The 115,343-nt window shown below is 54.6% G+C and carries 106 protein-coding genes and 3 pseudogenes (2 of these 109 running past the window's edge); 25 read left to right on the top strand and 84 right to left on the bottom strand.

Going from position 1 to position 115,343, the window contains the following annotated elements; all coding sequences use genetic code 11:
* The 4 genes from coaE to HGBM_RS15280 form a co-directional block, all read right to left on the bottom strand.
* Nucleotides 1-25: the beginning of a dephospho-CoA kinase gene (gene coaE / locus HGBM_RS15300; RefSeq protein ID WP_019121964.1), read on the bottom strand. 578 nt of this gene lie to the left of the window's left edge; only the first 25 of its 603 coding nucleotides appear in the window; it begins with the start codon at nt 23-25; the stop codon falls past the left edge of the window.
* Nucleotides 26-51: 26 nt separating this feature from the next.
* A complete protein-coding gene (gene mutM, locus HGBM_RS15295) occupies nt 52-876 on the bottom strand; it encodes a DNA-formamidopyrimidine glycosylase (protein ID WP_019121963.1) in 825 nt (274 codons plus the stop codon).
* An 11-nt stretch (nt 877-887) separates the two neighbouring features.
* Nucleotides 888-3,554 (bottom strand): DNA polymerase I, encoded by a 2,667-nt coding sequence (polA, locus tag HGBM_RS27610; RefSeq protein ID WP_019121962.1) that lies wholly within the window; start codon nt 3,552-3,554, stop codon nt 888-890.
* 143 nt (nt 3,555-3,697) lie between these two features.
* Nucleotides 3,698-3,961: a hypothetical protein gene (locus HGBM_RS15280; RefSeq protein ID WP_019121961.1), complete on the bottom strand. Its 264-nt coding sequence runs from the start codon at nt 3,959-3,961 to the stop codon at nt 3,698-3,700.
* A gap of 231 nt (nt 3,962-4,192) precedes the next feature.
* Here HGBM_RS15280 and HGBM_RS15275 point away from each other — a divergent pair, with 231 nt between their 5' ends.
* Nucleotides 4,193-5,125, top strand: a complete 933-nt coding sequence (locus tag HGBM_RS15275; protein WP_019121960.1) for a DMT family transporter — start codon at nt 4,193-4,195, stop codon at nt 5,123-5,125.
* Nucleotides 5,088-5,231 (top strand): hypothetical protein, encoded by a 144-nt coding sequence (locus tag HGBM_RS30970; RefSeq protein WP_019121959.1) that lies wholly within the window; start codon nt 5,088-5,090, stop codon nt 5,229-5,231. The genes HGBM_RS15275 and HGBM_RS30970 overlap by 38 nt, the downstream gene beginning before the upstream one ends.
* A 54-nt stretch (nt 5,232-5,285) precedes the next feature.
* Here HGBM_RS30970 and HGBM_RS28970 read toward each other — a convergent pair whose 3' ends face one another.
* Complete coding sequence (locus HGBM_RS28970) at nt 5,286-6,803, bottom strand: PucR family transcriptional regulator (protein WP_019121958.1); 1,518 nt, start codon at nt 6,801-6,803, stop codon at nt 5,286-5,288.
* Nucleotides 6,804-6,991: 188 nt separating this feature from the next.
* On the opposite strand from HGBM_RS28970, the gene HGBM_RS15260 reads away from it, so the two are divergent.
* The 3 genes from HGBM_RS15260 to HGBM_RS15250 all read left to right on the top strand — a co-directional run bounded on the left by HGBM_RS15260 (nt 6,992) and on the right by HGBM_RS15250 (nt 12,840).
* The gene (locus HGBM_RS15260; protein WP_026074449.1) at nt 6,992-9,052 is read left to right on the top strand and encodes a hydantoinase/oxoprolinase family protein; all 2,061 of its coding nucleotides are present in this window, start codon (nt 6,992-6,994) and stop codon (nt 9,050-9,052) included.
* A complete protein-coding gene (locus tag HGBM_RS15255; protein WP_019121956.1) occupies nt 9,049-10,809 on the top strand; it encodes a hydantoinase B/oxoprolinase family protein in 1,761 nt (586 codons plus the stop codon). Before HGBM_RS15260 ends, HGBM_RS15255 begins: the two co-directional genes overlap by 4 nt.
* 69 nt (nt 10,810-10,878) lie before the next feature.
* Nucleotides 10,879-12,840 (top strand): oxidoreductase, encoded by a 1,962-nt coding sequence (locus HGBM_RS15250; RefSeq protein WP_019121955.1) that lies wholly within the window; start codon nt 10,879-10,881, stop codon nt 12,838-12,840.
* Between the two features lie 286 nt (nt 12,841-13,126).
* Here the strand turns inward: HGBM_RS15250 and pnpS are convergent, their stop codons facing one another.
* Both pnpS and HGBM_RS15235 read right to left on the bottom strand, forming a co-directional pair.
* Nucleotides 13,127-14,896 (bottom strand): two-component system histidine kinase PnpS, encoded by a 1,770-nt coding sequence (gene pnpS, locus HGBM_RS15240; RefSeq protein ID WP_019121953.1) that lies wholly within the window; start codon nt 14,894-14,896, stop codon nt 13,127-13,129.
* A gap of 10 nt (nt 14,897-14,906) precedes the next feature.
* Nucleotides 14,907-15,602 carry a response regulator transcription factor gene (locus tag HGBM_RS15235; RefSeq protein WP_019121952.1) on the bottom strand — a complete coding sequence of 232 codons (696 nt, stop codon included), beginning with the start codon at nt 15,600-15,602 and terminating at the stop codon, nt 14,907-14,909.
* A 195-nt stretch (nt 15,603-15,797) separates the two neighbouring features.
* Here HGBM_RS15235 and HGBM_RS27600 point away from each other — a divergent pair, with 195 nt between their 5' ends.
* A complete protein-coding gene (locus HGBM_RS27600) occupies nt 15,798-16,229 on the top strand; it encodes a hypothetical protein (RefSeq protein WP_019121951.1) in 432 nt (143 codons plus the stop codon).
* 40 nt (nt 16,230-16,269) lie between these two features.
* On the opposite strand, the pseudogene HGBM_RS27595 reads toward HGBM_RS27600, so the two are convergent.
* The 4 genes and pseudogenes from HGBM_RS27595 to citZ all read right to left on the bottom strand — a co-directional run bounded on the left by HGBM_RS27595 (nt 16,270) and on the right by citZ (nt 20,846).
* Nucleotides 16,270-17,188: pseudogene (locus tag HGBM_RS27595) on the bottom strand (DMT family transporter).
* A 187-nt stretch (nt 17,189-17,375) separates the two neighbouring features.
* Entirely contained in the window at nt 17,376-18,314 is a 939-nt protein-coding gene (mdh, locus tag HGBM_RS15220; RefSeq protein ID WP_019121950.1) for a malate dehydrogenase, read from the bottom strand.
* Between the two features lie 28 nt (nt 18,315-18,342).
* Nucleotides 18,343-19,626, bottom strand: a complete 1,284-nt coding sequence (icd, locus tag HGBM_RS15215; RefSeq protein WP_019121949.1) for an NADP-dependent isocitrate dehydrogenase — start codon at nt 19,624-19,626, stop codon at nt 18,343-18,345.
* A 107-nt stretch (nt 19,627-19,733) separates the two neighbouring features.
* Nucleotides 19,734-20,846: a citrate synthase gene (gene citZ, locus HGBM_RS15210; RefSeq protein WP_019121948.1), complete on the bottom strand. Its 1,113-nt coding sequence runs from the start codon at nt 20,844-20,846 to the stop codon at nt 19,734-19,736.
* A gap of 386 nt (nt 20,847-21,232) precedes the next feature.
* Between citZ and ytvI the strand changes: the two genes are divergently transcribed.
* Nucleotides 21,233-22,366, top strand: coding sequence for a sporulation integral membrane protein YtvI (ytvI, locus tag HGBM_RS15205; protein ID WP_035287231.1), 1,134 nt, complete (start codon nt 21,233-21,235; stop codon nt 22,364-22,366).
* 24 nt (nt 22,367-22,390) lie between these two features.
* On the opposite strand, the gene HGBM_RS15200 is transcribed toward ytvI, so the two are convergent.
* From HGBM_RS15200 to HGBM_RS15150, 11 genes are all read right to left on the bottom strand, one after another.
* Nucleotides 22,391-22,786 (bottom strand): FxsA family protein, encoded by a 396-nt coding sequence (locus tag HGBM_RS15200; RefSeq protein WP_019121946.1) that lies wholly within the window; start codon nt 22,784-22,786, stop codon nt 22,391-22,393.
* A gap of 57 nt (nt 22,787-22,843) precedes the next feature.
* On the bottom strand, nt 22,844-23,230 hold the full coding sequence (locus HGBM_RS15195; protein WP_051029690.1) for an acyl-CoA thioesterase: 387 nt from the start codon (nt 23,228-23,230) through the stop codon (nt 22,844-22,846).
* Nucleotides 23,231-23,440: 210 nt separating this feature from the next.
* Nucleotides 23,441-23,830 carry an anti sigma factor C-terminal domain-containing protein gene (locus HGBM_RS15190; RefSeq protein WP_019121944.1) on the bottom strand — a complete coding sequence of 130 codons (390 nt, stop codon included), beginning with the start codon at nt 23,828-23,830 and terminating at the stop codon, nt 23,441-23,443.
* Nucleotides 23,831-23,897: 67 nt separating this feature from the next.
* The gene (gene pyk / locus HGBM_RS15185; protein WP_026074447.1) at nt 23,898-25,652 is read right to left on the bottom strand and encodes a pyruvate kinase; all 1,755 of its coding nucleotides are present in this window, start codon (nt 25,650-25,652) and stop codon (nt 23,898-23,900) included.
* Nucleotides 25,653-25,703: 51 nt separating this feature from the next.
* The gene (pfkA, locus tag HGBM_RS15180) at nt 25,704-26,663 is read right to left on the bottom strand and encodes a 6-phosphofructokinase (protein ID WP_019121942.1); all 960 of its coding nucleotides are present in this window, start codon (nt 26,661-26,663) and stop codon (nt 25,704-25,706) included.
* A gap of 219 nt (nt 26,664-26,882) precedes the next feature.
* Nucleotides 26,883-27,839: an acetyl-CoA carboxylase carboxyl transferase subunit alpha gene (accA, locus tag HGBM_RS15175; RefSeq protein ID WP_019121941.1), complete on the bottom strand. Its 957-nt coding sequence runs from the start codon at nt 27,837-27,839 to the stop codon at nt 26,883-26,885.
* On the bottom strand, nt 27,829-28,731 hold the full coding sequence (gene accD / locus HGBM_RS15170) for an acetyl-CoA carboxylase, carboxyltransferase subunit beta (protein WP_019121940.1): 903 nt from the start codon (nt 28,729-28,731) through the stop codon (nt 27,829-27,831). Before accD ends, accA begins: the two co-directional genes overlap by 11 nt.
* Before the next feature lie 22 nt (nt 28,732-28,753).
* Nucleotides 28,754-28,936: a hypothetical protein gene (locus tag HGBM_RS15165; protein ID WP_019121939.1), complete on the bottom strand. Its 183-nt coding sequence runs from the start codon at nt 28,934-28,936 to the stop codon at nt 28,754-28,756.
* Between the two features lie 74 nt (nt 28,937-29,010).
* Complete coding sequence (locus HGBM_RS15160) at nt 29,011-29,682, bottom strand: FadR/GntR family transcriptional regulator (protein ID WP_026074446.1); 672 nt, start codon at nt 29,680-29,682, stop codon at nt 29,011-29,013.
* A gap of 55 nt (nt 29,683-29,737) precedes the next feature.
* The gene (ystJ, locus tag HGBM_RS15155; RefSeq protein ID WP_026074445.1) at nt 29,738-30,976 is read right to left on the bottom strand and encodes an NADP-dependent malic enzyme; all 1,239 of its coding nucleotides are present in this window, start codon (nt 30,974-30,976) and stop codon (nt 29,738-29,740) included.
* Between the two features lie 157 nt (nt 30,977-31,133).
* Entirely contained in the window at nt 31,134-34,586 is a 3,453-nt protein-coding gene (locus HGBM_RS15150; RefSeq protein WP_019121936.1) for a DNA polymerase III subunit alpha, read from the bottom strand.
* Nucleotides 34,587-34,741: 155 nt separating this feature from the next.
* Between HGBM_RS15150 and HGBM_RS15145 the strand changes: the two genes are divergently transcribed.
* Nucleotides 34,742-35,053: a YtpI family protein gene (locus HGBM_RS15145; protein WP_019121935.1), complete on the top strand. Its 312-nt coding sequence runs from the start codon at nt 34,742-34,744 to the stop codon at nt 35,051-35,053.
* Between the two features lie 179 nt (nt 35,054-35,232).
* Here the strand turns inward: HGBM_RS15145 and HGBM_RS15140 are convergent, their stop codons facing one another.
* Together HGBM_RS15140 and HGBM_RS15135 are read right to left on the bottom strand one after the other, a co-directional pair.
* Nucleotides 35,233-36,540 (bottom strand): DRTGG domain-containing protein, encoded by a 1,308-nt coding sequence (locus tag HGBM_RS15140; protein WP_019121934.1) that lies wholly within the window; start codon nt 36,538-36,540, stop codon nt 35,233-35,235.
* 214 nt (nt 36,541-36,754) lie between these two features.
* Nucleotides 36,755-37,909, bottom strand: coding sequence for a DUF445 domain-containing protein (locus HGBM_RS15135; protein ID WP_019121933.1), 1,155 nt, complete (start codon nt 37,907-37,909; stop codon nt 36,755-36,757).
* A 90-nt stretch (nt 37,910-37,999) separates the two neighbouring features.
* On the opposite strand from HGBM_RS15135, the gene HGBM_RS15130 reads away from it, so the two are divergent.
* Genes HGBM_RS15130 through HGBM_RS15115 form a run of 4 tightly spaced genes read left to right on the top strand, consistent with a single transcriptional unit; the run spans nt 38,000 to nt 43,253 of the window.
* A complete protein-coding gene (locus HGBM_RS15130) occupies nt 38,000-39,424 on the top strand; it encodes a YheC/YheD family endospore coat-associated protein (RefSeq protein ID WP_019121932.1) in 1,425 nt (474 codons plus the stop codon).
* Nucleotides 39,425-39,429: 5 nt separating this feature from the next.
* Nucleotides 39,430-40,527, top strand: coding sequence for a YheC/YheD family endospore coat-associated protein (locus HGBM_RS15125; protein ID WP_019121931.1), 1,098 nt, complete (start codon nt 39,430-39,432; stop codon nt 40,525-40,527).
* 2 nt (nt 40,528-40,529) lie between these two features.
* Nucleotides 40,530-41,906: a YheC/YheD family endospore coat-associated protein gene (locus HGBM_RS15120; protein WP_019121930.1), complete on the top strand. Its 1,377-nt coding sequence runs from the start codon at nt 40,530-40,532 to the stop codon at nt 41,904-41,906.
* A 30-nt stretch (nt 41,907-41,936) separates the two neighbouring features.
* Entirely contained in the window at nt 41,937-43,253 is a 1,317-nt protein-coding gene (locus HGBM_RS15115; protein ID WP_019121929.1) for a YheC/YheD family endospore coat-associated protein, read from the top strand.
* Nucleotides 43,254-43,289: 36 nt separating this feature from the next.
* On the opposite strand, the gene HGBM_RS15110 is transcribed toward HGBM_RS15115, so the two are convergent.
* From HGBM_RS15110 to HGBM_RS15095, 4 genes are read right to left on the bottom strand one after another with little or no spacing between them, the layout of a single operon-like run.
* On the bottom strand, nt 43,290-43,802 hold the full coding sequence (locus HGBM_RS15110) for a transcription repressor NadR (protein WP_019121928.1): 513 nt from the start codon (nt 43,800-43,802) through the stop codon (nt 43,290-43,292).
* A gap of 32 nt (nt 43,803-43,834) precedes the next feature.
* Nucleotides 43,835-44,938 carry a quinolinate synthase NadA gene (gene nadA / locus HGBM_RS15105; protein ID WP_019121927.1) on the bottom strand — a complete coding sequence of 368 codons (1,104 nt, stop codon included), beginning with the start codon at nt 44,936-44,938 and terminating at the stop codon, nt 43,835-43,837.
* Between the two features lie 16 nt (nt 44,939-44,954).
* Nucleotides 44,955-45,785: a carboxylating nicotinate-nucleotide diphosphorylase gene (gene nadC / locus HGBM_RS15100; RefSeq protein ID WP_019121926.1), complete on the bottom strand. Its 831-nt coding sequence runs from the start codon at nt 45,783-45,785 to the stop codon at nt 44,955-44,957.
* Nucleotides 45,739-47,310 carry an L-aspartate oxidase gene (locus HGBM_RS15095; protein ID WP_019121925.1) on the bottom strand — a complete coding sequence of 524 codons (1,572 nt, stop codon included), beginning with the start codon at nt 47,308-47,310 and terminating at the stop codon, nt 45,739-45,741. Before HGBM_RS15095 ends, nadC begins: the two co-directional genes overlap by 47 nt.
* Nucleotides 47,311-47,456: 146 nt before the next feature.
* Here HGBM_RS15095 and HGBM_RS15090 point away from each other — a divergent pair, with 146 nt between their 5' ends.
* Nucleotides 47,457-48,656, top strand: coding sequence for a cysteine desulfurase family protein (locus HGBM_RS15090; protein WP_019121924.1), 1,200 nt, complete (start codon nt 47,457-47,459; stop codon nt 48,654-48,656).
* A 33-nt stretch (nt 48,657-48,689) separates the two neighbouring features.
* Here HGBM_RS15090 and HGBM_RS15085 read toward each other — a convergent pair whose 3' ends face one another.
* From HGBM_RS15085 to HGBM_RS15065, 5 genes are all read right to left on the bottom strand, one after another.
* A complete protein-coding gene (locus HGBM_RS15085) occupies nt 48,690-49,214 on the bottom strand; it encodes a hypothetical protein (RefSeq protein WP_019121923.1) in 525 nt (174 codons plus the stop codon).
* Entirely contained in the window at nt 49,199-49,996 is a 798-nt protein-coding gene (locus HGBM_RS27590; protein WP_019121922.1) for an MBL fold metallo-hydrolase, read from the bottom strand. The genes HGBM_RS15085 and HGBM_RS27590 overlap by 16 nt, the downstream gene beginning before the upstream one ends.
* A gap of 20 nt (nt 49,997-50,016) precedes the next feature.
* Nucleotides 50,017-50,970, bottom strand: coding sequence for a D-2-hydroxyacid dehydrogenase (locus HGBM_RS15075; protein WP_019121921.1), 954 nt, complete (start codon nt 50,968-50,970; stop codon nt 50,017-50,019).
* Nucleotides 50,971-51,105: 135 nt separating this feature from the next.
* Nucleotides 51,106-52,401, bottom strand: a complete 1,296-nt coding sequence (locus HGBM_RS15070; RefSeq protein ID WP_019121920.1) for a dicarboxylate/amino acid:cation symporter — start codon at nt 52,399-52,401, stop codon at nt 51,106-51,108.
* Nucleotides 52,402-52,815: 414 nt separating this feature from the next.
* Nucleotides 52,816-53,868 (bottom strand): TRAP transporter substrate-binding protein, encoded by a 1,053-nt coding sequence (locus HGBM_RS15065; RefSeq protein WP_019121919.1) that lies wholly within the window; start codon nt 53,866-53,868, stop codon nt 52,816-52,818.
* A 70-nt stretch (nt 53,869-53,938) separates the two neighbouring features.
* Between HGBM_RS15065 and HGBM_RS15060 the strand changes: the two genes are divergently transcribed.
* Complete coding sequence (locus HGBM_RS15060; RefSeq protein WP_019121918.1) at nt 53,939-55,564, top strand: ATP-binding protein; 1,626 nt, start codon at nt 53,939-53,941, stop codon at nt 55,562-55,564.
* Nucleotides 55,565-56,272: a response regulator gene (locus HGBM_RS15055; protein ID WP_019121917.1), complete on the top strand. Its 708-nt coding sequence runs from the start codon at nt 55,565-55,567 to the stop codon at nt 56,270-56,272. It abuts the gene before it with no gap.
* Here HGBM_RS15055 and HGBM_RS27585 read toward each other — a convergent pair.
* The 5 genes from HGBM_RS27585 to HGBM_RS15030 form a co-directional block, all read right to left on the bottom strand.
* Nucleotides 56,263-56,904, bottom strand: coding sequence for a LiaI-LiaF-like domain-containing protein (locus HGBM_RS27585; protein ID WP_019121916.1), 642 nt, complete (start codon nt 56,902-56,904; stop codon nt 56,263-56,265). The genes HGBM_RS15055 and HGBM_RS27585 overlap by 10 nt on opposite strands.
* Complete coding sequence (locus tag HGBM_RS15045; RefSeq protein WP_019121915.1) at nt 56,886-57,995, bottom strand: hypothetical protein; 1,110 nt, start codon at nt 57,993-57,995, stop codon at nt 56,886-56,888. Before HGBM_RS15045 ends, HGBM_RS27585 begins: the two co-directional genes overlap by 19 nt.
* A gap of 6 nt (nt 57,996-58,001) precedes the next feature.
* Nucleotides 58,002-58,484 carry an anti-sigma factor gene (locus HGBM_RS15040; protein ID WP_019121914.1) on the bottom strand — a complete coding sequence of 161 codons (483 nt, stop codon included), beginning with the start codon at nt 58,482-58,484 and terminating at the stop codon, nt 58,002-58,004.
* Nucleotides 58,481-58,963 (bottom strand): sigma-70 family RNA polymerase sigma factor, encoded by a 483-nt coding sequence (locus HGBM_RS15035; RefSeq protein WP_390620985.1) that lies wholly within the window; start codon nt 58,961-58,963, stop codon nt 58,481-58,483. Before HGBM_RS15035 ends, HGBM_RS15040 begins: the two co-directional genes overlap by 4 nt.
* A 126-nt stretch (nt 58,964-59,089) precedes the next feature.
* Nucleotides 59,090-59,992 (bottom strand): LysR family transcriptional regulator, encoded by a 903-nt coding sequence (locus HGBM_RS15030; protein ID WP_019121912.1) that lies wholly within the window; start codon nt 59,990-59,992, stop codon nt 59,090-59,092.
* A gap of 123 nt (nt 59,993-60,115) precedes the next feature.
* On the opposite strand from HGBM_RS15030, the gene HGBM_RS15025 reads away from it, so the two are divergent.
* The 4 genes from HGBM_RS15025 (at nt 60,116) to HGBM_RS15010 (ending at nt 63,332) form a co-directional block, all read left to right on the top strand.
* The gene (locus HGBM_RS15025) at nt 60,116-61,333 is read left to right on the top strand and encodes an MFS transporter (protein ID WP_019121911.1); all 1,218 of its coding nucleotides are present in this window, start codon (nt 60,116-60,118) and stop codon (nt 61,331-61,333) included.
* Between the two features lie 94 nt (nt 61,334-61,427).
* Nucleotides 61,428-61,793: a DUF423 domain-containing protein gene (locus HGBM_RS15020; protein WP_019121910.1), complete on the top strand. Its 366-nt coding sequence runs from the start codon at nt 61,428-61,430 to the stop codon at nt 61,791-61,793.
* A gap of 66 nt (nt 61,794-61,859) precedes the next feature.
* Complete coding sequence (locus tag HGBM_RS15015; protein ID WP_019121909.1) at nt 61,860-62,675, top strand: hypothetical protein; 816 nt, start codon at nt 61,860-61,862, stop codon at nt 62,673-62,675.
* A gap of 60 nt (nt 62,676-62,735) precedes the next feature.
* On the top strand, nt 62,736-63,332 hold the full coding sequence (locus tag HGBM_RS15010; RefSeq protein ID WP_019121908.1) for a DedA family protein: 597 nt from the start codon (nt 62,736-62,738) through the stop codon (nt 63,330-63,332).
* 51 nt (nt 63,333-63,383) lie between these two features.
* Here the strand turns inward: HGBM_RS15010 and HGBM_RS15005 are convergent.
* Nucleotides 63,384-63,554: pseudogene (locus tag HGBM_RS15005) on the bottom strand (pentapeptide repeat-containing protein); the annotation flags it as partial.
* 348 nt (nt 63,555-63,902) lie between these two features.
* Here HGBM_RS15005 and HGBM_RS15000 point away from each other — a divergent pair.
* The 3 genes and pseudogenes from HGBM_RS15000 (at nt 63,903) to HGBM_RS28960 (ending at nt 67,024) form a co-directional block, all read left to right on the top strand.
* Nucleotides 63,903-65,255 (top strand): ArsB/NhaD family transporter, encoded by a 1,353-nt coding sequence (locus tag HGBM_RS15000; protein ID WP_019121906.1) that lies wholly within the window; start codon nt 63,903-63,905, stop codon nt 65,253-65,255.
* A gap of 35 nt (nt 65,256-65,290) precedes the next feature.
* Nucleotides 65,291-65,965: a hypothetical protein gene (locus HGBM_RS14995; protein ID WP_019121905.1), complete on the top strand. Its 675-nt coding sequence runs from the start codon at nt 65,291-65,293 to the stop codon at nt 65,963-65,965.
* 28 nt (nt 65,966-65,993) lie between these two features.
* Nucleotides 65,994-67,024: pseudogene (locus HGBM_RS28960) on the top strand (YheC/YheD family protein).
* Here the strand turns inward: HGBM_RS28960 and HGBM_RS28955 are convergent.
* Together HGBM_RS28955 and HGBM_RS14980 are read right to left on the bottom strand one after the other, a co-directional pair.
* A complete protein-coding gene (locus tag HGBM_RS28955; protein ID WP_019121904.1) occupies nt 66,996-68,297 on the bottom strand; it encodes a hypothetical protein in 1,302 nt (433 codons plus the stop codon). The pseudogene HGBM_RS28960 and the gene HGBM_RS28955 sit on opposite strands and share 29 nt — an antisense overlap.
* Before the next feature lie 439 nt (nt 68,298-68,736).
* Nucleotides 68,737-69,306 (bottom strand): biotin transporter BioY, encoded by a 570-nt coding sequence (locus tag HGBM_RS14980; RefSeq protein WP_019121903.1) that lies wholly within the window; start codon nt 69,304-69,306, stop codon nt 68,737-68,739.
* Between the two features lie 196 nt (nt 69,307-69,502).
* On the opposite strand from HGBM_RS14980, the gene HGBM_RS31105 reads away from it, so the two are divergent.
* Nucleotides 69,503-69,670: a hypothetical protein gene (locus HGBM_RS31105; protein ID WP_019121902.1), complete on the top strand. Its 168-nt coding sequence runs from the start codon at nt 69,503-69,505 to the stop codon at nt 69,668-69,670.
* Between the two features lie 18 nt (nt 69,671-69,688).
* Here HGBM_RS31105 and HGBM_RS14970 read toward each other — a convergent pair whose 3' ends face one another.
* Complete coding sequence (locus HGBM_RS14970; protein ID WP_019121901.1) at nt 69,689-70,867, bottom strand: MalY/PatB family protein; 1,179 nt, start codon at nt 70,865-70,867, stop codon at nt 69,689-69,691.
* A gap of 121 nt (nt 70,868-70,988) precedes the next feature.
* A complete protein-coding gene (locus tag HGBM_RS14965; protein WP_019121900.1) occupies nt 70,989-71,765 on the bottom strand; it encodes a class I SAM-dependent methyltransferase in 777 nt (258 codons plus the stop codon).
* 175 nt (nt 71,766-71,940) lie between these two features.
* Here HGBM_RS14965 and HGBM_RS14960 point away from each other — a divergent pair, with 175 nt between their 5' ends.
* The gene (locus HGBM_RS14960; protein WP_019121899.1) at nt 71,941-73,326 is read left to right on the top strand and encodes an aminotransferase family protein; all 1,386 of its coding nucleotides are present in this window, start codon (nt 71,941-71,943) and stop codon (nt 73,324-73,326) included.
* A 140-nt stretch (nt 73,327-73,466) separates the two neighbouring features.
* The gene (locus tag HGBM_RS14955; protein ID WP_019121898.1) at nt 73,467-73,802 is read left to right on the top strand and encodes a carboxymuconolactone decarboxylase family protein; all 336 of its coding nucleotides are present in this window, start codon (nt 73,467-73,469) and stop codon (nt 73,800-73,802) included.
* On the opposite strand, the gene HGBM_RS14950 is transcribed toward HGBM_RS14955, so the two are convergent.
* The 41 genes from HGBM_RS14950 to HGBM_RS31100 form a co-directional block, all read right to left on the bottom strand.
* The gene (locus HGBM_RS14950; RefSeq protein WP_019121897.1) at nt 73,799-74,329 is read right to left on the bottom strand and encodes a superoxide dismutase family protein; all 531 of its coding nucleotides are present in this window, start codon (nt 74,327-74,329) and stop codon (nt 73,799-73,801) included. The genes HGBM_RS14955 and HGBM_RS14950 overlap by 4 nt on opposite strands.
* Nucleotides 74,330-74,421: 92 nt before the next feature.
* Nucleotides 74,422-75,207: an enoyl-CoA hydratase-related protein gene (locus tag HGBM_RS14945; RefSeq protein ID WP_019121896.1), complete on the bottom strand. Its 786-nt coding sequence runs from the start codon at nt 75,205-75,207 to the stop codon at nt 74,422-74,424.
* Nucleotides 75,204-75,740, bottom strand: a complete 537-nt coding sequence (locus HGBM_RS14940; protein ID WP_019121895.1) for a gamma carbonic anhydrase family protein — start codon at nt 75,738-75,740, stop codon at nt 75,204-75,206. Before HGBM_RS14940 ends, HGBM_RS14945 begins: the two co-directional genes overlap by 4 nt.
* Nucleotides 75,741-75,858: 118 nt before the next feature.
* On the bottom strand, nt 75,859-76,635 hold the full coding sequence (locus tag HGBM_RS14935) for an enoyl-CoA hydratase/isomerase family protein (protein ID WP_019121894.1): 777 nt from the start codon (nt 76,633-76,635) through the stop codon (nt 75,859-75,861).
* Between the two features lie 126 nt (nt 76,636-76,761).
* Nucleotides 76,762-78,246: an aldehyde dehydrogenase family protein gene (locus HGBM_RS14930; RefSeq protein WP_035287159.1), complete on the bottom strand. Its 1,485-nt coding sequence runs from the start codon at nt 78,244-78,246 to the stop codon at nt 76,762-76,764.
* A 16-nt stretch (nt 78,247-78,262) separates the two neighbouring features.
* Nucleotides 78,263-79,474, bottom strand: a complete 1,212-nt coding sequence (locus HGBM_RS14925; RefSeq protein ID WP_019121892.1) for a thiolase family protein — start codon at nt 79,472-79,474, stop codon at nt 78,263-78,265.
* A complete protein-coding gene (locus tag HGBM_RS14920; protein ID WP_019121891.1) occupies nt 79,471-80,229 on the bottom strand; it encodes a 3-hydroxyacyl-CoA dehydrogenase family protein in 759 nt (252 codons plus the stop codon). The genes HGBM_RS14925 and HGBM_RS14920 overlap by 4 nt, the downstream gene beginning before the upstream one ends.
* Nucleotides 80,219-81,076, bottom strand: coding sequence for a 3-hydroxyacyl-CoA dehydrogenase NAD-binding domain-containing protein (locus tag HGBM_RS14915; protein ID WP_019121890.1), 858 nt, complete (start codon nt 81,074-81,076; stop codon nt 80,219-80,221). The genes HGBM_RS14920 and HGBM_RS14915 overlap by 11 nt, the downstream gene beginning before the upstream one ends.
* On the bottom strand, nt 81,073-81,192 hold the full coding sequence (locus HGBM_RS32550; RefSeq protein ID WP_425358559.1) for a hypothetical protein: 120 nt from the start codon (nt 81,190-81,192) through the stop codon (nt 81,073-81,075). Before HGBM_RS32550 ends, HGBM_RS14915 begins: the two co-directional genes overlap by 4 nt.
* 52 nt (nt 81,193-81,244) lie before the next feature.
* Nucleotides 81,245-81,892, bottom strand: a complete 648-nt coding sequence (locus HGBM_RS14905; protein ID WP_019121888.1) for a Phenylacetic acid catabolic protein — start codon at nt 81,890-81,892, stop codon at nt 81,245-81,247.
* Entirely contained in the window at nt 81,892-82,125 is a 234-nt protein-coding gene (locus tag HGBM_RS14900; protein ID WP_019121887.1) for a hypothetical protein, read from the bottom strand. The genes HGBM_RS14905 and HGBM_RS14900 overlap by 1 nt, the downstream gene beginning before the upstream one ends.
* A complete protein-coding gene (locus HGBM_RS14895; RefSeq protein ID WP_019121886.1) occupies nt 82,122-82,448 on the bottom strand; it encodes a metal-sulfur cluster assembly factor in 327 nt (108 codons plus the stop codon). The genes HGBM_RS14900 and HGBM_RS14895 overlap by 4 nt, the downstream gene beginning before the upstream one ends.
* Nucleotides 82,448-83,383 carry a Phenylacetic acid catabolic protein gene (locus HGBM_RS14890; protein WP_019121885.1) on the bottom strand — a complete coding sequence of 312 codons (936 nt, stop codon included), beginning with the start codon at nt 83,381-83,383 and terminating at the stop codon, nt 82,448-82,450. Before HGBM_RS14890 ends, HGBM_RS14895 begins: the two co-directional genes overlap by 1 nt.
* Before the next feature lie 142 nt (nt 83,384-83,525).
* On the bottom strand, nt 83,526-84,227 hold the full coding sequence (locus HGBM_RS14885) for an ABC transporter ATP-binding protein (RefSeq protein ID WP_019121884.1): 702 nt from the start codon (nt 84,225-84,227) through the stop codon (nt 83,526-83,528).
* Nucleotides 84,228-85,022, bottom strand: coding sequence for an ABC transporter ATP-binding protein (locus tag HGBM_RS14880; protein WP_035287213.1), 795 nt, complete (start codon nt 85,020-85,022; stop codon nt 84,228-84,230).
* Nucleotides 85,023-85,055: 33 nt separating this feature from the next.
* Nucleotides 85,056-86,036, bottom strand: coding sequence for a branched-chain amino acid ABC transporter permease (locus tag HGBM_RS14875; RefSeq protein WP_019121882.1), 981 nt, complete (start codon nt 86,034-86,036; stop codon nt 85,056-85,058).
* Complete coding sequence (locus tag HGBM_RS14870; RefSeq protein ID WP_019121881.1) at nt 86,036-86,902, bottom strand: branched-chain amino acid ABC transporter permease; 867 nt, start codon at nt 86,900-86,902, stop codon at nt 86,036-86,038. Before HGBM_RS14870 ends, HGBM_RS14875 begins: the two co-directional genes overlap by 1 nt.
* A 90-nt stretch (nt 86,903-86,992) precedes the next feature.
* On the bottom strand, nt 86,993-88,246 hold the full coding sequence (locus HGBM_RS14865; protein ID WP_019121880.1) for an ABC transporter substrate-binding protein: 1,254 nt from the start codon (nt 88,244-88,246) through the stop codon (nt 86,993-86,995).
* Nucleotides 88,247-88,508: 262 nt separating this feature from the next.
* Nucleotides 88,509-89,333 carry a nickel transporter permease gene (nikC, locus tag HGBM_RS14860; protein WP_390620984.1) on the bottom strand — a complete coding sequence of 275 codons (825 nt, stop codon included), beginning with the start codon at nt 89,331-89,333 and terminating at the stop codon, nt 88,509-88,511.
* Between the two features lie 89 nt (nt 89,334-89,422).
* A complete protein-coding gene (locus tag HGBM_RS14855; protein ID WP_035287210.1) occupies nt 89,423-90,403 on the bottom strand; it encodes an ABC transporter permease in 981 nt (326 codons plus the stop codon).
* Between the two features lie 16 nt (nt 90,404-90,419).
* Complete coding sequence (locus tag HGBM_RS14850) at nt 90,420-91,409, bottom strand: ABC transporter ATP-binding protein (protein WP_019121877.1); 990 nt, start codon at nt 91,407-91,409, stop codon at nt 90,420-90,422.
* The gene (locus HGBM_RS14845; RefSeq protein ID WP_019121876.1) at nt 91,406-92,431 is read right to left on the bottom strand and encodes an ABC transporter ATP-binding protein; all 1,026 of its coding nucleotides are present in this window, start codon (nt 92,429-92,431) and stop codon (nt 91,406-91,408) included. The genes HGBM_RS14850 and HGBM_RS14845 overlap by 4 nt, the downstream gene beginning before the upstream one ends.
* A gap of 4 nt (nt 92,432-92,435) precedes the next feature.
* Entirely contained in the window at nt 92,436-93,626 is a 1,191-nt protein-coding gene (locus tag HGBM_RS14840) for a M20 family metallopeptidase (RefSeq protein WP_019121875.1), read from the bottom strand.
* A gap of 158 nt (nt 93,627-93,784) precedes the next feature.
* Nucleotides 93,785-95,395 carry an ABC transporter substrate-binding protein gene (locus tag HGBM_RS14835; protein WP_019121874.1) on the bottom strand — a complete coding sequence of 537 codons (1,611 nt, stop codon included), beginning with the start codon at nt 95,393-95,395 and terminating at the stop codon, nt 93,785-93,787.
* A gap of 37 nt (nt 95,396-95,432) precedes the next feature.
* A complete protein-coding gene (locus HGBM_RS14830) occupies nt 95,433-96,749 on the bottom strand; it encodes an aspartate aminotransferase family protein (protein WP_019121873.1) in 1,317 nt (438 codons plus the stop codon).
* A gap of 132 nt (nt 96,750-96,881) precedes the next feature.
* Nucleotides 96,882-98,288, bottom strand: a complete 1,407-nt coding sequence (locus HGBM_RS14825) for a sigma-54 interaction domain-containing protein (protein WP_019121872.1) — start codon at nt 98,286-98,288, stop codon at nt 96,882-96,884.
* Nucleotides 98,289-98,728: 440 nt separating this feature from the next.
* Nucleotides 98,729-99,553 (bottom strand): methyl-accepting chemotaxis protein, encoded by an 825-nt coding sequence (locus tag HGBM_RS14820; protein ID WP_019121871.1) that lies wholly within the window; start codon nt 99,551-99,553, stop codon nt 98,729-98,731.
* Nucleotides 99,554-99,581: 28 nt separating this feature from the next.
* Complete coding sequence (locus tag HGBM_RS14815; RefSeq protein ID WP_019121870.1) at nt 99,582-100,550, bottom strand: MBL fold metallo-hydrolase; 969 nt, start codon at nt 100,548-100,550, stop codon at nt 99,582-99,584.
* A gap of 9 nt (nt 100,551-100,559) precedes the next feature.
* Entirely contained in the window at nt 100,560-101,330 is a 771-nt protein-coding gene (locus tag HGBM_RS14810; RefSeq protein ID WP_019121869.1) for an enoyl-CoA hydratase/isomerase family protein, read from the bottom strand.
* Nucleotides 101,331-101,345: 15 nt separating this feature from the next.
* Entirely contained in the window at nt 101,346-103,115 is a 1,770-nt protein-coding gene (locus HGBM_RS14805) for an adenine deaminase C-terminal domain-containing protein (RefSeq protein ID WP_026074434.1), read from the bottom strand.
* Nucleotides 103,090-104,346, bottom strand: a complete 1,257-nt coding sequence (locus HGBM_RS27570) for a benzoate/H(+) symporter BenE family transporter (protein ID WP_019121867.1) — start codon at nt 104,344-104,346, stop codon at nt 103,090-103,092. The genes HGBM_RS14805 and HGBM_RS27570 overlap by 26 nt, the downstream gene beginning before the upstream one ends.
* Nucleotides 104,347-104,388: 42 nt before the next feature.
* Nucleotides 104,389-105,270: a phenylacetic acid degradation operon negative regulatory protein PaaX gene (gene paaX / locus HGBM_RS14795; RefSeq protein ID WP_019121866.1), complete on the bottom strand. Its 882-nt coding sequence runs from the start codon at nt 105,268-105,270 to the stop codon at nt 104,389-104,391.
* A 97-nt stretch (nt 105,271-105,367) separates the two neighbouring features.
* Nucleotides 105,368-106,930 (bottom strand): benzoate-CoA ligase family protein, encoded by a 1,563-nt coding sequence (locus HGBM_RS14790; RefSeq protein WP_019121865.1) that lies wholly within the window; start codon nt 106,928-106,930, stop codon nt 105,368-105,370.
* 201 nt (nt 106,931-107,131) lie between these two features.
* A complete protein-coding gene (locus HGBM_RS14785) occupies nt 107,132-107,932 on the bottom strand; it encodes an enoyl-CoA hydratase/isomerase family protein (protein ID WP_019121864.1) in 801 nt (266 codons plus the stop codon).
* Between the two features lie 339 nt (nt 107,933-108,271).
* Nucleotides 108,272-108,511 carry a pepsin/retropepsin-like aspartic protease family protein gene (locus HGBM_RS27565; RefSeq protein ID WP_019121863.1) on the bottom strand — a complete coding sequence of 80 codons (240 nt, stop codon included), beginning with the start codon at nt 108,509-108,511 and terminating at the stop codon, nt 108,272-108,274.
* Between the two features lie 226 nt (nt 108,512-108,737).
* Nucleotides 108,738-109,301, bottom strand: a complete 564-nt coding sequence (locus HGBM_RS14775; RefSeq protein WP_035287201.1) for a helix-turn-helix domain-containing protein — start codon at nt 109,299-109,301, stop codon at nt 108,738-108,740.
* Between the two features lie 41 nt (nt 109,302-109,342).
* Nucleotides 109,343-110,833 (bottom strand): M81 family metallopeptidase, encoded by a 1,491-nt coding sequence (locus HGBM_RS14770; protein ID WP_019121861.1) that lies wholly within the window; start codon nt 110,831-110,833, stop codon nt 109,343-109,345.
* Nucleotides 110,818-112,428: a hydantoinase/oxoprolinase N-terminal domain-containing protein gene (locus HGBM_RS14765; RefSeq protein WP_019121860.1), complete on the bottom strand. Its 1,611-nt coding sequence runs from the start codon at nt 112,426-112,428 to the stop codon at nt 110,818-110,820. Before HGBM_RS14765 ends, HGBM_RS14770 begins: the two co-directional genes overlap by 16 nt.
* Nucleotides 112,429-112,433: 5 nt before the next feature.
* A complete protein-coding gene (locus tag HGBM_RS14760) occupies nt 112,434-113,543 on the bottom strand; it encodes an S-methyl thiohydantoin desulfurase family protein (protein WP_019121859.1) in 1,110 nt (369 codons plus the stop codon).
* A 37-nt stretch (nt 113,544-113,580) separates the two neighbouring features.
* Entirely contained in the window at nt 113,581-114,903 is a 1,323-nt protein-coding gene (locus tag HGBM_RS14755) for a cytosine permease (RefSeq protein ID WP_019121858.1), read from the bottom strand.
* 310 nt (nt 114,904-115,213) lie between these two features.
* Nucleotides 115,214-115,343, bottom strand: partial view of a hypothetical protein gene (locus tag HGBM_RS31100; protein ID WP_019121857.1) — the 3' portion only. The gene runs 20 nt beyond the window's last position; 130 of the gene's 150 nt are visible here — the last part of the coding sequence; its start codon lies off the right edge, out of view; its stop codon occupies nt 115,214-115,216.

Here is a 115,343-nt window from a genome sequence, read left to right as displayed (position 1 = left end):
TGCCGCCGGTTAGTCCAAGGATCATCTGCTCCACACCTCCATCTAGGGGTTCTATTTTTGGCACTTGGGGCAGATGTGTGTCCCGCGTCCGCCTACAACCATGCGAACGATCGGTGTGGAACAGACGTTGCACGGTTCATCTGCCCGCCCGTATACATGAAGGGACTGCTGAAACATCCCCATTTCTCCCTGTCCGTTTACGTACGATTTAATCGAACTGCCGCCTTGCTCGATTGCTTCGGTCAGCGTCGCGATAATGCTGTCATACAGTTTTGCAACCTGCCCGCGGGTGAGTTTGCCAGCAGGGCGCTCGGGGTGTATGCCAGCTCGGAATAAGGCCTCGTCCACATAGATATTCCCGAGACCGACGAGAAATTCCTGGTTTAACAAGAGCGGTTTGATTTTGGTCGTCCGACCTTTTAACATCGTGCGAAAGACCGGCAGCGTGAACTGTTCATCCAACGGCTCCGGCCCCAATTTTGCCAAGGGTTCCATTTTCAGTTCCATCCCCAGCGGGATCAAATCCATCGTGCCAAACTGGCGCACGTCCCGATACCGCAATTCGGTCCCGTCGGTAAAGTGAAAAATGACGTGGGTATGCTTTTCAACGGGATCGTCAGCCTGGTACAGGCCGTATCGTCCTTCCATCCGCAGATGGGAGATCAGGACGTCGCGGTCCAGGATAAACTTGATAAATTTGGCCCGCCGGTCGATATGGCGAATCATCTGTCCCGATAGCTGTGCCTTGAACGCTTCCACGTCATCAGGCCTTCTGACAATGCGCGGGAGCGTGACGGTGACGCTGGCGATTACCTTTTCCAGCACCAGTTTGCGCAGTGTCCGGACGACAGTCTCTACCTCGGGCAATTCCGGCATATGCATCCTCCCTATTTTGCTTCATACCAAGTCCGGCCGTAATGGACGTCCACCTTGAGCGGAACGTCCAGCGCAATGGCCCCCTCCATCACTTCAGGAACCAGCTTCTGCATGGCGCCGATTTCCGCCTCCGGCACTTCGAACACCAATTCGTCGTGCACCTGCAGCAGCATCCGGCTCTTGAGACCGTTTGCTCTGAGCTGTTCTTCCATCCGGATCATCGCCAATTTAATGATGTCGGCCGCAGTTCCCTGTATCGGGGTGTTCATCGCCATCCGCTCGGCAAAGGACCGAATGTTGTAATTGCTGCTCTTGATATCAGGCAGATAGCGCCTGCGGTTCAGCAGTGTGGTCACGTAGCCGTCCCGCTTGCCCTGCCGGACGATCTCTTCCATATACGTCTTGACGCCGGGGAAAACGGAGAAGTAGCGCTCAATAAAATCGGCTGCTTCCTTGCGGGTGATATTCAGGTTTTGCGACAGCCCGTAATCGCTGATGCCGTATACGATGCCAAAATTGACAGCTTTCGCCTGCCGCCGCATGTTGGAAGTCACTTCTTCCGCAGGCACCCCAAATACGTCCATGGCCGTGCGGGTGTGAATGTCCATCCCCTGGCGGAAGGCATCGATCAGGTTGGCGTCTTGCGCGATGTGGGCCAGCACCCGCAACTCAATCTGCGAGTAGTCTGCCGCCAGCATGTACCAGCCTTCCTCCGAAGGGACGAACGCCTCCCGTATCTTGCGCCCTTCTTCCAGGCGAATCGGGATGTTTTGCAGGTTGGGCTCTGTGCTGCTGAGCCGTCCCGTCGCCGTCGTCGCCTGATTGAAGCGGGTGTGAATCTTGTTCGATTTCGGATGGATTTCCTTCAGCAGCCCTTCAATGTATGTGGAACGCAGCTTGCCCAGCTGGCGGAAATGCAGAATCGTCTCGATAATCGGATGATACGGCGCCAGCTTCTCCAATACATCGGCGCTCGTCGACGGGCCCGTCTTGGTCTTCTTCAGAACGGGCAAATCCAACTTGTCGTACAGGATCTCGCCCAATTGTTTCGGCGAGTTGATGTTGAACGACTGCCCGGCCAGTTCGTAGATCTGTTCCGTCAGCTCGCCCAGCTGCCTGTCGAGGTCTTGCCCCATTTGAACCAGGCGTTCACTGTCGATCTTAACTCCAGTAATTTCCATTTTAGCCAAAACCATACTCAGGGGACTTTCGATGCTGCCGAGCAGCTCGTCCAGCTGGTGCTCGGCGATCTGCGCTCTGGCCTGGGGAACGCTCTGCCAGATAGCCGCCGCTTTCCTGGCGATGTGTTCACTTATGATCGGCTGTTCCGGAATGGAGCGCTTGGCTCCCTTGCCATAGATGTCGTCGTCGGCGGCAACCTGTATCTCGGCATACTGGTTGACCGTGTCGGCGAGCACCGGATTGCTCTCCGATGCGTTGAGCAGATAGGCGGCCAGGTACAAGTCGAATCCGACCCCTTTCAGCTCCAGTTCGTTCCAGGCCAGCCCGGCCAGGTCCCGCTTGCCGTCAAACACCCATTTTTCCTTGCTCTCATCGGCGAGCCACTGGCGAAACTCCGTCCATTCCATCGCCGTATCTGCCGGAACGAACAGCGACACTCCGTCTGCGGCCAGCCCGAACCCGAGCAGCGGAGCGTAATGGTAGTTGTCGCCGTCAAATTCGACGCAGAGCGCCATCGGCGATGTCAGCAGCGCGGAATAGCGGGCGAATCCTTCAGGCTCCACTACTTCAAAGGAGAACGTCTGGCTGCCCGAGGCGGCATCGGCGGATTCGGCATCGCCATAACCGGCGTCTCCGGCTTCTTTTACCTTCGGAATCAGCGATTTGAATTCCATCCGCTTAAAAAACTCGATCAACGTCGGCGCATCGTAACCGTTAAACGACACGTCGTCAAGCTGCAAATCTACAGGCGCTTCCCGCATGATCGTCGCGAGCGACTTGCTCATCTTGGCCTGCTCCACATTGTTGCGCAGATTCTCCTGCAGCTTTTTCCCGGAGATGTGGTCGATGTTGGCGAGCACCTCTTCCACGCTGCCGTACTGGTGCAAGAGCTTTAACGCCGTCTTTTCGCCGACGCCCGGCACGCCCGGGATATTGTCGGAGGAATCGCCCATCAACCCTTTTAAATCGATGATTTGGGCAGGGGCAAGCCCGTATTTTTCTTCGATTTCTTTTGCGGTGTACAGTTCGATTTCACTGACGCCCTTTCTCGTCAAAGCGACCGAAACGCAGTCGGAGACGAGCTGCAGCATGTCTTTGTCGCCTGTGATCACCGTTGTTTTCCAACCGTTTTGATCCGCCCGCCGGGTCATCGTGCCGATGATGTCATCCGCTTCATACCCTTCCAGCTCGAAGCGCTTGATCGAAAACGCATCCAAGAGTTCGCGAATCAGCGGAAACTGCTCGGACAATTCAGGCGGAGTCTTCGCCCGTCCGCCCTTGTACTCTGTATATTCACTGTGGCGAAACACCACTTTACCTGCGTCAAATGCAACCAACAAATGGGTCGGCTTCATCTCGTCCAGCACTTTGAGCAGCATCGTGGTAAAACCAAGCAAAGCGTTGGTATGCAGTCCGCTGGAGGTAGACAGCAGCGGCAGAGCGTAAAACGCTCGATTGGCGATACTGTTTCCATCTATGAGTACCAAATGACTCATGTATCCGACCCCTCTCCTCGAATTCCACTATGTTTCATGATACCATAAGCCTGTCCGGGGAGGCAAAAGGGACATGCCTGGAATGAAAAGAATCACAGGTACTTTTTGCAGGATATTGGCTGCACCGTTCACCTCGGCATTGATCAAGACTTTGCTGCTCTTACATAGGCCTTTCGATCGATAAGCTGACGTTGCCGTTCATTCATCGCTTCGATATATTGATGCATCGTATACAGTATTTCTTGCTGAGGGGTTTTGTTGTCGGAGTGCGGTGATACTTGACGGATATTAAAATTGGTGGTGTTATATAAATGCTTGGCGTTTTGGCACATCTGTTTCCAATCAAGGAAATAAGCGATGCCCTTTCTTGATGCAGATTTGAAACGTTTTGCATGGTGATCTGACATCATTTCACCCCTTCACAAACGTACGTTCCCTTTATTTTAACAAATTTTGTTTGAAAGCAGTAGTTTTTTAGCTCGACCGTATGAAGCTTGGTGAAGTTCGAAGCGCAAGAGTATTCCTAAAATGTCACCGATTCACCCCCCTTGGCTTCTGACGTCGCTTGAGGAGGGTGTCCTTTCGGTGAGCATGATAGACGGAACAATAAGTCATTCGGTCAATCTGGAGGATACCAAATGGACAGACCTACATTCCCGCCCTACCTGGCGCTTGTCATTGGTGTTGCCGCCGTCTCCACATCTGCCATTTTCGTCAAGCTCTCGTCCGCGCCTCCGCCGGTCACCGCTACCTATCGGCTGCTGTTCTCGGCGCTCTTGACGCTGCCGATGATGCTGTTTGCGAAAGGTGTCTGGAGAGAAATCCTGTCGATGAATCGAAAACAATGGCTGCTGAGCGTCCTGTCAGGCGCGTTTCTGGCGGTTCACTTTCTGCTTTGGTTTGAGTCGCTTCGATTCACCTCTGTCGCCAGCTCTACCGTCCTCGTCACCCTGCAGCCATTGTTCGCCTTTGTCGGGGGCTATTTTTTATTTGCGGAGCGGCTTGGCCGGATGGCTCTGGCTGGCGGATTTATTGCGGTTCTCGGCAGTTTCGTCATCGGCTGGGGGGATTTTCGCATTGGCGGCGTCGCCTTGTGGGGAGATATCCTGGCCCTGTTGGGAGCCGGAACGGTCACCGCATACTGGCTGATCGGCCAATACGCCCGCAAGGCTCTCTCGTTGATGGCCTATACATTCGTCGTCTACTTGATCAGCAGCCTCTTTTTGATCGGGTACGACCTGGCCTTGCAGTACCCGCTGATCGGTTACCCCCCGTCTGATTGGGGCTGGTTTTTCTGTCTGGCCCTGCTGCCAACCCTGCTCGGCCATTCCATCCTGAACTGGGTGATCAAGTGGCTGAGTACGTCGATCATCTCGATGAGCATTCTGGGCGAGCCGATCGGCACTTGCATTCTCGCGTACTTCATCCTGGGCGAAGTCGTTACGCTGCCCCAGGTGATCGGAGGCGCCATTATCCTGTTTGGAATCTATCTGTTCTTGCGCCACAACCATATCAGCAAAGGAGACGCAATCGATGAGCAAACCACCGAATCAACGCAAAAGTTTGCCTGAGTACATCAAGGGACTAAGCGTCTGGGGCAAGATCTTTTGGGTTATCGTCCTCGGATACATCGTCGGCAGGATCGTGTACTGGATCAGCACCGTGCTGCGGGGGTAAACAAAGCGTGCAGGCCAAGTGCCCAAGAGGGCGGGTCTGCACGCTTTGTTTGGCTTACGATAAATCCGGCAGCAAGCCAAGCATTATGGCTGCTTGCAAAGCGAGCCAGAGTTCGGCGACGTTGCTGGTAACATCTAGGCGACGCCCCGTCATTTGCTCAATTCGGCTCATGCGGTAGACCAATGTCTGTTTATGAATATGTAACGACTTCGCGGCCCCCTTCCAGGAGCGATTCTCACGCAAATAGACATAGAGTGTCATGGTCAATTGGCTATTATGCCTGGCATCATACGCCAAAAGGTCACCGAGAACCTGCTCTACCAGCTCGCGGGCTTCACTTCTGCTTCTGGGCAAAAAGGGGGAGAGGGGTGACTCTTCACTGTAATAAACCATGCTTTTTCCATGGGTTTCCGCCGCCCGCAATGCCCACATCGCTTCTTGATACGCCTCTGACGTACGAGCAGCTCGTCCCAGGACATGACTGATGCCCAATCGCACATCAGGCGGCAATTCTGCACGTAAACAAGTAATTGCGGCATCAGTAGCGGGCAACAGGGCGAGGAGAATCTCTCCTCGCCGAGTCAACAGATGCGGAATGCCACGAGCATACAGATGAAAATGCAGCCATTCGTGCTCAAAAGGCTGCACTTCCGCTGAGCAAGCAACAATGCACCGAGGTTCTTCTCCCAATTCATGTTCGGCCAGCAAGAGGTAAGCGGCATCACCTGAGAGCCGCCCTTCGATCAAGCCTGCCATAATCTCTGCGCCTAACCGGCGCTGGCGTTCATACATCGCCGTATCTTTCTCGACTGCCAACCCCACTATCGTTGCGATATGACGCAGTACCAGGCTGTCGGGAACAGTTGTTGACTGAGGAACCGCAAGCAGAACCGCCGGTCGGGAAGCCGGAACAGGCAGCTGCAGTACCGTAACCCCGCTCCACTCCATTCGCCGCACGGCAGGCATGGGAGGCGTGCTGTCGAGACGTATGCGCTCCAGCAGCTCAGTGATATGGCTCGGCAACGCGGCGTCATGGAACAGTGTCTTCCTTTGAACCGGATCTACTACATGGAGTGTACAGTCAACAATCTCGCCAAGCCCACTGAGGATTGTCGCCGGAGAACTGTGATGAATAACCTGCCGTGCCAACTCGTACACACGCAACGTCTGAACCATCCGCGCGTGTTCCTTGTACGAGTTGGCATTTGCTACGGCGCGCGATAGTGCAAGCCAGGGAACCTCGTAAGCCGTCAGCAAAATGGGAAAAGCGCTGCGGTCAGCCGCCGCCAGTAGAGGATTGCTCAACTCCGGCGCATACATCCCTTCGGCAATGGCGATCCCGCTCACCCCTGCCTTCACCAGACGCTGTAGGTATTCCTCCTGCTCCTGTGCAATCCGGGGAATTGCCAGACCGGTGGTCATGATTAGTTCGCCCCCGGTCAGCCACGGGGTAGGGTCTGAAAGTTCACATACATGTGCCCAGGTAATTTCCCTTTCCAACCCGGCAGTACCAGCGAGAATCTTCGTTTGCAAGTGCGGAATACTGACCAGTTCACGAATCGTAATTGTCATAAACATTCATCCCATCGTACGAAACGAATCATAAAGTTAGTCCTTCCAGACGGATTGTGGAGAAAACGGGCGAATCGTTATACTGAATTTACTGAATTTACTGACTATACGCAATGTTAGAGGTGTAATCAGTATATCAGATGAACATCGGAAGAGAAAACAGAATGAACGAAAAAGGAGGAATCCAGATGCTGCGAGTTGGAATTGACGTCGGTGGAACTTTTACGGATCTCTTCGCATGGGACGCTCGAGCCGACGGATCTGCGCGTGTTCGCACGGCAAAGGTTCTCACCACACCTGCTGATCCCGCGATTGGAGTGATGAATGCGCTTTCAGCGGCAGGTATTGCCCCTGCCGAGATTGGCACGATCATTCACGGTACGACGATCGGAACAAACGCCTTGATTGAGCGTAAATATCCTGAACCGGTAATGGTGACGACAGCCGGGTTCCGCGATACTCTCGAAATCGGCCGACAACGGCGCCGCCATCTTTACGATCCCTACCAAGTCAAATCTCGCCCATTGATCAGCCGCAGAAACCGCCTTACGGTAAGTGAAAAGCTGGGCTCTGACGGAACGACCGTGAAACCCCTCGACCGTGACGAGGCGCGGCGAGTGGCTGAACACATAGCTTCACTCGGTACCAAGAACGTCGCCATTGCCTTTATCAACTCCTACGTCGATGGCCGACATGAACGGGAGATGCGGGAGATCGTCCTGGAAGCAATCCCGGACGCGCGTATCGCCCTTTCCTCGGAAACACGCCCCAAAATTCGCGAGCTTGGCCGTTTCGTTACAACGGCTATTCGCGCTGCATTGTTCCCTGTCGTCGGCGACTACCTGACCCGATTGGAGGGACTCCTGGCCGCGGCCGGCTCGAACGCGCCGCTCTTCATTGTTAAAAGCAACGGCGGCATGATGCGCAGCGCTACCGCCAAAGAGCGGCCCGAAGAACTGATTGAATCGGGACCCGCGGGCGGCGTAGCAGCAGGCAGTTTTCTCAGTAATCTGCTTGACACGAAGAGCATGATTATTACTGACGTAGGCGGCACCAGTTTTGAGGCCTGTCTTATGGAAAACGGCCGCGGCCTGGTAATCGACGAATACGAACTTGAATGGGAGATGCCGCTGATCACACCGATGCTTGACATCCGCAGTATTGGAGCAGGCGGCGGCTCGATAGCCTGGATCGACCAGGGAGGATCGCTGCGCGTTGGTCCGCAAAGCGCCGGGGCCGATCCTGGACCGGCCTGCTACGGCCGCGGCGGTACCCGCCCGACTGTGACAGACGCAAACCTCGTATTGGGACGCCTAAACACCACCTTAAGCGGAAAATTCCAACTGGATTACGAAGCCGCTGCAGCCGCTATTCGCACCATTGCAGAACCGCTCGGCCTATCTATCCTGGATTGCGCCGAAGGCATCATCGAGATCGTCTGCGAGAATATGGCAGGCGCAATCCGCATGGTTTCGACCGATCGCGGCCGCGATCCGCGCGATCAAACCCTCGTCGCCTTTGGAGGCGCAGGTGGTCTGCATGCCTATACCGTTGCTCGGGCAGCCGGCATTAACCGTATCCTGATCCCCCCGTTTGCCGGCGTCGCATGTGCCTTTGGAGCCACAACGATGGAGGTTCGCCACGACCTTGAAGCGACTCTCTATGCGCCAGTTGAGAATCTCGATCCGAATGCATTAACGCATTCCTTCACCAAGCTGGAACAAGAGTGTTGTCATTTACTAGAAAAAGATGGGATTACCCCAGAACAGATCACGCTTGAGCGCAGCGCACTCATGCGCTACATCGGACAGTCATATGAAGTGGCCACGCCGGTTCCCGGCGGTAATCTTGATACGGCTGCGGTTGCCGAAATAGCTGCCGCCTTCCATCGGGAGCACAAACGGGAATACGGCGTCTCATCAGAATCCTTCCCCGTCGCTTTTGTCACCTTGCGCGTCACCGGATATGGACAGATAACCAAGCCGGAAGCCGGCGATTTGGCAGCAGCGCTGGGGCAAGGAGATCGGAATGAGACACCGTCCGTCAAGGAAAGGCGCAGGGTTTACTTTAGTGGACAGAAGTATGAAGTGGATGTCCATGATGCCGCCCGGCTTAACACTGGACAGCGAATTCACGGCCCGGCGATCATTGAACAGCCCGACAGTGAAGTTGTTCTCCCCCCTGATGCGTTTGCACAGATAGACCAATACGGCAATATCATTATCACCGGCGAGGAGGGTGTACGATGACACAGCGTCAGCGTCAAATTGATCCGATTACATTTGAAGTGCTTCGGCGTTCGTTTGAGTATACGTGCGAGCGAATGAGCCTGGTGCTGCAAAAGGCATCATTCTCTCCAATTATTTACGATATGGTGGATTACTCCAATGCCATATTCGACCCCAACGTCGACTTGATCGGCCAGACGGCCAACTGCCCGGTTCATATAGCTGCCATGCACTTCAGCGCGCACGCCTCTATAGAGCGCTTCCCAATAGAAGAGTTAGGCCCTGATGACGTCATCATCCTCAACGATCCATACAATGGCGGCACTCACACCCCCGACGTCACCATGACCATGCCGATATTTTACGACGGAACTCTGCTCGGTTTTGCGGTCAGCCGGGCGCACTGGACCGACGTGGGCAGCGGCTTTGACACCCACATCGCTGGCGAAGGCTTGCGCCTGCCGCCAATGATGCTCTACAAAGAAGGCAAAACAAATACCGATTTGATTAACATTATTAAAAACAGTTCGCGTACGCCTCAATACGTTGAAGGTGACATCCAGGCACAACTGGGTGCCCTTCGCGCGGCTCGCGATGAATTTACCCGGCTCGCCGATAAGTACGGTGCCGATATCGTCCGGCAGGGCATGCGCGAAGTCCTCGACTACACCCAGCAGATGACCAAAGAAGCCATTAGCAGAATCCCCGACGGCGTCTACGAAGCGAGTGATTACGTTGACAGCGACGGGTTTACCGATGATCCTGTCCGGCTGCATGTCAAGCTTACGGTAGCCGGTGATCGGATCGGTGTGGATTTTACCGGAAGCGATCCCGTCGCCATCGGTCCGATTAACTCGCCTTACGCTAACACGGCTTCAGCCGCCTACTATTCCTTAAAGTTTTTTCTCAATCCCGATGCACCGCCAAATGCCGGGATGTACCGCCAAGTCGATCTGACAATTCCGGAGAACACTTGGCTTAATCCGCGCTGGCCGGCTCCGACCCTTGGATGCACGACCGCTGCCTCTTCCAAGATTACCGCAGCAATCTGGATGGCTCTCTCTCAGGCAATTCCCGACCGTATTGTCGCACCGACCTGCGCCGAGTGCAACTGGTTCGTTGCAAGCAGTACTGATCCGGCTACCGGTGAACTGCATGTCTTCACTGACTTGCCTGCCGGCGGGTGGGGGGGTACACCTACTCACGACGGAATGCATGTGACTATGGACCCGCTTGGCAACTGCCAAAACCTTCCTGCCGAAATTGCCGAACTTCTTTTCCCCGTTCGTTACAACTCCTACGAAATGCGTACAGATTCGGCGGGGGCTGGACGGTACCGCGGCGGCGCCGGCGTACGCCTCGAAGTAGAGTTTCTCGGACGCGGCGAGATAATTTGGATGGAGTGTTCAAGGACGCGCGAAGGATCTCCGGGGGTAAACGGAGGGCTGCACTCAGCACGGCAGCGACAACTGCGCAAAACTCGCGACGGCCTGTTGGAATCAATCGGCGGCTTGGCAGACGATGGCACTTGGCGTCCACAAATGCTGGGGGGAATTCACTTCCAACCAGGAGAATCGTTCGTCTTCGAAAGTACAGGCGGCGGCGGTTGGGGCGACCCACTGACCCGTGATCCGCAACTCGTCGCCCAAGATGTACGGGATGACATCGTTTCCAAGGAGCAAGCATACCTTCTCTACGGTGTTGTCCTGACTGCGGATCTTGCGGTCGATCAATTGGCCACCAGAGCGAGACGTGCAAAAGCCCGTAACGAATCGTGAGCAGAAGGAGGAAGCGGGCTGAGCCCCTGCTTCCTCGCTTATTGTATCTATACAGAAAGAAGGAACGACATGACACATTTCAAAAACCTGTTTAGCAGTGTCGAAATAGGCAAGATAGTAATAAAAAACAGAATCATGATTACCGCTCACCAGACAAACCACGTAAAAGATGGAATCCCGACATCGGACATGGCAGCCTATCATGCGGCCCGCGCCAAAGGCGGCGCCGGCCTGATCGTACTTGAAGCGGCGGCGGTGCACCCATCTGGCATGCTTACCACTCAGACCATTGCCGGATACGATCATCGGGTAATACCCGCCTACTCATTGGTGGCAAAAGAGGTACATCGCTACGGTACAAAGGTCTTTTCCCAGTTGTTTCACGGCGGGCGGGAAGTCGTTTCCAGCGATTACCGCAACGCAGCATGGGCCCCATCGGCTGAGCCCAGCCTGCGGTTCTCGGTGATGCCAAAACCAATGAGCCTGGACGAAATCAATCAGGTTATCGACGGATTTGCCTTATCGGCAAAGCTGGCAAAAGAGAGCGGACTGGATGGTGTAGAAATCTGCTGTTCTCACGGCTACCTCCCCGCACAATTCTGGTCGGGACTTACCAATCACCGTAAAGATCACTACGGAGGCTCCTTCGAAAACCGCATGCGCTTTATCGTCGAGGTCATGGAGAGGGTATGGAAATCAGTCGGCGAGGACTTCACCGTTGGAATTCGCATGAGTGCAGACGAAAAAACCATGGACGGCCTGGGCGTGAAGGATTCAGTGGAAATCGTAAAATACCTGGTAGATCGGGTTCGTCTTGATTTCATCAACGTTACATCAGGAGATTCCAGTACTTATGCGGGTTCGACTCACATCGCACCAGCATCGCCCATGGCACACGGTTATAACGCCCCCTATGCCTTTAAAATTCGGATGGCCGGGGCTGTTCCGGTTTTCGTAGGGTCAAGGGTTCTCGATCCGGCAGAGGCAGAGCGGATCGTTTCCACTGGCCAAGCAGATATTGTGGGGATGACTCGCGCTACAATTGTCGATCCAGAGATGCCAAACAAGGCGATCAACGGCGAACTTCAAACCATTACAGCATGTCTTGGCTGCAATCAAGCCTGTATCGGCCACTACCACAAGGGTCTTGCCATTGGATGCGTGCAGAATCCGATGGCGGGCAATGAAGAAAAGCTGCGGCCACTTGTACAGCGTTCCAGAACGGGGAAGCGGGTAGTTGTGATCGGAGCAGGACCGGCAGGATTGCAAGCTGCGGTCACTGCATCGGATCTGGGGCATCAAGTTACGCTCATCGATCAGACCAACGCTATTGGCGGATTGCTGCGCATAATGCGTCGTGCACCGATGCGCCGTGAAGTCGCGGAGACCATGCTCGACAACTATACACGCAAGTTGTCGCAAAGCAATGTGAACGTCCAATTGGGACAGCGGGCAACCCGTCATGAAATAGGTAAATTGGAAGCAGATGTCGTTATATGTGCCGCAGGAGCACGGCCATACCTGCCACATGTCGAAGGAATCGATCATCCGCGATTGATGTTGGTTGACGAACTTTTCGGAGCCAATCCGCGAACTGTGGGACGGCGCGTCCTGGTATTCGATTACTTCGGGGACTGGCCAGGAGTAGAGGCAGCCATTTTCCTGGCCGAAAAAGGACATGATGTGACACTCGTATCAGCGAGGCTTTACATCGGCGAGGAGGTTCATCAATACTTGAGAAACGAATACTTAAAAAAACTGTATACGTTGAAAGTAACGCTGCTTCCTCACTTTGATTTTGGCGGTATAACTCAGGAACGTGTGATTTTGCGAAATCTTTTTACGCATGAAGCTGAGCAAATAGGGGACTGGGATACAATTGTACTCTCGATGGGACGTGTACCCAACACCGAACTCTATGAGGAGGTAAAAGGCTCAGCACCCGTCGTCCGCCAGATTGGGGATTGTCTTGCACCGCGTACTTTGGAGGAAGCGACTTTTGAAGGAATGATGGCAGCATTGGAAATATAGTGGAAAAGGCAAACTCCCTGCGTTTTGACTGATAACAAGGGAGTTTGCCTTAAAAGACGAGGGTTTTACTCAACCCGTTCTCCGGTCAGCGAGTCAAAGTCGGTATTATAGCCCTAATCTGCCAGCGTATCTCCCTGGCGCACCATCATATATTGTTGCGTTCGCTCTGATAGTCGGCCGGATACGAAAAAAGGTTACAGCTTTTTAGCAAAGAAAAAACGTCCCGGCAGCGGGACCGAACCCAAGCGTTCGAATCCCGTTCCGGGAAGCTTCCTTCTCGATGCGATCATGGTTTCCCCTCCCGCGGAAGGGTCACGCAAAACGTGGAACCGACGCCCTCCTCGCTTTCCACTGTGATGGTGCCGTGCAAGCTTTCCACCAGATGCTTCACGATCGCCAGTCCCAACCCGGTCCCCCCGGTGTCCCGCGAACGCGCCTTCTCCACCCGGTAGAAGCGTTCGAACACGCGGCCGAGGTCTTTTTCCGGTATCCCGATCCCCGTGTCGGTCACACGGATCTGAACCCGATCGTCAGCTTGCTCGACAGACCAGGTAATCGTGCCGCCTTCCGGAGTGTAGGCGATGGCGTTGGACATCAGATTGAGCAGAATTTGCCGCAGGCAGTCTTTGTCCGTGGTCAGCATAACGTCCTCCTCGGGCGGGAGAATCAACTTCAAATGCTTTCGCGAAACCTGCTCCTGCACGATCTTGGCCGTTTCGTGTATCAGTTTGCGGACGTTGACCTCTACCAGCTGCAGCGTAATCTTTTTCTGCTCGATTCTGGACAAGTCGAGGATTTCCGTAATCAGGCGGAAAAGCCGTTCGCTCTCATCAGCGATGATCTGCAAAAATTGGCGACAGGTTTCTTCATCCTGCAGGGCGCCATCCAGCAGTGTTTCCGTAAAGCCCTTGATCGACGTGACCGGCGTGCGCAGCTCGTGTGAGACGTTGGCGACAAACTCGCTGCGCATCTTTTCCAAACGGCGGATTTCCGTGATGTCGTGCAGCACCACGACCGCCCCTTTGGCCTCCCCTTTGGCGTTGATGTAAGGCGCCACGTTAATATCGAGGATTCGTTCAACAGGATCATAGGTGTGGATCTCTCCCCTGATTTTTTCTCCCATGGCAATGCATTTGTCAATGTAGCGGCTCAGCTCGTAATTGTTCCCCGCTTCGATGTGAAGCTTTCCCACCAGCTCGCTGCTGGTCCGGCCAAGCAGCTTTTCCACCGCCGGATTGACCAGCATGATTCGCCGCTGTTCGGTGACGAACATCACGCCGCTGGTCATATTGGTCAGCACACCAGTCAGGCGCTGCTGGTTCTCGGAAATTTCGTACATCTGCTGTTCCAGGCTGGACGCCATGAAGTTAATGGCCGAAGCCAACTGGCCGATTTCGTCTTTGGCCTTGATCCGCACCCGGCCTTCAAATTCGCGCTGCGTGATGTTGCGCGCTACCCTGGTCATTTCTTCTATTGGCCGAACAATGCCATAGGAGAGGCGCGCGCTCAGGATGGAACCTCCGACCAGCGCGATAAAGAGTCCGGTCAAGAGACTGAACCACATGTTTAGGATGACGTCTGTGATGCTCTTCATCGACATCGCAGAACGAACGGCACCGATCACCTGCCCGCCGTCCACCACCGGAACAGCCACGAACAGCAGCTTCTCTTTTGCCGGTTCGCTGTAACCTTGTGAAATCCCTTGCTGTCCGGCCAAGGCTGCTCGAAACTCCGGCAGGTCGGCAAGTGTCCCGTCCGCATCCGAATTCCCCTCGGAATCAAACAGCAGCCTGCCTTGCTTGTCTACAACCGTGATCCGACCGTCCAGCGCCTGTACAAACTGCTGAACCCGGTCTGCCAGGACGGCGGAGTCGCCGAACACCTCGGGACTGTGCACCGTCTCCGATATGAGCAGCGTCTCTTTTTCCAGCAGGTCGGTTAAGGTTTCCACATAAGATTTTTCCAAAACTTTGGCAAAAAAAGCTCCCATGAGCAGGATAACGACGGAAATCAGCGCCAATATGGTTAAGGTGAGTTTCAACCGAAAGCGATTCACAGCCTCACCTTCATCCTTCCAACTTGTATCCAAGACCGCGTACTGTCTTGATAAATCGGGGATTCTTCGTATCTTCCTCTAGTTTTTCCCGCAGATGGCTGATGTGCACGTCGACAATCCGCGAATCGCCGATGAAGTCGTAGTTCCAGACGGCATTGAGCAGTTGATCCCGGGTCAAAACCCGGCCGTTGTGGGCAGCCATGTACTGCAGCAGCTCAAATTCCTTCGGTGTCAGCTCTATTTTATCTTCGCCGCGATACACTTCGTACCGCTCAGGATAGATCCGAACGGAACCAAACGTAAGCACGGTGTCATCCTTGTTTTCTTCCGATTCGGAATTCACCTGGGTTCGCCGGAGAATCGCCTTGACGCGTGCGACTACTTCCCTTGGGCTAAACGGCTTGGTTAAATAATCGTCAGCCCCAAGCTCCAAGCCGAGAACTTTATCCAATTCGTCGTCTTTTGCCGTCAGCATCAGAATTGGCGTGTTGACACGCTCTTGCCGCAGTGTTTTGCAGACGTCCATGCCGTCCATCTTGGGCAGCATCAGGTCAAGTACGATAAAATCGGGCTTCTCCTGACGGGCCATCTCCAATCCCTGCTTCCCATCGAGGGCGATCAAGACCTGGTAGCCTGCTTTCTCTAAATTAAACTGAAGCAGTTTGGCGATCGACGGTTCGTCGTCAACAACGAGTATTTTGGTCAAGCGATGTTTCCTCCTTGTGATCGAAACAAAGGTGCTTTGTTCCGGTTGTCGCCATTCATTCTTAGTCTGACAGAAACGCCTAAGGCAGGCAAGTTAAGTTTGTGTAAAACCTTTTTGCCCCACCAAAAATCCTGTACTTGCCCCTGTCTCATGCTATGATAGTTTTAGAGAAGATAGGAAAAGGGGGAGGAAAAAATGGCCGGCAACATGGATCTTATTTTGCAAAAACTAGGGGTTCTTGACGAATTAAAGCAGGTGGTTTACTCGGTTCGTGACGGTTTGGAAGAACTCAGGGCGGAAATGGGCAGTCTCACCAATACCGTGGCCCACATCCAGGAAGAGATCACCGTCATGAAAGAGGATATTGCTGCACTCAAATCAGATGTGTCCGTCTTAAAAGAAGAAGTCAGTGTCCTGAAAGAAGACGTCCGTATCTTGAAAGAGGATGTCAGCGTCCTGAAAGAAGACGTCCGTATCTTGAAAGAAGATGTCAGCGTCCTGAAAGAAGACACCGGTTCCCTAAAGGAAGGGCAACAGCGGCAGGAGGGCATCTGGGAAACGCTCGCCGCAAGGTCTATTGAACAGGAAACAATCCTGCGCAAACTGGTCCGCGTCTCGGGATTGTGAAGGCCCCGTCCTGGCGCCGCCTTGATTTAATGCCCCTTGCTCAAGTGCCAAGCGTATTTGCATCCGGCTGCTTTTGCTTCGCGGCCATCAAACGATTTCCCCGTGTCATCAAATACACGCCGGCGATGACCAGCACCATGCCGAACACCTGCTGCATGGAAATGCTTGAACCGTAAAACACCACTGCGATCCACGCAGCATTGAGCGGAACCAGATTCATGTACATGCTTGTATTGCTTGCCCCGATTTGAGAAACCCCTTGATTCCACAGAAAAAAGGCAAGCACTGTCGCGAAGACAGTCATGTAGACCATTTCAAGCCACGACTGGGGAGACATGGCCGACACCTGGCCCCACCCGTGTTCAAAAAAAGAGCAAATGGCCAGGAAAAAGAAACCCATCACTGTCGTAACGGCCGTTGTAAATAACGGCGAAACCCCTCGCATTACGACCTTGCCGATCAGTCCATAACCGACCCAGCAGCATAAAGCCCCGATAAACAGCAAATCCCCCACATTGAAGGAGAGCGAAGCAAAGGTTGCAAGCGAGCCCTGCGTGATGACGAAAAGAACCCCGATCAGCGACAAAAGCAGGCTGAAAGCGAGCCATCTATTCCACGATTCCTTTAAGAACAGAACAGCCCCAAGCGTAATGAAGACGGGCGATGTCGCCATGATCAACGATCCGTTAATGGCTGACGTATGGGCAAGCCCCCCAAAAAAAGAACGCGTTGTAAGCAAATATCCCCATGAAAGACATCGCCAATAGAGCCAACCAGCGTTTTTTCAGCGCCTCCAAGCTCCATTCAGGTCGGATAAGGGCCAGCGCCAACAGGAGCAAGCCGGCCAAACCAAAGCGCAAAGCGGCAGCTGTAATCGGCGGAATTTCCGTAATGACATGTTTCGCCGCCCCGAAAACCCCTCCCCAAAACAAAGGGACCAGCAGCAGCAAAACATACATGCTTTTTTTGGGATGTTCCACTTGTATTGGTACGTCTCCTTTCTTTGCTTCTTATTATATACCCAAATTGTAAACCACGGCGCTTCGCCTCGCTTTTTCGTCAATAAAAAAGGATGACACATATGAAAACATATATGTGTCATCCTTGTGATTTACGACTCTTTGCGAGTATGGTCTAATCGGGCAACTACTCCAATACCCTCATGACGTTGCGGACAGATTCAGCCGACTTGTCGAGTGCCGCTTTCTCTTCGGCAGTCAATTCCAGTTCGTATACTTTCTCGAGACCGGAACCGCCGAGCAGCGTCGGAACGCCCAGGTACAGGTTGTTGTAGCCGTACTCGCCCTCCAGGTAAGCAATCGCCGGGAGAATGCGCTTCTTGTCTTTCAGAATAGCCTCCGCCATTTGCACCAGGGAGGCGGCTGGTGCGTAGTAGGCAGAGCCGTTGCCGAGGAGGTTGACAATTTCGCCGCCGCCTTTGCGCGTACGCTCGACAATCGCGTCGAGACGGTCTTTCGGAATCAGCTTTTCCAACGGAATGCCGCCGGCATAGGAGTAACGGACGAGCGGAACCATGTCGTCGCCGTGTCCGCCCAGAACGAAGCCGGTCACATCTTCTACCGACACGTTCAGTTCCTGGGCTACGAACGTGCGGAAGCGAGCGGTATCCAGCACTCCGGACTGGCCGATGACGCGCTCTTTGGGGAACCCGGAGGTCTTGAAGAAGGTGTAGGTCATCGCATCTACCGGGTTGGACAGGATGATGACGATGGAGTTAGGCGCATACGTCTTCACCTGCTCTGCTACCGAACGCATGATGCCGGCGTTGGTGTTGACCAGATCGTCGCGGGACATCCCAGGCTTGCGGGCGATCCCGGCTGTGATGATGACCAGATCGGAGTCCTTGATGTCCGCGTAGTTGGCAGTACCTGTGATATTAGCGTCAAAACCGAGCACCGGGGAAGACTCCAGCATATCGAGGGCTTTCCCCTTCGTCGGATTTTCCAGTTGCGGAATATCGACGAGCACAATGTCTCCCAGTTCTTTTTGCGCCAGAATAAACGCGGTGGTCGCCCCAGTAAAGCCGCTGCCGATAACGGCGATTTTTTTGCGTCGGAATGCCATTGAAATTCCTCCTTTTATCTGCGCGCTCTTACATGTTTTTGATCAAGGCGTCAGCAAACTCGGAGCACTTGAGTTCCGTAGCTCCCTCCATCAGGCGGGCAAAGTCGTACGTGACCGTTTTGGCCGAGATGGTCTTCTCCATGGTACGGATCAACAGGTCAGCTGCTTCGTTCCAGCCGAGGTGACGGAGCAGCATTTCCCCGGAAAGAATGACAGACGACGGGTTGACCTTGTCCAAGCCGGCGTATTTTGGAGCAGTACCGTGCGTTGCTTCAAATACAGCATGGCCAGTCAGGTAGTTGATGTTGGCGCCAGGGGCGATACCGATCCCGCCGACTTGCGCTGCCAGAGCATCGGAGATGTAGTCGCCGTTCAGGTTGAGCGTTGCTACGACATCGTATTCTGCCGGACGAGTGAGGATTTGCTGCAGGAAAGCGTCGGCGATGACGTCTTTCACGATCAGTTTGCCTGCGGCTTCCGCTTCTTTCTGTGCTTTGTCGGCATCACCGCCCTCTGCCTTGATGCGGTCGTACTGGGCCCAGGTGAACACCTTGTCGCCGTACTCAGCTTCTGCTACGGCGTATCCCCAGTTTTTGAAGGCACCTTCCGTAAACTTCATGATGTTGCCCTTGTGAACCAGCGTGACAGATTTGCGGTTGTTTGCCAGCGCATAGTCAATCGCCGCCCGCACCAGACGCTCGGTTCCCTCTTTGGATACGGGCTTGATGCCGATACCGGACGTTTCCGGGAAGCGGATTTTCTTAACGCCCATCTCTTTTTGCAGGAATTCGATCACTTTCTTCACTTCCGGAGTGCCTTCCGCCCACTCGACACCTGCGTAAATGTCTTCCGTGTTTTCGCGGAAAATGACCATGTTGGTCAACTCAGGGTGTTTCACCGGAGACGGCACGCCTTCAAAGTACTGAACAGGGCGCACACAGGCGTAAAGGTCCAGTTCCTGACGCAGCGCTACGTTGATAGAGCGGATGCCGCCTCCGACCGGAGTAGTCAGCGGACCTTTGATCGCAATCAGGTATTCACGAATTGCCGTCAGCGTATCTTCCGGCAGCCATTCGCCAAATTGATTGAACGCTTTTTCACCGGCAAACACTTCAAACCAGGCGATTTTCTTTTCGCCCTTGTAAGCTTTCTCAACAGCGGCATCCAATACGCGGACCGATGCCTTCCAAATGTCCGGGCCGGTGCCGTCCCCCTCAATGAACGGAACAATTGGATTGTTTGGAACGACCAATTTGCCGTTGTCGACCGTAATTTTTTCCCCTGTAGCTGGCTTTTGCAAGTTCTTGAACACGAATATCCCTCCAACCTGATTTATCAAAAGGTAATACACAGTAGGAGAACTACCACAACCATGTGGTAGTCCTACTGCGTCGTGCTAGCGGTTTCACGGTCGACCAATCAGCGCTGGTCGATCGGAACGTAATGCTGGTTCACCGGACCCGTATATTCGGCACGCGGGCGGATCAGTCGGTTGTTTTCATACTGCTCCATGATATGGGCAGTCCAGCCGGACATGCGGCTGATGGCGAAGATCGGGGTAAACAGATCGCTTTCCAAACCGAGCGAAGTGTAGACGGAAGCGGAATAGAAATCGACGTTCGGCAGCAGACCCTTTTCGCTTGTCACCATTTCCTCAATCTTTACAGACATCTGGTACAGCTCTTCGCGGCCCACCTGTTTGGTCAGTGCTTTCGACATTTCGCGCAGCCATTTTGCCCGCGGATCGCCGTTCTTGTAGACGCGGTGACCAAAGCCCATGATTTTTTGCTTGTTGTCAAGGGCACGGCGGATATATGGCTCGACGTTTTCCAGCGTGCCGATTTCGGCCAGCATGGCAGCCACTTGCTCGTTGGCACCCCCGTGAAGCGGCCCTTTGAGCGTACCGATCGCCGATACGATGCCGGAGTAGATGTCTGTCAAGGTAGCTACTGTGACGCGGGCGGCAAACGTAGAGGCGTTCAATTCGTGGTCGGCGTGCAGAATCAACGCCGTATTAAAAGCCTTGATGGCGGTTTCCGACGGTTTTTCGCCGGACAGCATGTATAAAAAGTTTTCCGCAAGAGACATCTTCGGATCCGGGGCGACCGGCTCCAATCCTTTGCGAATCCGGGCGTAAGCCGCGACGATCGTCGGAGTCTGGGCCATCAGTCGAACCGATTTGCGGTAATTGGCTTCAGCAGACATATCCTGCGCTTCTTGATCGTACAATCCCAACAAGGAGACGGCTGTCCGCAGGATCGCCATCGGGTGAACACCTTTTGGATAAGAGCGGATGCTGTCGATCACTTCTTGAGGGACAGCAGCATTCTCTCCCAGGTTCTTTTTCAATTCATCCAACTGGCTGCGGTTCGGCAGTTTGCCGTTCCAGAGCAGGTAGACAACTTCCTCGAAACTCGCCTTTTCAGCGAGTTCGTCGACATTGATGCCTCTGTAACAGAGTACGCCATCCACGATCGAGCAGATGGATGATTGAGCTGCGATAATTCCTTCCAGACCTTTTGTTGCTGTCATCGAACTCTCTCCTTTTCCAACATAATGGTCTCTCTATTCAATTTGGCCGATCTTCCTTTTACTGCCATTTCGTATAACTGTCGCAAGTAAAAGGCGCCTGTCAAGGTTGCATCAGTTTGTATGTAGGGCCTGGATGAACGGTGAGAGACGCCTTTACGCAAAAAGGGAAGAAGTTCGCATGAAGCTTCTCCATATATGGCAGGAAAAGAAAGATTGAAAACCATAATCCGACAACAATTATAGTAGATAATTGCATTTTTGTGAATGAAAAATGTACAAATTGTGTCTGACGAGCCTCCAACGGCTCGCTTGCCGTTGCCCGCCGATTGCGGCATAATGGGTATCAGATATGCATTTACTGCGTGTTGGCAAAGGGGAGATTTATCCTGACTCCGGAAAATTGGGTTACTCGATTATTCCAGATCATTCGATTTAACTGGGTCGTCCTGTTGATTGTCGCCGGTATCGTTATTCTCCGATACGCAACACCTTTACTTTTCCCATTTATTATCTCCTTACTCATTGCCTTGCTGATGAACCGGCCCGTTACCTATCTGACCAGGAATGCCAAAATACCGCGCTGGCTGTCGGTCTGTCTGGTGCTGCTGCTCGGGGTTGCTGTGCTCGGCGGACTGTTGACGCTCATCATCACGAAAACGGTGGGAGAACTTGGCGTGCTGATCAGCAAGATGCCGACCTTTATCAGCGAGCTGACAAGCCAGATCCAGAATATCATTTCCAATGACTTCATCGTCGGGCTGCAAAACAGGCTGCAGTTTTTCTTCACCCAGCTGGATCAAAACTACCAGGAAGCGGTATCCGATAAAATAAACGCCGCCGTGAGCAGCGTGTCCCTGGCAGGCCAAAACCTGGTGCTGCAGGTCCTCGGCGGCTTGTACAACCTGCTGATGTCCCTGCCGAACCTGGCGACGATCCTCGTCATCTCCCTGCTGGGTGCGTTTTTCATCAGCAAGGATTTTTACCGCTGGAAGGACCGCTTTCGCCGCCTTTTGCCGGGAGGAATCAACAGCAGGCTGGACGCGATTCTGCTCGATCTGCGCAACGCCCTGGTCGGCTTTGTCCGGGCCCAGCTTACCATTATCTCGCTTACGGCTGCGATCGTTATCATCGGACTCTTGATCCTGCGGGTGCCGTATGCGATTACGATCGGCCTGTTGACGGGACTTGTCGACCTTTTGCCCTACCTGGGTACGGGGACCGTGTTTATCCCCTGGATCATCTACCTGTTCTTCAAGGGACAGTACGGGCTGGTGATCGGGCTGGCGATCCTCTACGCCGTTGTCGTGATCTTCCGACAGATCGTCGAGCCGAAGGTGCTCGCCGACAGCGTCGGTCTGGATCCCTTGCTGACGCTGATCGCCTTGTTTGTCGGGTTGAAGCTGTTCGGATTTCTCGGCCTGATCATCGGACCGGTCAGCCTGGTCGTGTTCAACGCGCTCATCAGAGCCAACGTGTTTCAGGATATCTGGGGCTACATCAAGGGTTCCCCTTCCGGATGAGGCCCCAGGCGTCTCTGCCTCCTGCTACCGGCGAAACAAAAAGCGGATTTTTCCGGAGACGATGAGGAACTGAATCCACTTTTTCAAGAAAAAATGAACGAACATCCGCGTGTACGGAATCAGCAGGAGAAGGCCAAGCAGATCGGTAAAAAATCCCGGCACCAACAGCAGCAGCCCGCCAAACAGCACCAACAGGCCGTCCAGCAGCGCGTCTGTCGGCATCTGGCCGCGGGACAGCTGCAGTTGGACGAGGCGAAGCACCTGCAGCCCCTGCTGTTTCGCCAGCCAGGCTCCAAAGATGCTGATGAGGATGGCCAAGCCGACGGTCTGCCAGCCGCCGATCACCTTGCCCACGGCGATCAAGCCCCACAGTTCAATTATCGGCACGAAGATAAACAGGACGATCAGGATGCGGAACATCTGTCACACCACCTAAAGCGGAGATTGCAAGAACAGGGGCCGGCGACCTTCTGACAACTACATCACAGGCGGAAACGCCCTCAAATGTTCCTCTTTGAGCCACTCGAATACTTCCGGTTGCAGGCGGTTTACCCGTACCGGGCGGAAATCCGGAGTGGTAAAAGCGTGATGGGTCTTCCCGGTTACCAGCAGCTGTTCATCGGCTGCCCGGCGAATTTCATAGGCAAATACGATCCGCACTGGAGAAATCTCTTCCACCCAGGTGCGAACCTCGATCTCATCATCGTATCGGGCCGGATATTTAAACGAGAGGGAAGTATCGGTCAGAGGCAAGAGGATTCCCCTTTCTTCCAATTGCCGATAACTTAACCCCGCTTCCCTGATCAGCTCCGTTCGTCCCATTTCAAACCAGCTCAAGTAGTTGGCATGGTGGACGACGCCCATCTGATCCGTTTCTTTATAGCGTACCCGCAGTCGAGCCGAACGATAAAACTCTGCACTCACAAAAGCTTCACTCCTTTTTTTTGGCAAAATGATAGGCAGCTACGAAAAAATCCGGGGGTTCCCGGATGTCATCCTTGCCATGCTGGCTGCTCCTGTCCTTTTATTGTACCGTATCCCCGGCGGCAATAAAAGCGGAGAAAGACAGCCATCCTACCAGCTGTATACTCTCCCGCCTGCCTCTGCCTGATCCCAGTTCCACCAGTCGGTTTGGCCGACGAACGGGTCGGTGATCAAAGGTTCTCTCTGCAGCTTCAGCAGTTCTTTTGTCGGTCCGGTGATGACCGCTCCGTAGAGACGGACGCCGTTTTTCTGCAGGTAACCGATCCGCTCGTCCAGCTTGGCATCCCTGTCGTCCAAAGACCGCTGCAGCATCGGTTCCGCCCACTTTTTCCGGCTTTGCAAAAACTCCATCTCGGCGATCAGCGCCTTTGCCCTGCGCTCCCCTTCGCCGCTGAAAACGATGAATCCGCCCGCATATCCTATTCCGGCAGAGGAAGTTGCAGCGTTCTGTCGTATGCTGGAGAATGATGAATGTCTCACTTTTCTGTACGGAAAAAACGGACAGGCAGCGGAACCTTCCTGCCTGTCCGTTTTTTTGCCGGTGAGCCTACAAAACGCGCGTCATGCCTGTATAGATGTGGCCGCGCTCCGAATCGACCGTGACGATCGCGCCGTCGTGCAACAGCCCGGTAGCATTGTCTACGCCAACGATGACCGGGACGTTGAGATTCAGGCCGACGATCGCGGCGTGAGACGTCAACCCGCCCTCCTCGGTGATGACCGCGCCTGCGCGCTTAAACGCCTCGATCATGTCGGAATCCGTGCCGATCGTGACCAGGATCGCACCGTCTTCGATCCGCTCCAAAGCCTCTTTGGCTGAGCGGGCGATGACGACTTTCCCTGTCACCACTTTTCGGCCAATTCCCTGGCCTTTGGCGATGATGTCGCCGATGACGTGGATCTTCATCAGATTGGTTGTCCCGGTTTCCCGCACGGGCACTCCCGCTGTGATGATGACCAGGTCGCCGCGGCGGGCCAATCCCGATTTCACGGCCTCTTCAACGGATTGCTCCAGCATGTCGTCCGTCGTATTGGCGATGGCCCCAAGGATCGGGTAAACGCCGTTTGTCAGAGACAGGCGGCGCAGGACGCCCTTGTGCGGAGTGACGGCGATGATCGGCGCTTTGGGCCGGTATTTGGAAACCATCCGCGCCGTGTGACCAGACTCCGTGGCGGTAATGATCGCGGCCGCTTCCAGATCCAGGGCGGCGCTGGCTACGGCCTGGCTGATCGCATCCGGGATCGTTACCCGCCCTTGTGCCTTGTGCGCCGATAAAATCTCGCGGTAGTTCAACTCCTGTTCGGTGCGCAGCGCGATCCGGTTCATCGTCTCGACCGATTCTACCGGATACTTGCCGGCAGCCGTCTCGCCTGACAGCATGATTGCATCTGTCCCGTCGAAAATCGCATTGGCCACGTCACTTGCCTCCGCTCTGGTCGGACGGGGGTTGCGCTGCATCGAATCCAGCATCTGTGTCGCGGTGATGACTGGCTTGCCCAGCTCATTGCACTTGGCGATCAGCATTTTTTGCACCAGCGGCACCTCTTCGGCGGGTATCTCCACACCGAGGTCGCCGCGCGCCACCATCAGGCCGTCGGTGACAGCGAGGATCTCATCGATGTTCTGAACGCCTTCTTCATTTTCAATCTTGGCGATGATGTCTATCGCTGCTCCGTACCGCTCGAGAATTTCGCGAATTTCCAGGATGTCCGCCGCTTTGCGGACAAAGGACGCCGCAATAAAATCGATCCCCTGCTCGATGCCAAAGGCGATATCCTGGGCGTCTTTTTCCGTGATTCCTGGCAGATTGATCTTGACTCCCGGTACGTTTACGCCTTTCTTGCTCTTCAAGGTGCCGCCGTTTTTAATCCGGCAGATGATCTCCCCACCTTCCAGTTTCTCGACGGTCAAGCCGATCAAGCCGTCGTCAATCAGAATTGTGCTGCCGACTTGAACGTCCCGGGGCAGATCTTTGTATGTAATCGAAACCCGTTCTTCCGTGCCCGGCACATCCTCCGTCGTCAGGGTGATCGTATTGCCCTCCCGCAGTTCCACACTATCGACAGCCAGGCTGCCTGTGCGAATCTCAGGGCCTTTGGTATCGAGCAGGATTCCGATGTGCTTGCCAGTCTCCCGGGCAGCTTGCCGAATGTTGGCGATCCGGGCGGCATGCTCTTCGTGCGACCCGTGTGAAAAGTTGAGGCGCGCCACATTCATACCCGCATTGATCATTTTTTTCAGCGTTTCTACGGATTCGCTTGCCGGACCGATGGTGCAAACAATTTTCGCTTTGCGTAACAACAAAACAGACTCCCCCTTGCCAAATGGTTTCCACAGGGCACACACGCTTTCCTAAATGGAAAGCGTACGTGCCAACTGGTAAACGGACAAATTAAGCTGGTGTTTTTGTGCAAGTGCTTCGTCGATATCGATGTCGACGATCTCGTTGTTCTGGATTCCGACCATGCGGTCCGCTTTTCCCTCGATCAGCAAATCGACAGCCGCGGCACCCATCCGGCTGGCCAACATGCGGTCAAAGGCAGTCGGCGATCCTCCGCGCTGGATGTGGCCAAGCACGGTGACCCGGGTCTCCCAGCCGGTCCGATTTTTGATCTCCTCCGCGTAATGGGCGGCGCTGCCGACACCTTCGGCCACGATGATAATCGAGTGCTTCTTGCCGCGGCGATAGCCGGAGTAGAGCCTCTCCACGATGTCGTCCATATCCTGGTCCGCTTCAGGGATCATGATGGATTCCGCACCCGCAGCCAGGCCGGCCCACAGCGCTAGGTCCCCGGCGTCGCGTCCCATTACCTCAATAATGTACGTCCGCTCATGCGAGGTAGCCGTATCGCGGATCTTATCAATCGCATCGACGATGGTATTGAGCGCGGTATCAAAGCCGATCGTAAAGTCGGTGCAGGGAATGTCGTTGTCAATCGTCCCCGGGATGCCAATCGTCGGAAAACCCTTTTTGGTCAGCTGCTGGGCCCCGCGAAAAGAGCCGTCTCCGCCGATCACGATCAAGCCTTCAATTCCGTGCTTGTGAAGCTGCTCTACCGCTTTTACCTGACCGGCCTCGGTCTTGAATTCTTCGCTTCTCGCCGAATAGAGGATCGTTCCGCCGCGATGGATGATGTCGCCGACGGAACCGATTGACAGCTCCTGCATGTCTCCCTGCATTAATCCATTATACCCGTGGAAAACCCCGTATACTTGTATCTCGTGAAAAGCGGCCCGGCGAACAGCGGCGCGGATCGCTGCGTTCATTCCCGGAGCGTCGCCGCCGCTGGTTAATACCGCTATTTTCTTCATCGTCATCACCTCAAATATCTCATGGGTTTAGCATGGCTCGTTTTGTTTACTGTATGTAACAAAAGCTTCCTTCAACAGTACTGTTATAGTCCATTTACGATATCTGTTATACCAATAACAATCAATGTGTTATACTGTTGAAAAAATTGCCTTTATTACTGCGCTTCCGATTGTATCAGATTTCACCTTGATTTTAAAGTAAAAAACGCCTCCCTGATTTTACAGGGAAGCGTAATAACCGATTTGTTTGAACTTGCTGTAGCGATGCTGTACCAGTTCATCGGGCGTCATTTTATCCAACTGTTCCAGTCCCAGGATCAGCTGCTGTTTGACCAGTTCCGCCTGCTTCGCCGGATCGCGATGGGCGCCGCCAAACGGTTCTTCGATGACACCGTCGATCACGTTCAGCTCAAGCAGGTCTGCGGCAGTGATTTTCATCGACTCCGCCGCCCTCATCGCCAAGCTGGCATCCTTCCACAGCAGAGCAGCTGCTCCCTCTGGCGAGATCACGGAGTAGACAGAGTTCTCCAGCATGTAGATCAGATTTCCTACCCCGATCGCCAGCGCACCGCCGCTGCCGCCTTCCCCGGTCACAACACAAATAATCGGTACGCGGAAATGCGCCATTTCACGCAGATTGCGGGCAATCGCCTCGCTTTGTCCGCGTTCCTCCGCCGCTTTTCCCGGATAGGCACCAGAGGTATTGATAAAGCAGATAATCGGGCGGCCAAATTTGTCCGCCTGCTCCATCAGCCGCAGCGCCTTGCGGTATCCCTCTGGATGCGGCATGCCAAAATTGCGGTTGATGTTGTCCTTGGTGTCTTTTCCTTTTTGGTGTCCGATCACGGTAACCGGACGGCCGTTTAATCTGGCGATTCCGCCGACGATTGCGGCATCGTCCCCGTAGAGCCGATCGCCGTGCAGCTCCATAAAGTCCGTGAAAATAAACCGAATGTAATCAAGCGTAGTCGGACGTTCCGGATGACGGGCGATCTGGACGCGATGCCACGGCGTCAACTGCCCGTATATCTGCTCTGCCAGGTCCTTGGCCTTCTGTTCCAGGCGCACCACTTCATCCGAGAAGTCGATCCCCTTCTCCTCTGTAAACCTGCGCAGCTCTTTTATCTTCTCATGAAGTTCTACCAGCGGTTTTTCAAAAGGGAGTTCACCGGCCATCGTTTCCACCCCCCGGCTGTGTATGCATCTCGACCAGCTTGCTCAGCGTCTCGCGCAGGTCTTTGCGATGAACGACCATGTCCAACTGGCCGTGTTTCAGCAGAAATTCCGCCGTTTGGAAGTCTTTCGGCAATTCCTGGCGGATCGTCTGTTCAATGATTCGCCGGCCGGCAAACCCGATAAGCGCACCCGGTTCGGCGATGTTGTAGTCACCCAGGGAAGCAAAACTGGCGGAAACACCGCCTGTCGTCGGGTTGGTCAGAACGGAGATAAACAGCAGCCGCTCTTCGCGAAGGCGGGCCAAAGCCGCACTCGCCTTCGCCATCTGCATCAGGCTGAGCACGCCTTCCTGCATGCGGGCTCCGCCGGATGCCGAAAAGAGAATAAACGGCCTTCTCCGCTCGATCGCCCGTTCAATCGCCCGCGCAATTTTTTCGCCTACGACCGAACCCATGCTGCCCATGCGAAAACGCGAGTCCATCACCCCGATCACAATCGGGTTGCCGTTTAATAATCCTTCACCGGTTACGACCGCCTCTTTCAGGCCGGTCGCTTCCATGTCTTTTTCCAATTTATCCAGATATCCCGGAAATCCGAGCGGATTGTCGGAGCACAGAGCAGCATCAAATTCTTCCGTCAGCGCGCCGCCGTCCAGGAGCGATTGCAAGCGCTCTGGAGCAGACAGGGAAAAATGATACTGGCAGCTGCGGCAGACCCGCAGATTTTTCTCCAGGTCCTTCGAGTAGTGAATCGCCCCGCAACGGGGACATTTATTCATTAATCCTTCCGGTACCTCTTTCTGCTCCACGGCGGTTTCGCGTTCTGCTGGCCGCAGCGACTGGGTGGGGACCGTAGCGAACTTCCTCTTTTTCCCAAAAAGATCTTTTAGCACAGTAACACCTCACAAATACGGTTCAGTGAAGAATCGTGCCCAGAATCTCGTGAACTTCGTGAACCTCGCTTTCCGGCACCAGTATCTCGTACTGCTTGGACACTTTCGCCTCACGAACCTTCACAAGAAATCCCTCAGCTGTCAAACGGTGTTGAATGCGTTCGGCGATTCTTGCACTGGGAGCGATGTAGATGACAGTCCACATTGCTGACTTCCTCCTCATACCCGCTTAAAACAAACCTGCATCATCATATCACAGCGCTTGTCATTCCCGCAAATCTAAAGTTTGCTATTCTCCAGATGCAGCCTCATCTTTTCGGCAGCCGCTTCCTCGTCTCCCGAGCGGATCGCCTCCAAGATTTGTTCGTGTTCTTCCAAGGCCGTTTTCGCCCGTCCTTCCCGGGCCAGCGAACTGCTGCGGGCGCTTTCGCTGTACTCGACAAGCGGCGCCCAAATGCGATGCAGGACTGAATTGCGGCTGGAACGGCAGATGACGCGGTGAAACATGTAGTCCTCTTCTGTCGGGATTTCCCCTTTTGCCAGCCGTTCCCATGAGGCGGCGAGAATTCGCTCCATCTCCTCAAAGTGTTTTGCGGTCGCCCGCCGGCAGGCCAAGCGGACCGCATCCAGTTCAAGGATTTTCCTCATCTCGATCAGATCTTTTTTCGTTTTGGCATCGCGCAATAAAAAGTAGCCCAGGATGTCGATAAAACGATTATGCCGATAGTTTTTAAGGAAAGTGCCCTCGCCCCGCCGCGTTTCAATCAGACCGAGCAGTTCCAGCGCTCTTAGCGCCTCCCTGACCGAAGAGCGGCCGACGCCAAGCTGCTCGGAGAGTTCCCGCTCTGAGGGCAGCTTGTCGCCTACCCGTAAATTGTCCCGCGTTACGATCTCATTGATTTGCAGAAGAATTCCCTCGTACACCTTGCGATTTTGAGATGAGTCGAGCACGTCATCCACTCCTCCCCCTCGGGCATGGTCCTGTTTGCTGACCAACCGCTCAGGTTTATTGATGAGAAATAGACGCGAGCCTAAATGTCTTCTCTTTTACCGCTTCCGGATCGACCGTATGGCGGGCAACGCCTGTTTCCATCGCCGCTTTGGCAACCGCTGCCGCAACATGAGGTGCGACTCTCGGGTCAAACGGCGCCGGAATCACCTTGTCTGCAGACAGTTCGTCATCGCTTACCAGATTGGCAATCGCGTAGACGGCTGCCAGTTTCATCTCCTCATTGATGCTGGTCGCATGCGTGTCCAGCGCGCCGCGGAAAATTCCCGGGAAGGCGAGTACGTTATTCACCTGGTTCGGGAAGTCAGAACGCCCCGTACCAATGACGGCTGCCCCTGCCTGCTTGGCTTCCTCCGGCAAGATCTCCGGAACCGGGTTGGCCATTGCAAAGATAATCGCATCGCGGTTCATCGACTCTACCATCTCTACCGTGACTGCCCCTGCCACCGAGACTCCGATAAAGACGTCCGCGCCTTTCATCGCATCGGCCAGGTCACCCTGCAGCTTGGAGCGGTTGGTAATTTTGGCCACTTCTTCCTTGATCGGATTCATGCCGAAGGTCCGGCCTTCGTAGATGATTCCCTTCGTATCGCACATGATGACTTCTTTCACGCCCATTTTGATCAGCAGCTTGATGATGGCGATCCCGGCCGCACCTGCACCGTTGGCGACGACGCGAATCTCATCGAGACGCTTGTTGGTCACTTTGAGGGCGTTGATCAGCCCGGCGGCGGTAACGATTGCGGTGCCGTGTTGATCGTCGTGGAAGACAGGGATGTCTGCCTCTTTTTTCAGCCGCTCCTCGATCTCAAAGCAAGCCGGCGCTGCGATATCCTCCAGGTTTACCCCGCCAAAGGTCGGCTCCAGCAGCTTCACGGTTTCGACGATTTTGTCGGGATCGTTGGTGCCAAGGCAGATCGGAAAAGCGTCTACTCCGGCAAACGACTTGAACAGCACCGCTTTTCCCTCCATGACGGGCATTGCCGCTTCCGGACCGATGTTGCCGAGTCCCAGGACAGCCGTACCATCGCTGACGACTGCGACTACATTGCTCTTCATCGTGTAATCGTACACTTTTGCCGGATGATCGAAAATCTCCTTGCACGGCTCAGCCACACCCGGCGAATAGGCCAAACTCAGATCATGGGCGTCACGCAGCGGCACTTTTGCCACCGTTTCCAATTTCCCTTGGCTTTTTTTATGTAGTTCTAATGCTTCTTCTCTCAAATTCGTCAGCTTGGACACAGTCCTTCCCCTCCATGTAAGACCTATTCTCTTTGCAATGACTTAAGTGGTCAGACCACTGTTTTAATCATGTACTCATTATAACAAATCCCACCACCCTGTAAACCTGCGGAAATAATGCAAAAAAGGAGGACAGCATCCATCCTCCCTAATTTATCGTCATTTCTTTTTGAATTACGCCGTCATATCCCACAATTGCTCTCGCTTGCTCCAAAAACGACGGATCGACATGGACGCGAAACTCGTCCGGCAGGCGGACTGACTGCTTTTTTCGCTCGTAATACAAAATCACAGAAATCGTTCCTTTTCTTTCGACAAACAGCTCCTGCAGCTTCTTTAGCGTATGGCCCTGCTCCTGCTCCGGTGAAATCCGCACAAACAGGACGGTTTCCGTAGCGGGTTTCGGCAGGCTGGCCAAATCCCACACCCTGGAGGCGAGCAGCTTGATCTCCTCCTCCCCGGCGTCCACCTTGCCTTCCAGTACGATCAGGCTCTCGCGCTGACATAGCTCTCTGTACTTTTTATACACCTGGGGAAAGACGACGGCTTCTACGGTCGAAGTCTTGTCTTCCACGGTGAGAAAGGCCATCGGCTCGCCTTTTTTTGTCTGAATTTGTTTTGCTTCCAGCACCATGCCGACAATTTTCACCACATCTCCCCGCTTCGCCTCTGCCAGTCTGGCGACCGAGAAAACGCCGGGGCGGCTGGTCAGCGAGGCGTATTCGTCGAGCGGGTGGCCGGACAGGTAGACGCCGAGCAGTTCCCGCTCCTCCTTCAGCTGCTGCCCGCGGGTAAACGGGGGCACGTCGGGGTACAGCCTTGGGTCGATCTGCGTCTCGTCCGCGGGATTTGCCAGCCCCATAGCCGCTTCATCGGCCAGGACGAATAAATTGATCTGACCGCCCTGCCGTTCATCGCGGCGGGTGGACGCCTTGTCCAGCGCTTCGTCCAGCAGGGCGAGCAGTTGCGAGCGGTGCCCCGGCAATCCGTCCATCGCTCCGGAGAGGATGAGCGATTCGATGACGCGGCGGTTTACCAACCGGCTGTCTACCCTTGCGCAAAAGTCGACGATATCGCGAAAGGGAGCTTTCTCCCGCTCTCTGATGATGGATTCGATCGCCCCGTACCCGACATTTTTTATCGCTGCCAGGCCAAAGCGAATCGCTCCGTTCCGGACTGCGAACAGCGCCTCGCTGTCGTTGACGTCGGGCGGCAGGACTTTCAGCTTCAGACGGCGCGCCTCCTCCGTATACTCGGCAATCCGATTCTGGCTGCCGATGGACAGCGACAAAAGCGACGCCATAAAGGCGAGCGGATAGTTGGCTTTCAGGTAGGCCATTTGATACGAGATCATCGCATACGCGACGGAGTGGGCCTTGTTGAAGCCGTAGTCGGCAAAGCGGACAATCAGGTCGTACACCTCGTGGGCCAAGCTCTCCGAATACCCCTGCCGAACGCTGCCGCTGACGAACCGGCTCCGCTGCTCGGCAAGCAGCTCCCGCTTCTTTTTGCCAACGGCCCGCCGCAGGATATCCGCCTCGCCCAGCGAAAAGCCGGCCAGCTTGGCGGAGATTTGCATGATCTGCTCCTGGTAGAGGATAAACCCGTGGGTCTCGCGCAAGATCGCCTCGAGGTCCGGATGCGGATATGCGACTTTCTGTTCTTTGTGCTTCGCCCTGATGTACTGCGGGATGATCTCCATCGGTCCCGGCCGGTAGAGAGCCAGCACCGCGATGATGTCGTCCAGTGAGCTGGGCCCAAGTTCCTTGAGGACATTGCGCATGCCGCCTGATTCCAACTGGAAGATGCCGGTCGTCTCCCCGCGGGCCAGCATGCGAAAGGTGGGTTCATCATCCGGCGGCAGCTTGCCCGGGTCGAGGTGAATCCCCTCGCGTTCCAGTTGGCGTAGCGTCTCTTGAATGATCGTCAGGTTGCGCAGCCCGAGAAAGTCCATCTTGAGCAGCCCGACTTCTTCCAGAATATCCATCGGATACTGCGTCAAGCAGAGCCCGTCATTTCCCTCCTGCAGCGGGACGTACTCTGTCAGCGGTTCGCGCGAGATCACCACGCCGGCCGCATGGGTCGAGGCGTGCCTGGGCAATCCCTCCAACCCCCGCGCCGTGTCGATCAACTTCGCCACCTGTTGGTTCTCGCCGATCAGTTTGCCGAGGTCGGGGTTTAGCTGGAGCGCTTTTTCGATGGTCATGCTGTGCGATTGCGGAATCATTTTTGCCACCCGGTCCACCAGACCCAGCGACATGCCCAGCGCCCTCCCGACATCGCGGACGACGGCGCGGGCCGCCATCGTTCCGAAGGTGATGATCTGGGCCACCCGGTCGTGCCCGTATTTGTCGGCGACGTAGTGGATGACCTCATCCCGCCGCTCGACGGAAAAGTCGATATCGATGTCGGGCATGGTGATCCGCTCGGGATTGAGGAAGCGCTCAAACAGCAGGTCAAACCGGAGCGGATCGACATTGGTGATCTTCAGCGCGTAAGCGACCAGACTGCCTGCAGCCGAGCCGCGTCCCGGTCCGGTAGGGATGCCGTGTTCGTGAGCGTAGCGCATGAAGTCCCAGACGATCAGAAAATAATCGGTAAAGCCGGTTTTGGTGATGACCGCCAGCTCGTAATCAAGCCGCTGCCGCACTTCGGGAGAAATCTCTCCGTAGCGGTCGCGGCATCCCCGCTCGCACAGCTCCCGCAGCAGCCGGTCGGCATCTGTTCCCTCCGGCAGCGGAAAGCGGGGCAAAATATGGCCGCCAAAGGTCAGCTCCAACTGGCACTGTTCGGCGATCTTCACCGTATTGGCAATCGCGTCCGGGGCATAGGCGAACAGCCGGGCCATCTCCTCCCCGCTTTTCAGGTAGTACTCTTCCGTCTCGTAACGAATGCGATCCGCTTCGTCGACGACCTTGCCTTCTTTGATCGCCAGCAGCACGTCGTGAAGCCCGGCATCGTGCTGCCGGGCGTAATGGACATTGTTCGTCGCCGCGACAGGAATTCCCGTGGCCTGATGCAGCCGCAGCAGCCGCTGGTTCAAACGGCGCTCCGCGACCAGCCCATGATCCTGCAGTTCCAGAAAAAACTGGCCGCGGCCAAACACCTGATCATACCAAAGTGCCGCCCGTTCGGCCGCCTCCGGCTCGTTATTCTCCAGCAGCCTGGCTACTTCCCCCTGTCGGCAGCCGCTGAGCCCGATCAAGCCCTCGCTGTGCTGACGCAGGCTCGCCTTATTGATGCGCGGCACCAGTGAATGACCCTGTGTGTGGGCAATCGTACTCAGCTTCATCAGGTTCCGGTAACCAGTCTGATCTTTTGCCAGCAAAGTCAGGTGGAAAGGAGCAGGAGAGCTGCGAAGCTGCCGCTGGCTAAGATCGCCGTCAATCAGGTACGCTTCCATGCCGATGATCGGTTTGATCCCCGATTGGCGGCATGCTTTATAGAACGGGATCGCCCCGTAGAGATTGGCGTGGTCTGTGATCGCCAGCGCTTGCATTCCCAGCGCCGCCGCCTGTTTTACCAGCGCTTCGATCCGCGCGGCGCCGTCGAGCAAGCTGTATTCGCTGTGTACATGCAGATGGACAAATGGGGTCCCCATCAGACTTCTCTCCTCTGGCATAGCTTTTCATTACGATGTTCATATTCCGATACTATTATAAAACGAACGATGCGAACAAACAATCGCCTCTGATTGACCAAGCCAACTCTTCTCCTGTAAGATGGAAAGAGTGAGGCTGGAAGGGATGATTCGACATGTGGTTAGCCATTTACTATACAGGTGTGCTCGCTTCGTTGATCGCCAGCGTTTACTTCAGCATCAATGCCCGACGCAGCGGCATCCATCCGCTGGAATCGCGTTTCACCCTCGGGAAAATGAACGCCGCCATGGGCTGTCTTTTGCTGCTGCTGGGGATCAACCAGTTTACGTTTGAGACAATTACCACCGTGCGGGCCGTTGTCGGCATCGTTTTTATTCTGGTCGGCGGCGTCAACCTGGTGCTGGGGCTGCGCAATTACGTGTCGTACCGCAGGGAATGGCGCAATTTGGCGAAGAAGAACAGCTAGGCGCTCCCGTTTGCAAACAAAAACGAGGAGCAGGTTTCAACGCCTTGCATCCTCGGGTATTATTGCCACTATTGCCAACTGTTTTCGATACCAACATGCGCAGTCATCTTATATAATCAAACGTGTGACATTCTAGCTTTGACAACCATCTGCGATGCCGTGGTTGTCTTTTTTTACACTCATCTATCAAAAATCTGCGTGGTGATCATCGCTTTGCCCACGATCTGGCCTTCGTGATAGACCGACACCTCGGCCTTCCCGAACCGGCGGCTGATGTCGAGCACTTGCGGAACAACGGTGATCTCGCTTTCCATCTGAATCGCCTTCAAAAAGTAAATGGTGATATTCTGCGGGATCATGTCCCCTTTTCGCAGCTGCCGCAGCGCGTTGCAGGCGGCCTCTACCATGATCGTCGTCATGACGCCGCTGGCGACAGTCCCGATCTGATTGGTCATCTGCGGCAGTACCCTGCCCCGGTAGACGACGGATTCGGCCTCCTTCTCTTCGCGGAAGTTGCTCATGATCAGATTGGTAAAGGTCTCGCCCATCTGCGGCTGTTTTTGCATGTACTGCAAAGCCTTGATGACGTCCTGGCGGCTCAGCACTCCGACCAGTTTTTTATAATTGTCTACAACCGGGAGCAATTCTATGCCTTCCCACACCATCAATTGGGCCGCAGACGCGACGGAGACGCGGGGTGATGTGGTAATCGGATTCTTGGTCATCACCTTGTCGATCGTAACCTGCTCGCCGTGGCCGATGATATCCTTGGAGGTGACAATCCCGACGATGCGCATCTGGTCGTCCACGACCGCAAACCGGGTATCGCCGTAGGTCTCGGTAAAGCGATGCCAGGTCTCGACTGTATCGGTTTGGCGCAGGACGGCTGTTTCCGAAAGCGGCTTGAGGATGTCCTCCACCATGACGATCTCTTTTTTGATCAAGCGGTCGTAGATCGCCCGGTTGATCAGGGAGGCCACTGTGAATGTGTCATAACTGGAGGAGATGATCGGCAGGGCCAGTTGATCCGCCAGCTGTTTGACATCGTCATTGGTGTCGAAGCCGCCGGTGATCAGCACCGCCGCCCCGTGCTGCAGGGAGAGCTTGTGGGCCTGGTCGCGGTTGCCCACGATCAAGAGGCTGCCGGCATCGACGTAGCGCATCATGGCTTCCAGCTTCATCGCACCGATGACGAACTTATTCAGGGTCTTGTGGAGACCTTCCTTCCCCCCCAAGACGTGGCCATCGACAATATTTACTACTTCGGCGAAGGTGAGGCGCTCAATGTTTTCTTTCTGTTTCTTCTCAATCCGCACCGTGCCTACCCGTTCGATCGTGCTGACGAACCCCTGTACCTCTGCTTCCTTGATCGCTCGGTATGCGGTTCCTTCGCTGACATCAAGATCCTTGGCAATTTGTCGTACGGAGATCTTCGTTCCGACTGGCAGGCGATCGATGTAATCTAATATGAGTTCGTGTTTCGTCATCTACGCGCCACCTTCCATCACAGCTTTTTATCTTCTCATGTCAATATACCTTATGGAAAATCAAAAAAAAGAGCGCAGCCACAAATGCTGCACCGTGTGAAGTATATACAATTAAGGGGGTTTTCATCGTGTCTTTATCTTACCCTTCTATTATTACAGGAGTATTACAACGGGTTTACAGTTTCATTTCACTTTTGTGCTGAAATCACGCATTTTAGTAAACAAACAGATTCAACCCCCCCTGGATGAGGCCGATCATCCCGCCGAGTAGAAATCCGAGGACGGTAATCATGCGAAACTCTTTTCCGGATATCCCGATGATCATCTCTTCGACGCGCTCCAATGGAAACTCTTCCACTTGCCTTGCGACAATGTCGGCAACGGACAGTTTTTGAAACAACTGCTCCGCGTTTTGCTCCAGCACTGTCACAGTCCAGCGGGCAGCGCGGGGGACGAGCTCGTCGAGAATGGTTTGGCGAAAAGGTCCGGCCAGTTCGGCCAGCGGCTTGTCGATGAAGCGAAGACTGCCCGCCTCCATCACGTCAAACAGGCGCCCCGACCAGTCGCGGACGAGGTCAGGCCCTGCCCATTCCAACAGCTCCCTTCCCGGTTTGTCCAGCAGCTTCTCCAGCTCCTGTTCGATGACGGCAGACAGTTTCCCCGCCAGTTCCTCGCTTTGCAGCAGTTCATCCAGATAGGGCAGTACTTTTGCCGTCAGCTTTTCGTCGTTCAAAAACATGCCGACCAACCCGCCCAGCATTCCGCCGCCGAGCAGATTTCTCAGCATGGAGTGGACAGTTTGGACACCCTCCGGCGTGCGCAGGTACGAGCGGAGCTTGTCCAGAATGATTGGACCGCTTGAGAGGACTGCCGCCCTCAATCTATCTTCCGCGCCGGGGCCGATGAGTTGGCGCAGCGACTTGTCCGCCAGCGTCCCGACCCAGCGGCTGACAAGCTCGACCCAGTGGCGCTTGGCGGCATCCTTCAGATTGCGGTTCCAGCCGCCGTCACCGGCAAGGAGAGCAGGCGCGAGCACCTGCAGCAGATCGCGGATCGATTGCGGGCTGGATGTCCATTTTTCCACAAAGGCAGTCAACCATGTCCGCAAGGCTCGTTCTGTCCGCTCACTGCCAAGTGCCAGGCGAACGGCATCCTTTGTCAGTAAATGATTCTCTACCACTTTGCCCATTTGCATGCCCAATTCTTTGTGCCGCCGCGGAATCAAACCGGGTGTAAACGGCACGCGAACTTGGCCGATCATCCACGGGCGGTAGGGGCGAAACAGCATGCGAATCGCCAATTCGTTCGTCACTCCGCCGATCACCGAGCCAATCACAATGTTTATCAGTAGTGTAATCCATTCGTTCAAGTCAATCCCACCCCCAGAGCTGGTAAGGAACCAAAATATCAATAATGACATAGGATAGACTAACCTAATGCCATTGGAAAGGGGATATCCATGTCATATGTGCGGACGATTCTCAAGACAGTCGAAGCTAACGCGGAACAAGCTGATCTTTGCCTTCCCCATTCAATCATTCGGAAATGTAAAATTCCCGTCGGTGATTTGACTCTCAGGTTCGGCTCGTCTTCTTCCCATGTCCAGGTAAGGGGCGCTGATGCAGCCGCTGCCAGAATCAGCTCAGCACTCGCCCGCAGACTGTATCTGCCGCAAGGAATTCCCCTGATCCTGCGGTATGATTCGTCGAGAGAGACGATTGTCATGGGTCCGTATATCGGCATCCTGCTGCTGGATGTAAAAAGTACAGGTGAGCCTTTTGGCAGCCTAACTCCGTTTATGGACGAGGTGGCAGACATCTGCCACAGACGCGGCGGGTTGGTGTCCGTGTTCACGATTGCGGACATTGACTGGGATGCGAACACGGTCCGCGGCATGATCCGCAGACAGGGCAGCTGGCAATTCCACACACTGCCGCTTCCCCAATGCATCTACAACCGCGTACACTCCCGGCATGCCGAAAAAAGCGACCAGGTCGACTCACTGATCCAACACTGCAAGGATAACGGCATTCCCTTTTTTAATGAGCGGTTTCTCAACAAATGGAACGTCTACAAAATACTCGCTGACAGGCCGGCTGCCCCGGCCTTTCTACCGAAAACCGTCTGCTTTAAAAGTTCCGAAGATTTAAAGCGAATGCTGCAAGAGTTCCGGACGGTCTACGCCAAACCGGCAAACGGCAGCATGGGCAAAGGAATCTATCGGATCAGGGCGGGGGCAAACGGCTATCAGATAGCCAACAGCCAATCAACACGCGTATGGAAAGACTTCTCTTCCCTGCATCGCCATTTGCAGAAAAAGTGTGCCGGCAAGCTGTATCTGCTGCAGCGGGGGTTATCCCTGATCGGATTTCAGTCCCGGCCCGCCGACTTTCGCGTGCTGGTCCAAAAGAACCGGTCAGGAGAATGGGCCGTCACGTCGCTGGTCGCCCGGATCGGCCAGAATCGCATCGTGTCAAATGTAGCTCGCGGCGGCAGCATGTTCCCGGCAGCCCAAGCGCTGCAAATGTGCGGCCCGTGGCAAAACAGCAGCCGCCCTTCGGTCCATACGCTCAGCCGAACCGCATTGCAAGTAGCCCGCGAATTGGAACATTCGCTCGATGGCCACTACGCGGAATTCGGGATCGACCTTGGGGTAGACGTGCATGGCAGAATTTGGCTGCTGGAAGTAAACAGCAAACCGTCCAAGTCTGATCAGACCGTGATCACTTCGCCGGTTGCGCCCCAGTCGCCGCGCAGACCGCGTCCTTCCGTCATCCGGCTGCTCGATTACGCAGCGTACCTCAGCGGGTATAAGCCGCTGAAGCGGACAGGAAAAAGCATAAAGCAACTGTACGTGAAATCAAAGAAAGAAAACCGCAGGTGACCTCCATGTACGATAAAATTCCTACCTTGGGGATAATGTCCAATTTTTCCGGATTGGCTCCTACTTTTCAGGAAAAGGAGTTTTATAAAAAGCTATCCATGATTGGACGCAGATCGGGAATCGGCGTCTTCGTCTTTTCACCGCTTCAGGTAGATTTTAACACTCGGACGGTAACCGGGTATTTCCTAAAACACGATGAATGGCAGAAAGGATCCTTTCCGCTGCCCGACGTGATTTACGATCGCTGTTTTATCAGTCCAGGATACCGTCAATATAAACCATTTATCGAGAAGTTGCAAAGCGATCCGCAAATCACATTTATGAGCAACGGTCTCGCGGGAAAATGGCAGGTATACAAGATTCTTGCCCTCTCCCCGGAACTGTCCCGCCTGTTGCCGGATACCCAACCCTTCACATGGAAATCATTCGCTGCAAAGCTGCGCAGCGAGAAGGCCGTTATCGTAAAGCCAGCTTCTGGCACCCACGGCAACGGCGTTATTCGCATCACCCGCAAAAAGGGAAGTTTTGAGGTGATCGGCAGAAAGCGAAACAACAGTCCCATGCAAAAAAAGATCCATAGCTGGAAAAATCTTCACGAGTTTCTCATACATTTTATCGCCGATCGTCCCTTTATCCTCCAAACGTACCTGGATTTGAACACGCCAGATGGCGCCCCTTTTGACGTACGTGTACTCGTGCAGAAAAACGGAGAAGGAAAGTGGCAAACGACCGGTAAGGCTGTTCGGATGGGCGAAAAGAAGTCCATCACTTCCAACCTGCACGGAGGCGGCAGAGCTTTGCCTTTCGTGCCGTTTTTGGAAAAGTATTTTTCCCGGAAGCAGCAGGTGCGAATCATGGCTGAAATTGACCGGGTTGCCGAGCTCCTGCCCGGTTTTCTCGAGACGTACCACGGACGCCTCGCCGAACTTGGCATTGATCTTGGAGTTGACCAGGAGGGACGGATCTGGATTATTGAGGTAAACAGCAGGCCGGGCCGTTATGTATTTCGCCAAATTGACGATCAAACCGCACGGCTTCGCTCCCTGACACAGCCTGTCGAGTACGCCCAATACCTGATGAAAGATCGCGTAGGAGGTTACTAAGCATGGACTCCATATTAGTGCGGCTCCGCTTCTTTACCCACCAAAACGTTCCAGGGATCGTCATACCGCTCGGTCTATGCCAAAAGCTGCAGCTTGAACCTCGGCAGCAGGTCACTATCTCCCTCGGCAAGCGAGCAGTGTCAGCAATTGTTTTTCAGGATAGAAAAAATCCGGAGGGCAACGTCATCAGAATGACCAGCACCTTGCGAAAAGAACTGTCTGTTCCCCACCCCGGCCTGATTCACCTCAAGCAAGAAGGGGATGTACTGCGGATTGGACCGGCCATCGGCATCCTCACGACCGGGCTCAGGTACGATTCCAGAAGGCCGATCGGGATGCGCACGTCCTTCTTTCGCGATTTGCTTCAGGCCCAGAAGGGCAGGGGAGTGTACTACTACATCTTTTCTCCCGACGACATCGATTGGACCCGCAACCTGGTCAATGCCTGGTTTCTCCGCCCGACCAGAGAGGGAGAGTACGTCTGGCGCAACATCACGGCGCCGCTGCCGGATGTCGTTTACGATCGCGTCCCGTCGAGGACGGCAGAAAAGCAGGATAAGGTAAGATTTGTAAAAGAGAAATTGGAAAACGAGATCAACCTGCCCATTTTCAACAGCGGTTTTTTCAACAAATGGGGCGTTCACAAACTGCTCTATCCGCTGGATGAAGTAAATGAGTTTATTCCGGAGACGCATAACTACGCTTCGCTCGAGAATCTCCGCCGGATGATGAGAAAATACCGAATGGTCTATTTGAAGCCAAAAAACGGAAGCCTTGGAATCGGCATCCTGAAGGTTATGCGAACAGCCGATCATTCTTACGAAGTTTCCTACCATACGTCTTCCGGGAACATCAAGCGTACTTTCAACAGTGCGCAGACGCTGTACCAGCGCATTTTTCGCAGCCGCAAGCCGAGTGCCTACCTGGTACAGCAAGGCATCAATCTTCACACCTATCACGGCCGCCCCTTTGACTTTCGCGTCCACCTTCATAAAAACCAGGAGAACAATTGGGTCGTCTCCTGCATGGCAGCCAAGGTGGCTGGTTCCGGAAGCGTCACGACCCATGTGCGCACAGGCGGTACGGTCATACCTGGCAGCGATCTGCTCCAGTCTATCTTCGGCAACAGGAGGAACCTGATCGAGGAGAGAATCAGCAGTGCAGCAGTGCGAATCGCCGCCGCCATTGAAGAGGCGATGGGCATTCCGCTCGGGGAGTTGGGCCTCGATATGGGCATCGACAAGCATGGGCATGTCTGGATGTTTGAGGCAAATTCCAAACCGGGCCGTTCCATCTTTAAACACTCCCGTCTAAAGAAGGCGGACGAATTCTCCCGCAACCTACTTGTCGATTACAGCTGTTACCTCGCCAACTTTTAACGTCCGACTGACTGGAAGGAGGATATTTGCATGCAAAAATTGCACCCAGGCTGGCTCACTGTTACTCCTTCAGGGCGTTGGTGTCTGCAATCGGCCAAATCGTCGCCCTTGCCCAGTTTGCTCAGAAGACAAAAAAAAACCGTCACATTCGTCGGCCCGCTGATGATGAAAAAGCTGATCAACATCGTCCAAACACCGGTAAAACCCAGATGGATCCGTACCAAAATCCGCTGGGTATGGTCAGACAATCGGCTAATCATCGGGCCCATGATCGGTATCTTGACTGCGGGGGACGGGGTGGGCTTTAAGGGAAACAAGGAAAATTTCAAGGATTTGTTCAACACCGGCAAACGACTAGGCGCCCTTGTCTTTGTGTTCACTCCGAAGGGAATCGACTGGAAAGAGAATCGGATTCAGGGGTATCTTTACGACGACAAGCTGGATGCATGGCATGCTCACGTAATGCCTTTTCCCCACGTCGTCTACAACCGGATTCCGACACGCAAATTGGAGAAGATGGCCGAAGTCAGCAAAACCCTTGACAAGCTTGCCGCCACGCCCAACATTCTCCTGTTCAACCGCCGTTTCTTCAATAAGAATCTGCTGTTTAAAAGGCTGGAAAAGCATCCGGAAGCTGCGTCCTTTTTGCCATACACAAAAAAACTGGAGACCTACAGTCAACTGCGCTTATTCTGCAGCCTGTTCCCCTTCGTCTATCTGAAACCTGTCAGCGGGAAGGCGGGCAAGGGGATCATGCGGCTGGAACGCAAAAACAACAAGTGGTTTTTGCAGCAGGTCCATCAGCAGAATTCCATCTCCCTCCGATTTTTAAGGCTGGAAGAGGTGTGGAATTACCTCAAGGAGCAAACCAAAAACAAGGGGTACATCATCCAGCAGGGCATTCCCCTCGCCCGCTTCAAGGGGCGCCCCTTTGACGTGCGGGTACTGGTGCAAAAAGACGGTAGCGGAAAATGGGGGGTAACCGGCATCGGCATCCGCCGGGCAGGAGTCAACAGTATCACGACACATGTTCCGCGCGGCGGTTCCATCCAGTCCACGTCTGCTGTCCTGACGCACGTCTTTGCTGAGCAGGCCCAGGAGATCCGCGAACGGATAGAAGAGGCTGCACTGATCATTGCCCACTCGCTGAATGAAGAGGTGGAAAGCCTGGCTGAGATGTCGATGGATTTTGGGCTGACCCCCCAAGGAAGACTTTGGTTTTTTGAAGCAAACGCCAAACCGGAAAAATTTGACGAGCCGTCGATTCGCCGTTCGTCGCTGGCCAACCTGATCCGCTTTGCCCAGCATGTCTTTACCACTGAAGAATTGTTGGAAAATCTGGCTTAGCTCCCCTGCCTCCCTCCAAAAACAATTAGTGGATCCCTAATTTGGATCCACTAATTGAAACCCTTCCGCAAGAAGCGCCGCCTTCGCATCGGCGATCGTCTCTTGGTCCTCCGCCGCCAAGGTGTGATAATGCAGCCCGCCTGTTACCTCCGAAAACAGCGGAATCATGGAGTTGGCCCGCTTCTCAAGAAACTGCTTGACATCCTTGGGTGTCGCGATGTCCAGGACGCCTATGATCCGCCCGTAAACAGGGTGGTCGATAAATACATCCTCAACCACTACATGATGAGCCACCAGTATTTCCAGCTCCCGTTTCAACTGCTCGGGGGTGTGGACAATACCGAGTACCCCGCGGCAACTCGTTTTCGTACCGCCCTCCAGCACATACCCCTGGGTCGTGCTGATGATCGGATAACCATCCTTGCGCAGAAAGGCGATATCCTGCACAATCGTCTGCCGGCTGACCTGCAGCATACCTGCAAGCCGGGAACCGGCGACCGGTTCGGGAGATGATCTCAGAATCTCCAAGAGTTGTTGTCTGCGCTCCATGCAAGCCCCCCAAGAAAGCTGTTTCTTCCAGTCTACGAAATGTTTAGCATCCGTTCAATAGCCACCTTGGCCGCTCCAGCGATGTTCGGGGACACCCTGATTTGATTTTGGGGCGTACCCGCGATGATGTTCTCCAGCGACCAGAGCAGATGCGGCCGGTCAATTCGGTTCATCGTCAAACAAGGGCAGATCATCTCATTGAGCGATACGATAAACTGTTCGGGATGCTCCTGTGCGAGCCGATTGACCAGATTGTGTTCCGTTCCGATCGCCCATTTGGTGCCGGCGGGCGCGTTTTGCACAGCTCTGATGATGTAGTCGGTCGATCCGTTCTCATCGGCCAGCTGCACCGTTTCATAGGTGCATTCGGGGTGGACGAGCACGCGGATGCCGGGGTAGGCCTCTCTTGCCTGCCGCACGTGGCGAGGCTCAAACTTGGTGTGAACAGAGCAGTGCCCCTTCCACAGGATCACGCGGGGGTCTGCCTCTCCATGCGGATACTCGAGCAGCATTTCTTTCGGATCGTAGACGCACATCCGGGATAGCGGTATGCCGCATGCTGCCCCGGTATTGCGGCCAAGGTGCTGATCGGGCAAGAACAGAATCCGTTCCTTCGCTTCCAGGGCGTGGGCAAAAACGCGCGCCGCATTGGATGATGTGATCGTCAGTCCTCCCCGGCTGCCAACGAACGCTTTGATGGCAGCGGCGGAATTGACGTATGTGACCGGAATGATCGATTCGCCAAATCGCTCCGTAATGATCTCCCAGCACTCCTCCACTTCCTGCTCATCTGCCATGTCCGCCATCGAGCAGCCGGCATTCATATCGGGCAAAATCACCATTTGGTCATCCGACGTCAAGATATCAGCCGTCTCCGCCATAAAGTGGACGCCGCAAAACACGATGTACTTCGCCTCCCGCAGATTGGCGGCGATGCGGGCCAGCTGCAGGGAATCTCCCCGATAGTCGGAATGTGCGATGACATCGTCACGCTGGTAGTGGTGTCCCAGGATCACGAGATCTTTTCCCAGGGCCGCCTTGGCCCGGCGAATCCTCAGGTCCAGCTCCTCTGAAGGCAGCGCCCTGTACTCGGTTAGTGAAGTAGGCCCGGTTGCCAGGCTATCTGTTGCCGACATATCTGTACCCTCCTGTCTAGGTAAGGTCAAGGCTTATATCCAAAGCCTTGACCGAGTGAGTAAGCCAGCCGAGGGAAATGACATCCACTCCGGTCACAGCGTACTCTCTCACTGTTTCTGGCGTAATGCCTCCGGAAGCCTCGGTGACGGCACGTCCTCCCACGATCTGCACCGCTTCCCTCATCATCTCCGGCGACATGTTGTCCAGCAAGATCACATCGACGCCTGCTTCCACCGCTTCTTTCACCTGATCAAGGGTTTCGGCCTCCACTTCAATCTTGACGAGATGGCCGGCTCCGCGCTTGACCTTGGCTGCTGCTGCACGGATCGAACCAGACGCGGCGATGTGGTTATCCTTGATCATGACCGCATCGTACAGGCCAAACCGGTGATTGATTCCGCCGCCGACGGCTACCGCGTGTTTGTCAAACAGCCTGAGTCCCGGCATCGTCTTGCGGGTATCGGCAATCCGCACCGGCAAATCGGCCACGCTGCGGCAGACGTCACGTGTCGCGGTGGCGATACCCGACATTCTCTGCAAAAAATTAAGGGCGATCCGCTCTCCGGAGAGGATGGCGCGGGCCCTTCCGGTTACCGTCGCGATCCGCTCTCCCGCTTTTACGTCTGTGCCGTCCGCGGCCTGCCCGGCAAAACGGATCTGGGGATCGAGGAGCCGAAACACCTCCTCGGCAACGGAGAGACCGGCAATTCTCCCTTCCTTTTTGGCCAGCAGCATGCCGCTCAGCATGTCCCCTGGTTCAAACAACAATTCCGTCGTCAGATCGCGAGTGCCGATATCTTCAATGAGCGCCTGCTGAAGCAGCTGGCGTACGAGCAATAGATTCATAGCTTCCTCCTTGTATCGAATGAGTGTCATATTCCGGGTCTGTCCCAGGGTAGTCCAGGCGGTAATGGGCCCCTCTGCTCTCCTTGCGCCAGATGGCAGGCTGCACGACCAAAAGCGCGGCGGTCAGGAGATTTTGGTCGGCTCCCGGCCGAAGAGCAGACTGACCGAGCCAGGATTGAAGCAGGGCGCGGGCATGCTGCAGTTGCCGCTCATCCCGGACGATCCCGGCGTGGGTCCACATCACATCCTGGACTTGCCGGAGCAGTTCCGGGCTTGCATGCAGCGGCTGTGCCCGAGCATCATCCGCAAGCAGAGCGGCATCCGTCCAGCTGCACCGCCCCGGCGGCGGCAGTTCGGCGAGAGCCTCTGCCGTGCGAAAAGCCATGACGAGCCCCTCGAGCAGGGAATTGCTGGCCAAACGATTTGCCCCGTGAAACCCGCTGGAAGCCGCTTCGCCAATCGCAAACAATCGCGGAACGGAGGCCTGGCCCCGGTCATCCGTCTGGATTCCGCCCATTGTGTAGTGGGCGGCCGGAACGACGGGAATCAAGTCGACAGCCGGATCAATCCCGATCCTTTGACAGGAGGCCCAGACAGTGGGAAACCTCTTGGCAAATCCGGAAATCGGGCGGGCGTCCAGATATACATCCCGGCCCGCCTGCATCTCGGCGTAGATCGCCCTGGAGACGATGTCCCGCGAGGCCAGCTCGCCCCACTCATGGTAGCGGCGCATGAAAGCCTCCTTCCTGGAGTTGACAAGGATCGCCCCTTCACCCCGAACGGCTTCGGAGACGAGCGGAAGAGGAGTGGTTCCGCACTTCAAAGCAGTCGGATGAAACTGCACAAATTCCATGTCGCGCAAAAGCGCCCCTGCCCGGTAGGCCAAGGCGTACCCGTCACCGGTGCTGCCGCCGGTGTTGGTGGTGTACTTGTACAGCTGGCCCAGCCCGCCGGTGGCGAGAACAACCGCTTTCGCCCGGAAGCGAATCAGCTGGCCGGACGAGTCTTGCCCTACCGCTCCGGTGCATTCCCCGTCTTCCACCGCAAGCTTCACAACCGCCGTATTTTCCCACAAGCTGATGTTTGGATTGGCATAAAGCTGCCCGGCCAATGTTTTGACAATCGCCCGTCCGGTTGCATCACCGCCTGCGTGGACGATTCGCTTTCTGCTGTGTGCGCCCTCTCTACCGAGGAGCAGATTGCCGTCGCGGTCGCAGTCCCAAGCGACGCCGACTTCCTGCAGGAAGCGGACGGCATCCGGAGCCAGACGAACGTAGGTGTCAACCGTCCCGGCGTGGCAAAGGCCCTGACCGGTCCGAAGCGTATCTTCGCCGTGCAGGCTCGCGCTGTCGTCTGCGGACAGCGCCGCAGCGATTCCGCCTTGTGCCAGGCTGCTGTTGCAGTCGCGGACGTTCCCCTTCGTGACGAGGGCGACCCGGCCGTGGCGGGATGCCAATAAACCGAGTGTCAAACCCGCTATTCCGGAACCGATGACAACGTAATCTGCCGCAACGTCATTTCCCATGGCCACCCTTCTTTCGCTTTGCTGATGTCCAAATCTACGACTCTATTATTTGACTGCTATTGATTTATGTCAAGACATGTGTAAAATTAACTGTAAAGTTACGATGTCAAATCCTGCTCCCAATACGTTCCAGAGAGGTGTTTGCCATGCCCCAACTTGATCTTGCACGCTACTTCGATCACGCTGCAGCCACTCCGATGCGGCCGGAGGCTTTCGCAGTAATGGCGCCGTACTGTATGGAATATTTCGGCAATCCGGGGAGCATCCATCCATTTGGCTTTCAGGCAAAGGAAGCCCTGGATGTGGCCAGGGCCTCGATCGCCAAAACGATCGGTGCTCACGGCAAAGAGCTGATCTTTACCGCCAGCGGCACAGAATCCAATAACCTCGCCATCCTCGGCGGGGCGCGGCGCATGCGCCGGTTGGGAAAAGGGAATCACGTGATTGCCAGCGCAGTGGAGCATCCGGCGGTAAGAGAAACCTGCCGGGCGCTGGCAGCGGAAGGATTTCGGGTGACGTACGTCCCGGTGGACGAAAACGGGCGGATCATCCCGGAGAAGTTGTACGAGGCCATTTCGCCGGACACGGTGCTGGTGAGCGTCATGCACGCGAATAACGTCGTCGGTACGATTCAGCCGATTGCGGAAATCGGAGCTTTTCTGCGCGGCAAAAACATCTTGTTCCACTCGGACGCGGTGCAAAGTTACGGAAAGATAGAAGTAGATGCTGTGCGAATGCAGGTGGACCTGTTGACGATCAATGCCCACAAGCTGGGCGGTCCGAAAGGCGTGGCTGCCCTGTACGTGCGGAAGGGTGTGAGGATCGACCCGATTCTCCACGGGGGCGGGCAGGAGCGGGGAATGCGCTCCGCGACTCCCAACGTCGCCGGCATCGTCGCGTTTGCCAAAGCGGCTGAGCTGGCCGCAGCCGAGCTTTCGCAGGAGAGGGCCCGGCTGGCGAAGCTGCGGACCCGGCTGATCAGGCGCCTGACCAGCACGATTCCGGGATGCAAGCTGAACGGACCCGGAGCGGACGATCCGGACGCGGCGCAAGTCCTGCCAACCCATGTCAATATTGGCATCGACCGGATCGAAGGACAAGCGCTCATGCTGGAATTGGAACGGCTCGGCTTCGCCACTTCCAGCGGCTCGGCATGCAGCGCTTCCGGCTCCGAACCCTCCTACGTGCTGCTGGCGATGGGAAGAACCCGGGAGGCAGCTTTGGAGAGCTTGCGGATTACGATGGGCAGGACTACGACTGAAAAAAGCATCGACGAGCTTGCCGCGGCGGTCGAACAGGCGGCAAACAAGTGGCGAAGCGCAGCCAGCCTGCCCCTGTTGCGTTAGGGGCAGGCCGGCGAATGGCGTCACTCAGAAATCTCAAGCTTCTTCTTTCATAATCGCCCGGTACAGCCGGTGCAGGGCGTCCAGGCTTGCTTGATCCACGGTAAAGGAAAGTCCGTCAAACCAGTAAGCATCCTGCTCCACACCGGACATCCCGCTGCCGAAGCGATCAAACTGGGCCTCTACGCATGCGGCCGTATCCTCTGCGCATTTGCGCACCTGCAGATGCCGGTCAATCTCGCTCCGGTACCGCGCGTACACCTCCGCGTACCGGCCTGTCTCGTCCAGGCGGGCCAGGCGGTACAGGGCCAGGTCGATTTGCAGCCAGCAGGTGACGTAAAAATGGAATTCCCAGAACAGCACCGTCAGCGCCTCTCTCAGCGGCTGCGGGTCCCCGGTCTGGCGCATCGACAAGAGCGCCTGTCTGACCGTTTTCTTCTTTTCTTGGATCAGATCAAAGTGGCTGACCGCCCCGCGGTAAAACTTGCGGACAATTTTGAGCAGCATGTCCGGCGTCCGGGGCGGCAATCCCCTGTATCGGTTGGTTACATCCCGTTCCATCTCAAACCCCCTGCTCCCGGTTTCTTGGTGTCTTTGTCTCGTTCTGGTCTAAAGGAAATGGGCTCCAGCGGCCTGGCAAAGCAAAAACCGCTCTGTTCCTCCGCCTCTCTTCTCGCTTCTTCACTGGCATAGCCATCCTGGTAATGCATCAAGATGAGTTTCTTTTGCAGTTCCGCCGGCAGAGTCTGCAGCTGCGCCAGAGAGGTATGCGATGGGATCTCAAGCTCCCACATGTGGCAGTCGTGAAAAATCCGGCTCACCCTCTGTTCATGCACAGCCAAAAGCTCCCTGTCAAAAGAAGTATCGCCGGTAAAGAAAAAGTACGGCTCTGTCAAGAGGCCGAAGCTGGTCATGCCGGGTGTGTGCCTGGTCGGGATCAGCTCAAAAGCTGCCCCGCCCAGCTCAAAATGCCGGTCGAGCAAAATCACCTCAAAGTAATCCTCCAGCCGCTTGGGCCCCGAGGTCGTATGGGCCAAGCCCGCCTTTACCGTCTGCCACAATTCATCCGCCAGCTCGCGGGAGATCAGCAGATTGGGCTTCTGCCCACCGACGATCCTGCGATAGTGGGCAAGCTGCTGCAGTCCGTTGACATGGTCTTCGTGAAGGTGGGTGATAAAGACGTTCTTCACATCCTGCAAGTCCCTGCCCAGCCTCTTTAATGCCGGCCAATTGGTCGCCGGAAAGTCGATGACGAGATTTTCCCCGCCCCACTCCAAAAGGGCGCTGGTATGGCCCAACTTTAGCGAAAAGGCGTCCCCCGTTCCGAGAAAGGTAAGCTTCATTTCGATCCCTCCAGGCATTTTCAATACCCAAGCTCGCGATTGACTGCTCCCGCCAGCGGCTTTCCTTGCACGTAGCGCTCCAGATTTTGCAAAAAGAACCGCCCCACGTCTTCCGGTGTGCTCGGTCCCGATAAATGCGGCGTCACAAAAACGTTCGGCATGTTCCATAAAGGACTGTCCGCCAGCAAAGGCTCTTGCTCGAATACATCGAGAACAGCGGCCTGCAGGTGGCCGGAGTGGAGAACGCCGATCAGGTCCGCTTCCGCGATCAGGCTTCCGCGCCCCACATTTACCAGGCAGGCGTCAGGTTTCATCGCCAGCAGTACTTGACGGTCGACGACGTGATGCGTTTCTTTTGTCAAGGGCAGAGTCAGGACCAGGTAGTCCAGTTCTTGCACGAAGCTGCTCCATTCGTGCGGACCAAAGTGGCGGTCCACCAAATGAGCTTGTCTTCCGCTGTGGCTGAGCCCTGCCACTTTCATGTCGAAGGCCCGCGCTTTCCGTACGATTTCCGCTCCGATCGAGCCCAAACCAGCTACACCGATCGTCTTGTTTTGCAAAAATCCGGTGACAAACGGTTCCCAGCGGCGTTCGGATTGGGCAGTCCGCAAGCGAGGCAGATCTTTGGCAAGGGAGAGCAGGTAAGCGAAGACGTATTCGGCGATAGGTCCGCCAAACTGGTCCAGGATGCGGGTGATGACGATCCGGGAAGGAACCTCCCCGGCGGAAACCCAATCGTCAACGCCGGCGCCCATCGATTGAACCCACCTCACATTGGCAGCGGCGGGAGACGGCAGCAGCTGAATGGGAAATTTCCAGCAGAGCAGCACTTCCGTCTCCGGGAGGTGGCGTTCTGCTTCCTCAGGCGTCGACGCGGCAGCGACTTGGGTGCAGCCGTGGGAGCGGAGGATTTCCACATACTTCTCTACCTCTTTGGCCTGAGGGCTGTATACAAGAATCTTTGGGCTTTTCATCTGCGATTCTCCTCTCTGTATTCCGTGTGCTTGGGGGCTGCTGCCTACATTTTACAAGAATCGCCGCCGGAGTGCACCCATGCATGACAAAAGGGCTGCACCCTGTGCAGCCCCGTGATCCATCATTCGTTTATTCTAGGCAAGAGAAGTGCTCGCAGCGTGCGAAGCTGATTCATCTTCAGCCTCAGCCAAAGTCTCCGGCTTTCCGCCCGGGTGAAACTCTCCCTCTGTTTTGGAGATGACCACCGTGGCAACCCCGTTGCCGATCAGGTTGGTGATGGCGCGCGCCTCCGACATGAAGCGGTCAACCCCGAGCAAGAGAGCCATCCCCTCCACCGGAATCATCGGGAATGCCGCCAACGTGGCAGCGAGGGTGACGAAGCCTGAACCGGTAACACCTGCAGCGCCTTTTGAGGTCAGCATCAGAATGCCGAGCAGGGTGAGCTCTTGCCAGATGGTCAGATCAATGCCGTACGCCTGGGCGATAAAGATCGCGGCCATCGACAGGTAGATCGAGGTTCCATCTAGGTTAAACGAGTAGCCGGTCGGCACGACCAGACCCACTACAGATTTTCCGCAGCCGTAGTTCTCCAACCGCTTCATCAGGCTCGGCAGCGCCGATTCGGAAGAAGACGTACCCAGCACCAGCAGAATTTCTTCGCGGATGTATTTGATAAAGGAAAAAATACTAAATTTGTACATTCTGGCAATAAGACCTAATACAACGATGATAAACAGGAACATGGTAAGGTAGACGGAGCCCATCAGTTTTCCCAGATTCAGCAGGGAGTCCAAGCCAAACTTTCCGATGGTGTAGGACATCGCCCCGAAGGCTGCAATCGGTGAAAACCGCATGATCATGTTGACGACGCCGAAAAACCCTTGCGCCAGCTTCTCAAACAGGTTGATCACCGGCTTAGCGCCTGATCCCATCGCCGCCAAGGCGAGTCCGAACAGCACTGCGAAGAACAAGATCGGCAGCAGTTCTCCCTTGGCCAACGCACCGACGACGTTGTCCGGAATGATCCCCATGAGGAAATCCATCACGCCATGAGAGGTTTCCGCCGCTTCTTTTGTGTATTTCGTGATGTCGCCGGCGGTGCCTACCGCGCTTTTGTCAAAGCCGACGCCCGGCTTTAACAGGTTGACAACGACAATACCGATCGCAAGCGCGAAAGTGGTAACGATTTCAAAATAGATCAGCGCCTTTCCTCCGATGCGTCCCACTTTCTTCAAATCGCCCATGCTGGCAATGCCGATCACGACCGTAAAGAAGACGACTGGCGGAATCACCATCTTGATCATCTTGATAAAGATGTCCGCAAGCACTTTTAACTGCGCCCCGAACGCGGGGTATAAATAGCCGACGATAATACCGAAGATAATGGCCAAAATGACTTGCACCGTTAGATTCTTCAGCTTTGAAAACATCTTCTGCTCACATCCCTTCATCGTTTGTGAAAACGTTTCCCTTTTTGTAAAGCAATTGTAAAATGTTTAGCCGGTGATGGAAATGTTCTGGTCTTATTGTTCATTTTGGTCTTTTTGGTCATACGAAAACGCCCTTGGGCTTTGGAGAACATGGGGGATGGAGACCGAGAAAAACGGGCTCGCTTCGTTCGTGGCACGCCAGCGGGGAAACTAGACTGGCCGTCTTCACTCCAAAAAACGGCACGTCGACCAAAATTGAATGGAAGTATCTCAACGTAGAGTTTGGTCGACAAGCGTGTGCCGTTTTTTTCCGTTCCGACTGGGTAGGCGTTGCCAAGGCCTCAGCTCGCTCCATTTTTCTCGATCTCCTCGGGCATTTTCCTATATATCAAAAAATAAAAAAAGCAGCGGGTGCTATTCCCGCTGCTTCCGCAATTCCGCGATTTTGTCCATGAGTTCCCGGCCGATGACGGGGGCATAGTGATCGTAGATCGGCTGAAACGCGGCTTCCCATCTCTCCCGCTCTTTTGGGGTGAGCTGGTGGATTTGCAAGCCGGTCGCTTTCAACTCCTGCAACTGCCGTTCATTCATGGAGACCGCCTGCCGATTTGCCCACTCGGTCGTCTCCCGCATCGCTTCTGCAAGCTTTGACTGGATATCCCAAGGAAGCTTCTCCCAAAAGGCTTTGTTCATGACCACGGCGTAACCCAGGTAGGCGTGATTGCTGAGTGTCATGTACTTTTGAACCGTGTAGAGCCGCTTTGTGTAGATATTGGAGATCGTGTTCTCCTGTCCCTCCACCTCGTCACGCTCCAAACTGCGATACACCTCGTTAAAGGAGATCGGGACCGCTTTGGCATGCAGCAGTTGAAACTGCATCTCGATCACCTTGCTCGGCATGATGCGAAACCGTTGGCCGCTGAAGTCTTCCGGTGTGATCAAAGGCTTCAGCTTGCTGCTCATCTGTTTAAACCCATTGTTCCAGAAGGCCAGGCCAACCATCTGCCTTTGCTCCAGGGAGCGAAACAGCATTTGTCCGATCTCTCCCTGCAATGCCTGATCCACCTCGGCCTGATCCCGAAAGGCAAAGGGCAGATCGAGGGCCAGCCATGCGGGGATCAGGCTGGAAAGCTTGGAAAAGGCCGGGGCGATCATCTGGATTTCTCCGCCCATCAGCGCGTCGACTTCGTCCTGGTCGGAGTAGAGAATGCCGTTCGGGTATACCTGTACCTCGACTCTGCCATGTGTCTTCTCTGCAGCGAGCTGGGCAAACTTTTCCGCCGCCAGTCCTTTCGGGGTATTCTCTGCGACGACGTGGCTGAATTTGATGATAATGCGGTCATTGAGCCCTTCCTGGACCTCGTCATAAGGCAGGCTGCCTGGCGCAAGGTTGCCGCCAAATCCGGTCAGCAGCGCAGCGAACAGTCCCAAAAAAATAAAGAACCCGATTCCGATGATGGCTTTCATCTGGACACCTGCTTTTTATGGATTGCGAAAATCTGTTTCTTATCCCACAATACATACATAGTAGCGAAAAATGAAATTTAGTAAAGGGGAAAGCGTTCTGTTTAAGCTGAGGAACCTGCCTATCAAGTGGAAAATTACGATCTTTTCGTTCGGCATCGTCCTATTTTCGGCGCTGATCGGCGGCATTATTATCCTGGGAACGATGTTCCGGATGATGGAAGAGGAGATCGGACAGCGATTGCTGGTTACTGCCCGGACAGTTGCGGAGATCCCGGTCGTCAGGGAGAGCATGGCGGAACCGGACAGTTGGCGGGAGATTGATCCGATCACCAATCGAATCAGGATTATCAACAACGTTGATTATATTGTGGTAATAGATATGAACCGGATTCGCCTCTCCGATCCGGTCAAGCAGCGCATCGGCACCCCGTTTCACGGCAAGGAGGCCGAGGAGGCATTTTCCGAGCACACCTACGTCAACAAGGTAAAGGGAGACCAGGGGACGGCGATTCGGGCGTATGTTCCGGTGATGGATGCCGGGCACCGTCAGGTCGGGTTGGTCATAGCCGGACATCTGCTGCCCGGTATTGTCGAGATGATCCGCAGCCAACAGCGAAGCATCGCGATCACCTTATTCCTGTCGCTGTTGTTCGGAATCTGGGGCTCCTGGCAGTTGGCCAAGCAGATCAAACGGCAGATGCTGGATTTGGAACCGCACGAAATCGCTCGCATCCTGCGGGAGCGAACAGCCATGTTTCACGCCATGCACGAAGGCATCATCGCGATTGACAACCAGGAGCGAATCACTGTCATCAACGACACGGCCAAGCGGGTTTTTCAGATCACGGGGGATGTCATCGGCCAGAATATCCACCAGGTCATCCCCGGCACCCGTCTGCCGGAAATCCTGGCACTTCAGCACGGGGTCTACAATATGGAACTGCGGATCGGCGACACGCTGATCTGGTCCAACCGGATTCCCATTCGCGTGGGCGATAAAACCGTAGGAGCGATCGCCATTTTTCAGGATCGCACAGAAGTGACGCGAATCGCAGAAGAGCTGACGGGCGTGAAAGAATTTGTCGAAGCGCTGCGAGTGCAAAACCACGAGTACATGAACAAGCTGCACACCATCGCCGGCCTGCTTCAGCTCGGACAGACGGAGAAGGCGCTCGACTACCTGTTCAAGATCAGTGAGCAGCAGCGCGATGTCAGCACGTTCTTGACCCGCCGCATTGCCGATGACAACCTCTCCGGCCTGCTTCTGGCCAAGATTCGCCGCGGCAAGGAATTGGGCGTCGATGTCGTAGTCGATCGGCGGAGCCATCTGGAGCGTTTTCCCGAGCATCTGGACCACCACGATTTTGTGCTCGTCTTGGGGAATCTGATCGAAAATGCATTTGACGCGCTGGCCCACGTGGAGCGGGACAAGAAAGAGGTCTACGTCAGCATCGAACAGGATGACGAGCTGTTGTCGCTGATGGTCGAGGATAACGGATGCGGCATGTCACCCGAGACGGCGGAGCGCATCATGGAGCGCGGCTACTCTACCAAACAGGGCGAAAACCGCGGAATTGGCCTGTTTCTGGTCAATCAGGTAGTCGAAGTAGGCAAGGGAAAACTGGTCTGTGACTCCGAGCCGGGAGTCGGGACCAGCTTTATTCTGACATTCCCGATGAAAGGAGACGGGCAATAAGTGACAGCGCAAACGATCCGGGTCGTCATCGTCGAGGACGACCCGATGGTTCAAGAGGTAAACAGGCAGTTTGTCGAGCGGATCCCTTCCTTTACGGTAGTCGGCGTGGCGGAGAACGGAAAAGAAGGAGTAAGACTGGTCAAAGAGCTGCGCCCCGAACTCGTCATCATCGATATTTTCATGCCCGACCAAGACGGCATCGAAACATTAAAACAGCTGCGCAGCCTTAACGAGCCGGTCGACGTGATCGTCATCACGGCGGCGAAAGACAAAGAGACGATCCAATTGATGCTGCGAAACGGCGCCATTGACTACATTATGAAGCCGTTTCAGTTCGAGCGGCTGAAGCAAGCGTTGGAGAACTACCGGCGGCTCCGCTCGCAGTTGAAACAGGGGGAGTTTTCTTCCCAAGCGGAACTGGATCAGCTGTTGTTCGGCAAACATCCGGTTTCCATCGAAGAACAAAATCACCTGCCGAAAGGTCTTAACGCCTTGACCTTGCAGCAGGTGATCCTGTTCCTGACCCAGCAGACGCGCTCGCTTTCCGCCGAAGAAGTGGCAGAGCAGGTCGGCATCGCTCGTGTCACTGCACGGCGCTACCTGGAGTACCTGGAAAAGACGGGCAGGGTCTGCCGGGATATTCGCTACGGCGGAGTGGGGCGGCCGACCAACCGCTACCTGATCGTCAAAGCCCCTTCTCACTCCTGATTTTCCACGGTTACGTCCTTCGGCAGGACCAGCACCAGATCCGCCCGGGAGGAGAAGGATACGATCCCCCGCTTTTCGGGGAGCCGCTTTAGTGTCACGTACATCGTATCCCCAACGGTGTGGATGGCAGCAAATTGTGATGCGTCATACTCCGGTTCAGCCCGCTCCTCCGACGTTACGATACGGTACGTCCCGAACAGGTGCACATCCCGCTCGACGGCCCGTTCAATCCTGACCTGCACGTCGGCGGATTGAACGACAATCCGCTTCACTTCCTGCGGCACGGGCCGGGATAACTCCGGCACGTCTTTGATCTGGTCGACGGAGGCCACCGCATGGCGTATCTCTCCCAACACGCCCGTAGAAGCAAGCAGCGTCAAACCGATGCAAAGAGATCCCAAAAGTCCGATAAAGAAAATGCTGAAGATGTCGTATTTGACGCGAACCTGTTCGCCCTTCGACAGGGCCAGGAAGATCAGGATCTCCGCCCCCAACAGAATAAAGACGATCGGCCACCACGTAAACGCCCAATCAAACGCCTGCGGGCCCCTCCACTGGGAGAGAAACAGGATCGCTCCCAGCACGATCAAGGAGACACCCATCGAAAGCGTCCCTATTCGCCATTGCCGCATTCGGCCTTCCCTTCCTCTCGCTGTTTTTTGCCGAGCAGCAATTTCAATCCGCCGCCAATCAGCAGAATGGAAACGATGCTCGTCTGCACGTAGCTGTGGAACCAATAGTTGATGTTAAAATCAGGAAAATTCCGTTCAATAATCGGCAGCACCACCTGATCCAACAGATAAAATCCGCCGAGTCCAATCAGGCCGATCCCAATCCACTTCTGGTGGTTCAACAGCCAATCGACCACCGGTTCATCCCTCACTTCTCCCCGGCGCCAGCGGGAAAACTGCTGCAGCCCGTCAAAGAAGCTGTAAAACCAGATAATCGGAATCAAAAACAGGAAAATCGAAAGACGCAGCACGTCCATGATGTAGATCGAGAACACGAACGCCGCCATCAACTGCAGCCCGCGCCGCTGCAAACCCAGATACATATGTCCGGCACCCGGGATGACAGATAAAAAGGTGGCGAGCACCCCGCTCTTTCTGCCGGCTTCGCGGCTCTCTTCCAGCTCTTCAAAAAACGACCGGTCCACGATCTCTTCGCCCCGTTCTTTGCGGTCCAGCAGCTGCAAGGCGTCAAACAAGCTGTAGAGCCAGATGATCGGCAGCCCGCCGAGAAAGAGGGCAAAGCCTTTTTCACGGGTTACCACGGTAACGAACAGCACCATCACGGCCAGGCCGAAGAAGGCGATCAGAAACGCCGACCCGCGTGTCATCAGCCCCAGCTGAAAGTGGCCCAAACCGGGGATAAACGAGAGCAGGATCGTGAAAAACCGCTCGTTTTGCTGCTGCGATCGGCTTGCTTGATGAGTCATCCTGCCCGTTTGGCCGCTCTCCATAACCGCTGCTATCGGACGTCCTTTCAGCAGAGTGACCAGCATGTCAAGAACGTTTGCCAGCCACACAAGCAAGGCGATGATCAGGAAAAAGACAAACGGCGCTCCGTCATTTGACACAACAGCCAGACAAAACCCGCAGCCGATCAATCCAAAGAAAACGAGCAGATAGATAATCCCCCGCTTCCGATTGAGGTAAAGATGGCCCACTCCGGGAAAAAGGGAAAGAAAAAAGGCAACAAGCCCACTTTTGTGTTCATTCATTAACAACTACCTCCTTTGCTCGCGAAGCCGTATCGTATCGATGACCGTGACCGCCTTTTGCATCAACCTGTCGGAGAACGAGGACTGCTGCTCCCGCTGGGTCGAGGCGGTCAGATGCGCCGAGACCGCAAACACCTGTTGAAAGACTCCCGCAGACATCAGGATAAAGGTGATGGCTGCTGCCACCCCATAGTGAAAGATCGTCTGCTGATACCACGGTTTCACCTGGCTGCGTTTGGTCTCCCTGCGCGCTGTCTGCGGCTGAATCGCCGGCCATTCCCGCCTGGACAGCTCGTCCATGACGGCATCGGCAAACTGCCGCTCGTCTGTCAGCAGCGGAAGGCTGGTCCCGCCGGCTTCCAGACAGTCCATGTAGAGGGCCAGACACTCCTCACAGCGATACAGGTGCTGCTCGTACTGCTCCCGTTCGGACTCGGACAGCACATCCTGCAGATAGCTGCTCCACTCTGCTCTTGTGTAATGCCTCATCGGAAATCCCCCTCCTGCCAATGGCTGCGTATCCACTTTCTCGCACGGTACAGTTTGGACTCCACGCTTTTAGGCTCGATCCCCTGTTCGCTGGCAATCTCCTGATACGATTTCTCTTCAAAATAATAGGCGTACACCACTTCCCGATAATTTTGCGGAAGCTCATGCAGACGCCCGCGGATCGTCTCCCTGTACTCCTTCTGCAAAACAGGCGAATCCGCCGCTTCCGCCGCGACAGGGACGGAAAGCTGATCGAGTGATTCTGTCAGTTCCTCCCGGCTTCGCTGCGCTTTGCGCTTCCAATCGATCGCCTTGTTGACCGCAATGCGGGTCATCCACGCCTTTATCCCTTGTGATTGATACTGGGGGAGGGACAGGTAAATCTGTACGAACACTTCCTGTGTCACGTCTTCCGCGTCTTTTTGATGGCGCAAAACGGAATAAACCACTTGAAACAGATACTGTCGGTACCGTTCCAGAAAGATTCGAAACGCTTCCGCATCGCCGGCGATGATCTGTCGAATCAGTTGTTCATCCTGGATGTTCCTCCCCCCCTTTCTCTCTCTTGTATAGACGAACTGCCCCGGCTTGTCCCCTGCACTTTTTTACAAAATTTTTTTGTTTGAAGCAAAAAGCTGCTTGATCCGGGCTACAAAGCGGGCCGCAGCAGGCGAAAGCGGATCTGCCTTTCTTTGGCAAAGCGAGATCGGCCAGTTCAGCTTTACTCCCTCCACATGGACGAGGGCCACATCGCCCCGCTCGACGAATCCCCGGGCGGCCAGCGAGGGCACAAGCATCGCTCCATAGCCGGAGATGACGGAGCGAATGGATTCATTCATGCCGTAAAACTGCAATCCGACCGGAGGCGGCTCGACGTTGTTGGCGATGCAGAGTGAGATCAACATCTGCCTCGTCGAGCTCCCTTCTTCCCGCAGCAAAAACGGCTCCTTCATCATGTCGGCAAGCGGCACTTGTCTGCCCGCGTACTCGTGATCAACCGGCACGATGAACCAAAGCTCGTCCTCGAACAACACCTCCCGCAAGACGCCTTCTGCTTCCCAACCGCCAGCGACCAGAGCGAGGTCCGCTTCAAACGTCAGGAGCCGTTCGTACACTTCCCGCGAGTTTCCCGTCACCAGCTCCAGTTGAATCCCCGGGTGCTCCCGCTTGAACCTGGCCAGCCAGACCGGCAGCAGCAAATTGGCCGGCAGATTGGTCGCCGCAACTCGCAGGCGGCCGCTTGTCCCTTCTTTTAAGGCCTGCAGCCGCTGCTCGATCTCTTTTTCCATCGCAAACAGGCGCTGCGCATGCCGAGCCAGCAGCTCGCCCGCTTCTGTCAACTGGACACCCCTCCCTTGCGGCGTCAAGAGCGTCAGGCCGATCTCCACCTCCAGTCTTCGCACCTGTGCCGTCACGGCGGGCTGGGTCAATAACAGGGCTTCCGCCGCCCGTGTCACACTCCCCCGACTGGCTACTTCCGTAAAAATGCGCAATGCGTGCAGATTCATTTCATACCCACAACCCATCAATAAAATTTATGATTTTATTCTTAAAATTGATTAGATTTATGAATTGGCATCTTATATATTCTATTCGTAACCAAAAGATTAGGAAAGGGCTTGGAGCTTACCATGAAAACAGGCAACCGGAAACAAGTGGTTGTCATCTCCTTACTGACGGCAGCCTGCCTGCTCGGAGATTCGATGCTGTACATCGCGCTGCCCATCCGCTGGGCGGAAGCAGGGCTGGATTCCTTGTGGCAGGTGGGACTGCTGCTATCGGTCAATCGAATCGTTCGCCTGCCGCTAAATCCGCTCGTCGCCTGGGTTTACCAGAAACTGCACAAACGTCCTGCGATGCTGATCGCCGTGCTTTTGGCGATCGTCACCACAGCGGGTTACGGGCTTTGCTACGGTTTTTTTGCTTGGCTGGCACTTCGCTGCCTCTGGGGTGTCTCCTGGGGGCTGCTGCGAATGGGCGCCCAGTTCGCCATTCTGGATGTGTCAGATGATGACAATCGCGGTTACTACATGGGAACGTACAACGGTTTGTACAGGTTGGGCAGTTTATTTGGCATGTCGGCCGGCGGCTTCCTGGCCGATTCCTGGGGTTTGCAGCCCGTGGCGCTGCTGTTTGCAGGCGTGACGGCAGCCGCACTTCCCTTCCTGTTTCGCTATGTGCCCAAAGGCAAAACGAACTTTCAGTCCGCCGATCTTTCCGCAGCGGCTGCCGCCTCCCTGTGGCGAGATCGCCAGGTGCTCTGGACGATGGCGACCGGCTTGTATATCTCGATGCTGTACGCGGGCATTTTTGCCTCCACGGTCAGCTATCTTGTCGTCAGACAGTACGCGGAAAACGTGACACTTTTGGGCATGACGATTGGCGCCGCCGCGATCGCCGGCACGCTGCAAGCGCTGCGCTGGGCTTGGGAGCCATGGCTTGCCCCCTTGGTTGGGCGCATCTCGGACGGACGGATCAGCCGCCGCCACTTCCTCGCTTACGCCCTGGTCTGCGCCGCGGTTTTCTTCGCCCTGATCCCCGTCCACATGCCGCTCGGCCTTTGGATACTGCTATTGGTCGGGGTCCAATTGACGGCGACGGCTTTGACCACCTTGAGCGACACGCTGGCGGCGGATCGCGCCGCGCAGTCCCCGTCGGCAAAAGCAGCGATCGTCACCTTCTACACCATCTCGATCGACGCAGGAGCCGCGATCGGCCCGATGTTCGCATATTTGATGAACAGTGCAGCCGGGATGTCTGTCGTCTATCTGGGCGGCGCCCTGCTTTTGCTCGCCTTTGCCGCCAAGTGGCTGCTGCCGCCAAAGGTAAAAGAGACGGCCCGGTATTAGGTGATACATCTGGCATGTGCAGCGCGATCAGATGTACAATACACTATGAGCAGAAGCTCTAATCAATCCCCTCTTGCAGAAAGAAGGTACTTTCATGGTGAAAACATTTCTGATCATCGGCGGTATCCTGGCATTTCTCTCGGTGGTGCTGGGAGCGTTTGCCGCCCATGCGCTCAAATCCAAATTGACGCCGGATCGGCTGGCGGTCTTTCAGACGGGCGTGCAATATCAGATGTACCACGCACTGGCGCTGCTTCTTGCCGGAATGTTAGCCGATCGCTCCGCCACACTTCTCGTCACAGCGGGATGGTTCTTCATCATCGGCATCATCCTCTTTTCCGGCAGCCTTTACGCCTTGGCGGCAAGCGGCATCAGGAAGTTGGGCGCGATTACACCGCTGGGCGGATTGGCGTTTCTCATCGGCTGGCTGCTGCTCGTGATTCAGGCAATTTCTCTGTAGAACGGGTAAAAAGACGCATATTCCACCAAAGAATGGAAACGATACCCTAAAAAAGGGGGTTCGTTGATGAGAAAACGCGTGCTCATCTTCATGCTCTGCCTCGTTCTCGCGGGGAGCGGCCTTGCCGGTACCGGACTAGCCGCATCTTTGGGACAGCAGCCGATTCCGCTTCCAGACGGGTATCAGAAATTCAACCTCCCGAACAATTCGTATCTATTGGAAAGCAAGCGAATAGATGTGACAGGCGACGGCAAACCCGACCTGGTTTCGCTGATCGGAAAAAAAGACTCATCCAGCGTCTACTGGGAAAAGCTTTTCGTCGCTGTCGAGAATGAAGCGGGCCATCCTCTCTCCGCTTCCTCGGGAGGTGGCAGCAATCCCCGGCTGACCTTTTGCGGCTTTACCGGACGAAAAGCGGCTGACATTCTCGTCTCGGCGGAAACCGGGGGGAGCGGCGGAACCTCTGATTATTACCTCTATGCGGTTGCGGAGGACAAGCTGGTATCGATGCCCGTACCGCCGCCTGTGCAGGTTACCGGGAACCTCCAGGACAATTACGCAGCGAAGCTTACCCTCGAAAACACGCAGCAAACATACGAAATCGATCTGCACGACCGAAAACCATATTACGACCAACTGCATATGTACAAAGCGGGAAAACTGGTCCAACCGATCAGCCTGATGGCAAATGCCTACAGCGAACTGAAACCAATGCCGGATGAACCGACGGCAGGCTGCGATTTACAGGGCATACAGCGCGTGTCCGGAGTGGTCAACGCTGATACGATCGCCCATGTTGTCTCGCATTGGCGATGGGATCCGGCGGAAAACAAGTGGAAACTGGCAAAAGCGACTTTAAAAATAAGACAGCACCCAATTTGAATGGTGCTGTTTTTCGTGTAGGCCCATTTCTGTTATCATGGAGTCAAAGGGGAGGTCTCATTGGAACAGCATTTGGCATACGTCATCAGCCACTACGGATACGTCGGGATTTACGCTGCCCTGGCACTCGGAGTCATCGGACTTCCGCTTCCCGACGAAGCGCTAATGGCATTTCTGGGATACATGGTTTCACAAGGGAAGGTTTTGTTCTCCCTGTCTTTGTTGAGCGCTTTTCTCGGTTCTGCGACCGGGATCACCGTCAGCTACATATTGGGTTTGAAACTGGGACTCCCGTTCTTAAAGAAATACGGGCCGAAAATACATATCACGGAGCAAAAATTGCAGTGGACACACAATCTGTTTGAGAAGTACGGAAGTGTCCTGCTGTTCTTCGGCTACTTCATTCCCGGCGTCCGCCACATTACTGCGTATCTCGCCGGCATCTCCGGAATGGAGCGGCGGACTTTTGCGCTGTTTGCTTATTCAGGTGCTTTGTTATGGAGCTTTTCGTTTATTATGCTCGGCCGGGCTCTCGGTGAAAACTGGCATCGCGTTGAGCGGATTGCCCATCGATACGGCTGGTACCTCGTCATCTGCATCGTCCTGCTCGGACTCGTCTCCGCCCTTTTGCTCAGGTTGAGACGGAGCAGAACATAGAGAACCCCCACCTGCATGCGCCCGCTTGACTTACGCTTCGCAGGCGGTCCAGTGGATCGGGCGGGCCGGCTGCAGCGTTAGCGCCTCGGTCAGGTACCACAGGAGCTCGTGTAGCTGCTGCATGATGGGAAATACCTCGAACATTTGTTTTGCGGATTCCGGCGACTGCCGCCAGTCGCGGCCGCCGAAGGTCATTTGCGAAGTTTTTTGCCCCGCGCCGAAGGCAAGGCCGCGGATTCTCATAGTCATGTTTTTTGCGAGCCGAATCCTGCGTTTAGACAATCCATAGGTGGCAGTCCGGAACAGCGGACTGCCTTTTTGTCGTTGGGAAAAGGGAGCATTCGCGGTCTCCACCCGCGTAAGAGACGGTTAAAACTAGTCAACTATTGATCAGGTAGATCTGTCACTTATCCATCATAGTTGATAGGTCTTGGTGGAAATTTGAGAGCATTAAGATAATAGTTTAGTCCTCATCATCTGGACATCGCGTATTGTACATTACAAATGAACTTCAAGGACAAATGAAAGAGAGGAAAAAGTAACCCGGTTTATCGAAAGGATGGCTGCTGCATGGCAGAATTGATGATTCCTATCACAATCATGTCGTTTATTTGCACACTCTTGTTTCTCTTTTCGCGTCCCCAAGTCAACGTGGCAATACCGGCTGTCTGCGGCGCTTTTTTTGTCCTCCTCAGCGGCAGTGTTTCTCTAAGCGATCTGGGAATAATCACGGAGACCATAGGGGGAGCTGCCATTACCATCATGGCTACGATTGTGATGGCGATCGTTTTGGAGAGCTTCGGGTTCTTCCACTGGGCCGCTGAGAAGTTGGCAGAAAAAGCGAACGGATCAGGTATTCGCCTCTTCTGGTACACGAACCTTTTTTGCTTCCTCATGACCCTGTTCGTCAATAACGATGGCAGCATCCTGATTACGACACCCATTTTGCTGCTCTTGCTTCATAATTTAGGACTTAAAACCCATCAAAAAATTCCCTACCTGCTAAGCGGCGCCTTGATTGCCACAGCATCCAGCGCCCCGATCGGAGTAAGCAATATCGTGAATTTGATCGCCTTAAAAATTGTCCACATGGATCTCTATCTGCATACAGCGATGATGTTTGTTCCCTCTTCGCTCGGACTTGTTCTCCTTACGCTCCTGCTGTTTCTTATCTTTTATTCCAAACTGCCGCGCAAGCTTCCTACGTCCAAGCTCAGCCTCTGGAATTACCAGCCGACTTCAGGGAATCACCCGTTAAAGACAGATACGTCCCCCATCCCCCAAGAGAAGCAGACCCAATTCATGTGCTATATCCTGCTCTTTGTACTGGGTGTACGCGTCAGCCTCTTCGTCGCCTCTTATATCCACTTTCCCGTCCCGTTAATGGCGGTAATCGGTTCTCTCTTCCTGCTGGCTTGGCGGTGGTTTTATTTGAGAGTCGCACCTACAGACATGCTAAAGAAAACGCCGTGGCATATCCTCGTCTTTGCCTTCAGCATGTATGTGATCATCTACGGTTTGCACAATATTGGATTGACCCATATGCTTGTCCATTTCTTTCTGCCGATTGTCTCCGGAGACTTGCTGCATGCGAGTGTGATGATGGGGCTCCTCGTGTCCATTCTGTCTAACCTATTCAACAACCATCCTGCCTTGATGATCGGAACCCTCACGTTAACCAACATGGGGCTTGAGCCGCTTCCATTAAAAATCTCCTATTTGGCAAGCGTCATCGGCAGCGACGTAGGCTCCCTGCTGCTGCCGATCGGAACACTGGCTACACTGCTCTGGATGCATATACTGAAAAAAGGAAAAGTGAAAATAAGCTGGAGCGAGTACCTAAGAGTAACCTCTGTCGTCATTCCGGTCACCGTTCTATTCACCTTAATCATTCTCGCGTATTGGGTATCCTGGATTTTCTAGCAAGAAAGGCTTTATTGGGATTGGAGGCATCAAAAATGGAACAGCTGCTTCAACTGATTGGAAAAAATATTGATGTGGAGATTTCCGGAAAGAGTTTTTATCAAGGAGTTCTGATCGACGCGGGACTGGATATCATCGTAATCTATCAAGAACAGGAGTTCATCTATATACCATTGGTACATGTTCAGCATATCGAACAAAGTTCCTTGCCGGAGGATTTACCCGAACAGCCGCCTGATGTGCCCATCCACTTCCAAACCGACAATATCTCGTACCGAAAAGTATTGGACAATGCAAAGGGCAAATTCATCGAAATTTACGTAACCGGGAACAAATCGATTCACGGCTATGTCACCAGCATTATGAATGATTACTTTGTCTTTTATTCTCCCGTTTACAACACGATCTTTGTGTCTCTCGACCATGTAAAATGGATCATTCCCTCCCCTCCTCACCTGACTCCTTACTCATTAGCCAATCAGCACTTCCCGGTTAATCCGACTTCGATTCCGCTGTCCCGTACATTTGAGCAGCAATGCAAAAGGCTGGAGGGAAATCTGGTCGTATTTGACCTTGGGGATCATCCAAACAAGATCGGACTTCTGGTAAAGATGGAGAGCAGCATGCTCAAGCTTGTCACGGCGAACGGAAAGAGTCGGCTGCTTAATTTGCGGCATCTAAAAACCTTTCATCTGCCGGGAGTGTCGTAATGGCATGCTGCAACGCTGATAGGGCGCGATGATCGAAATGGCTGGCGTCAACAGGCTAGAAGGGAGCCGATTCTCGATGAAAAACAGCTTGAATAAGTGGCGAAAGCATCAGATTCTTCAGAAGGACCAGCTGTTGGCGGCCGCGCTGCCTCCGACCCGGATGTTTACAGAGCGCAATTTTTTCGATTTCCTTGCCCGCTACTCCACTGTGATTGTCAAACCGACCACGGGATACCAAGGGATGGGCGTCATCATGGTATCCGCACAGGGCAACCAGCGTTACAGCGTTCACAGCGGAACCAACAGACAGATTCTCTCCGGCCCGGGCAATGCCTGTCGTCACGTAAAATGCTGGTGAAATCACGCCCTTGCCTGATTCAACGGCGAATTCATCTGGCCGAGGTAAACGGCCGGCCTTTTGACGTCCGTGTGATGGTGCAGCGCCCTGCCGGCTCGGCGTGGAAGGTGACCGGCAAATTGGCGAAGGTCGCCGGTCCCGGATTTATCATTACCAACACGGCACGGAGCAGGGGGAGGGTACTGCCCCTCCATACGGCGCTAAACCATTCCTCGGTCAAATCGCCCAACCCCGCTCAGCTGGCAAAAAAAATCGACCGGATTTCGCTCCGGTCGGCTGCACAGCTGCAGTCCGGCTACCGCTGGCTCTCCATGGTCGGCATGGATGTAGGGGTCGACAAGCAGGGAAATGTCTGGATCATCGAAGCAAACTTCTCTCCAGCCCTCTCCCTCTTTCGGAAACTGAAGGATAAGAGCATGTACTGGACCATCCTCGCGAATCGGAGAAGACAGCGCCGAACTGAAAAACCCGCTGCCGCAAACAGGCAGAGGGTACAGGCAAAAAACGATGCTGCCGTCAAACCCGCGATTCGGGCCAACAGGAGTGCTGCCAACAAGCCCAGGGCCCAGGTCAAAAACGGGACTGCCATCAGGCGCGCGATCCAGCCCAAAAACGGCGCCGCGATCAGGCGGGCAGTCCCTGGAAAAACCGGCCCGCTCCATCCGCGGCATATCAGCCTTTTATTGATTGGAACGAACTGATCACTTTTTGTATATCCTTATATGCCAGCGCATAGCCAACTGTCTCCCGGGGATGGTTGCCGTCCGAGTAGGGGATATCTAGCGAGTACGTATAGATGTAACAGGTGTCGCCGACTTGTTCAATCAACTTCTTCGGACCCACCTCATCCTTGGTGCGATCCCACTCTGCTTTGCTCATGGTCGAGATGCTGAACAGCCAACCGGGCTCTTCTGTACCAGGTTTGTAGTAGAAAGAGACGCGATTTTTTTCATCCTGGCGAACTTCGTACATCCCTTCCCAGGTGCGCGGCAATTCCAGGCTAAAGCCGAGCTGCTTGTCGCTGTAAGCAATCGGCTTTACCTTCCCGGCTTGAAAACTGGCGAGAGCCGCCGGGATCCCCGCCTTCATCTGCTCCAGGTCGGCAGCTTCCTGCTGGTGTACGCCATCCAGCAATGCATTTCCGGAAGCGGGGATATACGTGTAGACATAGCCGTCCTGTTTGGCAATCTCTTTAGCCAAAGTGGCCGACTGCCTGTAATTGCCCCAATCCGTCTCTTTTGCCTTCTGGTATTCAGCCCATTCTTCTTCCGTGTAGACTTCCAGCAAAAACAGAAAGACTTTTCCACCGTCAGCCGTTCTCATGTAAAAAGCGGCTGAATTTTGTCCCTTGTCGACTCCGTATTTCCCGTCCCACCCCTGGGGAAATGTCAAGGAGTACCCGAACTTAACATCTGTATAGTGAAGGGCCGGACTCATCTGCTTTGCCGGCGCACTCTTCTCATCCAGTTGCTGATCGGCAATCGCCGACAGGTACCAGTGATCATCGTAGCGCTTCACGACAGCCTTTACTGCAGTTACTCCAGCCGGACCGGTAGAGGTCATCCCGGGGAAATGAACTTCATACTCTCTTTCCCCATCGTCCAAGAGCGTTTCCTTGACGATCTGGAAGCCCTCGATCCACGGACTGGATACGCCTGTGACCCAGCCGTTCTGTTCGAGATCAGTCCTGCTTGCTTCCTTTAGCTTCGGATCCATCATCGCATACTGCAGGGCGCCGTTGCGCGTCATGACTCCCTTCGCCCACGTTTCCACCGCCTCAAGCGGAGTCCGCGGCGCCAGCGCACTCTCCAGCTGCTCAATTTGCCGCTGCAGCCGCTTGACTTGCTCTGACGTCTGATTAGCTCCTTTGTCGTCCAGGATCGGCGGCGACGGATTTCCGGCAGCGTAAATGGCCTCCGGCGTATACGTCAAAAGCAGTATCGCAAGTGGAATGAAGATCATCTTTTTATTCATGTTTATCCCTCATTTCTTTGTTAAACCAACCGTTTCAGTATAGTTAAGACGCAGGAGGGATAGAACACGTTACATCTTTTAGCAGAATTTTTTTATGCCGATGTGTTGGCTGAAAAACCGTCAGGGTGCTTTTTCCCTGACGGTTATTGGTTTGTGCGAACATGGTGGTTGGGGAAGAAAAAAATGGGCTCGCTTCGTTCGTGGCGCGCCGGCGGGGAAGCTGGAATGTCCGTCTACACTTCAAAAAACGGCACGTCGACCAAAAACTACTGCAAGTAACTCAACGTAGAATTTGGTCGACAAGCGCGTGCCGTTTTTTTCCGTTCCGACTGGGTTGGCGCTGCCAAGGCCTGCGCTCGCTCCATTTTTTTCTTCTGCCTCGAGCTTTTTCCTTGTTACATGCAAGATGTACCCGCCGGATCTTCCATGTTGCTTTTTGTTAAGCCGATTTTGGAACTTCTTCCTTTAACAACCGGGCGGCGATGAGGCGTTCACGCACCTTCACCCCGATAAACGAAGCGAGGGCCGCTTTGATCAGACCTACAACAATAAACGGGTAGACGCCCCATTCCAGAGCTTTGTCCCAAGGCGCGTCGAGCACGTACTTCAACTGAACCACGCCGAACACGAGCGTGACGACCATCCCTGCCGTATTGGCCAGCATCGCGTAGAGAAAGGAAAACCGGGTTTTCTCCAGAATGATTCCAGTGACAAATGCTGTAAAGATAAAGCCGATGATGTAGCCGCCGGTCTTCCCGAGAATGACGTGAAACCCTCCGCTGGCCTCGGTAAAGACAGGCAGGCCGATCGCCCCCATGATCGCGTACAAAATCATCGCCAAAGTGCCGTAGCGGCTGCCCAGGATCGTCGCCGTCAGGCCGACCGCAAGCGTCTGGCCGGTAATCGGCACAAGCGGCAGCGGAATGACCATCTGGGCCAAGATTCCGGTAATCGCAGCAAACATCGCCGCGACGACGAACATCTTGAGCCGTTCACTCGTACTGTTCATGACAACACCCCACATATTGTTAACCAAATTATTATTTCAGTTAACATTATGTGGGGTGCAAGAAAAAAAGTCAACTATTATCCTACTGATGATTAACATTCCAATATGAAAGGATGGCCGCGGATGAAAACATGTGATACGGTAAGAGAAACGGCGTCATTTCACGCTGGATGTTTAACCTTGGAGGTAATCTGTCATGGAGAATCAATATTTTGTCGGTTGGGGCACTCTGGCGCTCATCAATGCCGGACTGGCCCAGGGCAAAAACCGCAGCGGACTGAATTGGTTTTTTCTCTCGTTACTGTTCGGTCCGATTGCGACGCTGATTATTGTCGTTTGGGACAAGCTGCCGGAGCAAAACTAGCCCTTCCGCCCCGGGAAACTATCCTTTTTTCAAACTCCTTACCGCCGCACTGACTCTTGTTAGCCCTTCTTCCAACAGCGCACGGGGACAAGCGATGTTGATGCGGATAAACCCTTCGCCGCCCGGACCAAAAACATATCCTTGATTAAAAGCTACTTTGGCCTGCTGCAGCATCAATTGCTCCAGTTGTCTTACACCCAGGCCAAGCCCGCGGCAATCTACCCAGACGAGGTAGGTTCCTTCCGGCTTGATCACCTTCAGTTCCGGCAGGTTCTGCTGCAGGTAGGCCGTCAGGAAATCCCGGTTTTGTTCGAGATATGCCAACAATTGATCCAGCCACTCTCCGCCGTGCCTGTAGGCACTTTCTGCAGCGACGAGGCCAAAGGTGCCCGGCAGCCCGAGAAAATGCTTGTCTACCGTATCGGCAAAGACCTTCCGCAGCTTCTGATTGGGGATGATGATATTGGAGGTTTGCAGTCCGGCCAAATTAAAGGTTTTGCTAGGCGCGGTGCAGATGATCGAGTTTTGCGCAAATTCCTCTGAGATGGCCGCAAACGGCGTGTGGGTATGCCCTTTGAACACGAGGTCAAAATGGATCTCGTCGGAGATGACCAGCACGTTGTGCTCCAGGCAGATCCGGCCCAATTCAGCCAGCTCCGCCTTGGTCCAGACCCTGCCCACCGGATTGTGCGGACTGCAGAGGATCAGCAGCTTGACACCGGCGATTTTCTTCTGCAGATCGTCCAGATCCATTTGGTACCGGCCGTTTTCACATTTGAGCGGATTGTAGACAATCTCCCGGCCATTATTGGCGATCACTTTGGAAAACGGGTAGTAGACAGGAGGTTGAAACATGACTTTATCGCCAGGCTGCGTAAGCGATTGGACGATAAAGTGCAGGGCGGGCACCACCCCCGGACTGTGGCATACCCAGTCTTTCTGAATTGCCCAGTCGTGCCTGACTCGCATCCAATTGACGACGGCCTCCAGATAATCGTCCGAGATGACCGTATATCCGAATATTCCGTGTTCGGCCCTTTGTTTGATCGCCTCTATCACCGGTTCGGGGGACGCAAAATCCATGTCTGCCACCCACATCGGCAGCAGATCCTTGTCTCCGAAATGCTCCTCCAGCTGGTCCCACTTTTCGGAGGCCGTATGAAATCGATTGATTGGTTTGTCAAAATCGTACCGCATGTACCATCCTCCTCCCGAGCTTCGAATCTCCTTCATCTTAGTAGATTTTAATCCCGCTAGCAATGCGCGGTTTCGAACGGCAGGTGTAGGCTTCATCTGTCTCCGGCTTGTTCAGTCCGCCCTAGAGCGTTTGCCTGTCACCGCCCTTTTCCGCTTTAAAGGTGATCATCTCATGGGGATTGGCAGGATATTTACCAAACACATAACCTGAAGAGCACGTGATATTGATAAACCCTAGGTCTGCCAAAATCAATCTGAATTCTTCTACCCCATACCAGCGCAATCCAAATTCTTGCAGCTCCGTGTCGATACATTTACCGTCTTTCCATTTTTCATACTTTAACAATGTTTTCGTTTTTTGAGTAACCCAATCCATATCAATCGATCTGCTTTCAAGTGTGATCCCTTCGCCATTGGGCAGGGAAAATGCCTTTGTAGTGATTTCCCCCGCCTTGAAGTCATGGGGGAGCAGCAGGTCGATGATAATCCGGCCGCCAGCTTCCAGGTGGTTATAAAAACACTTTCGTGCGTTGATGGAATCCTCCCGATTCTCGATCAGGCAAAAGGTCCCTGTCGGCATGACGATGGCCTGATACTTATGAGGCAGTTGAAAGTTCTCCAGCCTCATTTGGTATAGTTCCGGAGTGAAGCCGCGCTCTGCACAGCGTTCCTTGCAAGATTGCAGCATGTCTGCCGAATAGTCGATTCCGTCCGCGACGAAGCCCTTTTCCAACAGCGGGATCAGAAACCTGCCTGACCCAACCCAGGCTTCCAGCACCCTTCCCTCTGTGTTTTGTAACCGTGCCAGGTAGTACTCAAGATCGCCGCCGATGGACTTGCCGACCGGTTTGGTGAAATCGTAGAGTTCCGTACTCAGCTTTCCATAGTAACTGTACATCGGTTCCCTCCTAACGTTCCAAGGTTTTATCTAGTATACACCATTTGGAATTTTCAGGGGAATCGTTTGAACAAATCCGAAAAGCTTGTTATGATGAAGATAGGCTTGAGTGAAAACTCTGACTATTGCAATGGTGAAACGGGTCTTTATTCAAAAAGGGGAAAGGGGTACCGCAATGAGCACAAAAACGACCTTGATGGAGCTGGATAAAAGGCATCTGCTCCATCCGGCAACTTCGGCAAAGGACAATTTCCAGCATGGACCCAGTCTGCTTGCGGAACGGGGGGAAGGGGTTTACCTGTACGATTCCGACGGGAAGAGATACATCGACGGCTTGGCCCAGCTTTGGAACGTAAACGTCGGCCACGGCCGCAAAGAACTGGCCGAAGCAGCCATGGAACAGATGAGCCGGCTGGCATTCAGCCATTCCTTCAACCGGTTTAGCCATGAAACGGTCATTCAGCTGGCAGCGAAAATCGCTTCGCTGGCGCCTGGGGATCTCAATGTCTGCCACTTCACTTCGGGCGGCTCCGAATCGAACGACTCGGCATTTAAACTGGCCAGGCATTACTTTGCGCTGAAAGGCCAGCCCCAGCGCTATAAAGTCATTGCGAGAAACAGGGCCTACCACGGGGTTTCCATGGGAGCGACCAGCGCGACCGGACTGCCTGTCTTCCGGGAAAAGGTCGGTCCCTTGGCGGACGGGTTTGTTCACGCTCCGGCTCCGTTCTGTTATCACTGCGAACTGGGCAAAACCTACCCGGACTGCCAGCTCGCCTGCGCCTCCCAAAGCATCCGCGAGCTGCTGGAAAAAGAAGGTCCGGAGACAGTAGCGGCGATCATCGTCGAGCCGATTCAAGGAGCCGGCGGGGTCATCGTCCCTCCGCCCGGCTACATCCAAGAGGTCCGCAGCCTGTGTGACGAATACGGTATTCTGATGATAGCCGACGAGGTGATTACCGGTTTTGGCCGCACGGGAAAATGGTTTGGCATCGAGCATGAAAACGTGGTGCCGGATATGCTGACCTTTGCCAAAGGGGTCACCAGCGGCTACATTCCGCTCGGCGGCGTCATCATCAGCGATCGGATTCACCGGGAATTGACGGAAAACTCTTCCGGTGTACTGCCGCACGGCTTTACTTACAGCGGCCATCCGGCAGCCTGTGCCGTCGCTCTGAAAAACATCGAAATTCTGGAGACGGAAGGTCTCATCGACAATGCCCGCGCGATGGGCGAAGTGCTTTCGCGCCACCTGGAACAGATGAAAGCGGCCACGCCCGGCGTCGGCAACACAATGTGCCGCGGACTGCTTGCCCAGATCGAACTGGTGCAGGACAAAGCGGGCAAAAAGAGTTTCGATCCTTCCCTGAAGGTAGCCAACCAGGTATTTGAAAAGGCGCTGCAAAAAGGACTGATCACCCGGGCAATCTCCCATCTTGGCAACGATATCATCGCCTTGTGTCCGCCGCTCAATATCAACGAGCAGCAGCTCGCCGAAGCTGCAGCCATTTTGACCGAGTCCATCGAGGAAGTCATGTCCGGCCTGGCGATCAGTCAGTAACACAACAGCAGCCAGCCTCCCCATTGTCATCGGCGTGGGGAGGCTGGCTCTTTTTCTTTCATTTATAACCCCGGGGACATACGGCAATAATGTAGCTGAACATGATTGAATATTACCATCTGTGCAAGGAGTGAAGCTTGATGATCATGAACCGTGACGACAACTACAAACAGGAAGTATCCGCTTTGCAAAACGTGATGCCCGATATCGTAGATTCGTACCATGCCTTAACCGGCGCTTGTTTTAAAGCGGGTGAACTTACCCCCAAGCAAAAGCATCTGATCGCGTTGGGCATCAGTTTAAGCCATCGCGATGACAACTGTGTTCGTTACCACGTCCAGGAGGCGCTTCATAAAGGGGCTGCGGAGAAGGAAATTTGGGAGACAGTGGGAGTTGCCATCGCCATGAGCGGAGGAATGATCGTCTCCCAGAGCGTCCATTGGATAAACGATGTCCTGTCTGCCCCGCGCCATTAACTGTAGGCTTGAATGACGCCGCAGGCCAGTCGTTTGCCGGAGTTGCCGGCCGGCTGGGTGCGGTAATCGTCAGGATTTTGATGGATGATAACCGACTTGCCGATGACATCCGGGACGCGAAACCGATCTGTAAAAAAGCTCATGCGGGCGTACCCGTTGTTGGAGAACAAAACGGGAAAATCGCCGGCGTGATGGCCGTGCGGCTGATTGTCGGGATTCCAGTGTTCCCCTGCGGACTGAAACGGGTTTTGCGGGTTCCCTACATCACAGCTGCCATTTTCATGAATGTGGAAGCCATGGGGCCCTATGGGCGATTGGCCCGCTTCAGCCGGTTGATAAGGCGGCAGTCCGTTGACTTCCACGTACACCTCGGTTCCGTTTGGCACCTCTTCAAATGCCACATACCCGCTGAGATTTGGCGCCAAGGGACCGCCTTGAATCCGTGCGATAGCCCGAGTCGGCATAGTTTCTGCGGCATGGGAAAACACCCTCGGCGGGTAATATCCATAATTTGGATATCCGTACATGATAACACCCTCCCAAAGTTGAACTCCTGTATCCTATGTGGCGGATGGGCATTTCGTACGTTGAACCACTTGCTTTTCTTCCGAAAGAAGTGTTACTCGCCGCGAAATTCCGGTTTTCTCTTTTCCCGAAAAGCCTCCAGGGCTTCGATCCGATCCCTGGTGGGAATGATGACCTCGTATGCCTTTGACTCGATGTCCATCCCCGTCTGCAGGTCGACGCCTGCCCCGCGGTCAATCGCGTACTTGGCCTGGTAGACAGCCAAAGGCGCATTTGCCAGGATCTCTTCTGCGAGGTTGGCGCACAGGCTGTGCAGTTCCCTGCGGTCTTCCGCGATCCCGCCAAGCACTCCCCAGTCGAGAGCGGTTTGGGCGTCGATCCTGCGGGCGGTAAAAATCAATTCTTTCGCTTTTTGCGGGCCGATCAGCCTTGGCAAGCGTTGGGTTCCGCCCGCTCCGGGGATGATCCCCAGACTTACCTCTGTCAGCCCCAGTTTGGCTTCCCTGACGGCATATCTGAAGTCACAGGCAAGTGCCAGTTCAAACCCGCCGCCGAAGGCATAACCGTTAATCGCGGCAATCGTCGGCTGTGGCAATCTCTCCAGCGCGGTGAAGACATCCCTGATCTTCTTGACATTGCGGCGCACCTGCTGTTCGTTCAACGTTCTGCGTTCTTTCAGATCAGCCCCGGCACAAAAAGCTCGCCCTTCCGCCGTGACGATGACCGCCCTGATCTCTTTGGGATTTTGCTGCACCTCGTCGATGATCTCGCCGAGTCGCGACAACGTAGCGTAATCCAGCGCATTCAACTCGTCGGGACGATTTAGCCTGACATACCCGATGTGTCCGCTTCGCTCAAACAAGACTGGCTGCTGTGTCATCTGCTCTCCTCCTCCGGTTTGCTGTCATAGCCTTGGCGGATGTACTGTTCCTTCAACTCCTGGTACGACTTGGAGCTCTCCTTCACCCACCAAAGCGAATTGCCCTCGATCTCCTTTTTCTTCACGGCGGGATTGCCGGCAAGCAGGATTCGCGGCGGGAATGTTTGATTGGCCGTGACGATGCTGCCTGCCGCGACCACGGATTCTTCGCCGATTTCCGTGTTGTCCAGCACGACCGCATTCATGCCGATGACAGAGCTTCGCCCGATCCGGCAGTTGTGCAGGACGGCTCCATGACCGACTGTGACATCTTCCGCGATATAGGTGCCGCCGTCCGTCATATGGATCACGCAGTTGTCCTGGACACTGGTTCTGGCTCCGACCACGATCGGACCGCAGTCGCCGCGCAGCACGGCCCCAAACCAGATGCTCGCACCCTCCCCGATCGTGACATCGCCGATGATGGAAGCGCTGGGGGCAATAAAAGCGCTTTTGGCAATCTTCGGTTTCTTTCCGTTGTACTCAAGGATCACTTCAGCCACTCCTTCGCGTTGGGATATCTATCATGTGAACCCGCGAAAAATGACAATATCGGCCATTCGCATAGCCGATATTGCCACAAAGAGGTAAGAAAAGGTAGCGCTGCTTGCGTTACACGCCTTTCCAATCCGCCGCGCGTTTTTCCAGGAAAGCGCTCAAGCCCTCTTTCGCGTCCTCGGAGCGGAACAACAGGTTTTGCAGCTCGCCTTCGTAGCGGATCGCGACGTTGAGCGGCATCTCTTTGCCGTTCATGATGGACAGCTTGATGTTGGAGACGGCGTACGTTGCGCTATTCACGATATTTCTCGCGTATTCCAGCACTCTTTCACGGGTTTCGGCCTGCGGGAACACGTCATTTACCAGACCGATTTCTTTTGCTTCCTGCGGGCTGATCGTCTTGCCGGTAATGTTCATGTCGAGCGCCCGGGAATACCCGATCAGGCGAGCCAGCCGCTGGGTGCCGCCCGTACCGGCGAGCACGCCGAGCGACACTTCCGGAAGACCGATTTTGCCGGAGTCGTCACCCATGAAACGCAGGTCGCAGCCCAGTGCCATCTCCAGTCCGCCGCCGACGGTATGGCCTTCCAGGCAGGCGATGAAAATTTGCGGGGAGCGGGCCATTTTATCCAATGTCTCGTTGCAGAACAGGCAGAATTGCGTCTTGAAACGCGGTTCGGCTGCTTTGAGGAAGTTGATGTCGGCTCCTGCAGAGAAAAACTTCGGCATATCGCTCATCAGGATCGCCACTTTCATGTCGTTGTCAAAGCGGATATCGTCGATCGCGGCATTCAATTCCTTGTAGAAGTCCAGGTTGTACGAGTTGGTCTTGTTGACGTGCAGGTGAATTTCGGCAATCCCGTTTTCTTTTTTCAAAGTAAGAAGTGACATGTTTTGTTCCTCCTCTGATTTATCATAATATGTTTTTTAAACTAACGTCTGTATAACATAATATATAATACTCTACCGATTTTTGCAATTGGATCGTTTTTGAATTTTTTCGCTTCCACAGGGCGCTTACAGGCCGAACAGGTTGAGCGGACGGCTGCCCGTATAGGAGATGACGCTCTTCGTCTCGGTGTAGAGGTTTAGCGTCTCGAGACAGAGTTCGCGTCCAAAGCCTGACTGCTTGTATCCGCCGAACGGCGTTCCCGGAAATGCCGAGATCGGAGAATTGACCATGACGATTCCGGCGCGAATCGCGGCGGCGACGCGGTGTGCCTTGCCGTGGTCCTTGGTCCAAACAGCGGACCCCAATCCGAAAATCGAATCGTTCGCCTGGCGAATGACATCTTTTTCGTCACTGAATTTGATCACGACTACCACCGGCCCGAAAATCTCTTCCTGCGCTACCCGCATATTATTGGTGACGTTGCCGATGATCGTCGGCATGTACCAATGCCCCTTTTCAAACTCGGGCCCTTCCGGCCGCTTCCCTCCGTAGAGCACCTCTGCCCCTTCCTCTACGGCCAGTTTTACGTAACTGTCTATCACCTGTTCGTGACCGGCGGAAATCACCGCTCCCATGTGTGTGCCTTCGGCAAACGGGTCGCCTACGCGCAGCCGCTTCGCCTTTTCTACAAATTTTTCCATAAACTGGTCGTAGATCTTCTCATGGACAAACAAGCGGGAGCGGGCTTCGCAGGATTGTCCGGTGTTGTAGAAAATGCCGTACAAAGAGCCGTCAACGGCGCCTTCAAGGTCGCAGTCGTCAAAGACGATGCTCGGCGATTTGCCGCCCAATTCCAGCGTAACCCGTTTCAACGTGGCAGAAGCGCGGGACATGATATCCTTCCCGGTCTCCGTCTCCCCGGTAAAGGCGATTTTGTCGATGCCGGGATGTTCTGTCATATAAGGGCCGATCTCGGAACCGCTGCCGGTGATCACGTTGATCACGCCTTCCGGCACGCCGGCTTCATGGCAAATATCGGCTAACACGTACGCCGTGATCGGGGTCAGGCTGGCCGGTTTCAAGACGATCGTGCAGCCGGCCGCCAGTGCGGGCGCTACCTTCCAGGCAGCCATCATCAGCGGGTAGTTCCACGGGATGATCTGGCCGCAGACGCCTACCGGCTCTTTGACGGTGTAGTTGAAAAATCCGTTCGGCACCGGGTTGGTATCGCCGCGCAGGGTCAAGGCGGCAGCAGCGTAAAATTCAAAGTCCTCGATCGCCTGGTTGATTTGCCCCTTGGCGGCATCGACCGTCTTCCCGCTGTTCAGCACTTCCAGGCGGATCAGGTCGGCCAGCTTGCTGCGCATGATGTCGGCGATCTTGTTCAATACACGAGCGCGTCTTGCCGCCGTGTACTTCGACCACTTGCCGTTTTCGAATGCCTCTCTGGCAGCGGCGACAGCCTTGTCGACATCTGCCTTGGTGGCTTTTGCGACCCGGGCCAGGACTTCGCCCGTCGCGGGGTTGTGCGTTTCAAAAAACTCACCGCTGCTGCTGTCTTCGTATTTGCCGTTGATGAAGAGTTGATAGTAATCTTTTAACACGTCCATACCTCCCGATTGGTGGTTATTGGCAAGCCGCTTGCCATTTTTCGATGATCGTGGCAATTCCCTGTCCGACTCCGACACACATCGTCGCCAGACTGTAGCGGCAGTCTCTTCGTTTCATCTCGTGCACCATCGTCGTGACGATCCGGGCGCCGCTGCATCCGAGCGGATGGCCCAAAGCGATCGCCCCGCCATTCACATTTACCTTATCCAGCGGCAGCCCAAGCTCTTTGATGCACGCTGCCGCTTGGGAGGCAAACGCTTCATTGATTTCGATCAAATCGAGCTGGTTCTCGGAAAGTCCGGCTTTTTGCAGCGCTTTCCTGACGGCGGGCACCGGTCCGATCCCCATGTAGGCCGGATCGACGCCGGCGACTGCCCAGGTGACGATCCGGGCGATCGGCGTATAGCCCAGCCTAAGTGCCGTCTCCCGCTCCATCACGAGTACGGCGCTGGCGCCATCGTTGATCCCGGAAGAATTGCCCGCTGTAACCGTGCCGTTCGCTTTAAAAGCGGGCTGCAGCTTGGACAGCTTTTCCAGCGTCGTCTCCGGTCTGGGATGTTCATCGGTGTCAAACAGGACCACGTTTTTGCCTTGGCGCACCTCGACCGGTACGATCTCATCCCGAAACCGCCCCGCTCTGATGGCGGCTGCCGCTTTCTCCTGGCTGGCCAGGGCAAACTCATCTTGTTCCCGGCGGGAGATGCCGCAGCGCTCCGCCACGTTTTCCGCCGTCTCGCCCAGGCTGATCGGCGGATACATGCGGGCCAGTTCGGGATTGACCAGCCGCCAGCCCAGCGTCGTATCGTAGAGGGTCTGATTGCCCCGCTCGCCGCTAAACTGCGGTTTCATCATCACGTACGGGGCTCTCGTCATACTCTCTGTCCCGCCCGCGATGAACACGTCGCCGATATCCGCCCGGATGGCGGCTGCCGCCTGGTTGATCGCCTCCAGTCCGGAGGCGCACAGACGGTTTACAGTGACACCCGGGACCGTCTCCGGAACGCCTGCCAGGAGCAGGGCCATCCGCGCGACGTTGCGATTGTCTTCTCCCCCCTGATTGGCACATCCGAAGTAGACGTCGTCGATCAGGCCGGGATCAAGCTGATTGCGCCTGACCACCTCGGCAATCACCTTGGCGGCCAGATCATCGGCGCGAACACCTTGGAGCGAACCGTTGTAACGCCCGATCGGAGTGCGTACTGCATCAACAATTACCGCTTCTCTCATACTACCGGCTCCCTGTTTTCCTGTCTTTGATAGCGATAGAATCCTCTGCCCGTCTTTTGGCCCAGCCACCCGGCGTGAACCAGTTTCCGCACCAGCGGGGCAGGGCGGTATCGGTCTTCGCCCAGATCCCGATGCAGGCCGGACAGGACGGCATAGATATCGTCCAAGCCGATTTCATCAGCCCAGGCCAGCGGTCCCTGCGGATAATTGGTTCCCTTTTGCATCGCCATGTCGATATCTTCCGCCGAGGCGGTTCGCTCCATCAGCGTGAAAGCGGCTTCATTGACGATCAGCGCGAGGATGCGCGGAAAGACCAACCCCACCTCGTCTTCCACGGTTTCCGTCTCTTTTCCGATGCTGCCGAGCACAGCTCGCGCCTGCTCGAGGTAGATCGGGTCTGTCTGTAGGGCCGGGGCAAGCTCGATCAATTCCGTTTTTTTGAGCGGAGCAAATGCCGCGAAGCCAACCAGCCTGGACGGGTGCTTCAGCCAAGAGGCTGACTGCGTCGCGGTCACACCCAGTACCGAGGACAAGATCAGCGTCTCCGCTCCCGCAAGCCGCTCTATTTCCGCCAGGTTCGCCCGCTTTTCGGCGAGGTCGGCATTGGTCGCCTCGATCACGGCAGCAAGCTGATTGGGATGTCCCGTTTCGCTTGGCGGTACCAATTCAACCGCATCTGCCTGTGCACATAATTCTCTCAGGGCAGCGGCAAGTGAACTGCTCCCCACGACCGCAACGCGCACTCTACTCGTCATAGTCGTAAAACCCTCCTCCCGCCTTTCTCCCCAGCTTTCCTGCCTGCATCATCCGCTGCTGATAGGTATGCGGTCGGAACCGCGGGTCTCCGAAAAATCCGGCGTGGACCGATTCCGTCGTGGAGAAGTTGATGTCAATGCCGATCAAATCCTGCAGCTCGAACGGGCCCATGCGGAAAGCCCCGGCTTTTTTCATGATCCGGTCGATCTGCTCCGCAGTCGCTATGCGATCTCCCAGAATTCGCAAAGCTTCATTATAATAAGGGCGGGCCACCCGGTTGACGATAAACCCCGGAGTGTCTTCGCAGATGACCGGGCTCTTGCCGAGATCGCAGGCAAACCGGTACAGCCAGCTGACGGTTTCTTCCGCCGTCTTGATGCCCCTGATCACCTCGACGAGCGGCATCAGCGGCGCCGGATTAAAGAAGTGCAGCCCGGCCACGCGCTCCGCACGCGATGTGAAGCCGCCCATTTCCGTCACGGAGAAAGAGGACGTATTGGTCGCGAGAATCGTCTCCCTCCGGCAGCATTCGTCCAGCTGGCGAAAGAGATCGCGTTTGATCTCAAGCCGTTCCGGAGCTGCTTCAATCACCAACTCGCAATGCTGCAGTTCCACCAGGTTGACCGCCGGGCGAATCCTCTCTTTCGCGGCAAGGCAGTCGGCTTCGGACAGTTTCCCCTTCTCGTGCAGGCGATCCAGCTGCCCGCTTATTTTGGCGATGGCACGATTGACCACCGTCTCATTGATGTCGTATAAAAGCACGCTGCTGCCGCTTTGGCTGATGACCTGCGCGATCCCCGAGCCCATCGTGCCGGAACCGACTACACCTACTGTCTTTGCGTTCATATGAATCCCTCGCGTTTGTCCGTATCCTCATCCTGCCACCTGATGTACTCAAAAACGCTTCGGCAAACGTTGCAGTAATACTGGCGGACCAACTGCGCCGTTCCAAACGGGGACATCAGCGTGACATCCGTTTTGTCACAGAAGGGACAGTGGACAGAAGTATCTCGGTCAGCCTGCATTGACAGCCGTCCTTGCGCTGCGCAATTCGGCGATTTGCTTTTGGAACGAGGCGACGAGGTTCGTCCCGCTTGGAAGATATCCGCTGCTGATGAGGTCTGCCGAGTCTTCCACGCTTTGCAGCCAGGCCTCCGCTTGCGGAAGCACCTTGTCAAGGCTTTCGTTAAACCTTGCCGGGATGGTTCCGCCGTCCGCCAATAGCTGCTGGGCCCAGCCCCGGGAATAGATGATGTGTTCCTTCTGTTCTTTGAGCAGCTTGTGAATCCGGTGCACCACATCTGCGTGGTTGGCCTCCAGCAGCGCTTTCAGCACCAGCTCAAGCGCGACGTTGACCGTGTAGAGGGCGGCGATCAGCTCGATCCAATTCCGTATCGCGACAACCTGGGGAAACGCCTTTCCCGATTGGCTCGCGATCTCCGGTTTCTTGCCCTTCAGTCCCTTCAAGTCAAACGACCAGTTGTACAAGAGCCGGGCATGGCCTAATTCTCCCTGGGCCATGGCGATCGCGGAAAGCGTCGCTTCCAGGTTGGGGCCGCTAATCCCCACCTCGACCAAGCGATCTCCGAGTACGTACTTGTTATCAGCAATTCTCTCGATCAAATTGACCAAAGATGTAAGTCCTGCTGTCTGCTCTGCCATTATGCCCCCGCCTCCTCTTTCTTGAATAACCCTTCCGGATGTCTGACCCATCCGATGTGATCTCTGCGCACCACGCACATCTCCACCCAATCTTCCTCGTCGTAGATGTAAGTGGCGTACACCTTGGCCAGATCATCGGTCTCGGCTTCGACTGTTCCTATGTGAACGAGATTGTCGCCGCGTTTGATCCGCGTAAAGACGTCGTACTCGTTTCTGCTGACTCTGTTGTTCATCGGGCGCTTACCCCCCAGGTCTTCATTTTTTCACGGGCTTCCGGGCTGAGACGCTCCACCGTCCAGGGCGGATCCCAGACGACGTTGATCTCGACCTCTTCCACGCCCGCCTCCTGCAGCAGCCGCTTGCGGATATCTCCTTCGATCCACTCCATGCAAGCACAGGATACGGCCGTGTAGGTCATCGTAACCGTGACGACTCCGTCCTGTTCCTCGATCCCGTAGATCAACCCCATGTCGACCACACTGACGGGAAACTCGGGGTCCATCACTTCCTTCAAGGCCTTCCAGCAGCGTTTTTCCACCAATTTCGCCTCAGCCATCATCCCACCTCTTTTCGGAGATCGGCCATTTCGTGGGCCCCCTGCTGAATGCGGGCAACGAATTCTTCGTTGAGCGGGCCTCTTTTCTTGAAGCGGGCGATGACGCCGTCCCACGTGTCCGGCTGTTCGAAGAGCCAGCGCTTGTTTTCCACGTCAAACTTGCAAGGGAACGGTACCGTGATGACGTACTTCTGTGCTTCCTCATCGTATCGGGCCGGTACTTTTACGCCGATCGACTCGCAAAACGGAACACAGGTGGACAGCCATTTTTGCCGAAGCTGGTCGTTGGTCCGGCCTTTTAATTTGTAGTCCAATTGCGCCGAGCGGCTTTTCAGTTCGTCAGCGACGCCGAAAAACTCCAATCCCATCAAGAACATCCAGTCGGCTGCCTGCTGCACCTGCTCCCGCGTCTCGGGATTTTCCATCGCCGCCTTCATGATGATCTCTCCGTTGCGCAGGTGAAACAGTTCCTCTTTATCCACCTTGACCAGCGCTCGCTTCCACGGGCCGTAAGACGTGTGTTCGAAGGCATCTCCGAGCAGCGTGTAGCCGGCGCGGTCAAAAAATGCGTTGAAGACGCCCAGTTCAATCCAGTTGGACAGCGGAAAGTCAAAGGCGTACGGATTTTTCCATCGGTTGGCCGGACGTTCGTACAGAAGCTGGTCGACATCCTCGCCAAGGTCCTTCAGCAATCGGTAGGCAATATGGGCATGGCCGATCTCATCCTGCATAATGGCTAATGCCGTAATCTTGCTGTTCAAGGTCGGCGCCTGGTCATAGACCGTCAAGAGCGGCGGGACGCTCAGCAATTCCGTATCCCCGACAATCACCAAGGTTTGCTTCAACGCCTTCAGGTACTCATCGTTCATGTCCTCTATGCGTTCGACCATAAAACCTGAATGAACCTTCTCCTTCAGCAAAGCTGCCTGTTCCATTCGCTCCACCTCATTACGTTTTTATTATTATCGTCTATTTAACGTAATACTAAAATATTATAAGTTTTCTGTCAAGCGTCTCTTTTTCGCAAAGAAAAAAACCTCTCAAGTAAGCAGCTCTTACCCAAGAGGTTCTCCCGCATCAGTGGTTCATCCCGAGATATTGGCTCTTTACTTCATCATTCGCCCGCAGCTCGTTGGGAGTGCCTGCAAAGACCACTTGCCCCTTGCTGAGAATGTACACCCGGTCGGCCACCCCCATCGCCATCGCGATATTCTGCTCGACCATGAGCATCGACAAGCCCTCGGCCTTCAGCCGCGAGATGATCGCCATCACTTCCTGCACCATGATCGGCGAAAGCCCTTCTGACGGCTCGTCGAGAAGCAGCAGATCGGGATTGGTCATCAGCGCTCTGCCGATCGAGAGCATCTGCTGTTCACCGCCGCTCAGGTTGCCGCCCATCGAAGCGGAGCGCTCCCGCAAGCGGGGAAACAGTTCGTATATTTTTTCCAGCGTCCAGCCGTCTGCTGAGCTTCCCCTGGCCGCCACGGTCAGGTTTTCCTTGACCGTCAAATTGGGGAAGATCCCCCTGCCCTGGGGCGACAAGCCGATGCCCAGCTTGGCGATTTTATAGGACGGCAAGTGTTGAATCTCTTTGCCCTGAAAGCGGATTTTGCCCGTCCGGGGGGCAGTGAAGCCGATAATGGAACGAATCGTCGTCGTCTTGCCCATGCCGTTGCGGCCAAGCAGCACGGCCAAACTCCCTTTCTCGACGGATAGGGAGATGCCGTGCAGGACGTGGCTGTCTCCATAATACGTGTGAATCTGTTCCACCTGCAGCATCTACAGCACCCCTTCCTGGCCGAAGTAGATTTCATAGACACGCGGGTCGGTTTGGATCGCCTGCGGGTCCCCTTCCAGCAGGATGCCGCCGTTATGGAGCACCGTGACCCTATCGGCCAGTCCGAAGACGACGTCCATGTCGTGTTCGATGATCAAGAGAGTCAGATCCTTGGGCAATTGCTGCAGCAATCGCAAAATGTACTGCGTCTCGGAATTGGACATCCCGGCAGTCGGTTCATCCAGCAGCAAGATCCGCGGCTCCGTCGCGATTCCCAAGAGGATCTCGACCTGGCGCTGTTCGCCGTAGGACAGGTTTTTTACCACCGCATTCCTGCGGTCTGCCAGCCCCCATGTCTCCAGCAGCCGGTCGGCACGCTCGTATATGTCCGGAAAATGCTTTGCCAGCCGCGGACGATACCACACATGCTCCAGCCCGGCCTTCATCTGCAGGACCAACAGCAGGTTGTCCTGGACGGTCAGTTCATTCAACAAGTTGTTCTTCTGAAAGGTTCTGACCATCCCTTTGCGCACCCGCTGGTAACCCGGCACCCGGGAGATGTTTTCGCCGAAGTAGGTTACTTCCCCGCAGCTTGGCGCCAAATCGCCCGCGATCATGTTAAACAGCGTCGACTTGCCGGCGCCATTCGGCCCGATAAACGCCCGCCGTTCTCCCTTGGCGATCGTAAACGACAAGTCTTTCAGGATTTCCAACCCGCCAAACCGCTTGCCCAACCCTTCCACGCGCAAGGCGGGCGTTTCAGTTACAGTTGCGCTCTGATACGCTGGTTTTGTCATCGCTTCCATCCCCCGTTTACTCTGACGTTCCATTCAAGATACTGACTCCGGGCTCTCCGTTTGCACCGGTGCCCTCGCTTTTGCGGACTTGCGCCAAACAGATTCCAGACCGACGATTCCCTTGGGGATAAAAATGACGAAAAGAATGAACGTGGTGCCGACGATCAGCATCCAAAGATCGGTATAGGAGCTAATGATCGTCTCCAGGATGACGATAAAAGCGGCTCCAAAAACAGGTCCCAAAAGGGTACCGGCTCCCCCGATCAGCACCATGATCAGCACTTCCCCGGACATCGTCCAGTAGATGTCTTTCGGTGAGACGAATCCGTTGAAGTAGGAGTACAGCGCACCGGCGATGCCGCCGATTCCGCCGGCCAAAACAAAGGACACATTTTTATAGAAAGTGGTGTTGTAACCCATCGATTTCATTCTCGTTTCGTTTTCGCGAATGCCGACGAGGATTTGTCCCAGCGGCGAGCGGACGAACAGGCGCAGCCCCGCCATCACCAGGACAAACAGAATCAGGATCAAAAAGTAGAGCGAGCTGGAACTGTCCAACGCAACCCCTCCGGCAAGCGTCGGCTTCGGTACCCCGGACAAGCCGTTATCCCCGCCCGTCAAGCTGCCCCAGCGGTAGACAAGCGCGTAGATCATCTGGGAAAACGCCAACGTCAGCATCAGGAAGTAGAACCCGCTCACCCTGTTGCAGAAAAATCCGACGATCCCGGCTGCGACAAGCGAAACGAGCAGCCCGGAGATCAAAGAGACAAACAGGTTGGCGGAGAGGTGAATCGCGACCAGGCTGGAGGTGTACGCCCCCACCCCGAAAAACGCGGCATGCCCAAGAGAGACAAGCCCCGTGTATCCGACCAAAAGGTTCAAGCTGGCGGCAAAAATGCCGAAAATCAGGATTTCGGCCATGATGCCCGTGAAATAATCGGAGGAAAGGAACGGAACCAGGCACAGCAGCAGGACAGCAGCCAGGCTGCCCGTCTTTATCTTTTGACTTTCCATCAGTTCACCTGCTTTCCGAGCAATCCGGTTGGTTTCACGATCAGCACAAGTGCCATTAACCCAAAAATGATCATCAAGCTGAGCTGCGGGAACATCACTTTGCCAAACGTGTCCACCACTCCGATGATCATACTGGCGGCCAAAGTCCCGGTAATGGATCCCAGTCCGCCGACGACCAAAATGACCAGCGCGAGGATCAGCACCTCGAATTCCATCCCGGGAAACAGACCGAGAATGGGCGCCGCGGCCACTCCCCCGATGCCGGCCAAGAGCCCTCCGATGGCAAAGACAACGGTGAACACCACGGTGATATTGATCCCCAGCCCGCCCACCATCTCTCTGTTGGACAGCCCGGCCCGGATAATCGCCCCCCAGCGGGTTTTTTCCTGGAAGAACCACATGGCGGCTGCGACGATGAGTCCAAAGCCCATCACTGCCAGGCGATAGATCGGGAAGGTCTGGCCGAACAACTCGACAGAACTGCCAAGGGACGCAGGGATGGACAGGGATTGCACGCTGGAGCCCCAGATCCAGCGGACCAGGTCGTGGACGACGTACGCCAATCCAAAAGTGAGCAGCACTTGCGACAAATGACCCAGACGATAAGTGGGCCGAAGCAGCCCCACCTCCAGGATGACGGAAAACAGCGCCACCAGCAGCGGAGCCAAGAGCAGGGCAGCAAAGAAGCTGGGGGCCACGTGCTTGGTTATGCCAAGCGCCAGATAAGCTCCAACCATGTAGAGCGAGCCGTGGGCCAGATTCAGCACGCCCATGATTCCGAAGATCAGCGATAAGCCGCTTGTGATCATGAACAGGAGCAGACCATATGACAAACCGTTGACCAGTTGAATTGCCAAAATATCCAAGAGTAATCCATCTCCCTCATCGAGCTATGAGACTGGCAGCGGTCCCCCTGTGCGCTGCACAGAGGGCCCTGTTGATGCGTTGGTAGTCGGTTACTGCACTCCGGGATCCTGGACCTCGCCGATCGTGTCAATCACTTTGTTTTCCGTTTTGCCATCTTTCAATTCGGTTTGGATGACGTACAGCTGCTGGATGATGTGATGGGTCTTGGGATCGAATTTGATCGGTCCGCGCGGGCTGGTAAAGGCGACTTTCCCGAATGCTTCCGTTACTTTTTGCTTATCAGAGGTATCGCCGTTCAGGCTGTTCAACACCTCTGCGATGATCCGCCCCGCATCGTAGCCTTCAATCGACTCAATGCTCGGGCGCTGGTTGTACTTCTTCTCGTAGGCTTCGATAAAAGCTTTGTTCTCCGGCGTATCCAGGTGGTAATCCCAGAACATCGTGCTGATGATCCCTTCCGGCGAGCTGCCCTGGGCCGGACGGATATCCTCGGCGTTCAACCACCCGGAGCCGACGAGCGGGATTTTGCCTTTCAGCCCGTACTGCTCGTACTGCTGGACGAAGCGAACGGCGTCGCTGCCCGCGAAGAAAGCGTAGACGGCTTCCGGGTTGGCTCCCTTGATCTGGGTCAGATACGAGGCGTAGTCGTTGGAACCGAGCGGCGGGAAGACTTCTCCGGTAATTTCGCCGCCAGCCGCTGTATAGGCCTCTTTGAAAGCGGTTACGACCTCGTGTCCGAACGCGTAGTCGGCAGCGACCAGGTACATCTTCTTGGAGATATGGTCATAGGCGTATTTTCCCATCGAGTGGCCGATCTGCCACGAGCTGAAAGACGATCTCCAGATGTAATTGCTGCCTTTGCTTCTGGTCAGATCGTTGCCGCCGGCATGCGAGACGAGGAAGGGGATTTTCTTGCTGTCCACTTCATCGCGCAGCGCGTAGGCAACCGCTGTGCTGACCGGACCGGTCAGGAAGTCGATTTGATCCTTTTCGACCAGTTTGCGGAGCTTGCGCAGGGCGGCCTGCGGATCGTTTTCCTCATCCTCTTTGATGAGTTCGATTTTTCTTCCGCCCGCTTCCCAATTGACCGTGTCAAAGTACAATTCCAATCCTCTCGTCAGGTTCTCGCCCAAAGAGGCGTAGACGCCGGAATACGGGAGAATCGCACCGATTTTTACCGGTGCCTGATTCGCGGGCGCCTTGTCTCCGCCGGCGGCAGGGGCCTCGCCCTGGGGCTTGTTCTCCGACCCCGAAACCGGAGCGGTGGCGGACTGGCCGCAGGCTGACAGCAGGGCCATACTTAAAACCAGCAAGAAAGCGATTACAATTTTGGTTTTTCTCATTTTCTCACCCCGTCAATCAAATACTTTGTGCTGAACAAAGCAGGTATGATCTGCTGCCCTCTTTCTAGTCTCTGTGCGCCCCCTCCTCAAAATTCTGGAATATCAATATATTCAAATAGTATTATATATTCTGCATCTGATTTTTACAAAGATTTTTTTAATGTTCGTAATAAAAACATAATGCTGATAATTATATGATCGTTAAAATTACGTAATATATCAAACAAAAAAAAGAGACGGGCAAGCCCGTCCCAGGATCTTCCTACCGCTCTTTCGGATCAAGCGCATCACGCAGTCCATCGCCAAACATGTTAAAGCCTAAAACGCTCAGCATGATGGCAATCCCCGGGCAGAGCATCAGCCACGGGGCATTCGTGATGTACCCCTTCGCATCGGACAGCATCTTTCCCCATTCCGCGTCAGGAGGTTGCGCTCCCAGCCCAAGAAAGCCCAAAGCTGCGGCGTCCAAAACCGCGGTACCGATTCCCAGTGTCCCCTGGACGATTAACGGCACCCAACTGTTAGGCAGCACATGCCGAAAGATCAACCGCCACTGGGTCATTCCCTGTGCCCTGGCAGCCATAATATACTCTTCCTGTTTTACACTGAGCACTCTGGAGCGAATCAGTCGGCCAAATGTCGGTATGTTGATAATGGCTATGGCAAGCAAGGCATTAAACAAGCCCGGTCCGAGAATGGCCACGATCGCAATCGCCAGCAGAATGCTGGGAAAAGCCAGCATCATGTCAAACAAGCGGGAGATCAGCGTGTCGATCCACTTGCCGAAATAACCTGCCAAAAGACCGAGCAAACCGCCAATCACAAGCGATCCGATGACAGAAAAGAAGCCTATCGTCAATGAGATGCGCGCTCCGTACAATAAGCGGGAAAAGACGTCCCGGCCCGCATCATCCGTCCCAAGCCAATGATCGCTTGACGGCGGCTGCAAATTGATCTTCAAGTTTTGTTCAGTCGGATCATACGGAGCGAGGACAGGCGCCAACAGTCCGATCAGGACGAAGAGGATGACGATGCCGCCGCCGATGAGCGCTGCCTTTTGCTTTCGCAAACGCCTCCATCCTTCCATCCAAGGCGACCTGGCCTTCTGGTAATTGGAGTTGATTGAAACACTCTGATTTGCGTGCACACGATCTGTTTGCATCCCCAATCACCTCCCTATTTGTACTGGATCCTTGGATCGAAATAAGCGTAGAGCAAATCGACGATCAGGTTTACGACGATATAAATCGTTGCCAACACGAGGATCCCCGATTGGATGACGGCATAATCGCGGGCGCCGATCGCATTAAACAAGTAGAGTCCGACTCCGGGCCAGCCAAAGATCGTCTCGGTCAGAACGGCTCCGCCCAGCAGCGTCCCGAGCTGTAAGCCGATTACCGTTAAAACAGGGGCAAACGCGTTTTTCAACGCATGCTTGTAGACGACGAAAAAATCGTGCAGCCCTTTTGCCCGAGCGGTCCGAATGTATTCATGCTTGAGCACCTCCAGCATGCTCGCGCGCGTCATCCGGGCAATAATCGCGGTTGGGATCGTTGCCAGGGCAATTCCCGGTAAAATGATATGTTTCAGGACAGACCAGAACTGCCCGGTATTGCCAGCCAGCAACGTATCGATCAGGTAAAAATGGGTAATCGGGGTGATCGTATCGCGAACATCGGCTCGACCCAACACCGGCAGCCAGTCAAGTTTGACGCTGAACAACCATTGTTCCACGAGGCCTAACCAGAAGATCGGCATTGACACACCGACGAGAGCCAGCGCCATCGCCCCGTTGTCAAGCCATGTGTTACGTCTCCAGGCCGAGAGAATCCCCAGGTTGACACCGAAAATGACCGCGATGATCATGCTGAAGATAGCCAACTCGGCAGTTGCCGCGAGATAGGGAACCATTTCCTCGACAATCGGCTGTTTGGTTACCATGGATGTGCCCAGATCCCCTTGCAGGATACGCTCTAAAAAATGGAAATATTGCACATGTAAAGGCTGATCCAGTCCTAATTGCGCCCGCAACGTTTTAATTGCTTCCGGATCCGCCCTTTGCCCTAAAATAACTTCGGCCGGATCGCCAGGGATTGCGTGGATGATCGAAAAGACGATGATCGACATGCCAAATAAAACAGGAATCAGATGTCCCATTCGTTGCAACACGTATTTAAGCAACCGGCTCACCACCTGTTTCGTACAAATGACAGGCCACAAACCGCCCGGACTCCGCTTCTCTAAAGGCCGGACGGGTGGTCCTGCACGTTTCCACGGCATAAGGGCAGCGCGGGTGAAAAGCACAGCCGACAGGCGGGTTGGCCGGGTTTGGCACATCCCCTTGCAGTACGATCCGCTCCCGCAGCGCCTCGGGGTCGGGAATCGGAGCCGCCGAGAGCAGTGCTTGCGTATAGGGGTGAAGCGGGCGGTCATAGAGGGCGTCCCGCTCGCCCAATTCGACCATTCTGCCGAGGTACATCACTCCGATACGGTCGCAAATATATCTGACGACGCTTAAATCATGGGAAATAAACAGATAGGTCAAGCGAAAAGTCTCCTGCAGGTCTTGCAGCAGGTTCAGCACCTGTGACTGCACGCTGACATCGAGAGCGGAGACAGGTTCGTCCGCTACGATCAGCTTGGGCTGGTGCATCAACGCCCTGGCAATTCCGACGCGCTGCCTCTGTCCGCCGCTGAATTCATGGGGGTAGCGGTCGCCGTGTTCGGCGTTAAGTCCAACGACTTCCAGCATTTCCCGGACCTTCTGTCGCCGCAGCGACTTATCGGAAATTCCGTGGACGATCATTGGCTCTTCCATCATTTTCCCAATTGTCATCCGCGGATTCAAAGAAGCATAAGGATCCTGAAAGATAATTTGCATGTCTTTGCGAATGTTCCGCAGTTCTTGATGATTCAGTTTGGTAATCTCCCGGCCGTCAAAGTAAACCTTTCCAGACGTCGGCTCAATCAGGCGCAGGATGCTCCTGCCCGTAGTCGATTTCCCGCACCCGCTCTCTCCTACGAGGCCAAACGTTTCCCCTTCCCGGATGCTGAAAGTAACACCGTCAACAGCCTTGACGTATTGCTTATTGCGCTGAAACAATCCGCCGCGAATCGGGTAGTATTTCGTTAAATCCTTCACTTCTAGCAAAGTCTTGTTCATGTCGTTCCCCCTTTGCCGGCGGTTTTGACCAGATCGGCTGCGGATCGCGAGTCGTGGTGCAACCAGCACCGAACGTGGTGGAGTGTACGCTCGTCCACGCCAAGCAACTCCGGTTCCGATTCCCAACACGCTTGTCCGGCAAGTGGACATCGCGGGGCAAATTTGCACCCTTTCGGCATTGCGTGAGGTACCGGAATGCTGCCGGGAATGGAGTACAGTCTTTCGCGCGGCCCTTTCAGCTTCGGAACGGATTGCAGCAACCCCTGGGTGTAAGGATGTTTCGGATTTTTAAACAGTGTCTTCACATCCGCCTCTTCGATCACCTTTCCCGCGTACATCACCACCACCCGGTCGCACGTCTCCGCAACTACGCCCAAATCGTGGGTAATCAGCATGATCGAGGTACCGGCTTCATCCCGGATTCGCCGCATAAGAGTCAATATCTGCGCTTGAATCGTTACATCCAGGGCCGTTGTCGGTTCGTCGGCGATGAGCAGTTTTGGCCTGCAAGCCATGGCCATGGCGATCATCACACGCTGTCGCATTCCCCCGGAGAGTTGATGCGGATATTCAAAAATCAGTTGTTCGGGCCGCGGAATGCCTACTTCGCGCAGCAGCTCAACAGCTCGCTGTCTGGCCTGGCTGCGGCCAATGCCCAAGTGTAGTTGAATCGCTTCACAGATTTGCGCTCCGATGCGAAAAGCGGGATTCAAGCTGGTCATCGGCTCCTGAAAGATCATGGCGATCTCATTGCCGCGAATGGAGCGCATTTCCTTTTCTGACACGGCCAGCAGGTTCTTCCCCTGAAACATGATCTCGCCGCCTACCGTCTTACCGGGGGGGGAAGGGATCAGCCTCATGATGGACAGGGAGGTAACGCTTTTGCCGCACCCCGATTCGCCGACAATCCCGAGAATTTCGCCCTGCTTGATCGTAAAATCAACGCCATCAACAGAACGAACAACACCCGCATCGGTAAAAAAGTGGGTTTTCAATCCGCGGACTTCCAGTATCGGCTTCATCGGTTCAATCCTTTCGATTTAGCAGGTTGTAAGCTATGTTCACGAACGCCTTCACACCGATCAACAGCGCATCCTCGTCGATCGTAAAGCGCGGGTGATGGTGCGGAGCGACGATTCCTTTCGCAACATTGCCGGCACCGATATCAAAAAACGTTCCCGGGGCCTTTTGCAAATAGGCGGAGAAATCCTCACCGCCCATCTGTCGCTCTACTGGCGGAAGGGCTTCCTCGCCAAACACGCTGACCAGCGTAGCCCGGACCAGATTGGTCAATTTTTCGTCGTTAATCACCGGGTCGTATCCTCTCGTATAGCGAAATTCATATGATGCTCCATGAGCGGCGGTCACACCTCTGATGACCGCTTCCATCCGCTCAGGCACAGATTGGCGAAACGCCGGCTGAAAGCTTCTCACGGTGCCGGTCATCGTGACTTTCCCGGGGATGACATTATGGGCTTGTCCTCCGGCAATCGTGCTTACCGACAAGACGAGCGAATCGAGAGGGTTGGTCGTTCGCGATACAATCTGCTGCAAATTTGTGATCACCTGAGCCGCCACGGCGACACTGTCGACTGTTTCATGCGGATAAGCAGCATGACCGCCTTTCCCGATGACTGTAATCTCGAACGAATCCGGTGCGGCGTAGTACGGACCGCTCAAGAGAGCGATTTGCCCGGTCTCCCGCTGTGAATCGAGGTGCAGGCCGATCACCATGTCGACGCCGTCCATGCACCCTGCCTTGACCATCTCCTGGGCGCCGCCGGGAAACTGTTCTTCCCCATGTTGGAATAAAAACCGCACCTCCCCGTTGATCTGCTCCTTCATTCCGGCCAAAATTTTTGCGGTGCCCAACAAAATGGCCGTATGTCCGTCATGGCCGCACGCATGCATGACTCCAGGATTTTGCGAAGCGAACGGCAAGCCCGTCTCCTCCGTGATGGGCAAGGCGTCCATATCTGCGCGCAATGCCAGCGTCTTCCCCGGATTAGGCCCGATCAGCCGCGCCATCACACTTGTCCTGGTCGGCCTAGAAAGCTCAAGTTCACCAAATGATTGCAATGTGTCAAAGACGAATTGAGCCGTGTTCACTTCATGAAACGATAACTCGGGGTTCTGGTGGAGATATCGCCGCCACTTGATCACATCGTCTATTACCTGATCCGCATATTCCGCAATGGTATCGCTTGTTATTTGCATCTCGCATTCTCCTTTGCGCGCTCTTGAAATGAAAAGGGCCATTTCCGAATCCCCGGCAGAAGCAGCGGCGGCCCGCTTACCCTGCATGGATGATTTGAAATAGCTCGGCCCTTTTCATTTCAACTCAATTGATTTCATTACTTCTCGATATCTACCGTTCAGAATTGCGGAGTCCCCACCGGACTGGGCACAAAGTCCTTGACGTAACTCGCCCCGGCGAGGACAGGTTTGGTGTGCACGAGCGGTACCATCGGCGCATCGTCGTGGATGATCTGTTGCGCCTGCTTGTACAGTTCCGCCGCCTTTGTTTGATCCGTTTCCTTCAGCGCGTTTTCAAGCAGTGTATCGACCTGCGGATTCTTATAAAACGAAAGGTTGAGAGCCGGCGGTTTGGCATTGCTGCTGTGCAAGAGCGTGTACAGCAAATTTGACGGATCCCACGTACCAGGTGCCCATCCCATCAGGCCCATGGTGTGTTCGCCGTTTTTCATTTTTTGCGTGTACGTCGCCCAGTCCATTGTCACGATCTTCGCATCGATGCCGATCTTCTTCAGGTCAGCCTGCAGGACGGTTGCAATTTGTTCCGGCTGCGGCATATATGGGCGGGCAACGGGCATTGCCCACAGCTCTGTCGAGAAGCCGTTGGGGTACCCTGCTTCTTTCAACAGCTCTTTCGCCTTTTCCACATTTACTTCGTAGTCATTCAAATCCGTATGAAACGCCCAGTTTTTTGAAGGAAGCACCGTGACGGCCGGTTCAGCCAACCCGTAGTAGTACGCATCAATCAGCGCTTGTTTGTCAATGGCCATGTTGATCGCCTGGCGCACTTTCGGATTGTCAAACGGCGGCTTCAAGTTATTCATCGCCAGATACCCGACATTGTTGCTCGGCGTTTCGTACAATTGCAATTTTGCATCGCTCTTTACGGAAGCAGCGTCAGAGGGGCTCAGGCCGTCCATTAAATCAATTTGCCCTGCCCGCAGCGCGTTAAGTCTGGCTGTATTGTCCTTAATTACTTGGAAAATAAGCTTGTCCAGCTTCGGCATGCCCGGCTGTCTGTAGTCCTGGTTTTTCTCCAAAACAATCTTGTCGCCCGGCGTCCAGCTGACGAACTTAAACGCCCCGGTTCCCACAGGCGTTTTGAGGATATCCCCGTTATGCTTTTTGATCGCTTCAGGCGAAGCAATTCCGTATTCGGTTTGCGACAAAATGGCGAGCAGAGGCGAAAACGGCTGTTTCAAATTGATTTGAACCGTATCGTCATCAATCTTCTGCACATCTTTGACTACGCACGTTTCACTGTCTTTGAATCCGCCGAAATCGGCCTGGAAGGGAGAGAAATCTCCTTTGTGGTACGGGTTTTTCTCGTCCCACCAGCGTTCAAAATTAAAGATGAAAGCATCCGCGTTAAACGGAGTGCCATCGTGGAATTTGACGTCTTTCGCCAAATGGAACGTCCACGATAATCCATCGGGAGAAGCTTCCCAGCTGGTCGCCAGATCCGATTCCAACTCGGATGAACCAGCCTTGTACCGGACCAGCGTTTCATAAATTTCCGACGTAATCGTGATGGAAACGAGATCGGATTGAAGTGACGGGTCCAGTGTGACCGCATCCGCGGCGATCCCCATGACAAAATCCTTGGGCTTCCCAGTGTCGGCTTTTTCCCCTGCCGCGCCGCTCGGCGTATTTCCACCCGATGAACATCCTGCCAACAGCAGCCCGAATGCAAGGGCGGCTGCAGTCCATTTGCTAGCTGTTTTTCTCACTACCGTAAATCCCCCTCGAATTTTCTCTGGATATTAATTATGCAAGCACTTGGCTTGTTTCAAATTCTGTCATCGCCTCGTCCAACAGGCGCAGTCCTTCATCGATTTGTTCCTTTGAAACGGTCAGAGGCGGTACCATCCGAATGACTTCCCCATGATTTCCGCACAAGTAAAACAACACACCTTTGCGCAAGGCGATGTCAAGAATTTTTATCAACGCATCGCCATCCGGCGCTTTTGTGACCGGGTCGACAATCTCGATCCCGATCATCAGCCCTACTGCGCGGATGCTGCCGATCAGCGGGTGTTTCGCTTTCAACTGCTGCAGCTTTTCCACCGCATACGCACCCATTTCCCTGGCGTTTTCAATCAGCCTCTCCTCTTTGATCACCGCAAGCGTTGCCAGTGCTACCGAGCATGCAATAGGATTGCCGCCAAACGTCGTCCCGTGCGATCCCAGCGGCCACTGCTGCATCAGTTCCTGTGAAGCTACAGTTGCACTGAGCGGCAGTCCGGAAGCGATTCCTTTGGCGATGGCCATAATGTCCGGTGTTACACCGAAAGTTTGAGCAGCAAACCACTCGCCTGTCCGACCAAATCCTGTCTGCACTTCGTCAAAAATAAGCAGGATCTGATACCGGTTGCAGATTTCCCTCAGCTTGTGCAGCCAGCCCTTTGGCGGTATGATATAGCCGCCTTCGCCCAGCACCGGTTCGACAATGACGCAGGCAACCTCTTCAGGCGTAACCTGGTGCTTGAATAACGTCGCAAAATCCTTCTCCAGCTTTTCGATACAGTACGTTTCAGCGTCCATGCCAGGCGGACATTCCGCAGTGTTTGCATAGGGCAGCTGGTACGTCAAATGAGACGGCTGCACGTATTTGCGATACTTGCTTTTTGAACTGGTAACGCTTAAAGCGCCCAGCGAGCGGCCGTGAAAACATCCGATAAAGGAAACGACGTAAGGACGCCGGGTTACATATTTCGCCAGTTTGATAGCCCCTTCTACCGCTTCGGTTCCGCTGTTGGCAAAGAAAAAGCAATCCAGATTCCCCGGCAAAATCTCTGCCAGCTCGTCAGCCAACCGCAAGATCGACTCGTAAATGATTACACCCGATGGACCGTGCGTCAGTTGATCTGCCGCCTCTTTTATAGCCTGGACGATCTTAGGGTGCCGATGTCCGGTATTGGCCACTGCAATGCCTGACGTAAAGTCAAGGTACTTCTTACCATCCAGTCCGTAATAATAGCATCCTTCTTCCTTGATGACGGGAAGATTGGGATGATCTTTTGCCATACTTGGCGCCAGCCGTTTTGGCATTTTCTTGATGAGATCGCTCCAATCTCTGGACATATGTTTCTCCTCCACTTTCTGTTTGCTTCTGTTGGTCAAATAAAAACGCGGTATGTCCCCTTTCCGTCAGAAATGCAAATCGTCCGCTATTTTCTAATAGCAAAAAACGTGCCAACTGCTTAACAAATCGCTTTACTCCAGGCCGTATTTCTTTAGTTTCCGCACGATGGACGGCTGGCTGACACCTAATGCTTTCGCGATCTCTACCTGTTTTTTGTACCGCTTTTTGGCTCGCAGCAAAATCTTCTTCTCGTAATCTTCCAGCATCTCTTTTAATGTACGTCCCGAATGTTGAAACGAAAGCTCGTCAGCGAGGCGGGTGAGGTAGGCTTCCGGCAAATCCTCACGCATAATCACTTGCCGCGATGAAGTCACGACAAGCCGCTCGATCAAATTGATCAACTCTCTTACGTTTCCTTGCCATTCCATGGAGAGCAGCAATCTCATGGCATCTTCATGGATGATTTTTTTCCGGTTGTATTTTTTCGCGAACTGCTGCAATACCTTTTCAATCAGCGGAATGATGTCTTCCGGGCGTTCGCGCAAAGGGGGAATGGTGATCGGCACGACATTGAGACGAAAGTAAAGATCTTCGCGAAACGTCTTCTTTTTCACCATTTCTTCCAGGTTCTGATTGGTAGCTGCGATCAGCCGGAAATCCACTTGCTTCACTGTCGTCCCACCGACACGATAGAACTGCTTTTCTTGAATGAATTTGAGTACTTTGACCTGATTTGCCAGCGATAATTCGCCTACCTCGTCGAGAAACAGCGTGCCTTTTTCAGCCAACTCGGCGAGCCCCATTTTGCCTTTCTTGTTCGCTCCGGTAAACGAGCCGGATTCATAGCCGAAAAACTCCGTTTCAAACAACTGTTCGGGAATCGTTCCGCAGTTCACTTCAATAAAAGGCCCGTTTCTACGCGGACTTTTATTGTGAATAAACCTGGCGATAAGCGATTTGCCTACGCCGGATTCACCGAGAAAGAGCACGTTTACATCCACCTCGGCGATTTGCAGCGAGGTATTGATGACCTTCCTCATCTGCTCGCTGTTGGCGATAATGCCTTCGACAAAATAATTGCGGTTGCGCATCAATTCTAGTTCGCTTTTGACGCGCTCCATCTCGTCACTCATCTGAAACAAATACTTTTCCATTTCCAGCAACTCTGTCACGTCATGTGAATAGCTGACGATGCGAAACAGTTCCCCGTTTACGTCGAAAACGGGAATGCCCGTAACCAGCAGCTTTTTTCCGTCTTTTGTCGTTTGCACGAAGGTTGTCTTTTTCCTGTTCTTCACCACAATGGGTGTAGCCAATGGTGTAAACAGCCCCTGTTTTTCCAGGTCATATACGGATTTTCCAATCAGATCGTCCGATTTTACACCGTAGATCGAACCCGTTACTTCACTGACCCGGAGAATGATTCCATCCGTATTTGTCACTAGAATATCGTCTTTTAGCGAATGCAGGATCGCCTCATATTCATTCCACTTTTCTGTATGAAAATCCAAGTTGTCAGCCACTCCCGTTTTATTCATTTTTGTATATTTTCCTCTAGAATCAAAAGCTAAGCACCTTCTCATCAAGTATTTTCCCGTTATTCATTTTTAAATATATTATACAGAAACGAAAGATGGTATAAAAGATTATGCAAAAAATGAAAGCGTATTTCATGTTTCCAAAGCGAAGGGCTTCAAGACAAGAAAAAAGGAGCGCCTCCCCCAATCACGAACAAGAATGGCGACCTAGACCTAAGAGAACTGGAGGTGACTCCCTTGTCCATTATACGACAAGGGTGCCTATTTGAGATACAAGCCGACCGCCTTCCTTCTGAAGCTTCCTACTTCCGTAAAAAGTTTACATTCAAGACGGAAACGGTTGGTCGATCGTACACGGCAGCCAGAGGAACAAAATGGGTGTTCTTTACGAACAATATTGATAGACCCCACTTTTTCCATCAAAAAAAGAACCGTAATCACTACGGTTCTCCTGCCTGTAACTCTGACAGTTCTGACAGTTTTTTTGCCAAACTGTTTAATTCCTCAATCGAGGCGGCCAATTCTTCGGTACTGGCAGCATTCTCTTCCGTCAAGCTGCCTGACTCCTCGATACTTTGCAGCATCGAAGAGATTAAGTCTTGAATCTGTTTTAGCTGGCCGGCAATCCGTTTGGCTGACTCACCGGAACGTTCGGCCAAATTACGGATTTCTTGAGCCACCACGGAGAAACCTTTGCCGTATTCACCGGCGTGAGCTGCCTGAATGGAAGCATTTAAACCGAGCAGATTCGTCTGGGAAGCCACTTGAAAGACGAATTTGGTTACCTCTGAGATATCTTCCATCTGTTTATGTACCGTAACTGATGTGTCGGCCATCGTCTCAGTCATTACCGCCAGCTGTTGGGAAGCCTGGGAGATAGATTGGGCACTTGCGGATATCTGCTCCGTCATCGCGGCAAGGCTTTGTGCGATTTGGGATATTTTATCATTTTTCTCTTGCGAGATCCCGATCGAGATACATCCCACCGCTTCCCCATTCTCAATTAATGGCAAGCAGATCGCATTGTGTGCGACACCGTACAGTTCTTTATTGCCTTGCCGGAAAATTCTGCGTTTTTCCTCCAGCGCCACTTTGGTCAGGCTGCCATCCCTGATCGGATCGCCCACATACAGTGCCATTTTTAACTTTTTGCCGGGCAGGGAGACGACAAATTTCTCCCTGTCGGCAATGCAAAAATGCACATCCTCCAGCATCAATTGGCTCATATAAGGGGCAACGGCGATAAAATGATCTAAAATAGACATTGGTTCCCAGTCCCTCCGTCACAACATTTCACTCGCGAGCTTGAAATAGCGTCTGTTCCCCTTCCACTTTTGCCAGCTCATCCCGGGAAGCCAGATACTCCAGGTGGGCTAGCGTCTCGGCCAGCGCAAACCTCCACTGGTGCGGCGTCAGCTGCTTCTCGCTGAATACCGCCTCGGCAACCTGATAGGCAGTCCGTCCCGCTTTTGCCAGCTGCAGCATCCTGTCCAGGCGTACCGAGTGATGCTGCAGGATCTCCTCGATGCGCTGCTTTACGTCAGTGATGACTTTTCCATGTCCGGGCAGCGCCAGGGAGACATCAAGCGAGCGGAGCTGGCGCAGCGATTCCAGGTAATCCTGCAGCGGATTGGGACTGCATCCCGGCCACAGACTGATGTTGGGCGTGATTTTGTCAAGCAGATGATCCCCGGCCAGCAGCCACTTGCGCTCCGGTTGATAAAAACAGACGTGCCCGTCGCTGTGCCCCGGAGTGAGGATCATTTTCCACACTTCTCCCGCCAAATCCGCCTGCCCAATCGGGACAGCTTGAAGCCGAGCGAGCGGCAGCACATGCTGGCTCAGCTTTTCCATGCTTGCTGCGATTCTCTCCGCCAGGTCGGACGGCACCCCGTGTTTGACACACATCTGTGCTACCAGCCTTGACTGGCTGCTGTCCGTCCCCCAGGTCCTAAGCGACATCTCCCGATCGATGTCGCTGAGATACACCGGCGCCCCGGTCAACTCCTGCATCCAGCCGGCCAACCCGAGATGATCGGGGTGAAAGTGAGTCAGATAGATCGCGCCCACATCGCGAGGCTGCACGTCCAATTGGCGAAATGCCGCCTTCCACGCCTCCTGCGCTTCAGGATAGTTAAAGCCTGCGTCAACCACTACGCTTCCCTGATCTCCCCGGAACAAGTAACAATAGACGTACTTCATCGGAAAAGGAACGGGAATCGGAATCCGAAACAGCGTATCACTCATGCGTTGTATCTCCATATTCCCCTCCTAGCAGTTCTTCCAGACGGGCGGGCGCTTTTCCAGAAAAGAATGCAGACCCTCCTGTGCATCGTCTGAATAAACAAGTTCCCGCAAGTAGATTTGTTCCACCTTGCCGATAGCAGAAGCAAACGACGACGCCATCGCCTCGCGCACCGCTTTACGGGTCAGGCGCAGGGCAAGCGCGCTTTTGCCGCGCAGGTTGTCGAGGAGCTGGCCTACTGTCGCCTCCAAGTCTTCCGGTGAAACTACCCGGTTGACGAGCCCCCATTCATACGCCTTCCCGGCGCTGATCGTCTCACCGGTCAAGAGCAGCTCCATCGTGCGGTTCAGACCTGTCAACCAGGGGAACGCCACGACAGATACCGGCGGAAACAGCGCCAAATTGATCTCCGGCTGACCAAACTTGGCCTGGTCCGTAGCGATGACCAGATCGCAAAATGTCGCCAGTTCGCAGCCGCCGCCGATCGCCGCTCCCTCGACCACGGCGATGGTCGGACAAGGAACCTCAATCAACCGGTGAAACATCTTGTGAAACAGGTGAATCATCGGCTCCGTCTTGTCGCCCATGTGATCTTCCACCGCAACGCCGGCTGAAAACGCTTTTCCTTCGGCGCGAATCACCAGAGCATGCAGGTTTTCCTCTTTACAGATGGAAGAGAGCGCATCCACGATCTCTTCCATCATCTCCATGTTCATGACGTTTACAGGGGGCCTTTTTAAAACAAGTGTAGCAACACGATCCTCCACGGAAAAACGGATCAATTGATACGATTTCACGCACTTTCATCCCCTCTACATAAATGGATGTACCGCTGGCTGCTTCACGATCTCGTTCGCTCGCACGTCGTAAAGCCCGAGCGGAATCAAGCGCAGCCCCGGAAGGAAATCACAAGTCAAAAACAGCAGGGTGTACAAAATATCGTGGAACGGATACCCGCGCTGCTGCACGGCGGCCAACAAGGCATTTTGGTACTTGACCGCTTGCTCAAACGAAGGAGAGGTAGTCATCATCCCGGTCAAAGGAAGCGGAATTTCCAGGATCACCTGACCGCGGTCTACGATGACAATGCCCCCGCCCAGCTCATGTACCCGTGCTGCCGCAAGAGCCATCGCTTCCGGGTCCCGTCCGATCGTCAGCAGTTGGGTGGTTGTATTGTAGGTCGACGCCAGTCCGTCAAGATTCGTGGCAAAGTTTTCCATAATCCCTCGCGACACCCATCTCCCCTCCCGATCGATCAGGTTGGCATACACAAGACCTTGTTGGCCAGAGAGATCCACATACCCCTTGTCTACAGGCAAGTTCAGTTGTTTTCGCATCGTAATCACGGTACTGCGGAAGCTGATCACAGGTACAGGCTCGTCTGCTGACGCATGCGGAAAGCGGTGCAGATCGGCATGCTCCAACGCCGTTTTGGCAATTCCAAACGGTCTGTTAGCGACGTATTGATCCCAATCGATCTCCGGGAAGGAGGCAAGCAGTTCTCCATTGGAGGCAACGATCTCCCCTCCGGAAATCACCAACTCCGGACGGAAGTCTGTCAAGTCGGGCAATAGTAATAAATCGGCACGTCTGGCAGGAGCAATCCCGCCGATCTGCTCGTCCAAACGAAGAAACGTCGCTGCATTGATCGTCACCATCTGAATCGCCTGCATCGGCGGCAGTCCGAGTTGAACCGCTTTTCGCAGCAGGCCGTCGACAAGCCCCTCCTCCTCGATAAAGGCAGGATGCGGTCCGTCTGTCGTCATCAGGATCCGGCTTGTCGCCACCTTCCCTTCCGTAATCATCGTGATGATCTCCGCCAAATCAGGACGCAGCGAACTGTTGCGCAAGGTGGTCCACATGCCGAGGCGCAGCCGGTCCAGGGATTCCTTTGCGGTGATCGCTTCATGGCAGGCGCTGATGCCGGCTGCCACGATGGAATTCAGTTTTTCGTACGAACATCCGGCGGTGTGACCGTCGGAAATCTTCCCCAAACCTTTCAAGTAGTCAATCGTTTCCAGCAAAAACGGATCGCCGTTGTAGAGAAGCGGCCAGCGCGTCACCTCTGCGCTGCCGACCACTTCGTCCATGGCAAGCAGGCGGCGGACAGCTTCATGGTTGAAGTCGTCTCTCTCTGTCGGGTAGTCGGCCTGGGAGACCAATCGGACCAACCACAGATTGTTGCCTGGAAGCTCGCGCAAATCTTCCACCATTTTGGCAAATCCGTCCGCTCCCATGTGCAGGTAAAAAAACAGATTGTCGTTCACAAGGGTAGTGGTTCCGAGGGACAACGCCTTCTTGGTCAAGCTGATGGGATTGTAGACCACCCAGGGATGGGCATGGGGCTCGATATAGCCCGGGGCGACGTACTTCCCCTCTGCATCAATCACCTTTGTCTTGTCGCCGATTGAGGCTTCGCTCTCCCCGACATAGGCGATGCAATCTTTGTATACCGCCACATTTTGGCGCAGGAACTCTCCCGAGTACACATTGATTACCGTCCCGCCCTTGATGTAAAGATCAGCAGTCCTACGTCCTTGTGCAACTTCTATCAGTTCATGCCGAGTCGCTTTCACGTTCATTACCACCTTTTGTTACACCTTTGGCCTGCAGGTTCCCGGCCGAAGGTGAAAAGTCTGCTCTTTCCAGTACGAGTGACGCCAACGTGCCGCCTACCAATCCCCAAAACGGCGCTCCGATGTGAAAGAGGGAGACGCCGGAGACGGTGATGATAAATGAGAACAGCGCCCCAAGCTTGAAGCGCGATGAAAAACTGGACTGCAGCGAGCCTGCCAACACGCCAACCATGGCCAAGCCGCCGAGCAGCTTGATCAGATGAGCTGGGACGATCTGCGTCATCATCGCGGCAATCGGGGCAAACACGCCAAACAAAATCCACAAGATTCCAACAATGACCGCCGCGACATACCTTCCTTCCCGCGGGCCGGTATCACTCCCGCTGATAATCGCCGTCATCGGTCCGGCGATGCATGCCGAGTGGGCGCCGAAAAAGCTGTTGATCAGCGAACCGATGCCGCTCCAGTTGGTCATGGCATTGACCGGCGGCAGGTAGCCGCTTGTGCCGAGCAGGCCGATTCCCTGCGCATTTTGAATTGCAATGACCGTCAGCGTCAAGGGAATCACCAGCTCGCCGATCGCGCCGAGGTCGAAGGACGGCAGGAACACCTGGGGCCTCGCCAGCGCAAACGCTGCGCCGTTTGCCTGCAGCATTCCCGACAGATACAGCAGCAAAAAAGCGGCCAGCAGTGCGGCGAGCAGCGGCGGAAATCGCTTCGCCAGCAGGGGAAAACCAGCAAGCAGGAAGTAAACGGCCAATACCGCGCCATTCAGCAAGGGCGCTTCTACAGTCGAAGTGATGATATCAATTCCGAAGGGCAGCAGGACCCCGGAGACCATACCCATCATGATCGGCATCGGCAGAATTTTCATGATTCGCTTGACAATCCCGGTAACGCCGAGAATCACGACCAGGACGCCCGTGATGAAATACGCTCCGACCACCTCGGCAAACGTATGCTGCATCAGCGAGCTCCCGACCAAAACAGCGCCGGGAATGGAAAAAGCGACCGGGATTGGCTGGCGGTAGTACAGCGACATTCCAAGCGTCAAAATGCCGCCGACGACGTAGATCGAAAAAATCCAGGAGATGGTTACATCCAAGGTGACATTCCCCTTGGCGGCTGACTGCAGCACGATCAGCAAAGGTCCTGTGACCCCAAAAAGCCAGGCAATAATCCCGTTGGATATGCTGGCAACAGACAAGTACTTGGGGAAGTCGCGAAGGCTTCCCATCCAGGCTGATCTCCCCGAGGTCAAGTGTCGTATGTTCCCTCCTTAACTAACGTATATCTCCGCAAACGGATTGATCGCTTTGTCGCGGTTTGGCTGGACAGTCCGATCAGGTGCGTGTTCAAACACGGACTCGAAGAACCGGACGGCGGACACGGAGATCAATTGATGGATATTCCAAAACAAATCTCTGGCGCTTCTTCCGCTCCAATGATCGGGCAGGAGGTCCTTGGGAAATCCCGGGTCCTTAAACAGAAACTTTCTGAACTCGTGGACAAGATGGGTGCGCTCCAAAAAAGACTCCACATCTGTCAGCGTATTATTCCAGACGCGCTCTTTCAAATGCTCGTATTTGGCTTGATAGGACTTGATAAAACCGTTGTATTCCGCCTCAATTTCCTGCAAATTCCATCCCTTGTCAATGATGTACTGATTGTCATGGGACACGACAGAGCTGGAACTGAATAACATGGTATAATCTTCCAGATTATAGGTGCGGATCATCTCCATGATCTGCTCTTCCAAGGGATTCGGGCTGACCCAGACACTGTTGGACACAAGCCCGAATCCCGTCCAGTTCAGCTCCTTGCGAATCTGGTTGCGCAGCTCCCGCTTCTCTTCCGGCACGGAGTAAGTCAAAATCCGCCATAGACCATCCCATTTGTGATCGCGAATGGAGTACACCCTTTTTACGCCGTCTTCGATTCTTCTTTTGCCTTTCTCGGTCAAACTGTAATAGCTCTTGTTTCCGACTCTTCTTACCTGCAGGAGATCTTGCTGAACCATGCGGAGAGTCGCTCCCCTGACAGAGGATTCAGAAATTCCGAATTCCGACATGATCCGGATGAGGCTGCCGATCCAGATTTCTCCGCCATAGTACTGGATAAAATCCCCGTAGAGAGTGATCATCAGTGATCTTGGTTTCATTTCTATCACCTTCTATAGATGAGACTTGTTTCTTCTATCACTGATATCTAGAGTATGCTAATTCCCTCTTAATGGCAAGAATGTCCGGAAGCTCTATTTAACTGATTCTCAGTTTGAACCGCTGTATTTTACCGGTTGATGTTTTTGGCAGCTCATCGACGAATTCAATCAACCGCGGATACTTGTACGGCGCCAGCCTTTGTTTCAAGTAATCCTGCATGTCCTTTTTCAGGCTGTCGAGCGGAGTGACGCCGTTTTTCAACACGACAAACGCTTTCGGGTGGGTAAGGTTTTCCTCCTGCTGCACGCCGACGACGGCAACCTCCAGGACAGCCTCGTGTTGAAGTAAAGCGTTTTCAATCTCGATGGGCGAGACCCAGATTCCCCCTACCTTGATCATGTCGTCCGACCGGCCGCAGTACCAGAAATACCCTTCCTCGTCGACGTAGTACTTGTCGCCGGTGTGCAGCCACTCTCCGCTGAACTTTCGCTTGTTTTCCTCATGGAGGTTCCAGTAGCCGTGGGCAATACTGTCGCCCTTCACCAGCAGATCGCCGGTTTCGTTCGCCGAGAGCGCCACGCCCATTTCATTGACGATCTTCGCCTCGTACCCGGGGACGAGCTTGCCCGAGCTGCCTTCGCGAATATCGCCGATTTGATTGGACAGGAAGATGTGCAGCACTTCCGTTGATCCGAGCCCGTCGAGGATATCCGTACCGAACAGCTCCCTCCACTTGCGAACGTACTTGGCCGGCAGCGATTCTCCGGCCGATACGCTGACCCGTATCGAGGAAAGGTCGTATGTTTTTCCGCTGCGTTCGACGAGACCGATCATCGAGCCGTAAAGCGTCGGCACCCCGAAAAAGATCGTAGGCCTGTACTTCTCGATGGTTTCGAAGACCTTTTCGGGCAGCGGGCGATCCGGCATCAAAACGGTCGATGCGCCCACCCCTAAAGGAAAGTACATGCCGTTGCCGAGCCCATAGGCAAAAAACAGTTTGGAGGCGGAGAATGTGATGTCGGCCTCCGTTATCTTCAGCACTCTTTTGGCATACGTGTCGAGGGCGAATTGCATGTCGTGCTGCAGGTGGATGACGCCCTTGGGATTTCCCGTGCTTCCGGAGCTGTACAGCCAGAAAGCGGCATCATCGTAATTGGTCGACGCCGGCTCCAGCTCTGCCGATGCCCAGCCGATCAACTCGTCGTAGGAGTGCACATGTTCTTCGCCGCCTTCCGCCTCGCCGATCACAATCACATGTTCCAGGTAAAGAAACCGGCTTTGCAGATGGCGAATTTTGCTCCAGATGTCGGCGTGGATGATCATCGCCTTGGCCCGGCTGTTGTTTAAAAAGTATTCGTAATCGGAAGGATGCATCATCGTATTGACCGGAATCGGCACGGCGCCAATCTTCACTGCCCCGTAGAAAGAAGCGATAAATTCCGGAGTGTCGTAACACACCAAGAGAATCCGATGCTCCATCTCCAGCCCGAGCTTTTTCAGCGCATTCCCTGCCTGATTTACGCTGCTTTGCAGTTGTTTGTACGTGATCTGCCGGTCCTCATAGTAGATGGCCACCTTGTCTCCGATGCCGTTGTTTACATTCTCGTCTATAAAGCGTGTGGCTGCATTGTACCTAACCCCTAAACCTCTTATCTCCATCTTTACCTCATCTCCTTCCTGCCAGGATAAAAAGACCTGCTTGCAATCAATAAAAGGCACGTATTAAAGCGCTTTCATAAGATGTAGTCGAGTTTTTTGCAGCGGGTGCTTCGCGCCATGACGGATGATCAAGAGCTGCGCGTTTTCTTTGCCTGAAAAAATCGCAATATCAGCCGTGCAGCCGACATTGCTCTTTTTTCCTTACAGCCCCTTCCAGTTCGCCTGGCGTTTTTCCAAAAACGCGCTCAATCCTTCTTTTGCATCCTCGGAGCGGAACAACAGGTTTTGCAGTTCACCTTCATAGCGAATCGCTACATTCAGCGGCATTTCTTTGCCGTTCATGATCGACAGCTTGATGTTGGAGACGGCGTAGGTGGCGCTGTTTACGATGTTTCTTGCGTATTCCAGCACTTTTTCACGCGTCTCGGCTTGCGGGAACACATCGTTTACGAGGCCGATCTCTTTTGCTTCCTGCGGACTGATCGTCTTGCCGGTGATGTTCATGTCCAGGGCGCGGGAATAGCCGATCAGACGAGCCAGCCGCTGCGTCCCGCCCGTACCGGCGAGTACGCCGAGCGACACTTCCGGCAGTCCGATCTTTCCGGCTTCGTCACCCATAAAGCGCAGGTCGCAGCCCAGGGCCATCTCCAATCCGCCCCCGACCGTATGCCCTTCCAGGCAGGCGATAAAAATTTGCGGAGAGCGTGCCATCTTGTCCAGCGTTTCATTGCAGAACAGGCAAAATTGCGTTTTAAAACGGGGTTCAGCCGCTTTCAGGAAGTTGATGTCCGCTCCAGCGGAAAAGAACTTGGGCATATCGCTCATCAGAATGGCTACCTTGATGTCGTTGTCAAAGCGAATATCGTCAATCGCTGCATTCAACTCCCGGTAGAAGTCGAGGTTATAAGAGTTGGTTTTGTTTACGTGCAAATGAATTTCTGCGATACCGTTTTCTTTTTTTAAGGTTAACAGTTTTTGCTCATGGACGACAGTTGAAGACATGACATTTCCTCCTTTGCACATTTTGTTATGTTTTAAAAACAATCGTATTCAATGCATAATATACTAAATGGGCTTTATATTCTCAAAGTTCATATAACTAGAATAAGGAGAGTTTTTTGCTAAAATTCAAACGAATACTTTCAAACGCTTTGATTTTCTTTGTGTTATGCTTTTTGAACGAACGACGAAAAACCGCAAAATGACAATTTCGCCGCAGACGTTAATATGGTTGGTGAACGGTCGATTTGAAAAGCGAAAGAATAAGGGAGGAGAAAAAGGGATGGTAGATACTACCTCTTCTTTAATCTCGCGGATTACGCACGTTTGAGGCAGTCCCTCTCATTCCAATGCAGCAAACTCTACCCGATCAACCACTTTTCTAAAAGCGAAGTCTTCACCGCCGATACCGCTCATGACGGTTAACTCATCCTCCGGGGCAGCAAAAATCCCTGAATCAAACACGGCATCAGCAGAAATAAGCGTATGTGCGGCCCCTGTATCTACAATAACGTTTTCGATTTTCGTGATTTTTCCTTTGTATGAGAGGGTTATTGCGGCATGTAAGTCCTTTTGTGTCATTCAATTTCATAGTATTCCATTTACGTACTTCATCCCACAGCATGTCAATCCCTCCCTTACTTTTGTTATAACAAGAGACTTGTCACAACTTCCATCTTCTCTATTACATCAAATCTATCGGCTATTTCTGTCGTTTGACCATCAATTCAAAAAGGGTCCGCAAATCAAAAAGGAGGAACCAGCCTTGTCTGGCCGGTTCCTCCTTCCTCTGCTATTTTCAAGCTGTTCATCCCGATTTCTTCGGCTGCGTCATCGCCCAGATCGACACGGACGTCTCGGTTCCTTCGTTGATAAACCGGTGCGGTATCGAAGATTGGAAATAGATGCTGTCACCGGCTTCCAGTACGTGTTTTCTCTCTCCCAGAAGCACGGTTAGCTGCCCCTTTTGCACGATCCCGCACTCCTCGCCCCCGTGGGACACCTGCTGCTCCTTCTCATGCATCTCGCCAGGTTGGATCTCGATCAGCAAAAAGTCGATTTCTCCCCTGTTATGGGGGAGCAGCGAGTGATAGACGACGTTGGAATTGGGAAAGTGAATCTGCTTCCGCTGATTGCGGCGGACGACGATCTGCTCATCCTCGGCCGAATCGTCCTCGAAAAAATAATGCAAGGGGACGTCCAGCACTTTGCACAATTTCCAAAACAGCACCAATGTCGGGATCACCTGGCCGCGCTCAATCTGGCTGATCTGTCCCGTACTGACACCGGCCGCATCCGCCAATTGCTGCATTGTAAGTCCCCGCTGCTTGCGAATCGTCCGAAGTTTTTGTCCTTGAAACGCTTCCGACACTTCTATCCTCTCCCGCCCTGCAACATTTTCCACTTCCAGCACTAGTCTACTATTTCTGCTTCCCTCGAAACAACAGGGTCCAATGGGTAGATGGGACGGGCAATTCGCTTGTAGTCAAAGACCGTACAGATGTCAAACGTGGATATGCCAGGTGAGTCGACTGTGATGATCGCGGGTACCTTGCTTTGGAAAAAGCCGCGAAAGTGCTGGCTTGACTTGATCCCGATAACCCGGCAGCGGTACATGTCGATGCCGTGCAGCTTGAGCAGTTCGTCGTCCAAAAGCTGGGATTTGATACTGGTGACGATCACATCGACGTTGCCCACTGTCAGCCGTGCGGTCCTGCCCAGATCTACTGATTTGCCGGACCACATGGGCGACGTCTGTGTGAATACGCCGTCTGTGAGCAGTTTCACCCGTGCGCTGACCGGCAGCGGCTTGCCGTGCAGTTCATCTGTTTTACCGCCCAGCTTCACCTCGATATGCGCGCCAACCCCTGCCCGATGGGCCGCTTCGACGACTTCCGGGTCGCAGATGTGGCAAAAACACGTCAGCGGCACGTTTGCCGCGAGCATCTCGGCCAAGAGATGGGTCCCGTCTCCAGGCGCACCCGCACCCGGGTTGTCGGACGTCTCGTTGATGATAACGGGGGTCGCCGCCTGAGCCAGGGCTTCCTTCAGCCCCTCGGACGGAGTCGGATAGGTGATAAAAAATTCATCCCGCATGCTCCAGATCGCATCCGCCACTTCACAGGCTGCTTGCCGGGCCAACACCTCATCGCCGTCCGCCGTGGCCAACACCGTTACGGCGACATCAGGCGCATCGGTATAGGGGAAGCCGTGGAAAAACGTGCAGTCCAGCACGCCTGGCCGGCTTTCCCATTCCCAACAGATCTCGTTGACTCGCTGTGCCGGTCCGAACAGGGTCGTCGAGGTTGGAATCATCAGCGGCAGACGGACGAGCTGCATCTTGGGCGAGATGTGTCCCGCCACCAGTTCGCACAGCCGCCTTATCGCTTCGCGTCCGCGGTCGTACTCATCCGAATGCGGATAAAAATGAACCCCTAAAAGCAGATCGGCGTACCGCACCATTTCGTCTGTCATATTGGCATGCAGGTCGAGCGTGGCGACGATCGGCACGTTTGGACCGATGGCCGCGCGGATGGAGCGCAGCAAATCCCCTTCAATGTCGTCGCAGCCCTCGGCAATCCCCGCCCCGTGCAGGGAGAGACAGACTGCATCATACGGTCCCGCCTCGCGCAAGCTGTCAAGCATCTGGCCCTTGATTTTTTCCCAAGCGGCGGCGGCGATTATTCCGGAAGGCTCAGCCGACACCGCGAGCGTCGGGACAAGCTCAAGGCCCGACTCGCGTGCCTCAGCGAGCATGCCGCCGAGACAGTCGCGCACCCCGATATGGGCCGCGATGATCTCCGCCCCTTCGCACCACTCCTGCCGCCTGAACGCCGCTTCATCCGTTCGTTCCCGGGAAAAGGTGTTGGTCTCGTGCAGAACCTGGCCTATCGCGATACGCAATCCTTGTTCACTCCGAATCGCAGCGGGCCCGCCGCCTTGACTTTGATGCGGATGACATTGCCCGGCAGGTAGGTGAGCGGAACCAGCTCCATGTCGACAATTTCCGTGGCCCGGGGATCGGCACCCATTTCAATCGCCTTTTGCACGGCTTGTTCTCTAGCCTGCCGGATCGCTTCCTCACGGGAGGTGTTGACGAGACTCCACAGCTCGTCCACTTCGCCGCTGGCGTCTGCGGTAGCAGCGCCGATCGCATTGGCACAGCCGAAGTTTTCCGGGCGGATGATCTCCCCGATTCCCGGGACGTGTGGGGGAACGAGCAGGCTGCCCCCGCCGACCAGCACGACGGGCAGCGGCGCTGTCGAGGTCTTGATGCGGTCGCATGCGCCGGCGACCAGCTCGATGATTTTATCCATCGCCTGCTTCACAAATCCCGGATCCAGGTGTGCCAGACGGGTTGGATCGCAGTTGGGCGCATCAATCCGGGCCACTCCGGCAGCGATGGCAATGTCGGTCGCTGTCAAGGTATCCCCGCCGAAACAGACGGCTTTCTTCGTAATTTCGTATCCGACGCTGTCCGGTCCGATCTGGATTTCCCCGTTGTCTACAGTGACGATGCTGCCGCCTCCCAGCCCGATGGAGATCAGGTCAGGCATGCGGAAATTGGTCAATACGCCGCCCACTTCCACCGCTACTGCGGATTGGCGGGGAAAACCGTTCACCATGATGCCCACGTCTGTGGATGTGCCGCCGATGTCGGCAACGATGCAATCCTTCAGTCCCGACAGGAAGGCGGCGCCGCGCAAGCTGTTGGTCGGGCCTGAGCCGATCGTCAGGATCGGATAGCGGATGGCGTAATCGAGGGCCATCAGCGTGCCGTCGTTTTGGGCGAAAAACACCTTCGTCTTGATGCCGAAGCGCTCCAGCGCCTCCATCAACCCTTCGGCCGCGCGTCGGGCCACGCCGACCACCGAAGCGTTCAGCACGGTGGAATTTTCCCGTTCCAAGAGGCTCAGGCTGCCGATTTCGGACGAGAGCGTAATCGAAACATCCGGCCCGAGCACCTCCCGCGCCATCTCGGCAAACTCCTGCTCATGGCTCGCATTCACCGGGGAGAAAATGGAGCAGACGGCAATCGATTCCGCGCCTGCTGCCTTGATCTCATCCAGCACCGCCAGACACTCCGCCCGATCAAGATGCTTTCCGGCGAGCGGACGTCCGTCAAATTCAAATCCGCCGTGGACGAAGTAGGAGGTTGCCCCCATCGCCTCCATCAGGTCGGCGTGCCAGTCGGTCAGCGGCGGCACGCCTTTTCCCGCAGGCAGGCAGATGCGGACGACAGCTACATGGGACAGCAGCTTGCGGCGGATAATTGCGTTCGTGGCATGCGTCGTTCCCAGGGAAACGTAGGCAATCGCCGAAGTATCGATCTTGGACTGCTCCAGCACGCTTTGAATGCCGTTGAAAATCCCTTCCTGCACATCCAGCGTCGTCGCCGACTTGACGGATGCTGCGACGCGGTTGGCTTCATCCAGAACGACGACATCCGTATTCGTACCGCCAACGTCGATTCCGATTTTGTACTGTTTCGCTGTCATTCGTCTCATCCTCTCTTCTTCGCCAATTGTTCAACAGGAATGAACGGCAGATCGTATCCAAAGTATTGCGGCCCCCAGATTTCCAGCGCTTTCTGTGAACGCATGATCTCCGGTGTCGGAATTCCGACGCAGACCAAGCGGAAGCCAAAGCGCAGCGTTTCCGTCGTGAGCGGCTTGGATGTCTCCAGATCGAGGAAGGTGATCAAGTCGGGAACCGTAGCCACTACCTCCTCATCGCGGTAGGCAATCAGGTTTTCATTCTGGAAATCCACCTGGAACCGGCTGCCGCTGTAGTCGCCGATGCCTTCCAGCTGAACGGTTCCGCGCGTGAAGCCTTCAGCCGTGGTCCGGTCCACATCGACGATCTTGCCTTCAAACAGGACGACAGGTGTGCCGTAGATGGACTTAGCCAACGCCTTGGACATGGCTTCAAGCGGGCTTTCGTGACGTTCGCGGGCGTGTACGATCGCTTTGCCGATATCGATCAGGAGCGACGTCGTATGCAGAATCGACGTCTCCTTCATCTGTTTGCCCGTCATCGGATACTCGGCGATGTGTCCCACTCCGCCCATCCGCACGGTAATGCCCCTGGCGATATGCTCCATCATCGCATTGTCCACCGTATTGACGAGGCACCAGTTGCCCCGCTCGTCGGTGATGACCATCGGCGTGCCGGAAACGCCGTAGACATTGAACGTCTCCATCTGCAATTCGGGGAAGGCCCGCCCCATCCCGTCCGCGTCCACCATCGGCAGACCCGCCCGGGCGGCTACGACGAACGGGATGGTCGAGTTCAACCCGCCGCACTCCATCGGCATGACGGCAAAGGCTTTTTTGCCGAGGTGATCTTCCAAGCGCCTGAGTGAGTGAAGCGCTTCGTCGCCATTGGGAATCTTCTCGAAAAAGACGGTTGGCGCCCCCATCATGGCGGTCGGGACGACCAGCACATCGTCGGGCACTTCTTCCGGCGACAGCAGGGTGACCGGTCCGCATTCCTTGATCGCCTTCTGCGCCATCAGCTTGCCGATAAACGGGTCTCCTCCGCCGCCCGTACCCAGTACAGCGGCACCGAGTGCCAAATATTCAATTTCTTCCACCCCTATTGTACGTGCCATCTCCATCTCTCCTTTTCAGATCATGTCGTTGCAGCAGTCAGAAACCGTTATCTCCTTCTTCAACCAAGCCTGAGGTGAGTTTCAGGTTCATTTTTTTGCTGATCGCATGCACCCCTGCGTGCACAATGAATGCGACAACAAGCGAATTTAATGAGGGGATGCCCCATTCCACGTATATTCCGGCCAAAATGCCAAGCGCCCAGGAGATAAAGGCAGGCCAGACGACAGCAGCGTATCTCGTCCCTTTGCCGAAGCGGTACCCCTGCTTGTGGACAATATAGTAGTCCGCGATCAGGACGCCCGCGACCGGCGGAACGGCAACGCCGATGGCAATGAGAAAGTTGACGAAGTGATTCGCCATCCCGGCCGCGCCGAGAACGGTGGCAATGATGCCGACGATCAGTACCAGCTTGCTTTTGCCGATCGGAAAGATGTTCGTCAGCGCCAGCGAAGCGGAGTAGAGATTGCTGTCATTGCTTGTCCACTGCGCCGCGATCAGGACGAGGAGCGCGGGAATGCCCAGGCCCATCTGCAGCATGACAGCGGGCAGGTCGCCGGTCCCCATCGAGGCTGCCGTGATCGCGCCGGCAAAGATGATAAATCCGTTGGCAATCACCATCCCGACGATAATCGCCGTCCACGATTCCTTGGGCGACCTGGCGTAGCGGGCGATATCCGGCTGGATGACCGCTCCGACGGCAAACGTCCCGATCACCAACACAATCCCGTCCATCAGCGACATCGGCTGGCTGATGCTCGCATGCAGATTGCTGAAGCCGCCTACATGGTTGAGTCCCATGGTGACGCCGATGATGCAAAGGATGATCAGCGAGGGAATCGCGATATTGCTCAACAGCCGAATCCCTTTAAAGCCGATATAGGCGGTTAAGATCATCAGCATCCCGCCCCACGCAGAGGCAACGGGAATGTCGGTCAAAAATCCGGCGTCAGGGTACATCGAATGCACGGTCTGACCGAAAAACCCGGTCTGCACCGAGAACCAACCGATCAATGTAATCGCCCAGACCAGGCTGATCACCAGCGATCCGTACCGTCCGAACGCATGCCGGGAGAGCATCGTCGTCGATACGCCGGTCTTCGCGCCGATCGCTCCCGTAAACCCGCCGTACAGCGCCAGCACGGCATTTCCCGCCAAGATGGCAATGATGATCTCCTTCAAGGGAAGTCCCGCTGTCAGTGCAGCACCTGCAAACATTCCCGATACAGCCATGCAAAAACCGGAGGTGACGAAGGTAATTTCCCACCAGGGCCGCCGATTTTCGACAGGCACCGGTTCCATGGCATAGTCATTCTCTTGCGCTTGTTCCTGTGCTTGAGGTTGCGTTTCTACTTTGGACACAGTGACTTCCTCCTGATATTAGATTTTGAAAGCGATTGCAATCCTACAGACAAAAGAAGCAGTTACTCTACCGGATCGCTTGGTTTGTTGCCCCACCTCACAAGAACTTGTAAATTTAAAATATTAAATATATCGTAGTGAAATTATAATAAACTGAAAATACGTTCGTCAATTATTTTTTTAATATTTTAAAGTTAATTTTAATATATAATATTGCTACATAGGAACGATGACTGGTTTTAAACGTCAAAATCCCCCCTTTTATTCTTCCGATACCGGCAGAACCAACAGGGGGGACTGATCTGTTTCCTTATAAATTCATTATTTTAATCTTATTGAGTTCTCTCTTCCTCTCTTTTGCCAAGGCTTCCCTGCCTTTTATCCAGGATGATAACAGCAAGGCTGTCCCCGCAAGAAGTAAAATTCCTACCCCGATGGCA

It is taken from the genome of Brevibacillus massiliensis (genome assembly GCF_000311785.1).
Classification (GTDB): Bacteria; Bacillota; Bacilli; order Brevibacillales; family Brevibacillaceae; genus Brevibacillus_C; species Brevibacillus_C massiliensis.
This window is presented reverse-complemented; position numbering and strand designations above follow the sequence as displayed.

What these genes read in the sequence shown, in the direction of transcription:
- HGBM_RS27590 (WP_019121922.1), bottom strand. Translation starts at nt 49,996, where the DNA reads ATGAAGCTTACCTTTCTCGGAACGGGGGACGCCTTTTCGCTAAAGTTG.
- HGBM_RS14950 (WP_019121897.1), bottom strand. Translation starts at nt 74,329, where the DNA reads ATGTACGGATATCCAAATTATGGATATTACCCGCCGAGGGTGTTTTCC.
- HGBM_RS14850 (WP_019121877.1), bottom strand. Translation starts at nt 91,409, where the DNA reads ATGAACAAGACTTTGCTAGAAGTGAAGGATTTAACGAAATACTACCCG.
- HGBM_RS15045 (WP_019121915.1), bottom strand. Translation starts at nt 57,995, where the DNA reads ATGAATGAACACAAAAGTGGGCTTGTTGCCTTTTTTCTTTCCCTTTTT.
- HGBM_RS15015 (WP_019121909.1), top strand. Translation starts at nt 61,860, where the DNA reads ATGAGAAAACGCGTGCTCATCTTCATGCTCTGCCTCGTTCTCGCGGGG.
- HGBM_RS15255 (WP_019121956.1), top strand. Translation starts at nt 9,049, where the DNA reads ATGACACAGCGTCAGCGTCAAATTGATCCGATTACATTTGAAGTGCTT.
- citZ (WP_019121948.1), bottom strand. Translation starts at nt 20,846, where the DNA reads ATGACAGCAACAAAAGGTCTGGAAGGAATTATCGCAGCTCAATCATCC.
- HGBM_RS27585 (WP_019121916.1), bottom strand. Translation starts at nt 56,904, where the DNA reads ATGCGGCAATGGCGAATAGGGACGCTTTCGATGGGTGTCTCCTTGATC.
- HGBM_RS15040 (WP_019121914.1), bottom strand. Translation starts at nt 58,484, where the DNA reads ATGAGGCATTACACAAGAGCAGAGTGGAGCAGCTATCTGCAGGATGTG.
- HGBM_RS27565 (WP_019121863.1), bottom strand. Translation starts at nt 108,511, where the DNA reads ATGACACAAAAGGACTTACATGCCGCAATAACCCTCTCATACAAAGGA.
- HGBM_RS15025 (WP_019121911.1), top strand. Translation starts at nt 60,116, where the DNA reads ATGAAAACAGGCAACCGGAAACAAGTGGTTGTCATCTCCTTACTGACG.
- HGBM_RS15250 (WP_019121955.1), top strand. Translation starts at nt 10,879, where the DNA reads ATGACACATTTCAAAAACCTGTTTAGCAGTGTCGAAATAGGCAAGATA.
- HGBM_RS28955 (WP_019121904.1), bottom strand. Translation starts at nt 68,297, where the DNA reads ATGAATAAAAAGATGATCTTCATTCCACTTGCGATACTGCTTTTGACG.
- HGBM_RS15280 (WP_019121961.1), bottom strand. Translation starts at nt 3,961, where the DNA reads ATGTCAGATCACCATGCAAAACGTTTCAAATCTGCATCAAGAAAGGGC.
- paaX (WP_019121866.1), bottom strand. Translation starts at nt 105,270, where the DNA reads ATGAAACCAAGATCACTGATGATCACTCTCTACGGGGATTTTATCCAG.
- HGBM_RS15115 (WP_019121929.1), top strand. Translation starts at nt 41,937, where the DNA reads ATGCAAAAATTGCACCCAGGCTGGCTCACTGTTACTCCTTCAGGGCGT.
- HGBM_RS15120 (WP_019121930.1), top strand. Translation starts at nt 40,530, where the DNA reads ATGGACTCCATATTAGTGCGGCTCCGCTTCTTTACCCACCAAAACGTT.
- mdh (WP_019121950.1), bottom strand. Translation starts at nt 18,314, where the DNA reads ATGGCATTCCGACGCAAAAAAATCGCCGTTATCGGCAGCGGCTTTACT.
- HGBM_RS14885 (WP_019121884.1), bottom strand. Translation starts at nt 84,227, where the DNA reads ATGCTGCAGGTGGAACAGATTCACACGTATTATGGAGACAGCCACGTC.
- HGBM_RS15260 (WP_026074449.1), top strand. Translation starts at nt 6,992, where the DNA reads ATGCTGCGAGTTGGAATTGACGTCGGTGGAACTTTTACGGATCTCTTC.
- HGBM_RS14880 (WP_035287213.1), bottom strand. Translation starts at nt 85,022, where the DNA reads ATGACAAAACCAGCGTATCAGAGCGCAACTGTAACTGAAACGCCCGCC.
- HGBM_RS14920 (WP_019121891.1), bottom strand. Translation starts at nt 80,229, where the DNA reads ATGACGAGTAGAGTGCGCGTTGCGGTCGTGGGGAGCAGTTCACTTGCC.
- HGBM_RS14980 (WP_019121903.1), bottom strand. Translation starts at nt 69,306, where the DNA reads ATGAACAGTACGAGTGAACGGCTCAAGATGTTCGTCGTCGCGGCGATG.
- HGBM_RS14785 (WP_019121864.1), bottom strand. Translation starts at nt 107,932, where the DNA reads ATGTCTTCAACTGTCGTCCATGAGCAAAAACTGTTAACCTTAAAAAAA.
- HGBM_RS14855 (WP_035287210.1), bottom strand. Translation starts at nt 90,403, where the DNA reads ATGGGACATCTGATTCCTGTTTTATTTGGCATGTCGATCATCGTCTTT.
- HGBM_RS15110 (WP_019121928.1), bottom strand. Translation starts at nt 43,802, where the DNA reads ATGGAGCGCAGACAACAACTCTTGGAGATTCTGAGATCATCTCCCGAA.
- HGBM_RS30970 (WP_019121959.1), top strand. Translation starts at nt 5,088, where the DNA reads ATGAGCAAACCACCGAATCAACGCAAAAGTTTGCCTGAGTACATCAAG.
- HGBM_RS14825 (WP_019121872.1), bottom strand. Translation starts at nt 98,288, where the DNA reads ATGAATAAAACGGGAGTGGCTGACAACTTGGATTTTCATACAGAAAAG.
- HGBM_RS14840 (WP_019121875.1), bottom strand. Translation starts at nt 93,626, where the DNA reads ATGCAAATAACAAGCGATACCATTGCGGAATATGCGGATCAGGTAATA.
- HGBM_RS14790 (WP_019121865.1), bottom strand. Translation starts at nt 106,930, where the DNA reads ATGGAGATAAGAGGTTTAGGGGTTAGGTACAATGCAGCCACACGCTTT.
- HGBM_RS14945 (WP_019121896.1), bottom strand. Translation starts at nt 75,207, where the DNA reads ATGACACAGCAGCCAGTCTTGTTTGAGCGAAGCGGACACATCGGGTAT.
- HGBM_RS14915 (WP_019121890.1), bottom strand. Translation starts at nt 81,076, where the DNA reads ATGAACGCAAAGACAGTAGGTGTAGTCGGTTCCGGCACGATGGGCTCG.
- HGBM_RS14865 (WP_019121880.1), bottom strand. Translation starts at nt 88,246, where the DNA reads ATGAGAAAAACCAAAATTGTAATCGCTTTCTTGCTGGTTTTAAGTATG.
- nikC (WP_390620984.1), bottom strand. Translation starts at nt 89,333, where the DNA reads ATGGAAGGATGGAGGCGTTTGCGAAAGCAAAAGGCAGCGCTCATCGGC.
- HGBM_RS14935 (WP_019121894.1), bottom strand. Translation starts at nt 76,635, where the DNA reads ATGTCACTTCTTACTTTGAAAAAAGAAAACGGGATTGCCGAAATTCAC.
- HGBM_RS28970 (WP_019121958.1), bottom strand. Translation starts at nt 6,803, where the DNA reads ATGACAATTACGATTCGTGAACTGGTCAGTATTCCGCACTTGCAAACG.
- HGBM_RS14900 (WP_019121887.1), bottom strand. Translation starts at nt 82,125, where the DNA reads ATGAACAACAGAGTCAGCAGAAACGAGTACGACGTCTTTACGCGGATC.
- HGBM_RS14760 (WP_019121859.1), bottom strand. Translation starts at nt 113,543, where the DNA reads ATGGCACGTACAATAGGGGTGGAAGAAATTGAATATTTGGCACTCGGT.
- HGBM_RS15145 (WP_019121935.1), top strand. Translation starts at nt 34,742, where the DNA reads ATGTGGTTAGCCATTTACTATACAGGTGTGCTCGCTTCGTTGATCGCC.
- HGBM_RS15125 (WP_019121931.1), top strand. Translation starts at nt 39,430, where the DNA reads ATGTACGATAAAATTCCTACCTTGGGGATAATGTCCAATTTTTCCGGA.
- HGBM_RS14995 (WP_019121905.1), top strand. Translation starts at nt 65,291, where the DNA reads ATGGAACAGCTGCTTCAACTGATTGGAAAAAATATTGATGTGGAGATT.
- HGBM_RS15090 (WP_019121924.1), top strand. Translation starts at nt 47,457, where the DNA reads ATGCCCCAACTTGATCTTGCACGCTACTTCGATCACGCTGCAGCCACT.
- HGBM_RS31105 (WP_019121902.1), top strand. Translation starts at nt 69,503, where the DNA reads ATGGAGAATCAATATTTTGTCGGTTGGGGCACTCTGGCGCTCATCAAT.
- HGBM_RS15075 (WP_019121921.1), bottom strand. Translation starts at nt 50,970, where the DNA reads ATGAAAAGCCCAAAGATTCTTGTATACAGCCCTCAGGCCAAAGAGGTA.
- HGBM_RS15130 (WP_019121932.1), top strand. Translation starts at nt 38,000, where the DNA reads ATGTCATATGTGCGGACGATTCTCAAGACAGTCGAAGCTAACGCGGAA.
- HGBM_RS14925 (WP_019121892.1), bottom strand. Translation starts at nt 79,474, where the DNA reads ATGAGAGAAGCGGTAATTGTTGATGCAGTACGCACTCCGATCGGGCGT.
- HGBM_RS14815 (WP_019121870.1), bottom strand. Translation starts at nt 100,550, where the DNA reads ATGGAGATACAACGCATGAGTGATACGCTGTTTCGGATTCCGATTCCC.
- HGBM_RS15140 (WP_019121934.1), bottom strand. Translation starts at nt 36,540, where the DNA reads ATGACGAAACACGAACTCATATTAGATTACATCGATCGCCTGCCAGTC.
- accA (WP_019121941.1), bottom strand. Translation starts at nt 27,839, where the DNA reads ATGGCCGGTGAACTCCCTTTTGAAAAACCGCTGGTAGAACTTCATGAG.
- HGBM_RS15275 (WP_019121960.1), top strand. Translation starts at nt 4,193, where the DNA reads ATGGACAGACCTACATTCCCGCCCTACCTGGCGCTTGTCATTGGTGTT.
- HGBM_RS14820 (WP_019121871.1), bottom strand. Translation starts at nt 99,553, where the DNA reads ATGTCTATTTTAGATCATTTTATCGCCGTTGCCCCTTATATGAGCCAA.
- pfkA (WP_019121942.1), bottom strand. Translation starts at nt 26,663, where the DNA reads ATGAAGAAAATAGCGGTATTAACCAGCGGCGGCGACGCTCCGGGAATG.
- HGBM_RS14845 (WP_019121876.1), bottom strand. Translation starts at nt 92,431, where the DNA reads ATGAAGCCGATACTGGAAGTCCGCGGATTGAAAACCCACTTTTTTACC.
- HGBM_RS14960 (WP_019121899.1), top strand. Translation starts at nt 71,941, where the DNA reads ATGAGCACAAAAACGACCTTGATGGAGCTGGATAAAAGGCATCTGCTC.
- HGBM_RS15095 (WP_019121925.1), bottom strand. Translation starts at nt 47,310, where the DNA reads ATGGGAAATGACGTTGCGGCAGATTACGTTGTCATCGGTTCCGGAATA.
- HGBM_RS15070 (WP_019121920.1), bottom strand. Translation starts at nt 52,401, where the DNA reads ATGTTTTCAAAGCTGAAGAATCTAACGGTGCAAGTCATTTTGGCCATT.
- HGBM_RS15060 (WP_019121918.1), top strand. Translation starts at nt 53,939, where the DNA reads ATGAAATTTAGTAAAGGGGAAAGCGTTCTGTTTAAGCTGAGGAACCTG.
- HGBM_RS14930 (WP_035287159.1), bottom strand. Translation starts at nt 78,246, where the DNA reads ATGGACGTGTTAAAAGATTACTATCAACTCTTCATCAACGGCAAATAC.
- HGBM_RS32550 (WP_425358559.1), bottom strand. Translation starts at nt 81,192, where the DNA reads ATGTCCCCGTTTGGAACGGCGCAGTTGGTCCGCCAGTATTACTGCAAC.
- HGBM_RS15030 (WP_019121912.1), bottom strand. Translation starts at nt 59,992, where the DNA reads ATGAATCTGCACGCATTGCGCATTTTTACGGAAGTAGCCAGTCGGGGG.
- HGBM_RS14805 (WP_026074434.1), bottom strand. Translation starts at nt 103,115, where the DNA reads ATGAACGTGAAAGCGACTCGGCATGAACTGATAGAAGTTGCACAAGGA.
- nadA (WP_019121927.1), bottom strand. Translation starts at nt 44,938, where the DNA reads ATGTCGGCAACAGATAGCCTGGCAACCGGGCCTACTTCACTAACCGAG.
- HGBM_RS15195 (WP_051029690.1), bottom strand. Translation starts at nt 23,230, where the DNA reads ATGGGCGTCGTCCACCATGCCAACTACTTGAGCTGGTTTGAAATGGGA.
- HGBM_RS14955 (WP_019121898.1), top strand. Translation starts at nt 73,467, where the DNA reads ATGATCATGAACCGTGACGACAACTACAAACAGGAAGTATCCGCTTTG.
- HGBM_RS15150 (WP_019121936.1), bottom strand. Translation starts at nt 34,586, where the DNA reads ATGGGGACCCCATTTGTCCATCTGCATGTACACAGCGAATACAGCTTG.
- HGBM_RS27600 (WP_019121951.1), top strand. Translation starts at nt 15,798, where the DNA reads ATGGCCGGCAACATGGATCTTATTTTGCAAAAACTAGGGGTTCTTGAC.
- polA (WP_019121962.1), bottom strand. Translation starts at nt 3,554, where the DNA reads ATGAGTCATTTGGTACTCATAGATGGAAACAGTATCGCCAATCGAGCG.
- HGBM_RS15020 (WP_019121910.1), top strand. Translation starts at nt 61,428, where the DNA reads ATGGTGAAAACATTTCTGATCATCGGCGGTATCCTGGCATTTCTCTCG.
- HGBM_RS14890 (WP_019121885.1), bottom strand. Translation starts at nt 83,383, where the DNA reads ATGGAACAGGCAGCTTTGCTGAAGGAGAAGGTTCATTCAGGTTTTATG.
- HGBM_RS15085 (WP_019121923.1), bottom strand. Translation starts at nt 49,214, where the DNA reads ATGGAACGGGATGTAACCAACCGATACAGGGGATTGCCGCCCCGGACG.
- HGBM_RS14970 (WP_019121901.1), bottom strand. Translation starts at nt 70,867, where the DNA reads ATGCGGTACGATTTTGACAAACCAATCAATCGATTTCATACGGCCTCC.
- HGBM_RS27570 (WP_019121867.1), bottom strand. Translation starts at nt 104,346, where the DNA reads ATGGGAAGCCTTCGCGACTTCCCCAAGTACTTGTCTGTTGCCAGCATA.
- HGBM_RS15000 (WP_019121906.1), top strand. Translation starts at nt 63,903, where the DNA reads ATGGCAGAATTGATGATTCCTATCACAATCATGTCGTTTATTTGCACA.
- HGBM_RS14905 (WP_019121888.1), bottom strand. Translation starts at nt 81,892, where the DNA reads ATGGCAGAGCAGACAGCAGGACTTACATCTTTGGTCAATTTGATCGAG.
- HGBM_RS14875 (WP_019121882.1), bottom strand. Translation starts at nt 86,036, where the DNA reads ATGGAAAGTCAAAAGATAAAGACGGGCAGCCTGGCTGCTGTCCTGCTG.
- mutM (WP_019121963.1), bottom strand. Translation starts at nt 876, where the DNA reads ATGCCGGAATTGCCCGAGGTAGAGACTGTCGTCCGGACACTGCGCAAA.
- HGBM_RS14895 (WP_019121886.1), bottom strand. Translation starts at nt 82,448, where the DNA reads ATGGCTGAGGCGAAATTGGTGGAAAAACGCTGCTGGAAGGCCTTGAAG.
- HGBM_RS14765 (WP_019121860.1), bottom strand. Translation starts at nt 112,428, where the DNA reads ATGACAGCGAAACAGTACAAAATCGGAATCGACGTTGGCGGTACGAAT.
- nadC (WP_019121926.1), bottom strand. Translation starts at nt 45,785, where the DNA reads ATGAATCTATTGCTCGTACGCCAGCTGCTTCAGCAGGCGCTCATTGAA.
- HGBM_RS14965 (WP_019121900.1), bottom strand. Translation starts at nt 71,765, where the DNA reads ATGTACAGTTACTATGGAAAGCTGAGTACGGAACTCTACGATTTCACC.
- HGBM_RS15165 (WP_019121939.1), bottom strand. Translation starts at nt 28,936, where the DNA reads ATGTGGACTGTCATCTACATCGCTCCCAGTGCAAGAATCGCCGAACGC.
- HGBM_RS15200 (WP_019121946.1), bottom strand. Translation starts at nt 22,786, where the DNA reads ATGTTCCGCATCCTGATCGTCCTGTTTATCTTCGTGCCGATAATTGAA.
- HGBM_RS14830 (WP_019121873.1), bottom strand. Translation starts at nt 96,749, where the DNA reads ATGTCCAGAGATTGGAGCGATCTCATCAAGAAAATGCCAAAACGGCTG.
- HGBM_RS15065 (WP_019121919.1), bottom strand. Translation starts at nt 53,868, where the DNA reads ATGAAAGCCATCATCGGAATCGGGTTCTTTATTTTTTTGGGACTGTTC.